This window comes from Chryseobacterium sp. HNCC26DJ240 (assembly GCF_057180485.1).
The window spans coordinates 115,344-230,686 of sequence record NZ_JBXUGK010000008.1 but is presented as its reverse complement, the minus strand read 5'-3'; the positions used below and the strand labels follow the sequence as shown (position 1 = coordinate 230,686).

Genomic DNA, 115,343 nt, shown 5'->3' with positions numbered 1-115,343 from the left:
TATTCTTCACGTTTGCTTGGTATTGCCGTTAAGGGTTCTATAATTTTCATTAAAGATCTTGAGAAGAACGAGTATTTCTCCATAAACCTTGACAATTCCAATAAGAAAATAATGATGACTGAAACTGATTTCAAAAGCCATTCAGTTACGCTGAAGAAAAGAAGGGGAAGCGAAAAATTTTAGTTTAAATTCCAAACTCGGAACACAGATAGCAGTCCTACGGACTGCACCCTTCTCACAACAGCTCTTTTCTACACAGATAACGCTCCGATGGAACGTTTTTATTTGGTTTTTTTGACAAACCTCATGTGGAAAATTCGGATTGGTAATATATTTTTTCCGGCAAACCCGTCGCAGGCGTGCAGGACACTTTCACGGGTTCCGGCAAGTTTGTTACTAGGGTGCGGGAAGCTTTCCGTAAGCTCCGCAAGTTCATTACTAGGGTGTTTGGAGTTTGCGGAAGCTCCGCAAAACCATTACCATGGTGCAGGAAGCCTTTGAAATAAGGATTTTTGAAGTTTTGAGTAAAATCCATCCATTCCACGCCTACAGCAATCCAATAATTTGTTCAGTTCTTTTTTTTAAGATTAAAAATGATGAAGCTGTTTAGATTTTTCATAATTTTAGTTAAAATAAAACACAAAGAAGATGAACGAAAAACTTCTCCAGTACCTTTGGAATTTCAAAGTATTTACCCATTTCGATTTTACAGATACCGAAAGAAATCCCATAGAAATAATTGATTTCGGAAGATGGAATACAGATTCCGGACCCGATTTTCTGATGGCGAAAATAAAAATTAACGGTGTAACTTTAGCCGGAAACATTGAGCTCCATATAAAATCTTCCGACTGGATTTTTCATCAGCACGCCAAAGATCCCAACTATGACAATATTATCCTGCACGTGGTTTACCAAAATGATGCAGATATTCATGAGTTCAAATTAAAAAACATTCCAACACTTGAACTGATCAATCATATTGACAAATCTATTTTCCCGAAATATGAAAAACTGGAAAAAGAAAGTCAGTTTATTCCTTGTGAAGATTTGTTTGATCCTAAAAAAATTCCCGTTCATTTTTATGAGGAAAGTCTTCTTAAAAAGCTTGAAGAGAAATCGCTGGAAATTGAGAAAGATTTGGTGATTTTTAAAAACAATTATGAAGCTGTCTTGTTTCACAATCTCGCCTATTCTTTCGGTTTGAAAGTGAATGCTCCAATCTTCAAACTGATAGCAGAAAGTATAGATTTTACCATTTTTAATAAAATCAGACAAAACAAAACCCACCTCGAAGCCCTCCTATTTGGAATTTCAGGCTGGCTTGAAAAGACCGAAGATTCACAAACACAAATTTGGAAGAGAGAATTCGATTTCCTGAAAGCTAAATTTGATTTACCTGATCTTATCATTCGACCGAAATTTCTCAGATTACGTCCGCCAAATTTTCCAACTCTGCGTTTATCTCAACTCGCAGACCTTTATCATCAGCATCAAAACCTGTTTTCAAAGATTATTACTGCCAACAATACGGATGAATTGCTTTTCATATTTAAAGACATCAAAGCATCAGAATATTGGGATAATCATTTTAATTTTGGAAAGATTTCGCCTGTTGACCAGCCTAAAATCTTAACTAAAGATTTCATTGAACTGATTATTCTGAATACTGTTTTGCCTCTGAAATACACCTATCACAAATACCAAAACGAAGAAATCGCCGATGAAATTCTTGAGTTTTATAAAGAAATCAGCGCCGAGAAAAACTCGACTGTTGATGGCTGGAAAAATCTAGGTTTAAAAATAAAAAATGCTTTGCAGAGTCAGGCATTGATTTATCATTATAAAAACTGCTGTACACCAAAAAATTGCCTAAATTGCAGCATCGGTTTTAAAATATTAAAAGAGCAGTAGAATGTTGGATAACTTACGTCACAAAATGGAAAGAGAATGGTTTGGAGTACTCACAAGAATGGGTGCCAAGCTGGGAATTCCGGTTTCTAAACTGAGGGTTTTCTTTATCTACTCTACTTACGCAACGGCAGGATTTTTCTTTTTAATCTATCTCGGACTCGCTTTTACACTTTGGATAAAAGACATTTTTATCACACGCCGACCGAGTGTTTTTGACCTGTAACAATGGAATTTAATCAAATTACTTCACCAGATGATTACAGAATTGAACAAGTCTACAATTCTTATATCACTTCTTTTCCGGAAGATGAAAGACGCGAGTGGACGAAGTTTGTACAGCTTTTTGCTCATCAGAATGTAAAGTTTCTTTCAGTTTTAAATGAGAATGAAAATGTTGGGTACGCTATACTTTGGGAACTCTCTACTTTTACTTTTGTAGAACATTTTGAAGTCTTTTTAGAATTCAGAAATCAGAAGTTGGGTTCAAAGATCATTGATCTCTTAAAGGAAAATCATACTAAAATCATTCTGGAAATCGAACCCGAGCATTTGAATGAGGATTCTAAACGAAGATTTTCGTTTTATCAGAAAAACGGATTTAATTTAATTGACGAAATGTACATCCAACCCAGCTACGGCAATGGGAAAAAGAAACTGGAACTTTGGCTTCTGGCTAATTTTCAGCCATCAAATCTGAATGAGGCAAGGGACGAAATCTACGATATTGTTTATCACTAAACTATAATTCCAGATCGTTTGTTTTTTTGTATTGTTGAAAAGCGGACATCAGATTATTTGAAATTTTTGCTTTATCAAAATTTTTCCTGTACTTCTTTGAGAGCATATAAACATCTTCGGCGTATAGCAAAAACCTGTCAATTCCTTCATCACTCATCCCAAATTTCCGGTAATAACTCAGATCGACTTCTGATTTTAATCTTGCAAGAAAGTCTTTTGTTTCGTAATAATTGGCTTTAGTTGTTTTCTTCGAAAGAAGCTGTCCGATGGCATCAGCAACACCCATAAGACTTACCTGACCTTCCTTAAAATCATGAGGTTGGAAAGATTTCGGAGCGATATTGGTTGGGTTTGGCTCAGCCAAAGGCGACTTCATATACTCATCCATCTTAGAATTTAAAGCCGCAACTCTTTTAGAAATACCCACATTGTTAGCATCTTTTTCAAGATTTCCTGTAGGCTGAAATTTTAACTCAACTTCCGGAATCAAAATTTCAATATGCTTCACTGTCACATTATTTTTCTCAGACAAAACTTTTTCATTCACTTTTAATTCAAACCGGTAAAACCCATCTTTTACAAACCGAATTTCATCGTTTGTATCTGCATAAATAGAGAAACTTCCGTCAGCATTTGAAAAAACAGACTGATTTTTGGTGAAATTTAAAATCAAAACCTGTCCCTGTACACTTCCGTTTTCATCTGCAACAGTTCCTGAAACTTTATTTTGAGCTAACGAAAACACCGAAAATAATGTAATGAAAAAGAGTAGTTTCATTTTCATATGAAGTATCTATAGTTTTTAAAGGCCATATGCAATCGTTGGAATATTCATAGGTATTTGTTTTTGAAACCATGTCGATTTCATTTTGTAATGATTAGTGGCGATTTATAAGAGGAAATTCTTTGCAAAACTGCACTGTTAAACCTATTAATATCTGCTTCGCTGCAATAACCATATTTCAGAATATGTTTTCTTTCAAAACCGCTGTTGAAAATATAATAAATGAAATGCTGAGTTTGTGAAGGGTCAATTTTTAAATCTGCAAAGTAATCTGCCCCTAAAGCCTGAATGAGGTAATTCATAAAATCTACATCATCCCATTTATTTTTGATTTTACCAATGCTAAAAGTACCTTTTGTGACGGGCTGCACAAACTGCCCTGGTTGATGTGCCATAACTTCAGGAGAAGATTTCTGTCTGATATACTTTCCTATATCTGCCCGAAGTTTTTCAACTTTTGCAGGTGGATTATAGTTTTTCGTATCAATTTTCAGGTCGCCTGTCAATCTTTTTTTGAGCACAACTTCTTCAATAGCCACGGCACTTCTCTTAAGCGTAATATTTAATGGTGACTTTAAAGCTTCGTCTGTAATTTTGGTTTGAACACGTTCGTAACCAAGGGAGATAAATCGCAGGTCGTCTCCTTTTCTGCCCAAAATCATAAAATGACCGTCGGCATTAGTTAAAACCCTTTCGTCAGTACGAATATTGATGACAGTCACGTTAGGCATTTCTGCATTTTCTTCAGAACTTGTTTTCCCAAAAATATATTCCTGAGCATAGATATTGAGCGAAAGCAGGAAAGAGAAGATAAAGAGTAGTTTACATTTCACAGGCCATTGTTTTATTCAGCAAATCTAAAATATATTTAGGTTTAAAAATAAATTTTAACCTGCATTAACACGTTTTATCAAATCTTATTAATTTTTGGTTCAAATTTGTTAAAATACCGATCGCTACTGTTAAAAATCCTACAGAAAATATATTATCTTGCAGTTTAAATTCTGTAAAAAATGCAAAATTCATATACGGTAATCAACGCTTCGGCAGGATCAGGGAAAACGTATGCACTTGTGCAGCGGCTTCTGATGATCTGTCTTCGCTATCCCAATCAAGCACAATCAATTCGGAATATTCTGGCGTTGACATTCACCAACAAAGCTGCCAACGAAATGAAAGAAAGAATTCTTTCGTGGCTGGGAAGATTTACTGAAAATAATTATGCAGATAATTCAGATTTAAAAAATATTCAAATCGCTTTTGAATCTGAAGGTTTGAAAATAGATATTCATGAACTGCATTACCGCTCGAAGAAGCTGTTGGATTACGTTCTACACAATTATTCTACTTTAAATATCGGGACGATTGACCGTTTTAATTCCCGTCTGGTACGTAGTTTTTCATACGAATTGGGTTTAGCCAAAAACTTTAATCTTGAAATTGATCCTGAACCTTTTTTAATTGAAGCCGTTGACAAAATGCTTGATCAGATTGGGGAAAACGATGTGATTTCAAATTCATTCATGGATTATGTAGATTACAGTTTAGAAAATAATGAAAGAATAAATCTCAATAAAAACCTTTACGATTCTGCAAAAGAATTTGTGAAAGACATTCATTATGAGAATCTTCAGAAAAATAAAGATTTTGACAGTGAGAAATATGAAGACATTAAAAATACACTTCGAAAAGAAATTTCTGCCAATAAAAAGAAGTCGCTTGAGCTTACGTTACATTCAATTCAGCTTTTCAAAGACAGAGCGATTGAAATTGAAGATTTTGCTCAGGGTAAAAATGGGTTGGGCGGATTTTTCGTAAAAGTTGTAGATTATTATCAGAAAAACAGGAAAGATTTTCCGTTTCCGGCCAATGAGGAATCGGCCCGAAATACTTTCGGAAAAGGCGCTGCAGCAAAATCGAAACATAAGGAACAGGATATTCTTGAAATTCTTGATCAGCTTCTTGAAAACCGTATTCAACTCATTAAAATTTTTATTGAAACACAGAAAAAAGAAAAAATTCTCGCTGCACTTTTGCCTTTAAAGGTAAATAAAGACATTCAGGATGAATTGAAAAAGATCGAGGAAGAAAACGATTTGGTTCTGCTTTCAAAATTCAATATTTTGATCAATGAAAATCTGAAAAGTGAACCTTCGGCATTCATTTATGAAAAAGTGGGCTCGCAGTTTCATCATTATTTCTTTGATGAATTTCAGGATACATCGGAGCTTCAATGGCAGAATTTTCTTCCTTTGAGAGATCATGCCGTTTCAAGTGACAACACTTCGTTTACTTTGGTGGGCGACCCGAAGCAAAGTATTTACCGTTTTCGTGGTGGTGAAAGTCAGTTGATGCTCGACATTATCAGCAAGAAAGAAATTACTCCGAAAGAAGCATCACTTTTGGTTTTAAAAGACAACTGGCGGAGTGCGAAAAATATTGTGAATTTCAATAATGACCTGTACCGTTTTCACTCTGAAAATTTAAATGAAGAACATCAGAACATTTTTGGAATTGATGGTGAACAAAACCCAAAATCGTCTCTAGAAGGTCGTGTAAAAATAAACCTCATCGAAAATCTTACGAATGAAGATTTTTACACAGACACTTCAGAAAAAATGCAGAAAGACATTCAGGAAAGTCTTGATAATGGGTTTTCGTTTTCTGACATTACCATTCTCTGCCGTGGCAATTTTGATATTTTCAGCTACTCTCAAAAACTGGGAAATCTGACGGTCAATTACAAAGGCGAAACCACCAATATCAAAACAATTTCAGACAAAGGACTTACTTTGGATCTTTCGAATACACTGAAGGCTGTCATCGAATTTCTGAGATGGCAAAGCAACAGAAAAAACAAAACGAGCCTGATTATGATGATGTATTTTCTGAGAAAATCGGGTCGGATTGTAATGGATGATTTCACTGTTGGAATGCAGGAAATTCTGAATATTTCAGACCATGAACTGATCGCTGAGCAGATTGAAAAAATTTATGGAGTAAAGCTTCATCAGGACGATTTCCCGAAATTTAATCTTTATAATTTTGTCGAATTTTACATCAATGAATTTTCGGTGGAAAATAAGGAAACTGATTTCCTTTTAAATTTCCTTGAGATGCTGTTCAATTTCACTCAAAATGCCGGAGCGAGCACCAAAGAATTTCTGAAATACTGGGATGAGGAAGCTTCAAAACACACCATTCAGGCATCAGAAAATATTGATGCGATTCAGATCATGACGATTCATAAGGCGAAAGGACTTGAGTTTCCGATTGTTTTTATCCCGATGATCAATAAAAACCGTGATGCGGAATTTACCAATTGGTTCGACACTGGCGATTTGGATGTTTTGCAATCAGTTAATATCAGCCAATTCAGCAAAAATCTGGAAGTTTATGATGAAGAAATCGGAATTTTTAATCAGGAAAATTCTTACAAAAATTTTGTAGACAGACTTTGTCTTCAATATGTTGCAACGACGAGACCTGTTGAGCAGTTGTTTTTCTACATTCAGAAAGCAAATAAAACTTCAAATAATCTGGAGATTCTGGAATTTGTCCAGTCTAAAAATAATGTTGATGATGAATTTGATCTGTACCCAACAGAACCTGAAATGCTGAAGAAAAAGGTTTACCATAAAAAATCTTCTTTCAAGACTAAAAATATTACCGAGCTTAAAAACCTCAACGAAAAGACGACTTCAATAAAAGTAGCGACACCATCAAAAAATTATCAGACAAGAATTGAAAAAGTGAGAATAGGACTTTTTGTGCACGAACTTCTGTCGAAAATTAATACCAAAAAAGACATTGCAAAAGTTCTGGAGAAGTACATTCTTGAAGGACAAATTACGCTGGAAGAAAAGATTGACATTGAAATAAAACTCCTAAGAATCATTGACCAGCACAATGAATTTTTTGATGAAAAATGGGAAGTTATCAACGAAAAAGACATTATGATTTCTGAAAACGGTGTGACGAAGATTTACAGACCTGACCGGATTTTAAAGCATCAAAATGAATACGTGATTGTCGATTTCAAAACCGGCGAGGAAAGTGAAAAAAATGATGCTCAAATTGAAAATTACAAAAACGTTTTGGAAAATTTAGGGAGAAAGGTTGTGAAGACGCAGTTGATTTATATTTGAAAACTAAAAAATGTTGCTTTTCTATACGTCTAAAAAACAGACCTATACCCACAGCCATGAGACGTGATTCTTATGCAACATATGTCTACTAAAATTAGAAGAGTTTGTAAAACTGAAACACTACAAAGAGTTTGTGGCGTTTTTATTTTAATCATATTATTAATTAATTTTAATTTCTACCCCATTTTCTTTTGCAATTTTGAAGAATATATTCTGTTCTCCTTTTTCCTTCATTTCTTGGTAGATGATATTTTCCAAAGTTTCTGTATCCTTTGTATATTCTGAGTTTTCATTTAAATAAATCTTATGTGCTGTAATAATATTTAACAATGCATTTTCCAAATCCTCAAGAAGAATCAAATTTTTCCCCAAACCAAAATATCCCTCTGCATCTTCGGGGTAGAAATTAATCAATTTTTATAGTATTCATTAGAAGTTTTAAAGTCTGATTTCAAAGTATAAACAACACCAATGTTTTTCAATGCAAAATCACCTTCTGGAAATATTGATAAAGATTTTTTATAATATTTGATAGCATTGTCATAGTCATTTAATTGTCTGTAGCATACTGCAATGTCGTCATTTATCAAAACAGAATTTTCATCATTTTTAAGAGCAATTGCAAAAGATGCGATAGCTAAATCAAATTTATTCTCTTTCATAAAATCTTTTCCTATAATATATGAATCATGAGCATTTTTATTTTTTGAATAGGAATAATACAATTTTTTTTTCTGATCTAATTTATTCTTGCTTTCCAAGAGACAAGTTGCTTTAACAATAGAGTCAACCTTTATTAAGGCATTTTTCATTCCGTCAACAGTTGATATTTGTTTTAAATGTGTTGAAGCATTTACTTCGGTTGCGGACTTAGCTAAAGAATTTGCGATACATTCTCCATACTTTTCATCAGTAATTTCTTTAAGCTTACCAAGGCATTCACAAGATTTTATTGCAGCACTTTTTTCTAAATTCTGTCCGTAGTGGAATATGCTAATTGATGCTAAAAGAATTGATATTATTACTTTCATGTAGAATAGTTTTTTGATAATGCCAAATATACAAATTCCACAATCCAAAATATGCGAAAACCTCAGCCAAACATCAGCTGAGGTTTTCCTTAAAAAACTAAATATGAAAAAAAACTATTACTTTTCTGAAGGCCTGAAAACCAAGCCTGTTTCCTCAAAATAATCCAGCGTAATTCTGTCGCCGTCATTCACGGTTCCTGCGAGGATTTCTTTTGATAATTTATTTAAAACTTCCTGCTGAATCACTCTTTTCAAAGGTCTTGCCCCAAAAACCGGATCGTAACCTTTGTTGGTTAAATAACTCAGAGCATCTTGTGTTGCGGTCATAATGATGTTTCTTTTCAGTAACAAATCATTGAAACCTCTCAACTGATATTGAACGATTTTTCCGATTTCTTTTTTTCTCAAAGGCTGGAAAAGAACGGTTTCATCAATCCTGTTCAGAAATTCCGGGCGAAGGGTTTGTTTCAGTAAATCAAAAACTTCAATTTTTGTTTTGTCCACAATTTCATCCTGATTTTCCTCGGTGATATTTTCAAAATTCTCCTGAATGATATGCGAACCCAAATTCGAAGTCATAATAATAATTGAATTTTTAAAATTCACCACTCTACCTTTATTATCCGTCAATCTTCCGTCATCCAAAACCTGTAACAAAGTATTGAAAACATCGGGATGCGCTTTTTCAATTTCATCCAAAAGCACGACTGAATAAGGTCTTCTTCGAACTGCTTCAGTCAACTGCCCGCCTTCATCATAACCAACATATCCCGGAGGTGCACCGACCAAACGTGAGACGGAATGTCTTTCCTGATATTCACTCATATCAATTCTCGTCATATTGTTTTCGTCGTCGAATAAAAACTCAGCTAAAGCCTTTGCCAGCTCAGTTTTACCAACTCCGGTCGTTCCTAAAAACAGGAAACTTCCAATTGGTTTTTTCTCATCGCTCAAGCCCGCTCTGTTTCTTCTGATGGCATCTGCAACGGCTTCTATCGCCTCTTCCTGACCCACAACCCTGTGATGAAGTTCGGTTTCAAGATGCAGTAATTTTTCTCTTTCGGATTGAAGTAATTTCGTAACAGGAATTCCCGTCCATTTTCCGATGACTTCTGAGATATTTTCTGCAGTCACCTCTTCCTTAATCAATTCATTCTGATGGTTTTGCATTTCCAGTTCGAGTTTCTGCAAAGCATCTTCTTTTTCCTTTATTTTTCCGTACTGAATTTCAGCAACCTTTGCATAATCTCCAGCTCTTGAAGCTCTTTCAGCTTCGAGTTTCAGGGATTCAATATCTTTTTTAATCTGGGTTAAATCCTCAGACTTCTGTTTTTCTTTCAGCCATTTAGCATTGATTTCGTTCCGCTGTTCAGAAATTTTAGAAATATCCTCCTTCAAATGGTCAATTTTAGTCTGATTGCCTTCTCTCGAAATAGCAGCCAGCTCAATTTCCATCTGCATCAGTTTTCTGTCGAGAACATCCAGCTCTTCAGGCTTTGAATTGATTTCCATTCTCAATTTCGCTGAAGCTTCATCAATCAAATCAATCGCTTTATCCGGTAAAAAACGGTCTGAAATATATCGTTGAGACATTTCTACTGCCGCAATAATCGCCTCATCTTTGATTCTTACTTTGTGGTGTGCTTCATATTTATCTTTAATTCCACGAAGAATGGAAATCGCCGATTCCGTATCCGGTTCTTCCACCATTACTTTCTGGAAACGTCTTTCAAGCGCTTTATCTTTTTCAAAATATTTTTGATATTCATTCAAAGTCGTTGCGCCAATTGCTCTTAATTCTCCTCTTGCCAAAGCCGGTTTTAAAATATTTGCCGCATCCATCGCACCTTCACCACCGCCGGCTCCCACCAAAGTGTGGATTTCGTCGATGAAAAGAATGATTTGTCCGTCTGATTTAATGACTTCATTTACGACAGATTTTAAACGTTCTTCAAACTCACCTTTGTATTTTGCACCGGCGATCAAAGCTCCCATATCTAAAGAGTACAAGGTTTTATCCTGCAAATTCTCAGGAATATCTCCGCTGATAATTCTATGTGCAATGCCTTCTGCGATAGCGGTTTTACCAACACCTGGCTCTCCAATCAAAATCGGATTGTTCTTTGTTCTTCTCGAAAGAATCTGCAAAACCCTTCTGATCTCTTCATCACGTCCTATTACCGGGTCTAATTTTCCTTCTGCTGCTAATTCATTGAAATTTTTTGCATATTTATTTAAAGACTGATAAGTCTCTTCCGAACTTGCAGAAGTCGCTTTCGAGCCTTTTCTTAATTCTTTGATTCCGCCTTCCAAGAGACTTTTGGTCACGCCCATATCTTTCAGCATTTTCGAAACTTCTGAATTGGTTTCTAAAAGTGAAAGCCAAAGATGTTCGATGGTTACGAATTCATCACCCATTTTTTTGGCGATGTTCGGTGCATCCAGCAAAACTTTGTTGGCTGACTGTGAAAGGTAAATATTTCCTCCCTGAACTTTTGGGAGTTTTTCTAAATTTTCTCTGTTACGCTCTCTTACCAACGTTGCATCTGCTTCCGCTTTTTTGAGCAAGTAAGGCGATATATTTTCATCCACCTGAAAAATTCCTTCGAGAAGATGTTGCGGTTCTATCTGCTGATTGCCAAATTCCATCGCCACTTGCTGTGCTGCTTGAATGGCTTCCTGTGATTTTACTGTATATTGATTTAGATTCATATTATTTATAATTAATGGTTGATAAATAATAATTGATTTTAAAATTGCATCAAATTTTGTTCAACTTTAAGACTGAAACAATTATTTTGCTTTTTAAAAAACATTAAGAAGTTAAATTTTTAAGGTTTAAATTCTTAATGTTCGGTCAATCATTTAATTCGAATAGCTTATCGCAAAAAGTATTCAATTGTTGATTTTATAAAAAATATGGTCAAAATTTCCGAATTTAACATTTCAATAAGATTTGGAAAAGACAAAATTTCCGTTTTTGACTAAAATTAATAGATTTAATTATGAAAAATAGTCAGTAAACGATTTTTATTTTTTTTTGAAAACGTAAAAGGCCACCGTTTGAAAATCATTCATCAAAAAGAATAGATTTAAACTCAGAATATTTACTTTTGTAACCAATCATGGAATTGAGAGAAAAACAACAGAAAATACTGGAAGTAGCCATAGAACTTTTTAAAGAAAAGGGGTATCCGGCAAGCTCTGTAAGGGATTTGGCAACGAAGCTGAACATCAAGGCGGCATCTTTGTATGCACACATCCGCTCGAAGGAAGAAATTTTAGAATGGATTTGTTTTGGCGTAGCACAAGAGTTTTTTGATGAACTTCAGGTCATAAAAACCACCAGTCTGCCACCAAAAGAGAAACTCAATCTGTTTATCGAAAAACATCTTTCAATTGTTTTGAAAAACCGCGATGTAACGCATATTTATTCCAACGAATGGAAGCATCTTGAAGAGCGATTAACTGAATTTGTCGACCTTAGAAAAAATTATCAGCAGGAAGTTGAGCAACTGATTTCTGAAATTTATACCGCTGAAAACTGGGAACTGAAATCCCCAACATTCACCACAAGATTTATTCTCCACACCCTGAACAATTCATATTTCTGGTTTAAAAGAAACATCGAATCTACAGACGAGATCAAAGATGAAATCAAAGAAAAATTATTATACGGTTTACTGGGAAATACTAAATAACAGATTGTCAGCATTGTGAGCAGCCCGTCATTGCGAGGCACGAAGCAATCTGTTGAAGCAGGTTTTTCAAGTTCAACAGATTGCTTCGTCGTACCTCCTCGCAATGACGCTTCAATATTACTTTTTTGCTTTTCCACTCATATAAAAAGTCAGTTTTCCGCCATTCATCATATCTGAATGTTTCAAAGTAAAATTCTTAATTTCTTTGCCGTTAAGAACAATTTTCTGCACGTAAACATTTTTCGGACTTTGATTGATGGCTTGAATCTCAAATGTTTTTCCGTTCTCCAGATTTAAAATTGCGTTCTCAACAGCGGGACTTCCAATCGCATAATCCTCTGATCCCGGAGCAACCGGATAAAACCCGAGTGAACTCAAAATATACCACGCACTCATCTGTCCTGCATCGTCATTTCCGCCCAATCCATCGGGCGTTGCTTTGTACTGCATTTCCAGAATTCTTCTGATCTGCGCCTGCGTTTTCCATGGCTGACCAGCCCAATTGTAAAGGTAAGCAACGTGATGAGCAGGTTCGTTTCCGTGAACATAGCCACCAATGATTCCTTCTCTTGTAATATCTTCAGTATCGGCGAAAAACTCGTCTGGCAGATGCATTGTGAACAGTTCGTCCAATTTTGAAGCAAATTTTTTCTTTCCACCCATCATGGTCATCAATTCAGTAGGATTATGAGGAACAAAAAAACTGTAATTCCATGAGTTTCCTTCGATGAAGCCTTGTCCGTGCGTGCTTAACGCATTAAAATCTTTTTTAAAACTTCCGTCAGCAAGACGCGGTCGCATAAATCCTATGCTTTTATCATAATTGTTTTTCCAGTTTTCTGAACGTTTGATGAATTGATTGTAAATTTCCGTTTCGTCCAAATGTTTCGCCAATTGAGCAATTGCCCAATCGTCATAAGCATATTCTAAAGTATTTGAAATTGAAATTCCGCTTTTTTCAGCAGGAATGTAACCTTTGTCAATATAAAAACCGATGCCTTCGTAATCTCTTTTGTTCGCAGTTTCAACGCAAGCCATCAACGCAGCTTTTGCATCACCATCATAATTTCCCTTGATGATCGCATCAGCAACCACACTTACACTGTGATAACCGCTCATGCACCAATTATCGTTGGCATAATGCGACCAGATCGGCAACATTTTCATTGAAAACTGATTGTAATGCGCCATCATCGATTTCACCATATCATTATTCCGTTTGGATTGAATGATGTTAAAAAACGGATGCAATGCACGGTAAGTATCCCAGATTGAGAACGTTGTATAATTTGTGAAGCCTTCTGCCTTGTGAACATTTTGGTCTAAACCTTTATATTCGCCGTTGAAATCAGTATAGGTCGTCGGGCTGATAAAGGTGTGATACATCGCTGTATAAAAGTTAGTTTTATCAGTTTCAGAACCTTGAACGACGATTTTATTTAATTCTTTATTCCAGATTTCCTGAGTTTGTTTTCTGACTTCATCGAAAGATAATTTTCCGGTTTCTCTTTCTAAATTTTCCATCGCATTCGCCTGACTGACGGGTGAAATTGCGAGCTTTACTTCTATCGCTTCATTTTCATTGGTGTCAAAATCAAAATACATTTTTAGGTCTTTACCTGCGATTTCGGGGAAGTTTTTGGTTTGGTCAAATTTTCTCCAAAAACCATTGTAAACCTGTTTCCCGTCGTAATTTTTCTGACCATAAGATTTAAACGGCTTCGAAAATTTCATAGCAAAATAAACGGTTCGGGTTCTTGCCCAACCGTTGGTTTGACGGTAACCCGTGATTGTATTTCCATTTTCAACGCGAACATAAGTCCAGACATTTTTACCGTCGTAATTGTAAATTCCGGCCATTAAATCTAAAATTATATGTGCCTGATTAGACTTTGGAAAGGTGTAACGATGAACGCCGACCCTTGTAGTTGCCGTTAATTCTGCTAAAATATTGTAATCATCAAGTTTTACTTTGTAATATCCTGCTTCTGCTTTTTCATTTTGATGTGAAAATCTGCTTCTGTAACCGTTTTCAGGATTGGCCGATGTTCCGGGATTCAATTGTAATTTCCCGACTGTTGGCATGATTAAAAAATCTCCCAAATCAGAATGTCCCGTTCCGCTGAAGTGGGTCGAACTGAAACCTACAATTGTTTTATCTTCATATCGATAGCCTGCGCAGTATTTGTAAACTTCACCGTTGTATTTCCCATTTAAAGCGTAGGAAATTGTATCGGTTTCCGGACTCAGCTGCACTGCCCCGAAAGGTGCCGTTGCGCCGGGATAGGTATGCCCCATTTTTTCAGTTCCGATGAGAGGATTTACGTACTGAATTAACTTTTCCGTTTTTTGAGCATTCAGATTTAAACTAAAAATTGAAACAATGATAAAAAGAAGAATTGCCGGCTTTCTCATGAAGTTTTGTTTGACCCGTAAATTTAAATAAAAATCAGCCGTAAAATATTATGGTTTAGATTTAAGTAAAATCAAATCTCATTTAGATTACTTCTCAGAAAAACGAAACCCGATTCCATGAATGTTTTCAATGGAAATCTGCTCTTGATCAGACAAAACCTTTCGCAGCCTTGAGATAAAAACATCGAGACTTCTTCCCATAAAATAATCGTCATCGCCCCAGATTGCTTTCAGGATATCCTGTCTTTTCAGCACGGTATTTTTGTTCCGGATAAAGAAAAACAATAGTTCAGATTCCCGCTGGGTAAGGGTAACTGTGCTTAAATTATCTTTTAAAGTATAATTTTTAGGATCAAAGATATATTTCCCGACGGTAAAATTCTGCGGAAGTGTTTCTGTTTTTTTAGAACGTTTCAGAAAGATTTCAATCTTTAAAATCAATTCTTCTATGCTGAAAGGTTTTACCAAGTAATCATCGGCACCTATCTTCAAACCTCTGATCCTGTCTTCTTTTAAAGCTTTTGCGGAAGTAAAAATAATAGGTATCTCAGCATTTTTCTCACGGATTTTTTCAGCCAGTTCAAAACCGTTGATTTCAGGCATCATAATATCAAAAAGGCAAATATCAAAAGAGTTTTTTTCAAACGCATCAAAAGCAGATTTTCCATCAGAAAAACGACTTATCTCATAAAAATTTTCCAGACTGTCCTGAATGAGAAATGCAATTGTTTCGTCATCCTCAGCGTATAAAATTTTAGATTTCTCCATTGCTTGCAATTAATTATTCGGGATAAATACCGTCGTTGTGATTCCTGAATCCTGATTATTTTCAACTGAAATCTTCCAGTGATGCTGCTGCACTACTTTTTTCACATAAAACAAACCAAGACCGAAACCATTGACCTCATCACTTTTTTTAGAACTTACTCTGTAAAATTTATCAAAAATATGAGCAATATTTTTCTGTGGAACTCCCATTCCGTTGTCTTGAAACTTTAAATATAAGCCTTTTGAATCTTTTAAGGAAAAAATTTTGATTTCAGGATTCACATCACAGTACTTTACGGAGTTATCCAAAAGATTATACACCACATTGCTGAAGTGAAATTCGTCAGCATTAATCATTAATTCATCAGCCACTTCCATTTTAACCTTTAGATTTTCATTTTTATGCTTTAAAACATTTAGAATATCTTCAATAAAAGCGTTGAGATGTATTTTTTGAAGCTTTAAATCTAAACCGGAAGCATCATGTTTGGCGATATTCAGAATTTTTTCAACATGACTGTTCAGTTTTAAACCCTGATTGGTAATAATTGAAGTATAAGTCTGAAGTTTCGGATTTTCTATCACAGACTGCTGTTTGTTTAAAGCTTCTGTAGCCAAAAGTATGGATGAAAGTGGCGTTTTAAACTCATGTGTCATATTATTAATAAAGTCACGCTGCAATTCTGAAAATTTCTTCTGCTGAATAATCGTGTAAATTGAATAAACATACACCAAAAGTATGATGATCAGGGCAAACGTTAATAAATACCAAAACCGAAGCGAGCTGATGAGATAAGTTGTCTTATCGGGAAAACGAATCGAAAAATAGTAGGTCAGATTTTTATGTTTTGGGAACTGAATCACCTTCTCACTCGGTTCTTCCTGATGACTGCTTACATATTTCCCATAGATCATCTGGTCGCTGTGGCAATTGTACAATGCATAAACATAATCGGTATTGATTTGAAATCTCGTAAATTCTGTTTTCAGATAATGTTCTAAAACCGCCGGATGAAAATCGTTGTTAAGATTTACCACATAATAATCATTAGCTACGATTTGTACAGGGTTTTCGGTGAATGAGGTTTTCCCTTCCGTCATTTTATCAACTACTTCAATGAGCGCAATGTTTACTTTCTGATTAAATTTTTTATCTTCAAGATTATAAGCCTGTTTAGTCCACAACAGCTGGGCAATCAGAATTCCGACAATTGCCACAAGACCTAAAGTTATAATGATATTGAGTTTTTTAATTTCCATTTTCAGAGGCAATATTATCCAAAAATATCTATTTAATTTTTATCATTAACAACTCATTAACAAAACTTTGAAAGTGATTAACAATAATTACCAAAATGTGTAGTAAATTTGTTACATCAAAAGTTTGAAATCACATTCTTTGAATTTAATATTAACAATAAATATAATTTTATGAAAAAATTGAAAATCTCCGCTCTTTTGGCCGTTTTAGCATTCTCAACTTTCTATGCTGAAGTTCTGCCTGTTGCAAACAATGCAATTGTAAACGTAATCGCTGACGCTCTTAAATGGAAAGCTGAAACGATTGACGTAGGAAACATTCCGCAAGGAACTCCGAAATTGATCAGATTTGAATTTACAAATACTTCAAAAGCACCTGTAATTATCGAAAACGTTGCACCAGCTTGCGGATGTACAACTGCTGATTACACAAAAACTCCTATTCTTCCTGGTAAAAAAGGATTCGTAGAAGCTAGCTACAATGCTGCTGCTGCTGGAGCTTTCATCAAAACTGTAACAGTAACTACAAGTGACAGCAAAACTCCTAAAACTCTTTCTTTCAAAGGAACTGTTGTAGCGAAATAAAAATTTCATATATATAAAAGTGTTGGCAGCTCTGTAATTTTTTACAGGGCTGCTTTTGTTTTTTATGCAATGAATTTTGGCAATAGCTATTTATAACATTATTTATCTGAAATTTTTAAACTTCATCCAGCCAATATTTGTTATTTTTAAGAAAAATAAATTTATGAACCTTTATACACAACCCATGTTGCGTGAAGACGCTCTGAAAGATAAAGTTGCCATCGTTACAGGTGGCGGAAGCGGTCTTGGAAAAGCAATGACCAAATATTTCCTTGAACTGGGTGCAAAAGTTGTTATCACTTCAAGAAATTTAGAAAAACTACAAGTTACAGCTCAAGAACTGGAAGAACAAACTGGCGGAAAAGTTCTTTGTATTGCTTGTGACGTAAGAAACTGGGACGAAGTAGAAGCTATGAAAGAAGCTACTCTAAAAGAATTTGGCAAAATTGATATTCTTCTCAACAATGCAGCCGGAAATTTCATCTCGCCAACAGAAAGACTTACCCACTCGGCATTTGATTCTATTTTGGATATTGTTTTAAAAGGAACAAAAAACTGTACACTTTCCATCGGAAAACATTGGATTGATTCTAAAACTTCGGGAACTGTTTTAAATATTGTCACAACGTACGCCTGGACAGGTTCTGCGTACGTGGTTCCGTCTGCCTGCGCAAAAGCAGGGGTTTTGGCAATGACAAGAAGTTTAGCAGTTGAATGGGCAAAATACGGAATCCGTTTTAATGCCATTGCTCCTGGGCCTTTCCCTACTAAAGGAGCGTGGGACAGATTGCTGCCCGGAGATCTACAGGAAAAATTTGATATGCGTAAAAAAGTTCCGTTGAGAAGAGTTGGCGAACATCAGGAACTGGCGAATCTTGCAGCCTATCTTGTTTCAGATTATTCTGCTTACATGAACGGTGAAGTGGTAACCATCGATGGTGGCGAATGGCTTCAGGGTGCAGGAGAATTCAATATGCTGGAAGATATTCCTCAGGAAATGTGGGATGCTCTGGAAGCGATGATTAAAGCTAAAAAATCAAACTAAATATTTCCCTGATTGTTCTAAACAGTCAGGGGTCTTTCTTTAATGACAACTTTTACAGACTGATTTTCATATTCTTTTCCCCAATCACAAAGGTTTTGTAAAATAGGAACAAGACTTTCTCCTTTTTCGGTCAAGATATATTCTATTCCGGCTGGAATAGTTTCGGGAATTTCTCTTTTGAAAATAATACAGTGTTTCTCCAAATCTTTCAGCTGTCTTCCCAAAACCTGCTCACTGAGAAGCGGAAGTTCTTTCCTTATTAAATTAAAACGGTTTTGACCTTTGGAAATCGAATAAACAATCTGAGATTTCCATCGTCCGCTGATGACATTGATGGCCGAATTCAGTTCACAGACTTGATAGAGATATTGTTCATTGATGTAATTGGACGAATTTTCTTTTCTCATAGCTCACAATTTTGTTCGTTATTGATTTTGTTTCAGTGTAACCTGAACTTTACATCAAAATTATTCAGAATGAAAAAGTTGACAGCGGTTATTTTATTTTTAATGTCTATGATTACAATAGGCGCACAGAAATTGTGGATTTTGGATTCTCAGTATTTATCCAAGAAAGACTCGGTTTTGGTTTATCAGCCTCAGGATTATTCTGCGCAAAAACAGTATTCTTTAGTTTATCTGCTTCACGGTTACAGCGAAAATTACAAGCAATGGTCAAAGACAGCCGATTTGCAAAAACTGTCGAATCAATACAATTCAATTGTGGTTTGTCCAGATGGTTTTGTTTCTTGGTATGTGGATTCACCTTTTGATAAAGGTTCACAAATGGAAAGTTTCTTTTTCAAAGATTTGGTTCCGAAAGTTCATCAGGAATTTAATATCGATTCAAACAATATTTTTATTTCCGGATTGAGTATGGGTGGTTACGGGGCTTTGCGATATTTTTCTGAGCGTCAGGATTATTTTAATTCGGCGTCAAGTACTAGTGGAGCTTTGGAATTGGACTTTAAATCTTTAAAAGATATTAGTTTTAAATTTTTTCAATCTTCAAGGCTGAATAATGATTTGGTTAATCTTTTGGGAAATCCGACAAAGAATAATTGGAGCCAATATGATATTAAAGAACTGATAAAAAACAATAAAATTTCAAAACCATTTCTAATAGATTGCGGAACGGAAGACCCTTTGCTGAGTAATACTTTGAATCTGAAAAAATTCGCAGAAAAAGAAAATTTGCCATTAACTTTTATGCTTCAACCTGGAAATCATAATACCGAATACTGGACCAAATCGATAGAATATCATTTCGTTTTCTTTAATCAAAATCAAAAATAAATGATTTGAAATGGAGTAAATCATAATCGTATTAATAATAGAAAGTTTGTATTTTTTCTAATATTCATTTTGTTTTGTAACAAATTTGAGGTTTTTTTTACTTATTTTTAAATGTTATAAATCTTTTAACCTAATGAAATTAAAATTCCCTAATTTGATTTCTGCTGTTGCGATATTTGCTTTTGTTAGCAATTCTTACGCTCAGGAATCTCCAAAGTATGATTATACAGAAGCCTTCAAACCGTTTTTCTATCCTCAAACTGGCACTGAAACTCGTTCTGCAAGCGGACAGCCCGGTCATGCTTATTGGCAAAACTCTGCAGATTACAAATTAGACATCAGCCTTGATGATAAGAAAAATGAACTGACCGGAAGTGCCGAAATCAGCTATACCAACAACAGCCCTGATCAGCTCGCCTTTCTCTGGTTGCAGCTGGATCAAAATTTATTTGCAAAAGATTCACGGGGAAATTCAGTAGTTCCGTTATCAGGAAGCAGAAACGGAGCCCACGGAGAAACTTTTGAAGGCGGATATAAAATTAAATCTGTTACGTACGACGGTAAACCAGTAAAATATACAGTTACCGACACAAGAATGCAGATTGATCTCCCGCAGCATCTTGCAGCAAAAGGAGGAAAGGCAAAAATTAAGATTGAATATTCTTTTGTTTCCCCGAAATACGGTTCAGACCGAATGGGAATTGAGGAAACTAAAAACGGAAATATTTACACACTAGCTCAATGGTACCCAAGAATGTGCGTTTATGATGACGTGATGGGTTGGAACACCCTTCCGTACCTTGGTGCTTCGGAATTTTATCTGGAATACGGAGATATTACGGCAAACATTACTGTCCCATCCAATCATTATGTTGTGGCATCAGGGGAGCTTTTAAACTCAAAAGAAGTTTATTCGAAAGAAGAAAACGACCGTTGGGAGCAGGCAAGAAATTCTGATAAAACGGTAATGATCAGAAAAGAATCTGAGGTAAAAAAAGGTCAGGCTTCAGGAACAAAAACATGGAAATTTAAGATTAATCAAACCAGAGATTTTGCATGGGCATCTTCATCTGCATTTGTTTTGGACGCAGCAAAAATCAACCTCCCGAGTGGTAAAAAATCTATTGCCATCTCTGCATATCCTGCAGAAAGTGCCGGTGATAAAGCTTGGGGAAGATCTACAGAATATACCAAAGCTGCCATCGAGCACTACTCTCAAAAATGGTACGAATACACTTATCCTGCAGCGACCAACGTAGCCGGAAATGAAGGCGGAATGGAATATCCGGGGATCGTTTTCTGCCACATGGATTCTAAAGGAGAAGATCTGTGGGGCGTAACAGACCACGAGTTTGGGCACAACTGGTTCCCAATGATTGTAGGTTCAAACGAAAGACTTTTTGCATGGATGGACGAAGGTTTCAATACATTCATCAATGAACTTTCTACGGAAGCCTTCAATAAAGGCGAATATTATCAAAAGAAAAGCGCTGCACAAATGGGAGCATTTCTGATGAGCGACAATATCGAACCTATCATGGTAGGTCCTGATAATATGAAGGAAAGAAACATCGGAACTCTTGCTTATTATAAGCCAGGTCTTGGTCTTGGGGTCTTGCGTGAATCTGTTTTAGGACATGAAAAATTTGATAAGGCTTTCAGAACTTATATCGAAAGATGGGCATTCAAACACCCTACTCCATGGGATTTCTTCCACACAATGGAAAATGTTTCCGGTGAGGAATTGAACTGGTTCTGGAGAGGATGGTTTATCAACAAATGGAAAGTTGATCAGGGAATTAAAGCTGTGAAATATGTAAACGGAGATTTCAAAAACGGAGCACAGATTACAGTAGAAAATTTAGGTCAATTGCCGATGCCGACTACGGTTCAGCTTAAATTTAAAGATGGAAGTACTGATACTGTAAAACTTCCTGTAGAAGTTTGGAAGAGAAATAACGACTGGACTTTCAAGGTAAATTCCACAAAAGAAATCAGTGAAGTAAAACTGGATCCAACTGGTTCAATACCAGATATTAACTTGAAAAACAACAGCTGGAGTTCATCACAGGCGACTGCTTCCACCGATAAGATTAACCCTAAAGATTTTGTTGGAACTTTCAGCAATAAACAGATTCCTGTAAAAATAGTTCTTACAGAAAAAGACGGTCAGCTTTATGCTCAGGCGACGGGACAGCAGGCTTTTCCTTTGGAATATTTGGGTGACAACAAGTTTTCTTTCGAGATGGCTCAGATTGAAATTGTTTTCAGCAAAGACAAAAAATCTTTCAACATCGCACAAGGTGGTACCGATGTGAAATTTACAAAGGAGTAGATTAACTGTAAGTCAACATATTAAAAGTCCGTTTCAATTATATGAAACGGACTTTCTTATTGATGTTCATAGTGATTGCGAGGAGGAATGACGAAGCAATCTTTTGAAATAGCGAAACAGTCTACAACAGATCGCTTTCCCGAAGGGTCGGGACGGGCTGAACCTCGTAATGACCTTTCATCTAAACCGTCGAGAGGTTTTGCTGAAGTCCTCGAGAGCATTTACCAAACTCCTCGTTATCTTTTTTAAAATCGTTACTGAGCATTTTTAAACTCCCCGTTATCTTTTTAAAAAATGCTCACTGTCTATTTTAAAATTGCAGGAGGTCTTTACTGATTATATTAAAATAAGCTTCTTAAATTTTGCTAAGGCTCTTTCGCAATCCTTTGTTTTAGGAATTGAAATTCTAGAGTTTCTCAGAAAAATTAATGTTTAAATAATTTATTTTAAAACTTAAAATTCCTGCTGAAATTATATTTTTGTTTAAATTTAAAATATGAAGAAATTAATAATACTTTTCTCAGTTCTGAGTTTTTTAATAGCATTTTCTCAGGATTTAAAAATAATGTCATTCAACATCAGACTAAATGTAGAATCCGATCAGGACAATGCCTGGCCGAAAAGAAAAGAGGAAGCACTGGCACTTTTAGAATATTATCATCCTGATGTTCTGGGCGTGCAGGAAGCTTTGCCGGAGCAGATGAAAGATATGAAAACAGGTTTGAAAAACTATGATTTTGTAGGTGTTGGACGTGATGACGGTAAAGAAAAAGGCGAATTTTCAGCAATATTTTTTGATACTCAAAAACTGCAAATTTTAAAGTCTGGAACGTTCTGGCTTTCTGAAACTCCCGAAAAACCTTCAAAAGGCTGGGACGCTGCGCTCAACAGAATCTGTACTTATGCCATCTTTAAAGATTTAAAATCAAAAAAAGAATTCTTGGCGATGAACATCCATTTTGATCATGTAGGAAATGTGGCGAGAGTAAAATCTTCAGAATTGATATTAAAAAAGGCAAAAGAATTAAATCCTAAAAATCTCCCTTTGGTTTTGACCGGAGATTTTAATTTAACCGAAGACACAGAACCTGTAAAAATATTATCCCAAAATCTAAAAGACACTTTTTACCATTCAGAAAAGAAACATTACGGCCCGAAAGGGACTTTCACAGGTTTTAATGTAAATGAAGTTCCGAAAGACAGAATAGATTATATTTTTGTGAAAGGCTTTAAAATTAAATCTCAACGACACATCAATGACAGACGTGAAAATCTGCTTTATCCGTCAGATCATTTTCCGGTTTTCTCTGAACTGAGTTTTTAAAATAAAAAAGTTGCTTTCTGTAAGCAACTTTTTTTTTATGTTTCGGCAAAACCATTTTTTATGGCAAATATAGCAAGACCAACCCTTGTTTTCAGATCAAATTTCGCACAGAGGGCATCGCGGTAACTCTCTACCGTTCGCGGACTGCAACCCATTTCAAGAGCAATTTCTTTATAACTCAGCTCTGTAGCTGTATAGCTCAAAAATTCTCTTTCCCGCTCAGATATTTTTGTATTTTCTACAACTTTCGGTTCTCCTTTAATATTTGAAAAAATAATTTTAGAAGCCCAATCCGGATAGTAGAAACCTTGATCTACAAGCTCGGTAAGTGCTTTCTCAAGATCTTTTGGATGTGAGTTTTTAAGAAGATAGCCTTTAGCTCCGTTTTTGACCATTTTAATGACACTCTTGTCGTCATCCTGCATGCTGAGCGCCATTACTTTTATTTCCGGATGGTTTTCTGTAAGCCAGAGAACAGTCTCAAAGCCATCCATCACAGGCATACTGATATCGAGAAGGATAATCTCAGGAATTCTTCGGTTGGCAGCAAATTTATCGATGAGATCCTGACCGTTTTCTGCACAGTAAATGACTTCAAAATCTGTGAAATTATCGATAATTCCTTCCAGTGCTTTTGCGATCAGAATATGATCGTCTACAAGAACAATTGTTTTTTTCATGGTTATTTGTTTAAAACAATTTTAAGCGAAGTTCCAATATTTTTTTCACTTGTCAAAGTAAATTCAGCTCCAATGATCTTTGCGCGGTTCTTCATGTTGGTAAGCCCAATTCCATTTGATTTAATCTCGTTGGTATCAAAGCCTTTTCCGTCATCTTTAACAGAAAGTTCCCACTGTATTTTAGCATCAGATTTAAAAACTATAACAATGTTTTTACATTCAGAATGTTTCATACTGTTCTGTATAAACTCCTGAATAATTCTCAGCACTACACTTTTATGTTCAAAACTCAAATCTGCATTCTCAAAATTATGTTCGAATGAAACTTTGCATTTTTTCACAGAATTGGCAACATTGACTTCATCTTGGATTAATTCAGTAATTGGAATACGGTTTATTTTATTGTCTGTAAGTGTTTTGGAAAGACTCCTGAGTTCATCAATCGAATGGTTGATAATTTCTGAAACCTGTTCGATTTTTTCATTGATATCGGGAAATCTATTTTCGTGGAGAAGCTGCTGCGTGTAAAGACTCACCAGCGTAAGTTTCTGCCCAATGTTGTCGTGAAGCTCTCTACCGATTTGCTTCATCGTTGATTCCTGAATTTCAAGCTGTGTTGCGAGAAGTTCTTTCTGATGAATTTCATTTTTGATCTGAATTTCGGATAGATATTCTTTCTTTCTCTGCTTATACTTTCTAATGTAAATCGTTATTGCTACAATAAATCCTAGGAAGAAAATATTGAAGAGTATAACGGTAATTAAGAGCTCTGTTTTTTCCATACCTCAGCATTTTCTTTTCCTAAAATAAATGAAATCGCAAATAAAGTGTACATCACGATCCCTGAAATCTGAAAGTAAATATAGTAAATACTGAATAAATCTTTAAGATTAGCAAAAACGCTCCAGAAAGAAAAAAGCGGCAATGTTCCAATATAAAAAACGGTAACCCCCCAGTTGATATAAAACAATCTGTTGTCGCTGAAATTGAGAATATTTGATGAATTAACCTGCCTGTAATATTCCAAAACAACGAGATAGAGTAAAAACAAAGAACCTAAAGTATAATTCAGTGAAAACACAATTTTCTTTGAATTGAAAAGTATTTCGTGCGGTATAAATGACAGAAGATATAAAACTGAAAATATGTAAAAAAGTTTCGGCTTATTAAATGATTTTGCAGCATACAGCCAGTAGAAAAATATAAATTGTGCAGGAATTACAAGATAATTATAAAAGTGAACTTTACCATCCCGCGAAAATACATTCTGCCCGGCTAATGTTTCGCTCAGGAAGATAAAAACAAGATAAATTGCAAAATATTTCCAGTGCGTGTTTTTCAACCTTGGCAGATACAGCAATGAAACCAAAGCTGCCAAGCCCTCGCTTCCGTAGAAAACGTAATCTAAAATATGCCGAAAAAACTCCATTTAATATTTAATTTTAATATGATTCTCCATCACAGTTATCTGGCGGCGCAAGACTGCCATGATTTTGAGCCATTGCATTGTTAGATGCTAAAGCCATTCTCTTCTCTGAATGATTTTGCAAAGGATTAAAGTCATGATGAATATCCTGCCCCGATGTATTGTCTTTTTTCGTTGGAATCATGATCAGCGTATGACATTTGTGATATTCTTCTTTCACATCCGTATTCTCAAAATTTTCCGGATAAGCAGCGTAATACATTCGGACTCCCAAGTCAGCGTCTGTAACTGATGAGTCTGAGCTTTGTGCCAAATTTTCTATATCTGCAATAAATTTTTTGAGCGTTGGCAGATCAAACCAGATAGAATGAGCATCTGCTATTCCTAAATTATCTGCCGTACACTGCATCTGATTGTTTCTGTATTGCTCTACAGCAGCTTTTATAAAATCTACACTCAGGCTGTTTGCTCCGCCTTTTTCTCTTGAATCAAATTCTTGTCCCATGATGTTACTTAGTTTTCTACAAAAATGAAAAAAATTCAGTTACTGTGAAACAGTATTTTCCCCATTTCGTTACCGTATTTTTACGGATACTTTTTTTGAGACTAAAAACAGACAAAGAAAAACCCCGAAAAAATGAATTTTCGGGGTTTGAAATATTTAATTTTAAAATCTTACGCTTTGGTATCAGGCACAAATTTTCTAGTTGCCAGTTCCTGATCAAAAAGGTATAAAGCTGAAGGGTTGTCGCAAACCATTTTGATTTTGGTAACGTATTGTGAAGCACTCGCCTCTTCTTCTACCTGCTCGTTGATAAACCACTGCAAGAAAGAAGTTGTTGCAAAATCTCCCTCGTCGTTGGCATTTTTTACAATGTTGAAAATACTTCTTGTTACTTTCTTTTCGTGCTCAAGTGCTTTTTCAAAGATATCTGTTGCATTCAGAAATTCATGAGGTGGTTTTGCAATTTCTCCAATAATGATTTCTCCGCCTACGTCATTTAAGTAATCAAACATTTTGTCTGCATGCATCAGTTCTTCCTTGCTCTGAACTCTGAAGTAATTGGCAATTCCGTCAAGATCTCTTGCAGAAAACCAAGCCGACATTGAAAGATAATATTGAGCAGCATATTGCTCATGCGCTATTTGTTCGTTTATAAGTGTTGCAATTTTTTCGCTTACCATAATTTTTAATTTATCCTCAAATTTACGGAATATAAGGCGGTTGATGAAATGATGGCAGAAATTTAATTTTAGATTAGATAAAAATTACAACTTACATTTCCATTCTCAACACTCAAAAATTTCCATAAAAAAAGAGCGGAAAATAAATTTTCCGCTCCTAACCACACATTAAAAAATCTAAACTATGAACTCACTATTTTGTAGGCTCCACCGCCGGTTTCATTGGCTTGTGGTGAGGTCTGTCGCCTTTTTTTCTGTCTTTCATTGCCATTTTTCGCTGTTCCATTTTTGCGTTTCTGTCGGCTTCCCACTTTTTGTACTGTTCAGGATTCAGAATGCTTTTCATTTCGTTATCCATTTGTGCTCTTTTGTCTTTCATCTCCTTCATTTTAGCCATTCTCACATCTTTATTCTTATCGAAATTGGCTTTTCTTTCAGCGTTCTTTCTGTCATGAAGTGCCTGTACTTTTGCTACCTGATCTTTTGATAAATTCAAGTCTTTCTGCATTTTATCCAAATGATCTTTTTGCTTCTCCTGCATTTTTTGCTGCATTTCAGCTCTCTTAGCTTCTCTCTGTTCAGGTGTAGGTGCTTGTTGAGCGATTGCTAAACTTCCGAATCCTACTAATGCGATTGATAATATTAATTTTTTCATTTTATTAAAGGTTTAATTAATTGTTTTCTATTAGTTTGATGTGGAATCAATTCAAAAGTTAAAAATTAAATTCATAAAAAATGTTAAATTTTATTATCGATATTTTAATCATAATTAAAAATAAAAAGAGAGTAGATAAAAAATCCACTCTCTACACCACTCAAATATAATATATGAAAACTAATTTCCTGCTAATCGGGTTCTGAACCCTCCGCTTCTTTCTCCACCGCCAGAATTCCCTCTTCCAGACGGACTTTCACTGCGTTGCGGTTTAGATTCTCCTCCATTTCTGAAGCCTCCACCAGATCTTGGTGTACTGCTTTCATTTTTTGGAGCTCGGGTCTCATTTCTAAAACCGCCGCTTCTCGGTGTGCTGCTTTCAGTTCTTGGTTGGCTAGTTTCATTTCTGAAACCGCCACTTCTCGGCTGACTGTTCTCTGATCTCGGCTGACTGCTTTCGTTTCTAAAACCGCCATTGCTGCGAGGTTGAGAATTATTGTTGTCTCTGAATCCACCATTTGAAGGTCTTGTTCCCGAGTTGTTATTATCTCTGAAACCACCGTTCGGATTTCTCGTTCCGTTGTTTCCTGCATTTCCTCTGAAACCAGACTCTGAATTATTTCTGAAACCTGAACCTCTTACCACATTCAAAGTTGGGTTCGCCGTTCTTCTGAATTCCGTTCTGTTGACTTTATAAATATTGATATTTACATTTCTATATCTCGGCATTACCCTGAATCTCGGACTGTAATAAGATCTTCTGTAATTTTGGAAATACAACGTTGGTCTTGTTCCTCTGTAATAGTTATTCTGAAAAACCACAAACACTCTTGGTCCCATAATTCTTTCCAAAGCATAGAATCTGTCGTAATACCATCTGTCCGGATTGTAGCTGTAGAAGTTATTCCACGTTGCAAAATTACTGTAGAGGCTGTTCAGATATAAAATCTGGTCGATTTGCCATCTCGTTAACCTGTTTTGTCTGAAAAACACATTCCAGTTGATAGTGGTAACTGAGTTTCTGTAATCGTTGTAGTAGCTCTGATAATAATCCTGCGGATAATAATCTTGCGGATAATTGTAGTAATAATCATCAGGGAAATAAGACTGATCGTCATCATCACTGTAATATTCGTCAGAGTAGCCATTATCTCCGTATCCATAATTTGGATATTGCTGAGCAAACGACAAAGTCGACAAAGTCAAAGCAAATCCCAAAAGTATTTTTTTCATTTCTATAATCATTAATTGGTTAAATGTTTCGAATCTCTCAATTCTATCTTTTGGATATAGATAAAAAAAAGAAGTTAAATCTTTCGATAAAACTTCTTTTAAATTTAAATTAACTAATTGATAATCAATTGTTAAATTTATAATCTTCCACTGTCTTCAATCCAGTTTTTGATCTTTCCGTTAAAGTTTTCAGCTTTATTCAGTTCTTCAAGCCCCAAATGCATTCTGTATCTCCAGTAGTGCGGGAAAACGGCAGGATTATTAATTCTTTCATTATTAATATTCGGATTTGAAAGTTTCTCATCCGTCGCCAAAAATTCCTGAATCGGGAATATTGACAGCATCGCATCATTGTACAAATGCTGCTTCATGATCATCTCAGCCAAATAGGGCTCAAGATTTTCGGGAGCTTTGCCATGTTGATGAAGCTGCTGATTAAAATATTTCTGAGTAAGATTTGAATCTTCTTTCCACCATTGTCTCAGGGTCGAACTGTCGTGCGACGAAGCCGTCACAACATTTAAATATTCGGTTTTTTTAGGATTGTAAAAAGGAATATTATCTGAAGGCATTCTCTGGACTTTCAAAGCTATAATTGCCAATTCATCCATTACTACAGGAACACAATCCGGTACAAGACCAAGGTCTTCCCCACAAATCAACATTTCTGTAGCATTGAGGATCACCGGAAGTTTTTCCATTGCTTTTTCGTACCATAAACCATCCTGTCTTTTGAAGAAATAGTCATGATATAAATTGTAAATCGTGCGTCTCTCCCAGTCTGAAAGAAACTGATAAGATTCCGTCTTGTAAACATTAAATCTTGGATGATAAACGGTTTCATCATCTTTTTCTTCAGTTAAAAACAAAACGTTAGCCGCCAAAGAAATCAATTGCTCAGCCAGTTCTACTTCGTTCTTGTTTTTCTTAAAATGATCTGAGAGCTTTCTCTGAGTATCAAATTCAGGTTTAAAAGTATAGGTTGCGTTTTGGTTTTTATCTAAAAACTTCAATGCTTCAGACAAGTTTTCACCGAAATATTTATTTAAAATCTGATCGTTGATAAACGGTTTGCAGTAACGGTCAAAATCAAATGGAAGATGAAGTTTTCTGAATTCCTCATCAGTAACAGGAACGGCAGGATAAAAATAGCCCAAAATCCCCTGTGTAGCCGAGATCGGCATCCTCCAAATCCTGAAAAAACCGAGAATGTGGTCGATTCTCATCGCATCAAAATACTGCTCCAACGCTTTGAATCTGTTTTTCCACCATTGGTAGCCGTCATTTTTCATAGCTTCCCAATTGTAAGTGGGAAATTCCCAGTTTTGCCCTAAATCAGTAAACTGATCCGGCGGTGCACCGGCTTGAAAATCCATCCCGAACAATTCAGGTTCCGTCCAAGCTTCAACTGAATAACGGTAAATTCCGATAGGCAAATCTCCTTTGATTGAAATTCCTAAACCATGCATGTAATCAACCGCATCTTTCAACTGCTTATGAAGCTGAAACTGTACCCAAGAGTGTAGCATTACTGACTCGTAATCTTTATTTTTAGCGGTAAAAAGCTGAGAAATTTTTCCGGCAATGTATTTTTTATGGGTTTTCCACTCGCCGAAATATGGAGTTTTGTATTTGTCTCTTAAAACACAAAAGGCAGCATAAGGTGTAAGCCAGCTTTCATTATCTTTTAAAAACTTCTTAAAGTTTCTGTCTTTAAAAATCTTTTCCTTTTGTTCCTCAAAAACGGCTTTTATAAACTTCCATTTTCCGGAGATCATTTTTTCGTAATCGATGAGTTCCAGCGAATTCAGTTCTTCTTTTTGAGCATTGTATTCTTTAACTAAATCCTTCGGCAAATCATAATCTAAATTTGTTAGAGAAAGATATTGCGGATGCAGAGCGTAAACGGAAACCGCTGCATAAGGATAAGAATCTGTCCATGTATAATTGGCAGTCGTGTCGTTGATCGGTAAAATCTGAATAATACCCAGACCAGTTTCCCTGTTCCAGTCTGCAAGTTTTTTCAGATCAGAAAATTCACCTACACCGAAACCATCTTCAGTTCTTAAAGAAAATACAGGCACTGCGACTCCGGCATCGTGATACATCTGATAAGCTTTAAACTTAAAATAATGATCAGCAACAATGTGAAGAACGTCTTTATTAGAATTCGGATAAGCCAGCCTGTTGGCTCCGGATTCTACGTCAATCACCTTTTTTTGAACCGTATCGTAAATGCAGTATTTATATTCTACCGGATAATGCTCAGGAATTTCAACTGAAGCTTCCCAAATACCGAAATCAGTCTGAGAGAAGACAATTGCTCTGTTATAACCCCAATTTCCAAGCGATTCCGAACTTCCGAAAAGTGCTATCTTCCATTCAGGATGATAAACCGGTGCGGAAATTTTGAAAAGGTGGGTATGTTTTTTCAGGATGCTGTTTTTTTCAGGTTTAAAACCTGTCAGCTTATTTTTTAAAATCTTGTTGGTAAGATAATTTTCCGGAAAATTCTTTTTATTCCAGACATCAGTAATCACAAATTCTTTATAATTGTGCGGGAAAGATAGCTCATGACCTACTTCCTCCTCCGAAACAACCTTATTATTGATATCTTTTACAGAATATTTATAGCTGATTTGTTTAGAAAAATAATCGACTTCAGCTTTCCAGATTCCGAAATCGCCGGACTGCATTGGGTAATCCTGCCACTCCTGCCCTTCTGAAGTTACCGATATAAACAAGTTTTCTCCCTGTTTGGTAATATATCTTACACTAAAATATAATTTCATCTAATATATTTTTTGATAAAAATAGTGTTTTATAACTTAAAACAGTGGGTTTTACATATCAATTATTCATTAAAAAAGCCTTTCAAATAAAACTTGAAAGGCTCTTGTAAACAAATAGCAAAATCCGTTTTTATTTTGTTTTTAAAACTTTTTTAGTAGAAATTACTTTACCCGAATTATCAAAAACACTTACTAAATAGGCGCCTTGAGAAAGATTCGACAATTCAATTCTTTCATTAAGATTTCCGTCTTTTACTGATATTTTTTTGCTTAAAACATTCTTACCGGAAAGATCAAAAATTTCAACTTTTATAGTTCCTTTTATTTTAGTCTGATTTAAATTTACAAAAATGAAGTTTTCATCCACTCTGGTCGGATAGATTTCTGCGTTGATTATCGGAGTTTCAACTGCTACTCTGTCATTCAGAAAGTACTTACTCGCCAAATCATAAATGTGAAGATTGGTTTCTCCCGCCAGTTGTTTTGCCTCCAGACTTTCAAAATTCACTTCAAATAAAGCGTTTCCTTTTGCGCTTGCGACAACAATTTTACCTTTAGAATTCACCGCTGCACCGTTCACAGAATAATTTTCCGGAAGACCAGAGATTTTTCCTAAAAAGTAAGCTTCAAGATTTTTTGGAGACACTTTAAACACATTTCCTGAAGCAGCAAAAACATAGAAATTACCTTCTGCATCAGAAATCATATCGCCTCCGAAACCAGTTTCCATCGCAGTAAATGAGTTTTTACCATTGGAAGCAGCGTCTTTCACAATCCCAAGATCCGCAACAGAATACTGTCCGTTTTTCTTTGAGATCTGCAGAAGCTGAGTTCCTGAATTATTAAGAGCATACATTGCTCCGTCATGACCCAAAGTCATTCTCGTAATGTGAGAATTAATGTCGCAGGAAGTTACCTTTGCCACATTATTTTCAACCAAAGTAATCTGTTTTGTTTTCTGATTTAAAACATAGACATTAGAAGAAAACATCGGCATGTAAACCAGATTTTCCTGTGACAAATCTGTTGCCAGTGCAGCCAGATTCATCGCCTGAGAATTGCCGTAAGATGCTTTATCTTCAGCAACTTTGGCTCGTGAATTTTGCGAAAACACTTCAGATTGCGAAACTGAAGTAAAAATCTGCGTTCCAGAACTACCATCCGCATTCATAGAGCGGATATCGTTGAACTCAATTCTTGGAGAATCTTTACCTGCCAGTGCGAAAACATCCTGCTGTGCATTGACTGTATTTCCAAGTACCAGTAAGACAATAGGGAATAAAAGTTTTTTCATATTTTAAAATTTTAAGTGTAATTGTTTTAGTCTTACTAAGTTAAACATTTTTTGAATTGGAAAGAATTTTTTTTTCGAGGTTGAGGTTGAGGTTAAGGCTAAGGTTGAGGTTGAGGCTATGATTGAGAATATTTCATTTGAAAATGGCACAAAAAATCCCGCAGATTTTGAAGATTGAGAAGATGATTGTAGTAAAAATCAGCTTAATCTTTAAAATCTGCAGGAGATTTATTTAAAAGAAATTCTCTTAATTTAAAACGTAAGAGGTCCCGTCTCTTCCGTCTTTCAGTTCAATTCCTTCAGCTAAAAGCTTGTCTCTTATTTGGTCTGAAAGTTCGAAATTCTTAGATTTTCTCGCCTGATTTCTCAGTTCAATTAAAACCTGCAGCGTCTGGTCGAGTTTTTCATTATTGTTTTCTTCAATATTCTGAAGTCCTAAAACATCAAATATCAAAGCATTTAAAGTTGATTTTAAATCTGCTAAATCTTCAGTGGAAACTGTTTCTTTTTCGTCTTTTAGAGCAAAAATAAATTTTACGGCTTCAAACAAATGCGCAATCAGAACCGGTGAATTGAAATCATCGGTCAAAGCATCATAAGCCTTGGTTTTCCATTCTTTTAGATTAAAACCAGATTCTTTTTGATCATTTGGTGTGATGGAATTTAAAACTTTTACAGCTTCCATCAACCTTGTGAAGCCTTTTTCACTCGCCAACATCGCATCATTGGAAATATCCAAAACGCTTCTGTAATGTGCCTGTAAAAAGCAAAAACGAACGATCGTGGGATGAAAAGGCTTTTCAAAGAAATCATTTTCTCCGGAAACCAACTGTTTAGGTAAAATATAATTTCCGGTCGACTTGCTCATACGCTGGGAATTCATCGTCAGCATGTTGGCGTGCATCCAGTAGTTTACAGGTTCCACTTCATTGCAGGCTTTCCCCTGTGCGATTTCACATTCGTGGTGTGGAAATTTAAGATCCATTCCGCCTCCGTGGATATCGAATTTGTCGCCCAGATATTTTGTACTCATTGCAGTACATTCAAGGTGCCATCCTGGGAAACCTTCTCCCCAAGGTGAATTCCAACGCATAATATGAGCTGGAGAGGCTTTTTTCCATAAAGCAAAATCCTGTGGATTTTTCTTTTCGCCCTGTCCGTCGAGGTCTCTGGTGTTGGCAAAAAGTTCTTCAATATTACGTTTTGAAAGTTCGCCGTAATTTAATCCTCTTGCATTATATTCTAAAACATCAAAATAAACCGAACCATTGCTTTCGTAAGCGAAACCTTTTTCGATTAATTTTTGAGTTAATTCAATCTGTTCAACGATGTGGCCTGTTGCTGTGGGCTCAATATTCGGAGGAAGCAGATTAAACATTTCCAAAACTTTATGGAAATCTACCGTATATTTTTGTACGATTTCCATTGGTTCCAGTTTTTCAAGACGGGTTTGTTTTACAAAACGGTCATTATTGACATCTCCGTCATCGGTCAAGTGACCTGCATCGGTAATGTTTCTTACGTAACGCACTTTGTAGCCCAAATGCATTAAGCTTCTGTAAATAAAATCGAAGGAAAGGAAAGTTCGTACATTTCCTAAATGCACATTGCTGTAAACGGTCGGTCCGCAGACGTACATTCCGACGTTATTTTCGTGGATTGGAGTGAATATTTCTTTTTCTCCAGTAAGCGAGTTGTATATTTTTAATTGCATCTTTATATAAATGATGATTGATAATTGATGATTGATTTTAAAATTTATTCAAAGAAAAATCATTTACAACAGACGATTGTTGCAATAAAAATTTTATTTGAAACTGTTTTAAATTTTATCATTTAATTTATTTTTAAGTAAAGATGAAAGCTCCTCGTAAAAACTAAAATCTTCTTTCAAACTTTTGTCATCCGTTGGGAAAAATGAAATTCCTAGCATTGGAATCTGATGTAAAGTATAAAAGTATTTATTTATACTAAAATCATAATATTTTGTATCAAAACCGTCGTCTATTTTTTCAATTAAAACTCCCTTATAATGATTAAGAATTTCTTTAATTAGAAAATCAAATACAAAGTTATTAGCTTCTTTATAGAGAACAATTCCATTTTTTTTCATTTTAATAATCCAATTTCGCATGACTTCCTACGTAATGAAGGAATTCCTGTCTCGTGATAGGATTGGTTCTGAAAATTCCGCTTAATTCTGCCGTTATCGTTGAACTTGCGGTATCCTTTATTCCTCTGCAATTCACGCAAAGGTGTTTTGCATCGATGATACAGGCTACATTTTGAGTTCCCAACGCATCTTTCAACGCATCGACAATCTGCATCGTTAATCTCTCCTGAACCTGCGGTCTTTTTGCGTAATAATCAACGATTCTGTTAATTTTTGAAAGTCCTATCACATCACCACTTGAAATATAGGCAACGTGCGCTCTTCCGATGATTGGCAAAAAGTGATGCTCGCAGAATGAATAAACCGTGATATCTTTTTCCACCAACATCTGGCGGTATTTGTATTTGTTTGAAAATGTAGAAATTCCTGGTTTGTTTTCCGGAAGAAGCCCGCCAAAAATTTCGTTGACATACATTTTTGCAACTCTTTTAGGCGAATCTTTTAATGAATCATCGGTCATATCAAGACCCAAAGTTTCCATGATTTCTCCGAAGAGTTGGGTAATTTTTTCTATTTTTTCCTGTGGCGATTTCTCAAAGGCATCTTCACGAATCGGCGTATGCTCTTTCCCTGTGAAAATATCATCATCGTTATCGGTAAAATCAACCATTTTTATTTATTTTGCAACAAAAATACGGATAAAATTAATTCTATATTTTAATTTGCCCCAAATTTGAATTACCTTTCACCTCATATTAGCCTGAAAAATTATGATCATTGCAGAAGAAGTACTGAATAGCGCACAAAAAAAGGAATTTCTGGAGTTTCCAGCGAGACTTTACAAAGATGACAGAGCGTATATCCGGCCTTTAGACAAAGACATTGAAAGCGTTTTTGACAACAGCAAAAACAAGTGTTTCACAACTGGTGAAAGCAAAAGATTTCTGTTTAAAAAAGATCATAAAACAGTTGGAAAAGTTTCCGTTTTTATCAATAAACAATACATCGAAAAACAGCCAACCGGCGGGATCGGATTTTTCGACTGCATCAACGATCAGGAGACTGCCAATTTCATATTTGACCACTGCAAAAAATGGCTTCAGGAAAGAGGGATGGAAGCGATGGACGGCTCAATAAATTTCGGGGAACGCGACAGATTCTGGGGTGTTTTGATTGAAGGTTTTTCTGAACCTCTGTACGGGATGAATTATAATTTCCCTTACTACAAAGATCTTTTTGAAAATTATGGTTTTCAGATTTACTATAACCAATTGTGTTTCAGCAGAAAAGCTCATGCTCCTACCTCAAGGATTTTTAATATTATGCACGCCAAACATTCTAAAAACGAAAATTTTTCTTCAAAGCGCGTAACGAAAGGCAATATCGATAAGTTTGCAAAAGATTTTTATACAATTTACAATAAATCATGGGAGAGCCACGGTGGCGGGAAGCAAATGTCTCTGGACGACGTCAAGAAGCTTTTCAACACCATGAAGCCTGTTATGAATGAACATATTGCGTGGTTCGCTTATGAAAATGAAAATCCGATTGCGATGTGGATCAATATTCCGGATCTGAACCAATGGTTTAAATATCTTGACGGGAAATTCAGTATTATTGATAAACTGAAGTTTCTTTATTACAAAACATTTAAACATAATTCAAAATTCGTTGGTTTAATTTTTGGTGTTCTTCCGGAATGGCAAAATAAAGGTGTGGAAGGTTATCTGATTGTGGAAGCTGCCAATCATTTCCGTGTCGCAACAAAATTTGAAGATTTTGAGATGCAGTGGATTGGTGATTTTAATCCAAAAATGCTCGGTTTGGCTAAACATTTAGAGACTGAAGTGACGCGAAAGCTGGCAACCTACCGATATTTATTTGACCGAACAAAGGAGTTTGAGAAACATCCTGCAGTTTAAAATTTAAAAAATCAAATCATGGAACCATTAATTTTTGTCGTTATCCTATTTTTCATTTTTCTGCTTTCCATTCCTGCAATTATTTTTCTGGTCGCTTACCTAGCTGCACAGAGCAGAAAGAAAAAACAGAAAATTCTTTTGGAACAAATTGGAATTCCGGAGTATCATGCTTTTGTAAGGTATAATCTGGGGAACGCGCAAAACGAGTTTTTCAAACTGAAAGCATTCCAGGGAAGCGGGATTATTTATATTGAAGACCGAAAAATAGTTTTCAGGGATACTTTAAATCAACATCCACACACGTTCAATTTAGATGAAGCTTCAATAAAATGGGAAGACATCAATCTTGTAAATGGTCTGTTGAAATGGTTTTCAGTAAGCGATGAAACGAAGAAATATTTCTTTAACATCGACAGCGGAATGTTTATTTTTAATACCAATTCTTCAAAACCGACGACGAAAAGTGTTTTTGATAAACTGATTCAATACCAAACAGAATACAAACAATAAGGCCTCGGAAAAATTCCCGAAGCCTTATCTTTTCACTTTTACTGACTATTTAGAATAGCTCACCGGCTACTTTTTTAATATTATCACTTTTACCCATCGAGTAAAAATGTAAAACGGGAACTCCAAAATCGAGCAATTCCCTGCACTGGCTAATGGCCCATTCCACGCCGATTTGTTTTACTGCTTCATTATTTTTTGCGCTTTCTACAGCGTTGATTAAGTCTTCAGGCAAATCTATCTTGAAAACCTGTGGCAGTAATTTTAAATGCTTTTTAGTGGCAATCGGTTTAATTCCCGGAATAATTGGAACAGTGATTCCCATTTCTCTTGCTTTGGTTACAAATTCGATATATTTTTTATTGTCAAAAAACATTTGGGTTACGATGTAATCTGCTCCTGCATCTACTTTTTGTTTGAGCCATTTCAAATCGTAATTCATAGACGGAGCCTCCATGTGTTTTTCGGGATAACCGGCAACTCCGATGCAGAATTTGTTGTTATCATCGCAAGCCTGATCGTCGTGAAGATATTTTCCTCTTCCCAAATTATTGATTTGATTCACCAAATCCATTGCGCTGGCGTGCCCGCCTGGGGTTGCTTCGAAATACTGATGTCCTTTCATCGCGTCGCCACGAAGCGCCATGATGTTGTCGATTCCCAGATACATACAGTCTACCAAAAGGTATTCTGTTTCTTCTTTGGTGAAACCACCACAAAGCAAGTGAGGAACGGTATCGACGCCATACTTATGCTGAATTGCCGCACAAATTCCCAACGTTCCGGGACGCATTCTTGTAATTCGGCGTTCCATTAAACCGTTTCCTTTGTCGATATAGATGTATTCTTCTCTTGAAGTCGTCACGTCGATGAATGGAGGTTTAAACTCCATCAAAGGATCGATGTTGGTATATAAATCTTCGATCCCAATCCCTTTTTGAGGCGGAACTACCTCCAAAGAAAATAAGGTTTTGCCGTTGGCGTTTTTTATGTGGTCTGTGATTTTCATTTATTATAATAGTCGTTTAATTTTTGTATATCCAGTCAGTAATTAATTTGTTTGATTCTCCACATCGAGCGTAAGAATCGAGTGGAAAAGAAATTTTAAATCTGTATTTTCGGTCATTAAAGGTTTCGAAAAAATCAGTCGATTGCAATACAGCAAGATCAGATTTGATATCAACTGTGTAAATATTGGTTTTAGCAGGTTTAAGCTTTATTGATTTATCTTTAAAATCAAAACAATCAATATCTTTTTCGGCTAAATTTATTTTTTCAAAAGATTTTTTACTTTCATTATACATTTCCAGATCGATCAATCTCATATTACACAAATTAATTTTTTTCGGAATTTTGAAAGATTGAGAGTCTGTGTTTTTAATTGTTAATTTAAATTTTCCTGTCTCTTTTAAATTTTCTGAATTGATGGCTACCTGATATTTACAGTTCTGCGCAAGCGAAAAACTGTAGATCATAAAAATTGTAAAAGAAAAAAGTTTTTTCATTTTAAATTCCATCTGCCAAATTAGGGTTCAGCCATTTTCTGGCTTCCTGTAAAGAAATTCCTTTTCTTACAGCATATTCTTTTAATTGGTCTTCTGAAATTTTTCCTAAACCAAAATATTTGGCGTGCGGACTTCCAAAATAATATCCGGAAACGGCTGCTGTCGGGAACATCGCTAAACTTTCAGTAAGATAAACCCCGATTTCTTCTTCCACTTTTAAAAGATCCCAGATGGCATGCTTTTCCAAATGGTCCGGACACGCGGGATAGCCCGGAGCAGGACGAATTCCTTTGTATTTTTCGGCAATCAATTCTTCGTTACTTAAGTTTTCCTGATTGGCGTAACCCCAGTATTCTGTACGGACTTTTTTGTGCAAAAATTCGGCGTATGCTTCCGCAAAACGGTCGGCGATCGCTTTTACCATGATGGCGTTGTAATCGTCATTGTCTTTTTCATACTGATCAGACAGTTCATCCGTTCCGAAACCTGTGCATACGCAGAACGCGCCCATGTAGTCGGTCTTTCCTGAACTTTTCGGAGCGATAAAATCGCTTAATGCGATATAATCTTTGCCTTTCGATTTTTGAACCTGTTGTCTCAGCGTTAAAAACTTAACTTTTTCCTGATCATTTTCATCATAAATTAAAATGTCATCGGTTTCATTTGAATTGGCTTTAAAAATTCCGAAGACCGCTTTGGCCACCAAGAGTTTTTCATCAACAATTTTCTTTAAAATTTTCTGTCCGTCTGCAAACAGTTCTTTTGCCTGCTCGCCAACAACCTCATCATCAAAAATATTCGGATATTTCCCGTGAAGATCCCAGCTTCTGAAAAACGGCGACCAGTCGATAAACGGAATCAATTCTTCTAAATCCTGATTTTCAAAAACCTGAATTCCTAAATTATTTGGAGTGAAAATTTCTTCGTTTTCCCAATCGATTTTGAACTTATCCTTTCGTGCGTCTTCCAATGGCACATAGTTTTTATCAACCTGTCTGTTCAAAAACTTTTCACGGAAATCTGAATAGTCATTTTTTAAATCATCAACATATTCTTTATTACGATCTCCCAACAATGAACTCACAACATTAACCGCTCTGGATGCATCATTCACGTGAACGACGGCGTTTTTATATTTTAAATCTATTTTTACAGCCGTGTGAGCCTTGGAAGTTGTCGCACCACCGATCAGCAAAGGGAAATTTAAATTCTGCCTTTCCAGTTCTGATGCGATGTACACCATTTCATCCAAACTTGGCGTAATCAGTCCGCTCAAACCAATGACATCGACGTTGTGGTCAATCGCTGCCTGAATAATTTTCTCGGCTGGAACCATCACGCCTAAATCAACAATATCGTAATTGTTACAACCCAAAACCACACTCACAATATTTTTTCCGATATCGTGAACGTCGCCTTTTACGGTTGCCATCAAAATTTTTCCGTTGGGTTTCTGAGCGACGTCTTTTTCAGCTTCGATAAATGGCTGCAGATAAGCAACCGCTTTTTTCATCACACGGGCAGATTTCACGACCTGCGGAAGGAACATTTTTCCTGCACCGAAAAGATCTCCTACAACACCCATTCCGGTCATCAGATTGACTTCGATCACGTGAAGAGGGCGGTCAGCAAGCAATCTGGCTTCTTCCACATCTTCTTCTATGAATCGGTCAATCCCTTTAACTAAAGAGTGCGTGATTCTTTCCTGTAATGAATGAGTACGCCATTCGAGCTCCTCAACTTTTTCTTTTTTAACAGATTTATTCCGTTCAGAATAATCCAAAAGTCTCTCTGTAGCATCTTCTCTTTTGTCGAGAATAACATCTTCAACGAGCTCGAGAAGTTCTTTATTAATTTCATCATAAACTTCAAGCAATGCAGGATTTACGATTCCCATGTTCATCCCCGCCTGAATCGCGTGATACAGAAAAACCGAGTGCATCGCTTCACGCACCGTATCATTTCCACGAAACGAAAACGAAACATTGGAAACTCCTCCACTCACCGAAGCATAAGGAAGATTCTGTCTAACCCATCTCGTCGCTTCGATGAAATCGATTGCGTTTCGACGGTGCTCATCCATACCAGTGGCTACAGGGAAAATATTTAAATCGAAAATAATATCTTCAGCAGGAAAACGAACAATTTCGGTTAAAATTTTATAACTTCTTTCGCAGATTTCGAGCCTTCTGTCGTACGTATCGGCCTGCCCTACCTCATCAAAAGCCATAACAATCACGGCTGCTCCGTATCTTTTAATGGTTTTTGCCTGTTTAATGAATTCTTCTTCACCGCCTTTCAAACTGATGGAATTCACCACGCATTTTCCCTGAACAACCTGCAAACCTGCTTCCAGAATTTCCCATTTGGAAGAATCTACCATAATTGGGATTTTGGAAATATCAGGTTCGGAACCAATCAAATTCAGGAATTTAATCATGGAAGCTTTTCCGTCGATCAAACCGTCGTCAAAATTCACATCAAGAATCTGAGCACCGCCATCCACCTGATCTCTTGCGATATCTAAGGCTTCAGAAAATTTCTCTTCTTTTATTAATCTTAAAAACTTTTTAGATCCGGCAACGTTGGTTCTTTCGCCCACGTTGATAAAATTTGATTCCGGAGTAATAATCAGAGGTTCCAGCCCTGATAATTTTAAATATTTCATTTTTATTTAATGTAACAATTTATCAATTTAGCAGTATACCAATGTTTGGAATTGATAAATTGATTTGTTTTTAATTTAAATTTTTAATCATCATTTTGAACATTAAGTGCACTAAGTTTTTAATGCTTATTGTTTTAAGTTTCACGAAGCGGTAAACCTCTAAAAGCACGCTAAGTTCTTTATCATAAACAGTACTCAATATTCATCTTTTTTTATTTTAAACCATTTATTCTTCTAAAATAAAATAAGCGTTGTTCGCATTTTGCTTCAGCAAATCGACGTGTTTGCCTAAAGCGGTAAACATTGGAAAGCGTTTGTAACCCAGATTGTTTTCTTTAGCAAACTGCTCAATTTCCTCTGTAATTTCGTTGTAATACATATAGCTGTAGTTTGGGAAAAGATGGTGGGCAACGTGAAAGTTGAAATTTCCCAACACATTTCTCACAAACCAGTTGTTTTCTTTTAAATCATTCGTCACTTCTAGCTGATGACGGATCCAGCTGAACGGGAGTCCGTTTTTTTCATCCAATTTCGGAAAGGCATTGTCTGGCAGCGGATGTAGTGGCAACAGTACAAAAAGCGCAAAAATGCTCGCTGCAATTACCTGTAAAAACCATGCACCCAAAGCCAACCCCAAAGAAACCTTTAAAAATAAAACCGGCACGGCGATTTGGTAGAAAAAGTAAAATAACTTAAAGCAAATCATCTTAATTTTCTCTGAAACCGGAATCTTGCCCTGCGTTTTTAAAATCACTCTGTCGTTATCAAAAAAATCTCTGAAATCTCTGATAAACATCCAATTGAACAGATATAAAGGATACACCAGAAAGAAAAAGAAGTGTTGGTATTTCTGAACTCCTTTAGCCTTGATCCATGGCACGATCAGTAAAAGACCGCTCTGCTCGATGTCTGTATCCCAGCCGTCAACATTCGGATAGGCGTGATGCGCTGCGATATGTCTTTTTTTCCAGATGTAGGAATTGGCTCCCACAAAATCGAAAATCTGCAGCACAAAACTGTTGAGTTTTTTATTTTTAAAAATATTGTTGTGAGCCGCCTCGTGAATCAGATTTAAATAGATTAAAACCAGAGAAATTCCCATCAGAACAAAACTGGAAATGTAAACCCAAGGTCTGTCTGCATTGAAAAGTGCAAACACATACAAACAAAAATAGACCAAAGGCAAAATAATGGCTTTGATCTGGATGTAAACATCTCTGTTTTTGGGAAGTGTTTCTACGCGCTCGTTCACTCTTTTTCTCAGTTCATTAAACAGTTTTGTATCGTCGGAATTTTTAAGGTAAAGTGGCTTGTCCATAAGATTGTTGATTTGATTTAAAAAAAGTTTTCACACTCATTCTAAATTTTCAACAATCAAAAATCATACAAAATCCTTCACTTTTCTCGGTTCGTATTTATCGACCAGTTCGGCAATCGCCTTGATATGTTCAGGCGTTGTACCACAGCATCCGCCGATGATATTGATCAATCCTTTTTCCACATATTCTCTGATCTGAGCAGCCATCTGATCAGGCGATTCATCGTACTGACCGAAAGCATTCGGAAGACCCGCGTTCGGATAAGCCGAAACGTGGAATTCTGAATTGTGCGCCAGTGTTTCCAGATAAGGTGTCAGCTGATTGGCTCCCAAGGCGCAGTTGAAACCTACGCTCAGTAAATTTAAATGCGAAACTGAAATTAAAAATGCTTCAGCTGTCTGCCCGCTCAATGTTCTTCCTGAGGCATCGGTAATCGTTCCCGAAACCATAATCGGAATCTGAATTCCTCTTTCCTCCTGAATTTCGTCAATGGCAAACAATGCCGCTTTTGCATTCAGTGTATCGAAAATAGTTTCTACCAGAAGAATGTCTGAACCTCCATCTAACAAAGCTTCCGACTGTTGTTTGTAAGCAAGTCTCAAGTCTTCAAAAGTAATTGCACGATAACCTGGATCGTTGACATCCGGACTTAAACTTGCTGTTCTATTGGTTGGTCCGATGGAACCTGCAACAAATCTCGGTTTATCAGGATTCAGTGCGGTAAACTCGTCACAAACTTTTCTGGCGATTTTAGCTGACTCATAGTTAAGTTCGTACACCAGATCTTCCATATGGTAATCTGCCATTGCGATGGTCGTTCCGGAAAAGGTGTTGGTTTCAAGAATATCGGCTCCGGCTTCCAGATATTTCCTGTGAACTTCCTCAATCGCGTGAGGTTGCGTTAAAGAAAGCAGGTCATTATTCCCCTTTACAGGATGTTCCCAGTCTTTGAAACGCTCACCACGGTAATCTTCTTCTTCAAATTTATACCGCTGAAGCATGGTTCCCATTGCTCCGTCGAGAATAAGGATTCTCTCGGAAAGGGCTTTGTATAGTTGTTCAGAATTTTTCATTTTATTTATTATGACATATTTTTAATAGGATTACATCCTATTCTCTTTTAAATCGTCCCTTTGGGACTTCGGTCTAAATATGACCTTTGTTTTTTCCAATCATTTTCGTTCGTGAATTGGGGAACAAATCCTCAACATAGCCCCGATGGAAACGGCATCCTTTTTTGTTGCAGACGCAGCGGAGCGGAGACTGTGACAAAAAAGATATAGTGGACAGCGGGTAAGACTTTTGTTTTGAAGCCATCTTTTGTTGCTCCCAAAATATTTATCTCTGCTTAGAATGATATCATCCCAGCGCCTGCTTTAAATCTGCAATAATATCATCTACATTTTCCAGACCAACAGAGCAGCGAACCAATCCTGCAGTAATTCCCACCTCATTTCTTTCTTCATCAGACAACTTGGAGTGCGTTGTGGATGCCGGATGCGTCACAATGGTTCGGGTATCGCCGAGATTGGCAGACAGCGAGCACATTTTTATTTTATCTAAAAAGTTTCTTCCGCCTTCAATACCGCCTTTGATCTCGAAAGCGACAACGTTCCCGCCCAACTTCATTTGTTTTTTGGCAATCTCATAACTCGGGTGCGATTTTAAAAACGGATATTTTACCAATTCCACATTAGGATGATTTTCTAAAAACTCTGCTACTTTCAAGGCATTCTCGCAGTGTCTTTCTACACGAATCGCCAAAGTCTCTAAACTTTTCGACAAAACCCAAGCATTGAAAGGCGACATTGCAGGACCCGTATTTCTGGCAAAAAGATAAATTTCTCTTATTAAATCTTCTCTTCCAACGGCTACTCCACCCAAAACACGTCCCTGACCGTCAATCAGTTTCGTGGCTGAATGAACGACCAAATCAGCACCATATTTTATCGGTTGCTGAAGGTAAGGCGTGGCAAAACAGTTATCTACAATGAAAATAAGATTGTGTTTTTTGGCAATCTGTCCAAAATATTCTAAATCTAAAATTTCAATGGCAGGATTGGTCGGCGTTTCCAAATACAGAATTTTTGTGTTGGGCTTGATGTAATTTTCTACATTTTCAGAATCTTCGGCTTTGAAATAGGTCGTCTCAATATTCCATTTTGGGAAATATTTTGTGAACAATGTGTGCGTAGACCCGAAAACCGACTGACAACTCACAATATGATCTCCTGCATTCAGCAAAGTCGCAAAAGTTGAATAAATAGCCGCCATTCCGGTTGCGAAAGCATATCCTGCCTCAGCACCTTCCATTTTGACGATTTTATCTGTGAATTCCGTTACATTCGGATTTGAAAATCTGCTGTATAAATTCTTCTGCTTTTCTTCGGCAAAACTCGCCCTCATATCTTCCGCATCCTGAAAAATGAAGCTGGATGTTAAATAAAGCGGCGTAGAATGCTCATCAAACTGAGTTCTTTCGGTTTGAGTTCTTATGGCAAAGGTTTCAAAATTATCCATATTATTTTTTTTAATGTAACAATGTATCAGTTTAATAGTTTACCAATTTTGGCAGCGTTTTAAATTGTTACATTGCTACATTGTTATATTGTTATATTGTTACATTACTTATTTCGTTGCACTGATTCTTAAAATATCTCCAAAAACGCCTCTTGCTGTAACCTGAGCTCCGGCTCCGGCACCCATGATAACGATTGGGTGTTCACCATAACTTTCGGTGTAAATTTCAAAAATTGAATCTGAACCTTTTAATTGTCCAAGAGCCGAAGTTGCAGGTACAGAAATTAACTTTACATCCAATTCGCCTTTGTCTTTTTGTAAATCACCGTGCAAATCTCCTACATATCTTAAAACATGGTTAGGCTCTTGATTTTCTTTTATTTTCTGATATTCTTCATCTAATTCTTCAAGTTTCTCAAGGAATTCTGATTTTGAAATCGAACTTAATGCTTCAGGAACTAAATTCTGAATGTTGATATCTTCAAATTCATTAATCAAATCTAATTCTCTTGCTAAAATCAAAAGTTTTCTTGCCACATCATTTCCTGACAAATCTTCTCTTGGATCGGGCTCTGTATAACCCTTTTCCAAAGCTTCGTTGATGATGGTTGAGAATTTATCGTCTCTCAAAGAAAAATTATTAAAAACATAGCTCAAAGTTCCTGAAAAAACGCCTTTTATTCTGGTAATATTTTCTCCTGAAAGATGAAGTAATTTTATCGTATCGATTAATGGCAAACCTGCACCAACATTGGTTTCGTACAAATACTGCTTTTTATTTTTTTCTAAAGATTTACGTAAATTTCTGTATTTTGAAATCGGAAGTGTGTTGTAAATTTTATTGGATGAAACCACATCAAAACCATTATCAACAAACACATCATAATGTTTCACAAAATCTTTGCTCGCTGTATTATCCACCATCACAAGGTTTTCCAAATGATGTTCTTTGGCGTATTTTATCAACGCATCAACATTAGAATCTACCTGAGAATAATTCATTTTCTGTCTCCAGTCGCTTCCGAAACCACCTTTGTTTAAAGCCATTTTCTTTGAATTGACAACAGCAACTACTTTTAATTCCAGTCTTTTTCTGGTTAATATATCGTGTGCAGAATCCAAAATTTGTTCTATCAAAGTTCCGCCCACATTTCCGTGACCAATCAATGCCAAATGAACGACTTTTGGTTTACCGAAAATTTCCGTTTCAACAATATTTTTAGCGATTTCTGTCTGACTTTCCATTACTACGATATTCACCCTTCCGGCTGAGGCGATTTGGTTCAGCAATAATGGGAAAATTTTGTTTCGTTGCAATTCAGATAGGATTTTACTGTAATTTTCAGATACAAAACCGATTACTGCGACATTATTGACACTGTAGATATTGCTTACAATAGCATTTTCTTTTTCTTTTTTAAATTCTTCTGAAAGAACTCTCACCGCATCCTGCGCATCTTTTTCGTCTACCAAAACAGAAATTCCGTTTTCAATTGCCTGTTGGGAAATTACACCCACACTGATTCCTTCTTCATTTAAACGTTTAAAAATTCTGGAATCAATCCCAATTTGGCCAAGAAAATCTCTGCCCTCGAAATTTACCAGTGCTTTGCTTTGATAGATGTTTATTGTTTCTGTCGTCATATTTTCAGAATAGATTTTATGATGTTATTTAATTGTTCGTACTCCATTAAAAAGGCATCGTGCCCATGAATTGATTTGATTTCGTGATAAAAAACGTTTTCTTTTTCTTCTTTTAAAGTTTTAAAACACATTCGGATTTCCGAGGGAGGGAAGAAAAGATCGGTATTTACAGCGACCAGATGAATTTCTGCTTTAATATTTTTCAGTTCGTTTTTATCTGCATTGATATTCATCAGTAAATGATTCATTAATTGATAAGATTTTAAACTAAATCTATCATTTAAGGCATTTCCGTGATAAACAAGCCAATCTTCAGATTCTAACTTCTGCTTTTCTGTATTGAATCGAGTTTGAAATCTATCATTTAATGATTCCGGTGTACGATAGCACAACATCGCATGAATTCTGGCTTTTTGCAATGGTTCATCATTTTGATTTAATAAAAATTTCTGAACCAGACATTGTGCATGAAGCCAGTCATGGGTTTTAAAATCGCAGGCAATAGGAATGAAAATTTCGGCAAGATTAGGTTGTTTCACCAACATTTCCCAGCCAATCCCGCCACCTAGAGAACCTCCGATAATAGCGTGTAAATTTTTAATATTTAAAATTTCAAGACCTTGTAAAAAGATATTTGCAATATCTGAAGGTGTGAAATCTTCGTAATCTTCAATTAAAAAACCGTCATATCCGTTTCCGGGAATATTGAAACACAAAACAGTATATTTTTCAGTATCGATGATTTGATTTTCGCCAATAAGTTTTTTCCACCATCCTTTATTTCCAGAAACTTCTGAATTTCCGGTTAAAGCATGATTTACTAAAATAATGGGTGCAGAAAACAGGTCTTTCCCAAAAAGCTGGTAGCTCAATGAGATATGGCATTCCTTTTGGGAATGGGTTTGATACGAAAAATTGATATAGTTTAATTTTGATTCCAATTCTATTATCTTTTAAATAATACAATTGAAAATGCCATGAGAAATGGCTGAAAAGAACTTCAGTAAGTTATCTGTCCAAAAAATAAAAACTTTTGGTAGAACGTAGCACCTTCTTCGCTTGCGCAAAGGGTTGCTAAGGTTTCACAGGGTCTATCCCTCAACCTTTCTTGATAACATTTTCAATATGTGAATGATCGAACGGTGCAAAGATATAGTTTTTCTTTTAATTTTTAAAATAAATTAATTTAACATTGAAAAATGCCTTTAATAAAGCATTTGTAAGTTCTGTTAAGAATAATTCAGATAGTAAAAATTGGTTTTCTGTCAATAAAAAATTAAATTCGTAAAGAAAAAGGAGCTTTATGAGTGTAGAAAAAGAAAGACTGAACAGCCACGATTGGCAAAACTGGGGGCCATACGTAAGCAACAGGCAATGGGGAAATGTGCGTGAAGATTACAGCCCAAATGGTAACGCATGGAATTCTACAAACCACGATATCGCTGAGAGCTACACTTACCGCTGGGGCGAAGAAGGCATTGCCGGAATCTCCGATCACAAGCAACTTCTTTGTTTTGCTCTGTCTTTCTGGAACGGGAAGGACAAAATGGTAAAAGAACGGTTTTTCGGGCTCAGCAATCCGCAGGGGAATCATGGTGAAGACGTGAAAGAACTTTTTTACTACCTTGACAACACGCCTACTCACAGCTACATGAAGATGCTGTACAAATATCCCATCAATGAATTTCCTTACGATGATATTCTGAATGAAAACGCAAGCCGCAGCAAAAGAGAACGTGAATATGAGATCATAGACACCGGAATTTTTGATAATGACGAATATTTTGATATTTTTATTGAATACTGTAAGGCAGATAAAAACGATATTTTAGTCAGAGTGACTGTACATAACAGAAGTACTGTTGATGCACCTCTTACTGTACTGCCTACGCTTTGGTTCAGAAACAACTGGAAATGGGGTTACAACGAATATAAAGGACAACTCAACTCATATTCAAACAATCACATTAACATCCACCACGACAGTATTGGAATTAAAAAACTATATACTAAATCTTTAGGCGAAACACTTTTCTGCGAAAACGAAACCAACAGACCCAAAATCTACGGTTGCCCTGAAAAGGAAAACACCTTTTACAAAGACGGAATTAATCATTATATTACCAAAAAGGAAGCAACAGTTAATCCTGAAAAACGCGGATCAAAGGGTGCAATCTCAATTAACAAGATGATAAAAGCAGGTGATTCTGAAGTTTTTGAGTTTAATCTTTCTTCGGAAGAGACAGACAGCCCGTTTGAAAATTTTGATCAGATTTTTGCACAGAGAATAAGTGAAGCTGATGAATTTTACAAAAACATTCAGGAAGAAATTTTAAATGAAGATGAAAGAAATGTTCAGAGACAGGCTTTTGCAGGTCTTCTCTGGAACAAACAGTTCTATCACTATAACGTTGGAAAGTGGCTAAAAGGAGATCCGAATTTTGAAGCACCCAGAAACTTTAATGATTATGTAAGAAATGTAGAATGGGATCATCTTCACAACAAAGATATTATCTCAATGCCCGACAAATGGGAGTATCCCTGGTATGCGACGTGGGATCTGGCATTCCACTGTGTCCCGTTTGCCATAATTGACGCCGATTTTGCAAAAAACCAGTTGCTTCTTCTGACCAAAGAATGGTACATGCATCCGAACGGACAGATGCCTGCCTATGAATGGAATCTGAGTGATGTGAATCCGCCTGTACATGCGTGGTCGTGCTTCAGGGTTTTTAAAATTGATGAAAAGCACAATGGGAAACCCGATCTTCTGTTTTTGGAAAAAGTGTTCCAGAAGCTGCTTCTTAATTTCACCTGGTGGGTAAACAGAAAAGATAAAAACGGTAAAAATATTTTTGGCGGAGGGTTTTTAGGCCTTGATAACATCGGTGCTTTTGACCGGAATATGGAACTCCGAGACGGCGAACATCTTGAGCAGGCTGATGGTACAAGCTGGATGGCGATGTATGCACTCAACATGATGAGAATAGCTATGGAACTGGCTCAGTATTATCAGGTTTATGAGGATATGGCTATTAAATTTTTTGAACATTACCTTTACATCGCCGAGGCAATGGAAAATCTTGGTGAAGGCACAAAAGGATTATGGAACGAGGAAGACGGCTTTTTCTATGACGTATTACAATTACAAAGCGGCGATGCAGTCTCATTAAGATTACGTAGTATTGTAGGACTAATTCCGCTGTTTGCCGTAGAAATTATCGATCATCATTTGCTTGAAAAAATGCCGAATTTCCAGGGAAGAATGGAATGGATTCTGAAAAACAAACCCGAACTTGCCAAATTGGTTTCTCACTGGGATGAGGAAGGTCATGGCCGTAAACATTTGATGAGTATTGTAAGAAGAACAAGGCTGACCAAAGTGTTGAACAGAATGCTAGATGAAAAAGAGTTTCTGAGCGATTACGGAATCCGTGCAATGTCTAAGGTTTATGAGGAAAATCCATTTATCTTTTCTGTTCACGGCACCGAAAATGTGGTATATTACACTCCTGCTGAGAGCGACAGCCGGATGTTTGGAGGAAACAGCAACTGGAGAGGTCCGATTTGGTTTCCAATCAACTTTCTGATTGTAGAAAGTCTTCAGCGTTTCCATTTTTACTATGGAAACAGTTTAAAAGTGGAATTCCCGACAGGCAGTGGCGAAAAGAAAAACCTGGATGAAGTGGCACAAAATATCAGCCACAGACTTTGCTCAATATTCCTGAAAGATGAAAACGGCAGAAGAGCTTTTAACGGCGAATACGATAAATTTAATTTTGATGAAAACTTCAAAGATTATATCACCTTCTTCGAATATTTCCACGGAGATAATGGACGAGGAGTGGGAGCCTCACATCAAACAGGATGGACTGCAACGGTGGCTAAGCTTTTAAAACCCAGATTATAAATTAACGAGGCGTCTCACATGAGGCGCCTTTTTTAGTTTAACAATTAACAGAAAAGATTATCTGTAGTAACATGTTAGAAATTATAATAAATTCACAATTATTCTTCTGTTACATAGGTAAATTTGCAACACTTTGCGTACATTAGCTAAATAAAATCATCAAATAATAATTTATGAAAATTAAACTACTGTCTGTAACAGGCTTTCTTTTGGCGAGCCTTTTTATCAACACATTTAACGCTCAGGAATATCAGTCAATCGCCTTGACGGGTTTTAATGCAGATGTCATTGCAAATGGAGCAGGTTCTTCGGCAACTTCTACCAACAACGATGTCGATGGTGTGAACTTTGCCTTTGTATCAAGAGATTTTAAACTTACAGCCACTGATCCGGCGATAGGCTTTGGTCTTCCAATCAATGGGATCATCAATTCGGCGGTGGGATCTACACCCGGACTAAATTATGTACTGGGATCTTACAGCTCAAATAATTCTTTAAGACTTCAAAATTCCAATGACTCAGGAACGCTTAGTTTTACAACTCCTACTCCGGCAATAAGTTTATACATGCTGGCAACCGGCGGCAGCGGTGATGCAACAGTAGACGCAGTGATAAACTTTGCTGATGGAACGAATCAAACGTTTACAGCTTTAGCGATTTCAGATTGGTATTATGGTTCAAACTATGCCATCAAAGGAATTGGCAGGGTAAATATCACTAATGATAATCTTGAAAGCGGCTATGGTGACGATCCGAGATTATACCAAATTCCGCTTGCCATTAATGCTGCCAACCAATCCAAAAATATTGTGAGCGTTACCATTACAAAAACAGGCACTGGTGGCATCCCAAACATTTTTGCTTTCTCAGCAAATGTTTACACTTCTTGCCCCGCACCTACGAACATCACTTACACCTCAGCCATGCAGGGAGCAACGGTAAACTGGACGGCTCCTGCGACAGCTCCTTCTTCAGGTTATGATTATTATTACAGCACATCAGCTACTGCACCAACTGCTACAACTACTCCATCCGGTTCTGTGGCGGCGGGAGCAACTTCTGTAACCTTAAGCGGACTTCCGACTGGGCAGAATTATTATTTTTGGGTTCGCTCGAACTGCGGTTCTGTAAAAGGATTCTGGAAGCTGATAGAGATTGCTGCCGGAGAAATTACAGCAACATATACTGCCGGAGATATTAATACTGAATTTTCAGACTATCCTGGGCCTGGTAACACATCAACATCAACTTGCCCTGCTTCTTTAACAATCAACATTCCGGTGGGATACAAAGTTGCTTCTACGAAAGTATCTTATAGCATGACAGCACAAGCCTTTGCATACATGTCTGAACAACGAAGCCTTCTAGCCTGTACCACCAACAACACTGTAGAATCAAGTGTTTCTGAAGGCTCTGGCAGTCTTGAAGGCACGTATTCTTACGAAAGATCTGGCTTAAACATTGCCAATGATCTTACAGGAACCGTAAATTTTCAAATGCACGCGTGGAGAATGTGGGGAGACCAAAGCCTTGGATGTGATACTTCATATAATAAAGTAGACAACAATACCTGGAAGGTTACGCTTACTTTACAGCCAACAACATTATTATCTACCGCAGAAAATGCACCGGTGGCGAAAGAAATTTCTGCTTACCCTAATCCGTTTCATGATATATTAAACATTAAAAATTACGAAAACATCAGAAAAATAACGATCACAGATTTCTCTGGAATTAATTTAAAAACAATTGAAAAGCCATCAGCTACAATTCAGTTATCTGATTTAAAAGCCGGCGTTTATATTCTTACTTCAATTATGAATGACGGCTCTGTAAAGAGCATGAAAATTATCAAAAGATAGATTTTCATATAAAAGATAAAATCCGTTCTGCACAACAGAACGGATTTTTTTATGTGATTGCCTTCAGACTTTCTTAAACGATTACCTTTTCACCATTTACAAAAACCTCATAGCCGATTTCTACATTCGGTTCTAATGTTTTGGAAACTGAGCAGTATTTTTCAAAAGATAATTCTGAAGCTTTCAGTGCTTTTTTAGGGTCAATATTCCCTTCCAGGAAGAATTTTACAATCATTGATTTGAAAGGTTTTGCATCATCTACAGGAATTCTTTCTCCTTCTACCTCTGCTTTAAAATCGGTAATTTCCTGTCTTTGTTTTTTTAGAATTGAAACCACGTCAATTCCGCTGCATCCTGCAACAGCCATCATCACGCTTTCCATTGGAGAAACGCCTTTTGCGCCAGGCTGTGAAGTGTTATCTAAAAGAATTGAATTCCCCTGACTGTTGGTGCATTCAAATAAAAAATCGTCGTTGATTCGATTAAGTGTTATTTTCATGAGTAATGAGTAATGAGTGTAAAATTACAAAATCAATTCGAAATCTTTGCTAATATAACGTTTCAGTGTAAAAAGCTAAAAATTCTCTTAAAACAGAATAAAAATCTCGTAGCTCGAAATAATTTGGGCTGGAACTTTCAATATTTTTAAAATTACGATTTCTAAACAATTGCTTTGTTCTGGTCTGATGAAAATATTGCGATACAGATATTGCACTTTTCATTTTTAAACTGTCCATTATTCTGATGGAGTTTTCAATCGTTTTTTCGGTATCATTTCCATAATTATCAACAATTATTTTATCTGAAGGAATATTTTTAGATTCTAAATATTCTTTCATTTTATCACCTTCCCAGAAACCTTCTTTGCCAAAGCCACCGCTGACAATTATTTTGTTGACAAGCTTTGCTAAATATAATTCTAAGCTTTTATCAAGTCTTGCTTTAAGTCTTTCTGAAGGAATTCCATCGGTATTTATTTTATTTCCAAGGACAATGGCTACATCAGCATTTTGATTTTTATCTCTCAAACCATCGTAGCTAATCAACACAGAATGAATAAGAAACCACAAAATGAGAACGGCAATAATTCTTTTAAACTGTTTGAAAGCCTTTTTCATCTTTAATAGTAATCAATGAATATGAAATTATTCGTAAATCAAACCGCCAGCATCCATCTGTTTTTTCTCTTCATCGGTTAAAGATTTTCGTAAAACTTTAACGGTGTAAGCTCCTTTTACAATATTTTTATCGTGATACATCCAATCTGACAGATTATCAATATTCACATCAACTGTATCACCCAGTTTAACGCCAACTTGTTCGTAAGGCTCATTTTGAATTACACCGGAATATTTACCATTTTTAAAAGTAATATCACCAATCCAGATATGTTCACCATTGTTATCCGGCAAATCAAATTTTTGTTTGATTGTAAAATTTGAATAATTCGGATTTTTGCTTAAAAGTGCTGTATGAAAGTCTTTTCCAAAAGTTTTTTTAGCATTTTCGATAGCGATATTCATCTCGTCATCTTCAGATTTCACGAGAACTACAGGTGGTTCACCTTCTCTTTCAATTCGCTCTTTCTTCTCCTGACAACCCACTGTACTAAAAGCAATTACAGCAATAATAAATATTTTTTTCATATTATTTAATTTTATAAAATTCCTCTTGCTTTTATTTCAAGATACTTGTTGATGACTTCGATATTAAGATTTTCTGGAAGAGTGTAGACAGAGAAAATACCGTATTTTCTGAGTTCCTGAATGATGAGTTTCTTTTCAAATTCAAATTTTTCTGCGATGATTTGGTCGTAAACTTCCTGTGTATTTTCAGGTTTTTTGTTGATCAGCTGATGAAGTTCGGAGTTTTTAAAGAAAACAACAACCAACAAATGGTTTTTTGCAATTCCGCGGAGATATTTCATCTGCCTGCTGAGTCCGTCTAAAGTTTCAAAATTGGTAAACAGAAGCACCAAACTTCTTTGGTTTAAAGAAAATTTCACATCCTGATACAATCTGTTGAAATCACTTTCAAAAAAGTCGGTTTTTACGTTGTATAAAGCTTCAGAAATTTTTCTCAACTGACCCGATTTATTATCTGCAGCAATTTTATTTTCACCTTTTTTAGAGAAAGTCATCATTCCGGCTCTATCACCTTTTTTAAGAATGATATGCGACAAAGCCATGGATGCATTGATGGAATAGTCTAAAAGACTCAATCCTTTGAAAGGCATTTTCATGGTTCTGCCTTTATCGATGATCATAAAAATACGCTGTGCTTTTTCATCCTGAAACTGGTTTACCATCAGTCGGTTTGCTTTGGAAGTCGCTTTCCAGTTGACGGTCCGGATGTCGTCACCGGGAACATATTCTTTGATCTGCTCAAATTCCATCGTGTGACCCAGTTTGCGGATTTTTTTTATTCCACCTAAAAGAAATTCATTCTGCAAAGCCATCAATTCATACTTTCTCAAATGAATGAAGGAAGGATAAGCCGCCAACATCGCATCTTTCTGAAATCTGAATCTTTTTGCCACAAAACCTAACGGTGAAGAGGCGTAAACATTCAATGCTCCAAAACTGTACTCACCTCTTTCTTTTGGTTCTAAAATATACTGGAAGAATGAATTTTTACCGCTTTCAATCTGCTTTTTAATCAGAAAATCTCTCTTCTGAAACTGAAACGGAATTTCATCAATCACATTAATATTTACTTTAAAACTGTAATTGTTTCTGATATCAATTTTCACAGGATTTTCGTCTCCGTTCGACAGTTTTTCTGGTAAAATTCTTTGTGCAGAAATACCTTCTTTCCGATTAAAAACAAACAGAGATTCTACCATTGCCGCCAAAAACAACAACAGGAGAAAAACATGAGCTATCATCATCATCCACGGGAAAAAAAATGCAAAAACATAAATGATTCCCACCACGATGAGCGCAAGAAAAAAACGGGTATGGAGATACAGGTTTTTCATTCAATTATCTAGGAATTTCGATTCCTTCTAAAATCTGTCTGATGATTTCGTCTGCGGTAAGACCTTCCATTTCTCTTTCTGGAGAAACGATAACACGGTGTCTCAAAACAGCATAACTCCCTTCTTTGATGTCTTCAGGTGTTACAAAATCTCTTCCCCGCAAAGCTGCAAAAGCTTTAGAAGCTGTTAAAAGTGCCAAACTTGCTCTCGGCGAAGCTCCTAAATACAGAAATTGATTTTCTCTCGTGTTTAAAGTAATTTTAGCGATATATTCTATCAACTGAGATTCAACCACAATTTCTTTTACTAAATTCTGATAAGTTTTCAGCTGACTTGCTGTAATTACTTTATTGATACCTTCAGTTTTATCTTCAACACGGCTTTCGTGCTGGTTTTTGATAATGGCAATTTCCTGCTCAAGATTAGGATAGCCAACATTGATTTTAAATAAAAATCTATCCAGCTGAGCTTCCGGAAGACGGTAGGTTCCTTCATGCTCAATCGGGTTTTGTGTAGCGATGACGATGAAAGGTTCGTCCATTTGGTATCGAATTCCATCCATCGTAATCTGTCTTTCTTCCATTACCTCAAACAAAGCCGATTGCGTTTTTGCCGGCGATCTGTTGATTTCATCAATCAAAACAAAACTTGAAAAGATCGGTCCTTTTTTAAATTCAAATTCAGAATTTTTCACGCTGAAAATTGATGTTCCCAAAATATCCGAAGGCATTAAATCTGGTGTAAACTGTATTCTGCTGAAATCTACATCAATGGTTTTTGCCAAAAGTTTCGCCGTGACTGTTTTTGCAACACCCGGAACCCCTTCAATTAAAACGTGCCCGTTTGACAGTAATGCAGCAAGCAAATGCTCAATCATATCTTCCTGACCGACAATCACCTTTGCTATTTCTGATTTTACTTTCTGAAGACTGTTTTTGAGATCTATCATATCGATTCGCAGCTCGAAATTGCTTTCTTCTTTCTGCAGATTAATACTCGGTTGTTCTATATTTTGATTTTCAATGTTTTCTTCCATTGTTTTTATTTTTTAATTGTTTTAAATCATTTCTTAAGATTTTATCCAAGATTTAATTTTGTAATTATTTTAATATCTCATCCAGCAATTCATTCATTCTCACCAAATCTTCTTTCATCACAGATGCGTACGGATCCTGAGATTTTTTGATTAAAACGACTGCTTCATTTATTTTTTCTTCGCTCCTTGCTGTTTTTAACTGTAGTTTTTTAGCAAAATCATCATCCAGATTCTGGGTATCAATCAAAAGATCCACCCTAACTTTATGAAGAAAATACTGCGCTTTTTTGGCCATCATTTCATGGAAATCGCCTTCCTGCATGTACAAATTCCCGATACTTTTCACAAAATCGACTGAAGAATTTTTTAACGGATCGATAACAGGTACAATTCTCTGTTTTCTTTTAGCATTAAAAAAGATAAACAAAACCATTCCCGCTAGCAAAAGCCACCATGCGTATTTCAAAGCCGGATGACTGAAAATAAACCGCATAAAAGACTGCGACTTTTCGCTTTTTTTATCTGAAAACCAGAGCGTTTCCCTGTCTGGAAGGTAAGATAACACATCCTGTGCATATTGCGTATTTCTCTTTTGAAGAAGATAATAGTTTGTAAGAAAAAGAGGTTCTGAATGAACGTAAAAATGGCCTTTCCCGAACTTCGCTTTTATAAAACCAGCCTGGTCATCAGCATCTTCAGAAATGATTTTCCCTAAAATTTCTACTTCCGGTTGAATGTACGTAAACCCACGTCCTCCGGGAAATTTTTCAATTTTCACAAAGCTGTTTGAAAACTTCTTGTCTGTGAGTTTCAGTACACAATTTTCAGAATAAGAAAAATTCGAGGTGTAAAAACCGATGCTGTCTGAAATACTCTTCGGAATGTATTGATTAATAATCATCGCATCCGAACCTTTAGCAACCTCGTCCATTATTTTTTCCCAGGATTCTACATCCAAATCAGTTTCTAAAACGAATATATTATGCGGCTTTTTGCTTGTACTTTCATAATAATCGTAAGGATTTTCTGATATTTTTCTGAGTTTATCTTTAAATAAAAATTTTGCCTCATGATCAAAAACATACAGACCAAAAGGAGATTTTTTTGAAGTCTCAAAATTTTTGCGCCAGTCTGTAACTTCCGTTTTATTGAGTTCAAGCAACGCTATAATCGCCACAACGATGGCAAAAAGTACAGCATATATTTTGAAGGTCTTGTTCATTTTTTTTGAATTCTGATTTACGGTTTGAATGACTGAAACTGCTCTTTAAATTTAAGGTAAGAATTGTGATCTACGCCAAACTCTCCGTACCAGATATAATCAAAAATCAAAGTCAGGTCTGAGAATTTATTTCTCAAATTTTCGTCTTTAATTTCGTAGCTGTAATCTTTATTTGTTTTTTCGGGATTCCAGGAAATTACTTTTTTATCACTGAGTTTCTTTAGTATCAAAAGGAACTGATAGCGCACTGCCAGACGATATTCTGCAGAGTTTTCGAACTTTGCGATGGTATCTGAAAAATTAATCTCATGAATATTTTCATGCAGATCTTCATCTTTAATCTCAATATTTGAATTTTTCTTACCGAAGAAACCGAGGTTTTTTCCGATTAGAAATTTGATCAAAAAGTAGATGATAAATCCTGCTAAAATGATGACAAATATCCTCAACAGAATTTTACCCAAACTGAATGATGAATTTAGCTGAGTACCGAAAAGACTATTCAGGAGACGGTCAATTTTGCGCATCAGTCTGTCCCAAAACGACTCACGGGGTTTTATCGTTTCATAATTGAATTCCTCATCTTTATATCGGGACGGAATATTTTCTTTAAATTTTCTGCTGTAAACCGTATTTTCAGTTTGTGGTTTTTCTTTTAGCAAAGAGTCTGAAGCCACCATTCCGTCAAAAGGATTATGCTCTGCCACAGCTTCTACCACATACTCATCATCATCTTCTGCGAGGTACAACGAATCCTCTTCAATGTACAGCGAATCTTCGTACTGTGCAAAAGCAAGAACTGAGAAAAAAAAACTGAAAAAAATTAAAAACTTACGCATTCAGACCGATTGTATCTATTTCTTCCATTTCCAGTTTCTGGTGCAGATCTCTTCGGCTGTCAAAATACAGTAATCCCGAATTTACATAGAGAATATTCATCAGCAAAGAAGATATTATAACTGAAATTCCGTAAACGATTATAATTACAGCACCAAAACCTCCTCCAAAAGGATCTTGCTCAAAGTTTTTATCTGAAGTAGTAACGGCAAGTCTCATCATCAAAATAATCAAAGGAATAGCTGTAATAACAGAGGTGATTACATAATACAAAACAAAAAGAATGATAGTGGAGCCCCAATATTTCCAGTACGGTGTTTTTTCTCTTCCGTTTGAATAAGAAAACTGTGATCTGATAGCGTAACTTAGACTTTCAAAAAAACCACGGTCGGTGTAAATAAAATCGTAAACCAAAAACGTTACAGCATTGAAAAGTGTGGGAACCACCAGAAGTATTACCGGAATTCCAATCAAAATCAAAACCATCGCGTAAGAAATTGCAAAAAGCACAAATGCCGCAGGAATCACCAGAAGTATTAAACCAAAATACAGCTGAATCAGCTTTTTGGAATTGGTTTTCAGGTCAGAAATGATATCTTCAACGCTCACCTGCTTTTGTCCATTGGCAATTCGTCTGACATAAAATACAGGATACAGAAAATTGAGCATCATTAAAAAAGAATAAATCAACATGATGATAATTCCCGTGATGATCGTCAGCCCGAGATTATCTTCAAAATATCTTTCGAAAAAATAACTTTGCCCTTCTAAGTTTCCGTTGAAAAACTGCCCTAAGAATTCTCTAAAACCAAAATACATTACCAAAACTAAAAGAATCAGCACCATCCCGTTGATGAGAATAAAATTTTTAAAATAATTCTTCCCGTTGGATTTGAAGAATGCAAAACTGTCGGTAATAAACGTTCCGAAGTCGCGCTTTTTATAAAATGTGATCATCCGTAAAGTGTTTTTGCTGTTTTGCTACATAATTAGGATAAATAATATAGTAGCCACCGATTAAAAAAAGTGAACCTAGAATAATGATAAAATTGATTATTAAAGGCATATTTAAAGCATGTCTCGTCACGTAACCTTCGATAATTCCGGCACAGATGGTGAACGGAACGGTACTTAAAAATATTTTAAAAGAATCTTTAAAGCCTTTCTTCAGAGAATTAAACCTCGACAATGTTTTTGGAAAAAGGATTGATGCTCCTAAAATCAAACCACACATCGCTTCGATGACCATTGAGAAAATCTCGAAAGTTCCGTGAAGCCAGATTCCTTTTGCACTGTCTGCCAATGCACCATAATCATAGAAAAAATGCTGGAACGAGCCCAACATTACACAATTTGAAAGATAAACAAACAAAGTTCCAATGCCAGCAAACAATCCGAAAAGGTATAATTTTGCACCAACCTCAAGGTTATTCATTACAATACCAATAGTACTTCCCCATGTAGAACCGCTTTGGTAAACACCTACCGCATTTTTGTTCTTGATATTTTCAACGGTCATATTCACGTAATCATCGCCCAAAATCATATTGACAAATTCTTTATCATAAATTGCCGAAATCAATCCTATACCCGTAAATAAAAGAAAAAAAGCAAAAGCGTAGCCCAAATATCTTCTGTACTGGTACACAAGCAACGGAACTTCAGTCGCAAAAAAGTAGAAAAGCCGGTTCCGCTCTACCCTTTTCGTCTTATAAATTTTTTGATAGATTTGTGAAGAAAGATGATTGAGGTAAACCACCGTATTGCTTTTAGGGTAGTAAGTCTGGGCAAAAGAAAGATCGTTGATCAGGTTGATGTACAGAGATGAAAGATCATCAGGATTTTTTTTCAATTTACCCTGAATAACCTCCTCTATTCCCAACCATTTTTCTTTATTTTGTTTGATGAAATAAACTTCTCTCATAATTGTAAAGCTAAAATAATAAAAATTATGTCTCAAATTGCGATTAATACATCACAAAATGTTAATATAAATTTCAACATATCCAATATAGGTGAAAGATTTGTGGCATTTCTTATCGATGGTGCAATCAGAATTGCTTATCTCTTGCTGATATATTATTTCTTTTATGACTTTCTCAATTTAAACATTTACATGATGAGGATGGATCAATGGTCACAGAGAGCCATTTCTATCGCCATTGCGTTTCCTTATTCTATATATCCGCTGGTGATGGAAAGCCTTATGGAAGGGCAGACTCCCGGCAAAAGAATCATGAAAATCAGGGTGGTAAAAATCGATGGTTACCAGGCGAGTTTTGGAGATTATCTGATTCGTTGGGTTTTCAGAATCATTGATGTTACATTTTTGGGAATTATCGGGCTTATTTCTGCCATCGCTTCCAAAAACAACCAGAGATTGGGCGATATTGCAGCCGGAACAGCTGTAATTTCTCTTAAAAACAAAATCGATATTTCACACACCATTCTTGAGAAACTTCAGGATGACTATATTCCGACTTTCCCGCAGGTAATTGCTTTGAGCGACAATGATATGAGAATTATTAAAGATAATTTTCTTAAAGCAATAAAAATTGATGACAGACAGGTGATTACCAGACTTTCAGATAAAATAAAAAGCATATTAAAACTCGATTCAGATTCTGTGAAAATGACCGAAAGACAGTTTATCGGAGTTGTAATTAAAGATTACAATTTTTATACAGGAAAGGAAAGTTAATTAGTTTTTAAATTAAATCTGAAATCAATTTGAGTAAAATAAAATTTCAGTTATTGCCACTTTATCGGTTCAGTTTTTGCAAAGATTTAATTAAAATCAACTATGACATTCAACAATAATAAAAGCGGAAACGGCGGTGTAATCACCCTAAACAATGAAATCAGCGAGATTGGAAGATTGACTTACACCATTTTCCCTGAAGATAAAAAACTGATTATTTCATTTGTTTTGGTACATCCCGAGTTTGAAGGTCGGGGAATGGGAAAATTTCTCGTAGAAGAAGCCATAAAATTTGCCAGAGAAAACAGCTGGAATGTTTATCCTCATTGTGGCTATGCGAGAGCGGTGATGCACCGAATGAGCGACGTGAAAGATATTTTACTTGAAAGATAAAACATCTTTAAGTATAATCTTCTCAATATCATCAGGATAATCTACGATAATATTTTGAGGAGCATTTACCCACTTTTCGATTTCTTCTTTCTTCAGCGTTTTCGACATCGGAACACCCAGCAAATTGGCGGCGACAGCATTACACTCCTGCTCATACTGATTCTGAATAGGAATTACGAAGAGTTTTTTCTCTAAAAAAAGAGCTTCAGCAGGTGTTTCGAAACCTGCGTTGCATAAAATACCGTCACAGCTTTCAAATGCTTTTAGGTATTCTATCTGGTCGATGGGGAAAACCTCAACATTTTTATCCTTAAAATAGAGTTTAGAATATTTTGAGAATACTTTCCACTCTACAGGAATCTGGCTAAGTATTTTTATGATATTTTCATCTGAAAAACTAGGGAGATAAACGAGATAAAAACCTTTCTTACTGGCATTAAGTTCACGGATTTTCTGCCTTATGACAGGTGGCTTGATGTTGGGATGGTACGATTCAAAATGAAAACCTATTTTATGCTCACTCGGAACATAATATTTTAAAATCTGTTCTCCTAAAAAGTCTTTCTTCGCAGGTTTTGGAGTTTCTTTAAAACTCATAGATGCCTGATGGCTGAGTTCAAGAAATTTGATTTCCTTTATTTTACATGCCCAACCAGTTAAGGGTTCGTAATCATTAATAATTAAATCATACGCTGAAAGATCAAGATGATAAATGGTTTTGAAAGCTTTAAAATAATTATTTTCAAAAAGTATTTTTGAATACGATATTCCGCCGGACTTATTGTACAAAAGTGAAATGCCATTATGTTGAAAATTAAGGTCAAAAGTGGCTTTCAACTGAGATTGGTGACCGCTGATAAAAGTATCTACTTCACCATATTTTTTAAGTAAAGGAACAATTTCCTGCGCTCTGGCCATGTGCCCGTTTCCTGTTCCCTGAAAAGCGTAGAGAATTTTCATATCAGGTAAATTGAGTTACGATTTGCATTAACTGATCGCTGTTGATCTCCTGAATCTCGTCTGTGTCGTCGTCTTTCAGAGTATGTTTATGATCATCATAATTAAAAATTTCCCACTTTCCTTCATTGTACTCCAATGCAGAAAGGTTTTCAATCCAATCCCCGGAATTCAGATAAAGACAAGATCCTTTTTTACTCTGTACTTCTCTCATTTGTGGCTGGTGAATGTGACCGCAAAGAACGTAGTCATAACCATTGTCAATAGCCAATTCCGAAGCTGTTAACTCAAAATCTCCGATATACTTAACGGCTTTTTTGACATTGTTTTTAATTTTTTTTGAAAACGAATATTTCTCTCTCCCCATTTTCTCTAAAAACCAGTTGACTACATTATTGATGACAATCAGTAAATCATACCCTTTTCCACCAAGTTTTGCAATCCATTTAGAATGCTGTACCGAGGCGTCAAAAACGTCGCCATGGAAAATCCATGTTTTTTTCCCGTCAAGTGTAAGGTGAAGTTTGTTGCAGACTTTAAGTTTGCCGAGCTCAAAATCTGTAAATTTCCGGAACATCTCGTCGTGATTTCCGGTGATGTAGAATACATCGGTATTTTTTGTGGCCAAAGAAAGAAATTTCTTGATGACCTTAAGGTGTGGCTTGGGAAAATAAGACTTTTTAAACTGCCAGATATCGATGATATCACCGTTTAGAACTAATGTTTTAGGTTGAATAGAATTCAGGTATCTGAGCAACTCTTTGGCTTTACATCCATAAGTTCCCAAATGTACATCCGAAATCACAACCAACTCAACGTTTCTTTTCATGAGCAGAGATTTTCCTCTTTTGATCAAAAGTGATCGCCATGACCGTAAGTATTTTGATTAACCACTGATGGCGATGTCACATTTGATTCTTCTGCAAAGAAACTAATTGAAAGTGAACTGTATATGAATACAATATTATTTTTAGTGTCTACTCTATTTACCCCTACTGAAAATGCCACGAATACACGAAAGAAAGTAAGAGTTTTAACTTTTTTAAAAGTTTTGCCCAATTAAAATTCATGAATTCGTGGCGAAATATTTTACCGTTGAAAATTGCTTGGATTATAAAGACTCCAATAATTCTTCAGTAATTTCCATATTGTGATAAACGTTTTGTACATCATCATCTTCCTCAAAACGGTCAAGCATTTTCATATTGGCTTTAAACTGTTCTGTAGTTACTTCTTTTATATTGTTTGGAATTCTTTGCAGTTCTGCACTTTTAGCTTCAATTTTCAGCTCATCTAACTTATGAGAAAGCGAACCGAAGTCTTCAAAAGCCGTCGTGATCATTACTTCTTCATCATCTTTTTCCACATCTTCAGCACCGCCGTCAATCATTTCCATTTCAAAATCATCCCAATCCATTTTGATTTGAGCTAAATCTATCGTGAAAATTCCTTTTCTGTCGAAAATAAATGCCAATTCACCATTCTTTCCTAAGTTTCCGTCGAACTTGTTGAAAATCGCTCTTACATTAGCTACTGTTCTCGTCGTATTATTCGTAGTACATTCTACGAAAAATGCAACACCACCCTGTCCGTAACCTTCATAGTTGATTTCTTCATAGTTTTCTGCATCAGCACCGCTGGCTTTTTTAATAGCTCTTTCAACGTTGTCTTTCGGCATGTTGGCACCTTTTGCATTCAGAATACACCTTCTCAATGCAGGATTGGCTTCCGGATCAGTACCTCCCGCTTTCACCGCTAAAGCAATGTCTTTACCAATTTTTGAAAAGGTCTTTGCCATTTTATCCCATCTGGCCATTTTAGATGCTTTTCTATATTCAAATGCTCTTCCCATTTTATGTAATAAATTTTGACAAAAATAATTAAAATCAACAACAAAAAAAAATACCCCCAGAAGTCTGGAGGTATTTATTATTTAGAAAAATTAATTATTTTCTTTTTTTAGCCGGAGCTTTTTTCTTAGCCGGAGCTTTTTTAGCCGGAGCTACTACATCTTCGTAGTCTTTCTTCTTGATAGAGTTCCACTCATTCATATCAGAAACCGCTCTTACTTTTACAACTCTGTCTTTTTGTCTCTCAGCATCAGATGCTTTTTCAGAAACAACTGCTTTAGCTTCACCTACACCGATAGATTTAAGAGCGTCAGCATCTACACCTCTTGCATCTAAAGCAGCAACTACAGAAGCAGCTCTTTCTCTAGATAATTTCAAGTTGTAAGCCTCAGATCCTTTAGCATCAGTTCTACCTTCTAATAAGAAGTGAGCACCTGTTGCACCTTTGATGATAGTTGCAGCTCTGTCTAATGCAGGAGCAGATTCAGCTTTGATTGTAGCTTTGTTGAAGTCGAAGTAAACATTGTTAAATTCTTTCTCAACTTCAATACCTACTACTTCAGCTGGTTTAGGACATCCGTTGTATTCTGGAAGACCTGGAACAGTAGGACAAGCATCATCTTTATCTAAGATACCATCGTTATCTGTATCTGGCCAAGGACAACCGTTGTTTTCTGCAGGACCTGCAACTGAAGGACAAGCATCATCTTTGTCGATTACACCGTCACCGTCAGTATCTGGCCATGGGCATCCACCGTTTTCAACTGGACCAGGAACATCTGGACATTGATCGTCTTTATCTGGAACACCATCACCGTCAGTATCAGGACATCCCTGGAATTCTGGTAAACCTGGTGTATCTGGACACAAATCGTCTTTGTCTAAGATACCATCCTTATCTCTATCTCTGTTTCCGAATCTGAATAATAGGGAAGCAGAAGCTTGCCAGAAGTTAGCATAATCTGCTTTATCAACTGGAGTTCCTACGTAATCTCCCTGAACACCTACACCGAAGTTTTTAGTTACCCAGAAGTTTGCACCTGCACCAGCAGATACTGTAAAGAAGTTAGCTTTACCGTTAGGATCACCGTCATTAGTGTGAGTGTAACCTAACAAATCTGTTCTTGGGAAAGTAAGACCTGTGTAGTCATGTCTCAAATAGTTAGCACCTACTCTCAAGTAAGGGTCAAACCAAGACTCTTCGTCCCAAAGAAGACCTGCTGCTTTTGCCTGGAAACCAATACCAGTCATCAACATAAACTCTTTCCCTGTGTTGAATCTTTGATTTTCTACATTACCTACAGTAGTAGACCAATCGATAACGAAACCTTTGGTGATGTTTCTTGCTACCATTAGCTTAGAAAGCGGTGGCGTGATCGAAAAATTGTTCATATTGAACATAGTTTTCGTTAAGTTTCTAGCCGAAAAAGTTTGGCTAGTCTCTCCACGTACTGCTTTATGATTTTCACCATGAGCACCAACTCCGATTAACCACGGATTGTTGGTAGTCTGAGCGAAAACAGTAGAAGCAACTGTAAGTGCCAATACTGAAATTCCTAATTTTAGATTTTTCATAGAATTAAATGATTAAATAATTGATATTGCAAAATAAATATAATTTTTCTTTATAAACAAAGTTTTGCGGATGATTTTTAACTTTTCTTTAATATTCTATCGAGGTTTCGCTTGCTTTCTCTATCCTTTATAGACTCTCTTTTATCAAAGAGTTTCTTACCCCGCGCTAAAGCAATCCTTACTTTAGCTCTACCTCTGTCGTTGATATACAACTTCAAAGGTACTATCGTATTCCCTGCATCTTTAAGTTTTTTCTCCAGCTTTGCCAATTCTTTTTTGTGCAACAGCAATTTTCGTTCCCTTTTTGTTTTATGGTTATAAAACGTTCCCAGCTTGTATTCATCTATCATCATATTAATGATATACAGCTCACCATCAATAAACTGACAGAAAGACTCTGCGATAGATGCCTTCGACGAACGTAACGACTTGATTTCCGTACCGGTAAGCACCATTCCAGCTTCCAGCTCATCCAGGATTTCGTATTCAAATCTTGCCTTTCTGTTTAATATATTGACTGTCTTTTCAATTTTCATTCTTTAAACTTTTCAAATGAATATACAAAATTAATGCACTTGCTTCAACTTGCATACTATAATATTAGAGTATACCGAAATTCTTTTTGTATTTTTGTGCCCAAATTTACAAACTTATATGTTAACAGTATCTAACTTATCTTTACAATTCGGAAAGAGAGTGCTTTTCGACGAGGTGAACATCATGTTTACGAAAGGTAACTGCTACGGAATCATCGGTGCCAACGGTGCAGGAAAATCTACTTTCCTTAAAATATTAACCGGGAAGCAAGATCCCACTACCGGACACGTATCTTTAGAGCCAGGGAAAAGAATGTCTGTTCTTGAGCAGGATCACTTTGCTTACGATCAATATAATGTTCTTGAAGCGGTTTTAAGAGGAAACAAAAAATTATTCGAAATAAAAGAAGAGATGGATGCCCTTTATGCGAAGGAAGACTTCTCTGACGAAGACGGAATCAAAGCTGGAGAGCTAGGTGTAGTTTACGATGAAATGGGTGGCTGGAATTCAGAATCTGATGCACAAACCATGCTTTCAAATGTAGGAATCAAGGATGATATGCATTGGCAAATGATGAGTGAACTTGAGAATAAGGACAAAGTAAAAGTTCTTTTGGCTCAGGCACTTTTCGGAAATCCTGATGTATTGATTCTGGATGAACCTACGAATGATTTGGATATTGACACTATCGCTTGGTTAGAAGATTTCTTAGCTGACTATGAAAATACAGTAATCGTTGTATCTCACGACCGTCACTTCCTTGATACCGTGTGTACGCACATCGGAGATTTAGATTATGCTAAATTAAACCTTTACACAGGTAACTACTCTTTCTGGTACCAGGCTTCTCAATTAGCGACAAGACAAAGAGCTCAGGCTAACAAGAAAGCAGAGGAAAAGAAGAAAGAACTACAAGATTTCATCGCAAGATTTAGTTCAAACGTTGCGAAAGCTAAACAGGCAACCGCAAGAAAGAAAATGATCGATAAACTGAACATCGATGACATTAAACCTTCATCAAGAAGATATCCAGCCATTATTTTCGAAATGGAAAGAGAAGTTGGAGATCAGATTTTAGATGTTAAAGGTTTAGAAAAAACTAAAGACGGCGAATTATTATTTTCAAATATTGATTTAAATCTTAAAAAAGGAGATAAAGTAGCTGTGATTTCTAAAAACTCTTTGGCAATAACAGAATTTTTTGAAATTTTAGCAGGGAATAACCAGGCAGATAAAGGTACTGTTGCTTGGGGAGTTACGACAAACCAGTCTCACATGCCTTTGGATAATACAGATTTCTTCCAGGAAGATATTAATCTGGTCGACTGGTTGAGACAGTTTACTAAAAATGATGAAGAGCGTCACGAAGAATTCATGAGAGGTTTCTTGGGAAGAATGTTATTTTCAGGAGATGAAGCTTTAAAATCTTGTAAAGTACTTTCAGGAGGAGAAAAAATGAGATGTATGTTCAGCAGAATGATGCTTCAGAAAGCAAATGTTTTGTTACTTGATGAGCCTACCAACCACTTAGACTTGGAAAGTATTACGACTTTGAACAACTCATTGTCTAACTTCAAAGGTAATCTCTTGTTGTCATCTCATGACCACGAAATGCTTCAAACTGTTTGTAACAGAATTGTAGAATTGACCCCGAAAGGAATTATCGACAGAGAAATGACTTACGACGAATATCTTGCAGATAAAAAGATCAAAGAATTAAGAGAAAAAATGTATTCTTAATTTTAAGAAACATTAAAACTTACACAAAGAAACTCCTCAAAAAATATTTTTTGAGGAGTTTTTATATAAATGATAAATCAAATTATTTTGTAAGTTTCGCAGTTGGCAAAGAAACAGTTCCCGGATCTTTCCAAAGACCGTCTTTTTCAGCTTTTTTCTTTATAGCTTCTGCCCTTTTATTACTGTCAGGATGAGAATTAAACATTTTCTGGAATTTAGACTGAGCCGAACCTCCTTCAGAAAGCAATGCCAGTTTCTTAAACGCCGTGTAAGCTCCTACAACATTATATTTATTAGCCTTCATAAAGTCGTAAGAGTAATCATCAGCCTGATTTTCCTGCTTTTTGCTGTGTGAAGCATCAAGAAAAGCATTTGCCATCTTCCCTACCTGGCTTTCACTTAAAGTTGCCACCGCATTGGAAGCAGACGAAGCAGCATCCATAGCCGCAGCTTTTAAATAAGCAGACTTCATAGCGTCTTTCGTATCTTCATTTTTCACGTGACCGATTTCGTGACCAATTACAGCAAGCAATTCGTCATCTGTCATAATGTCCATTAACGAAGAAAATACACGTACACTTCCATCAGCACAGGCAAAAGCATTAATATCAGCAACTTTGTAAACTTTGTAATTTAAGTTTAATCCATCCTGAGATTTATGTTTTGCAAAAAGCTTGTTTAATCTTATTGTGTAAGGATCTTTTGGCCCTGCTATCGGATTATTTTTATCCATATAATCTACCGATTCTTTGGATAATTTAATAGCATCTGCATTAGAAAATGTAAGTGCCTGAGCACCTTTTGAGACTACACCTGCAGCCTTTCCGAGATTGATTTTTTGTGCGCTGAATGTAGCCACAGTAGCCAAAATAGCTAGAGATAATGTAATTTTTTTCATATTTAAAATTATTTGCACCGCCAAGATAAGCATTTCAAAAAACCTGAACAATATTTCTTTTCGTTTCTGAAAGCTAATATTTTTCCCTATTTTTGTGAAATGAGTCATAAATGGATTTTTAAACCCGAACCCGATGAAGAAGTTGTAGACGGATTGAGCTCGTCGCTTGGTTTCGGAACTTTTGAATCTAAAATCCTCGTTATGAGAGGAATTGACAATTACCAAAAAGCACGGGAATTTTTCAAGCCTAATCTCAACGATATCCACAATCCTTTTCTGATGGCAGATATGCAGAAAGCTGTTGAGCGAATTGCCACCGCCATAGAAAACGGAGAAAAAATTATGGTCTACGGAGATTATGATGTAGACGGAACCACCGCCGTTGCCCTGATGTATCTTTACCTCAGAAAAATTGTTCACAAAAAATACCTCGATTATTATATTCCAGACAGAAATTCTGAAGGCTACGGAATTTCAACCGAAGGGATCGATTTTGCCAAAGAAAATGGTTTTTCCTTAATTATCGCTTTAGACTGCGGAATAAAGGCCTTGGATATGATTGATTATGCCTCAAGCAAAAATATCGATTTTATTATCTGCGACCACCATTTACCTGGCGACGAAATCCCAAAAGCAGTGGCCGTTTTAGACCCCAAAAGAGCCGATTGCCGTTATCCTTATAAAGAACTTTCCGGTTGTGGTGTTGGGTTTAAATTGTGTCAGGGTTTAAATACTATTTACAAAATTCCTGAAGCGGAATTGTTTGAACTGACCGATCTTCTCGCCATTTCAATTGCCGCAGATATCGTTGCCATGAACGGAGAAAACAGAGTTTTGGCAAAACAGGGTTTAAAGGTTCTGAGAAAAACCCGAAATATGGGCTTAAGACTTTTGATTCCCGAAGAAAAGTTATCCCATTTTGAAATTTCGAATATTGTATTTGAAATCGCCCCAAAAATAAACGCTGCAGGCAGAATTTCACAGGGAAAAGCCGCTGTAGAGCTGATGGTTTCAGACAATCTGAAGCACGCTCACCAAATCGTTTCGGATATTATGAATCTGAATGATGAAAGGCGTGAACTCGATATGCACTCAACAGAATCTGCTTTGAAACAGATTGTAGAATCCCAGCAGGAAACAAAATACACCACCATCGTCTATCATCCTGAATGGAACAAAGGCGTGATTGGAATTGTAGCTTCAAGATTAATTGAGACCTATTACAAACCGACTTTGGTTTTCACTGACGGAAACAACGGCGAAATGGTCGCTTCCGCAAGGTCAGTTTCTGATTTTGATGTTCACGAAGCCTTGGATATTTGTTCGGAATACTTCTTAAAATTCGGAGGACATCACGCTGCTGCAGGACTTTCCATGGAAAAAGACCGGTTTGAAGAATTTAAAATTAAATTTGAACAGACGGTCGCAGAAAAAATAAAGGAACACCAAAAAGAACCTTCGATCACGATAGATTCTGTCATGGAAATTGACGAGATCAACCGTGAGTTTATCAACTTCCACAGAAAACTTGCTCCGTTCGGACCTCACAATATGAAACCCAATTTGGTTTTACAAAATCAGAAAATTGCAGGTTACGTAAAAACAATGGGGAAAGACAACAGCCACCTGAAATTTTACATCAGACAGGAATCTACCGGAAGAAATATAGAATGTGTCGGTTTTAAACTAGGTCAATACGCTGATGATTTCCGAACTAAAAATTTCGATATCGCATTTACCCTTGAAGAAAACCACTGGAAAGGCAATGTAACGCATTATCTGAATATCAGGGATGTGAAGTTTCATGACAGTGAATAGGTGAATTTTTCCTTCGGAAATGAATGGTGAATTCCAAAAATCACATTCAAATTAATATTTTAAAAATTGACAAACGTAGTGAATTGACTTGCGAAGTTAAATTGACAATTGACTTTTAACAATGAAAAAAATCGGTCTCTTTTTCGGATCTTTTAATCCCATTCACATTGGGCATCTGATTTTGGCGAATTATATTTTGGAAAATTCAGATATGGATGAGCTTTGGTTTGTCGTTAGTCCGCAGAATCCATTTAAAGATAAAAAATCGCTTTTGAAAGACCACAACCGGTTGGATATGGTTGAAATGGCCATTAAAAACTATCCGAAAATGCGGGCATCCAACGTGGAATTTTCTCTGCCAACACCAAGCTATACTATTGATACTTTAACGTACTTGAAAGAAAAACATACTGACCATTCTTTTAGTTTAATCATGGGCGAAGACAATCTGCAAAGCTTTCACAAATGGAAAAACTACGAAAATTTAATTAAAAATCATCACATCATCGTCTATCCCAGAATTTTTGAAGGCAACAAAAAAGATTCCGAATATCTTCAGCATGAAAACATTTCGATGATTGAAGCTCCTGTAATTGAATTGTCTGCCACAGAGATCAGAAACATGATCAAGGATGGAAAAAATGTAAGACCTATGCTTCCGCCGGAGGTTTTTGAGTATTTGGATGGAAGTAGTTTTTATAAAAGTTAGAAGTTGGAAGATGGATGATGGATGATGGATGATGGATGATGGATATGCAAAATTAAATCTTTTTCAGGTATGAAATTTTCACTGCTGTTATTTCTATTGTTTTTTAGTGACACTTTTTTTGGTCAGAAAAAAATATTGACTGTAAAATGTGATTCGATTTATGATAAAAAAGGATATTTAGTTTCTCTGGAATTTAATCCAAATCAAACAGTTACAGATGATGATAAAACAAATGCTTTCTTTTCATTTTCAAAATTGAACCATGGAAAAAAAACAGTTATTTATCAGGAAAAGCTATTCAGTAAAAATAAAAATATTGAATTTATAGACTTTAATGGTGACGGAATTAAAGATATTTTAGTTGAAAACACTTCAGATGCCCGAAGTAATTTAACATATCATTTATTTATTTTTGATATTAAAAATCACAAACTTCAGAAGATTAGAGGTTTCAATCAAATTAAAAATCCAAATTACATTCAGAAATATAACCTCATCGATTGCTATGTTCTGTCTGGAAGAAATTGGACAAAATTTTACAAAATCAAAGGCAATTCCATTTATGATTTTGGATATATTCTAAAAGATGGTGAAGATGAAAACGGGAAAGATCTGGAATATGATAAAAAGTATCAAATGACGTTGGCAAAAATTTTAAAATCAGAAAACAAAAAATGAATTTTCTCGAACAATTCTTCTCAAAATATCCACAGGAAAAAGTGATCAGATGGTTTCAACAAATCTGTCTGGCAGAAGCCGTTTCATGGTTTTTTCTGTTCACTGCCATGATCTGGATCCGTCTTGAACCGGAAAATATTCTGGCTATTATTTACATCAGTACGATCGGAAGTATTCACGGTTTATTTTTCACTTTATATCTGATATTTTTACCTGCTATCAGAAAAATATTTGATTGGGATGATGAAGACAGCGTGTTTGCACTCATCGCTGCATTTTTTCCGTTTGCTACGATCTGGATTGACAAAAAACTGGCTCGTTTTGACAGAGAATAAAATAAAAAAAAGGACTTTTTTCAAGTCCTTTTTTTAGGTATTTATAAGTGTTCAATTTAATTATCTCTTAAAACATGTCCTGTTACACTCAACGTATGTGAACCGGAAGTATTGGTATAAGTACCATTTATTGTAAAATCAATGTATTGCCCTACTGCTCCGTAATTACTTACCTGCAAAGTGAGATTATTTCCATTGGCATTGATAGCTCCTCCGGAAGATTCCAAAGCAAAATTGGAATTAAATGTTCCAACTCCTATTGGGTTTTGGGAATTTAAATAAAAACCTCCTGCTGCACTCTGTGAGCTTACATAAAATCCGAAATTTGGATTGGGGGCCGGAGTTTGGGAACTTCCACCAGCACTAATGGGTGATAGGAAATACTTTATAGGCTGTGTATCAGTTTGACTTGTAATAAACTCTGTTGCGGCAGTACAAACAGTAAGATTACCCAAATTCGTTGTAGGCGAAGTTGCAGTAAAATTAATATTTCCTGTTGTCTGAAGATTCGTGAAATCTGCACCAGCAAATGTCAATTGCTGACTGGATGAGCAACTCAAAACATTAAAAGAAAAGCTTCCGTTGGTTACCTGTGTAGAAAAATTAGAAAAATAATTTGTGCTTGATGTATAAGATAAATTGGCAACGCCATTTGTAACATTATTGCCAGAACAATCTTTTAGGGTTCCTGTAATTGTTACCGTATTACTCAAACTCTGCGAGATGGTAATTGCAGGAAGTGTATTGGTAGAATTACTTGTAAAAGGGCCAATATTATTGGTCATAATTACATTATTACAGGCATCATAAATTTTCAGAGTTAAATTTTCACCAGCCGGTACAATTCCTGAAGCATTTCCGTTTCCGTCAGTAATTGCATAGGTAGAGCTTTGATTTTGTCTGAATATTTTTACCGTAACATTACTCAATGGCTGAGCGGCAGAGTTTTGAATATGAACATTCAAAAGACATTGAGGAAACTGCGCATCGCAATTCCACCAGGAAAAATGGTTTACATTTCCTACATAAGCATTGCCCACTTTAGTTGCTAAACCTTCCTCCTGCCAAATTCCGGTAGTTTCGTTGAATGACCACAACGGAATAGTAGCAGGAGCAGTAGAAGTTTGTGCAGCATCTATTGCCACCGTCATCTCAGCAGTATGCCCATTTGCGATCTGAAGATTTTGTCCGGAAGCTCCAGTCAATTGTACATGCAACATTCCGAAAGTCTCCATTATTCTGGCATTTCCTGCGGTATTATTTGCGAGAAGAGAGCCAGGCATCAATTCATTAAGATATTGGTCTGACGGTTTTAGATGAAACATGGCAACATTTACATTTCCTGTATACGCATTTCCGTTGGCGTCTTTGAAACTGCCGTCAAATTTCACTTTGGTTCCGTTGGCTAAAGATACTGTTGCCGTTGCTCCCGATGTAATTGTGGAAGTATTGGTTGCAGGAATCATCATAATGTTGATTCTATTGCTGCCGTTGGTGGGTACTATCGTACGGGAACCATTTACAAAACCTGCTTTCGTTACTTTTATGTAAGCGAAATTTTCTTTCACATCGGCGTTTTTAATTACAAAAAGTCCTTGAGCATTAGTTTGCACGGTTGCTGAACCAATAGTTACCGTTGCTCCGGAAACCGCAGTTCCGTTCGTTGCTAAAACCAAACCGTGGAAATCTCTTTGCGCAGAATTTCCAAAGTTGAAGTTTGTTTCTTGATTTCCTGGTTGCTGATTTTCGATATCAATAAGAGAATCGCTTTTACATGATACGAGAATCATAAAAATCATCAATAATGAGTAAAGTTTTGTCATATATTATTAGGTTTTATTGTGAACTCTAAATTAATCAAAAAATATTGTATTTTGAAATTTTTCTTTTTTCATGTAACAAAATTCTCTTAAAAGTTGTCCTATTATATGTAAAAGAAAAAGGCTGAAAATTTAAATTAAATTTTAATCCCTAATTACCAATAAGTTATAATTAAAATAAAAACATTTACACTACTTTGTATTACATAATACTAAATAAATGATATATCTTTGCAATGTAAAATAACAACCAATACCTATAACCTTAACCAACCAATTATGAAAACCTCACTTTTAATAGCAGCAATATTTTTTTCAGGGCTCAGTTTGGCTCAGCAGAAAAAAACAGATTCAACCAAAACCAAAGACATTGAAGCGGTAGTTCTCACCAAACAGGTCTTTAAAAAACAAACCGACCGATTTGTTTATGATGTTGCCGCATCACCAGTTGCCAAAGGAAATACAACATTTGATCTTTTGAGACAAACTCCTCTTCTGTTTACAACCGATGATAAAAATTTGAAAATAGCAGGAAAAAACAATGCATTAATCTACATCAACGGCAGAAAATCGAATATGGATGCTGAATCTCTGGTTCAGTTTCTGAAAAATACACCTGCTGAAAATATTCAGAAAATTGAAGTGATTACGATGCCGGGAAGCGAGTTTCAGGTGGAAGCTTCAGACGGAATTATCAACATCGTTTTGAAAAAGAAAATGAGCGATGGTTTAAATGGAAACATGAGAATGTCGAATCAACAGAATAAATACAATGGAAGTTCGGCAAGTTTTTCGGCAAATTACAGAAAAGATAAATTGGGAATCTCTTCAAATTTGTACGGTGGCGAAAATATTCAGGGGCAACAATATGTTTTGAGAAACGGAAATGCTTCTTCTTCCAACGAATCTACCGGAAATATCGATGACCCGAATCTGTACATAGGTGGCTATCTGAATTTTGATTATCAACTGACCGAAAAAAGCAATCTCGCTCTTTCATGGAATACAAATGCCAACAAAAGTTACAATTCTACAGTCAATTTATTCAATACCATCCGTTCTTTCGATGCAGAAAACTCAGCTTACATCACCAATTACACCAACTCCAGAAACAAAGAAGATGCAAGATCTTATAATAATTCAGTTAATTTAAATTACGAACTGAAAACCGATTCTCTGGGAAGTAAATTAAACCTCAACGCGGCTTACCTCAACTTCAGGAGATTTCAGTTTACAGAAAATAAAACAATTTTGTCGGATGCCAATGGAACTGACGGTTTGGTAAGCCAGACTATTAACCAAAATCTGCCTCAGATCATCAATAATTTTTCGGGGACAGTAGATTATATTCAGAAATTTAAGAAAGATTTCACTGTAGCTGTAGGTGGAAATTTCAACAAAACCAAAACGGATAACGATACCAGAAGCGACACTTTTGCAGTGGGAAAAGATCCGGAATTCAGACCTAATCATTTTATTTATGATGAAAATATCTACGGAGCTTATTTAACTTTAGAGAAGAAATTCAGCGATAAATTTTCCGGGAAAGCAGGAACGCGATACGAAATCACCAACAGTTTGGGAACTTCAGACAACGCCACTTTGGAATACAGAAAAATTGAAAGAAATTACAACAATCTACTTCCTTATGTAAGCTTTAACTATGCTATAAATGACAAAAATAATTTGTCATACGGATTTTCCAGCCGGATGAGAAGACCGAGTTTTTGGGAACTGAATCCTGTGAGAAACATCCTGACGGAAGACAATTACACACAAAATAATCCTTTTGTGAAAGCTTCTTCCACGTATAATCAGGAACTGACTTACATGTACAAAAACTCCTATTTTTTAATATTAAATCATTCCCTTTCTAAAGACGTAATCACGCAGGTGCCATTGCAGAGAGATATTTTGAAAGACAGAAAAGATAAAGACGGAAATGTCGTAATTGACCCTGCTACCAATCTTCCGTACCAAGATACCTACAAACAGCTGAGATACATCCGAACCAATTTCGGTGACAAACAGGAAATGACGGCAACTGTAGGAATGCAGAAAACATTTTTCAAACAATATCTTACGACCAATTTTACCATTGGTGTACAGAGAAACATGAATGATGGAAGCCTGAGCATTGACCCAACCTCCGGAGATGTATTTCCAATATATGAAAACAGAATCTCCTCCACCAGTATTTTAATTCAAACCAACAACACCATCCGTTTAGACAAAAAGAAAACCTGGTTTTTGGGTGTGAATTTCTTCTACGTAGACAAACAGCAAATCGAATTGGGTATGCTGAAAAATCTTTCAAGTCTTGACTTAAGCATCAAAAAGAACTGGAACGACTGGACTTTTGCCTTAAACCTTACCGATGTTCTCCGTACAAATATCGTAGAAATTGAAGATTACCAAGCCAACGGAAATTACAACTACGTAAAAAATGACCAGTTCAGACAAGGCGGTACTTTCAGCATCACTTATAATTTTGGTAACCAAAAAGTGAAGAAAGTACGAGACATCGAAGGTGCTTCAGATGCCATTAAAAGCCGAACAAGATAAAATTTCATTCTTCATATTAAATTATTATTGTCAAAAGCTTACCTTGATCGGTAGGCTTTTTTGTTATTTCAGAGAAAAGGAAATCATTAATTTTAATTTTAATAAAGCTAAATCGTAAAATCTTATCAACAATTTTAGAATAATATAACTCAATTCTTCATCGTTTATTTAATTTAGAGGAATGAATAAATTTGCCGTACTTCTGTTGCTTGCCATCACTCTTTTTTCATGTACTGAAAAAATAATTAAGTTTGAAAAAGGCATTTCCTTTGAGCAACAGATCAACATTTCCTATGGTGACGATGCCGAGCAGAAAATGGATCTTTACATTCCTGAAAAAAGGGATTCTGTAAAAACGGTGTTTATCATAATTCATGGCGGAGGATGGAAAGCGGGAAAGAAATCGGATCTTAACTTTTTTACTTTATCGCTGATGAAAAAATTTCCTCAATCTGCTTTTGCTAATATGAACTACCGTCTTGCGGACGAAACACAGTACGGACTTCCCAATCAGACTGAAGATATCAGAAAGGCGATAGATTATCTGGTAGGAATTGTTCCGGTAAAAACTAAATTTATTCTCTTAGGAAACAGCGCGGGCGGACATTTGTCGATGCTTTATTCTTACCGTTTTGATAAGGCTGAAAACATAAAAGCTGTGGTAAATATTGTAGGCCCTTCAGATTTATCTGATCTCAATTTCAAAAATTATTCCGATTATTCTTTCGTTGAAAAAAGACTTGTGGATCCTGCAGCTATAACAAACAATTTTACCAAAGAGAAATTCGCCAGTCCCGTGGAATGGATTACCGAAAAATCTCCTCCCACCCTTTCTTTTTATGGAAATAATGACCAGGTAATTCCATTCTCACAAAAAGCAATTTTAGATTCAGCTTTAAATAAAAATAATGTACTGAATGCCTCTTATGAATTTTCGGGTGGACATTTGGATTGGGATAAAGATAAAAACTCAACGTTTTTAATTGATAAAATTGATGCGTTTTTGAAGCAGATTAAATAGCAAACGCCCTGAAAAAATTCAGAGCGTTGCTGTTAAGGCCTCACTTTGTCATTCCGTAGGAATCTCAGCAATGTAAAATTCTCTGTTTAGGTTCCTACGGAATGACAAACTTGGTGTTGACAAGTAAAAAATCATTCAGACTTCACCACTTCCGTTCTCTCAGAAATTCCATTTGCATTGAACGCTTCAATCTGGAAATAATAAGAATCTACCCTGTCAGCTCCCGTGAAAAAATATTCGTTTTTGCCATACACCATAATACTTCCATACAGTTTATCCGGAGATTTTCCCCAATAAATCACGTAGCCATCGGCGTCTGAGTTCTGTTGCCATTTCATCCAGATGCTTCTTCTTTCACCATATTTTTTCGGGTCAGCTCTTAACGGAACAAAATTCTGAACTTTCGCAGGCTTTGCTCCCGCACCTTTTCCGAATACTCTGAAACCGCTTAATGCAAATTTTCCTGTCGGCATTTTCAGGTTTTCCATTTTTAAAAATCTTGCTGATACAGGTTTTTCCAGTTCGATATAATCGTGAGGAACGTCTTTGGTGTTTTTGCTTTTATCGACAATCACTTTCCATTTCTTTCCATCATTGGAACCGTAGATTTTATACTGATGCATCTTGCCTTCGGTTTTTCCCATAAACTCAACATCCTGATCGGCATAATTAACCTGAATCGCATTAATGGTAGAAACTTCCCCCAAATCAGTCTGAAACCACTCGCCCGAATTTCCTGTTTTTGCACTCCAATAGGTTTTAATGTCTTCATCTACCGCAAAATTTGAATTGTAACCACCCAAAGTGGAAGAAACCTGAACGGGTTTATTGTAATTCAGCAACATCCAATTTGTGAACAGACCTTTTGAAAAATCTTTTCCCTGTGCAAACTGCGGAAGTAAAGTCGGATAATCACCGTAAGCGGTATTCGTGTACATCACATCATCCTTATCAAATCCTGCAGGCCAGATCCCTAAACGTCTTTCGAAATTATTTTTAGTGGAAATAAAAATCGTTGAAACGTGCCACCAGTTTTTAAAATTATCTTCAAAAGTTGCTCCATGTCCCGCTCCTCTTGCAAAACCACCAGGCTTATAGGAAAACGGATTGTGCTGTTGGTATTCATATCCTTCCAACGGATTTTTCGAAACATAAACTCCGTCAGAATATCCACTGAATTCTGTTGCCGGAGCGCCGTACTGCATGTAATATTTATCTTTATACTTCGTCACCCAAGCCCCTTCCACAAAAGGCTGCAGGAAAACATTATCATTGTATTCCCCGAATCTTTCCCAACCGTGATCTTCAGGTTTCAATCTTAAAATAGGTTTTACAAAACCTTCAGACTGCAGATTTTTCACTTTCACTTCAGTTCCCAAAAGTGGCCATTCGTTGCTTGAGCCCCAGTACAGATACAGTTTATTTTTGTCTTGATCATAATGGAAAGCGGGATCCCACGCTCCAACTTTTAATGTATCAACCGCAATTTTCCAGTCATCTACAGTTGGATTAGTAGATTTCCAGATGGGAAAATCAGATTCCCAGGTTGAGCCGTAAACGTATAAAGTATCTTTCATTGCCCAGACTGCGGGAGCATTCAGATCGTGGGTATACTTGTTGTCTCTGAGGAATTTTCTTTTGACAAATTTCCAGTCGAGCATATTGTCGCTGTGCCAATACCCTTCCTGATTAGTAGAAAACAGAAACAGTTTCTTCTGGAAGTTAACAATCACCGGATCAGCAGTTGCACGGTGTTTCCCCTGTTTTGAAAAAACTTCAAAAGGCGTGTAACCGTAATCGATGTTAATGGGATTACAGAAGGTTTTTTGCTGAGCATTCATAAAAAACCCTAACAGAACCGCTAATAAAAAAATGTGTTTTAGCATTGGAATAATTTCTTGAAGACAAATTTAATTAAAGTTTTTTGGGTAGGTCTCATTTTGAGAAATTAATACTTTAAAAGGAAAGGCATATGAAGGGGTTCGTGAAGCAGAGGAGGATCTCTTATAATAATCTTTTTCATAATGTGCCTTTATCAAAAATATGTTTTTTGGGTAATATTAAAACCTATTAACATTTTAGCTCAAAGTTACGTGACTTGGTGACGCCTTGTCCTAAACATATGCCTTAGGAAAAGATTTTTGAGGTAGCGCATTGGCAAAATTTGTCTCATTAACAAGCAAATGTTATTAACAAAAAAGTACAGACCAAAATTCGGTCTGTACTCCAAAAATTAATTATTCTAACTATTAGTTTTTGATAAAAGTTTTCTGTGTTCTTTTTGAACCTTCTTTCACCACCACAAAGTAGGTTGCATTGGAAAGGTTTGAAATATTTAGTTTTTCATTGTAATCGCCTGTAGATGACTGTGCATCTTTGCTGAAAACTATTTTACCTGAAAAATCGATTATCTGCAGGTTAATTTTACTTTCATTAGATTTAAATTTCACCGTCAGTTCGTTTTTAGCTGGGTTAGGATAAATTGCAAGATCAGAATTGCTTTTTACCTGTTCTGTAACCGCTAAATTTCCAAGGTCACATGCAGGAATTCTGTTAGTTCCGTCAATTCCCCACGAAGTCATTAACCGCTACGCAAAGTCTCCTGACTTTGCGTAAAAACTCTCAATCTTGGTCATAATTATTATACTTCCAAAACTCACTTGTTTTGGTTACATCTACTACAGGATTGTCAGCCAATTGAATTTCAAATAATCCCTTGCCATTCACATAATTGCTTGCTGATGAATAAGTATAATCCTGAGCTTTTTCTACAAATCCCGCCCGTATCGGGTTGAGATGGATGTAGTTCAGTTTATCCCAAAGAAAATGTAAGGTATAAATTTCTTCGGCGTGATTGCCATATTGCCAAAACTGAAAGTTCTTATTTCTGGAATGTGTTTCTGTAGCCTTGGCAAATCTTTCCAACATCCACTCACGACGACTTTCCGGATTGTTTTGAATGGCTAATACAATGTTTTTAGATGTAATTTTTTTAAAATCTCTTATTAGATCTGAAAGTTTACCATCTTTTGACTGTATGATTAGGTGGATATGATTGGTCATAATTACGTATCCATAAATCAGCATTCCTTTATTCTGAATGCCGTATTTTAAACAGTCAATAACAATATCTCTGTAGTTTTTTCTGGAAAATACGTCAATCCAATCAACAACCGTACAGGTGATAAAGTGAATCTTTTCCTGATCTCTTATAACGTAACCTTCTTTCATAATGTGCTTTTATCAAACATAAGTTTTTTGCTTAATTATAAAAAGTGGTTCAAGACTTGATTCTAAGTTGCTCAAAGTCGGGAGACTTTGCGCAGCGGTGACTTCGCGCAGCGGAGCAAAGTCTTTGCGCAGCGAGGTTTACAATTTTATTTTAACTTATTACCTCTCTTATCCGTTGCGTAATTTTCTTCTATATTAATGGTCATATAATCAATATGTGACTTAATATCATTAAATTTAACAGCGTTTGGCTTATAAAGGATAGATTCGAAACTACTTGAGTATTCCAAAAATTCCCATTCTCCTTGTACCTTATTTTCTATTGTATACATTTTTTGATTACTTTCTAAATTTCCCTCATCCCTAACAATAATTTTGTTGGAAAACCCCTTTTGAGTTGAAAAATACAAAGTTAAAAACTGCTTATCAATAGTTCGTATGTGACTTAAAATAGGTTTTTCATTACTTTCATATCTACCAGGTATGATATATACTTCTCCATCATTCTTTTTCCAAACGGTTATGCACTTATTATCAGAAAAGCAATAAATATTTCTTTCTCCTCTATCTGTTGAAAAACAAATTATAACTCCCAATAATATTACACAAAATGTCATCAACATTTTTTTTAGTACATCCCTTTTACTACTAATAAATCTCTTTTTTTTCATAATATTAAAACCCACTTCGCAAAGTTTCCAGATTTTGCCAAAATATATAATCTCTTGGATTCTTATAATAAACTTTCCTTAATAATGTGCGACTATCATAGATATGTTTTTTGCCTAATTATAAAAACTGATTCATGATTTTGATACTAAATTGCTCAAAGTCGGGAGACTTTGCAGTAACGTTTGTAGCTGTAGCTAAAGCTGTCAACCATCTCTTAGGACAAGGCAATTACCCCGTTGACAAGCCTCTTCAGCCACTTCAGAACCACCTTTATCCCATTTCAGAAGTCTCTGCACCCACTTACGAAGCCCCCTACCCCCCTTCCGAAGGGGGCTGTCCCCTGTTCCGAACTGCCCTCAACCCCTTATGAAACTGTCCCGACCCCGTTATACAACAGGGTCGGGACGGTTGTGTAAGGCCTGCAGCTGTTTGGGAGGCCGTTTTTTATTTTTTATCTGAGATTTAAAACTTAAAATCTTCTGCTCATAAAGTACGAACTTATCCAGAATCCGTTGATTTTAATGGCATCTCTCAGAACGAGTTCGAGAAAACGGGTGTCGCCAAAATCATGGGCTTCAGCGCGGTCATTGGTGACAAAGCCACGGGAGTGCATTGTATAATCGGTAACGTCCGTCAACGAAGATTTGCGGTAAATGGAATTCCACATATCATTTTTGAATTCTTTGAGGTCATCAAAATATTTTTTATGGATAAACTCCATACTGCTTTCATTCAGATATAATTCCTGCTGATTAAAAATATTATTTTTCAGGAAGTGAGCGATGTGGGGAGACGGAGCAACTTTTTTAACGAAAACTTTCAGCAACTCATCGTCTTTGCTCTCTAATGCTTTGATCAAATCAAATTTCAGCTCGTCGAAAGTTTTGTAGCCATCGTGAGGCTGCATTTTTTCTTCCATACCTGTAAACTCACCTTTGGAATTAATGACTTTCATGGTTCCGCCGGAGAAAGTGAGCGCTTGGCCGTCTTCAAAATCTGCAATTTCGTCGAATGAATTTTTGTTTAAAATCTCATTTGTGTGAGTGATCAGCTGATATTTTCTACCTTTTTTAGCTTTAAATAAATTATCATCATCAATTTTCTCAAGATCATCATACTGAAATGGAACCAACACAGTGTTATTAAAATCAATAACTCCGTACTTATTGTTTTTCTTCACAACAAAAGCCAGCGGTTCTTTCATAAAGTGGAGTTTATTGAAAGAGATGTCATCATATTTAAAATCGACGATTACATTATTCAGTTCATCTACAACTCCGTATTTTTTATTTTTTACGACTACAAAACGTAACTTTTCATCATCAAATTTCTGTACAACATCATCATACTCGAAATGGCTGACGGTTTTCTTCTGAAATTCATTAAACAAAGCATATTTCCCGTTTTTATGCTGAACCGCAATGATTGAAGTTTTGTTTTCATAAAAAGGATTGATCAGCATATCTTCGTTATAAATGTAGCGGTATGAGAGAATGTCTTTCAGCAACACCTTCTGATCTTTTGAAATAACAGTATAAAGATTGTCTTTTTTCAGAAAATAAACCGGACTGTTTTCGGTTCTGGAAGATATTACCATGCTGTAATCATCCGGTAAAATCCTTTGACCGCTGTAATCGTATATGCTTTTGCTGAATTCACTGAAGCCAATCACAAAATCATTGTTTTCATTCAAATGCTCATACAAAACAGGGATAATGAGTTTTTTCTGAGTAATGTCGTACAGACCCGATTTGTTTTTATGGGTTACAACAATCAAATTTTTCCTGTCATAATCAAGATAAGAAAAATCATCATATTCAAAAGGAACCAGCATGTTTCCGCTGGCGTCGGTAAGACCAAACTTCCCATTCTTTTTGATTTTAAGGTATTTTGAAGAAGACATTGCTTCTATCGGCGCTTCAGATTCGAGGTTGAATTTCTGTTTTAAATTCTGATCCAGCATCACATATTTTCCGGCTTTTGAAACTGCATAATTGACATCTTTTCTTTCTGCTATCTGAAACTGAGGCTCCAGTTTTGTAGTTTCGTTAATGAAAATTCCTACCAGCTCGTTTTTAAATGTATAATAAGATTTTTTATCGTGATCCAGGCTGATTCTACTGTATTCAAATGGTAAAACTATTTTTCCTGAAGCGTCTATAAGTCCGAATTTCTTATCTTTTTCGGCAATGAGATAGTTTATTTTCTCCCTGATTTCGGTAACTCCTTTTACGGAAACCGGTTTCCTGTCAAATGAATATCGGTGAAAATACAGATCGTCATACATCACACCTCCAGCTTCCTTACCATCTTTCAGAATACCAAATTTGCCATTCTCTTTCACCACCAGAAGGTTGTTGTAAAGCGTGGCGTTCTCATAAGTATTTTTAATTACAGAACCATTTGAAAAGATAAAACTCTGACTGCCATCATAATCTTCGGTTACCAGAATTTCACCGTTGTAAAAAAGTATTTTTGAAAAATTACCTTTGGCAAAAAACTTAAGTTGCGAGGTAAAAATATCCGTTGTCTGGCCTTTTTTGGCAAGATAAAAAACACGTTCTGTTTTGATTCCTTCATATTTCAGGGGAACCAAAATGTTTCCATTGCCGTCGATAACACCTTTGAGATTGTTTTTGGTGGCGATTAAAGCCGTCGGTGAGAACTCCAGGTTATCGTATTGTGGCGTAACGGTCACTTTGCCCAAATACCTCACACCAAACTTTTTATTTTCCTGAAAAATCTCCGTACCTCCACCACTTCCGTGCGGTGCAGCAGGTGGCGGACTGTAGCTGGGAGCTCTTTCGCCCTCCCTATTTGGAGAGCTGCTTTCCATCACAGGAGGACGCTGTGCGAAAGCAATAATGCCCGCAAACAGCAAAAGAAAACCGATAAAATTTTTCATTATTTTATTTTTTCGGAAGGAAAACCTCAGCAAGCATACATCTTGCGCTTCCTCCACCATTCACTTCGATGGTATTTAAATCTGAGTAAATAATTTCACAGTACTTTTCGATATTTGAAACTTGTTCAGCATTTAATGACTGATAAGCAGTTTGGCTCATCACCAAAAACTTTACGCCATCTTTATTCTGAACCTGAAGCATATTTCCGGCGAACTGCTGCATCTGCGCTTCAGAAATCTCAATGATTTCTTTACCTGAATTTTTAATGGTTTCTGCAACATTGTTTCTTTCCAAATCACTGTCGATACAGTCTAAACAAATCACCACAAACTGATCAGCAACACACATCATTACATTGGTATGGTAAATTGGAAGTCTTTCTTCGCCCACTGTTTGAAATGAATGAAAAACAACAGGCGTAAACCCATAATCTGCGCAGAATTTTCTAAATAAATTTTCATCCAATCTTAAAGAAACCGAACCGTAAGCAATTTTATTATCGTGATCGAAAATCATGCTTCCTGTGCCTTCCAAAAAATGCCCCTGTGTTTCTGAAAATGACAAATCATCGATTTCAGCCACTTCAAAACCATTATTTTTAATGGTTTCAATGATATCTTCACGTCGCTCTACTCTTCTGTTAGATGCAAACATTGGATATAAAACCACTTTTCCATCCTTATGGAAACTTACCCAATTGTTCGGGAAAATAGAATCCGGTGTGTGCGGATCTAATGTATCTTTAACTGAAATTACATTGATACCTTTTGCTCTCAGTTTTTCAACAAAAATTTTGAATTCTGCCAAAGCTTTTGACTGAATATCTGCACCTTTCTGCTCTACCTGAAAGTAGTTATTTTCTGCCGTTTCTGCGTTGTAACCGAATGCGATCGGCTCTATCATTAATACTGTATCTGTTGTCTGCATTTTTTTTAATTTTATAAAATAATATTAAATCCGGAATAAAAATCTGTCAGTCCATAATAGCTTAGTGTGAGAAATACTGTATCTATTAAACCATGAACAATGATATTTATCCAAATATTATTGAATTTTAAGTATATAAATCCGAAAGCTAATCCGAATAAGAAAGTCATCACTAATCCCGAAATCCCTTGATATATATGAGGCAATGAAAACACAATTGCACTTAAAAATACGAGTAGTATTTTCTTTTCACCAAAAAGCTTCCGAAACTGTGAAAAAGCAAAACCACGAAACAAAAGTTCCTCGCCAATTGCTGCACTAATCCACATGTTAACAAGCCATTTAAAATATTGATGGGGATTATTTTCTATTATTTTAAAAGATGAATAATCTGCCGGCTCATTAAAAACTTTGCTTGTCAAAGGTTGGAAAATAAAATCCATAGAAAGCTCTAAAATGAGATAGCAAATCAAAATGATTTTAATTTCTGAGGATTTTATTTTCTTAAAATTAAGACTTTTAAAATTTCCATCTTGTAAATATGAAAGTAAAAGAATAGCTAAAATAATGACACAAAATGTAAACGGAAACTTTGTGAACGGATTATATATCAATGAAAAAGTTAGCACTAAAAGCAATAGTGCAACCCATTTATTATTTAATAATACTTTCAAATTCATTCTCTAACTTATTCTCTTACCAATGGCATTGTAGAACATCTCAATAAACCACCCATTTTCGAAATCTCTCTGTATGGAATTTCTTCCACCGTCATTCCCCAAACATCTCTCAAATGATTGTTCATTCTTGTGAAAGCTTTGTCGGAAACGACAACTTCCGGTGAGATCGAAAAAATATTCGGGAACATTTCAAACATCTCTTCATCTGTTATGTGAAAGCAGTTTTCTTCCCCAAAAATATCAATGATTAAATTGTAATCGCTTTCGTCAACAAATCCGTTTTTATAGATGATGCATTTATCTTTTCCTATTGGGTTGAACGTACAGTCTAAATGCAGAATTCCCTGATAAGGCTCTCTGTCATTTTTCTTTAATTCAAGATCGATGATTCTTTTTTTCGGAAAATATTCTTTTAGAATTTCGATGGCGTATTCGTTGGTTCTTGCAGTTTTATAGTTTCTGTAATCTTCACTGAAACACGTTCCGATGAAAATAAAGTCATTCCAAACGATAACGTCACCCCCTTCAATGTGTGCGGTTTCGGGAAGATTGATGATTTTCCTCCAGGCTACTTCTTCGAAAACCTCTTTGTAGGCTTCCTGCTCATCGGCTCTGTCGGCAATTACATTTGAGATAATCATTTTATCATCAATTACAAAAGCTACATCTCTTGCAAAAACCTGATTATAGTCTTCAATAATATCCGGTCGGAAAACCTGTACATCGTATTTTTTGAGAACTTCTTCAAAAGCGTTCATTTCGCTGATGATATCTTCTTCAGTTGGGTAAATATTATGTTCAATGGTATGATATGATTTTGCATCATAGCTTTCTTCCAAAGTCGGGACAGCTCCCATAGAATTGGGCTGTCCCAAAACCACCGACCTCAGTCTTCCGGTTTCGTTTTTAATGTTTAATTTCATTTGTAGAAATTTTATTCTTAAGGTCAAATCCAATCGCCTTAATTTTTCTCGTTAATATTTATAAATTAAGTAAACGGCGATTTCATCAATAATGAGAATTACGCAAATATAATCAAATAGCTCAGTAGTTAAAAGAATATGAATAAAGACCTTGTAACTTGTACTTTTTCAGATAATTTTAGATTAACAAGAGATTTTTTCAAGAAAAAAATTTAGAACTAAAGATTATTTTGGTTTAAATATTCTAAATGAAATTATTTTTAAAAAGCTTTTTTAGAATTTACTGGTAAATATTACTCTTTATTTTAGAAAATCAATGTATTCTGAAGGCGTTTTTCCCATCTGTTCTTTGAAGATTCTATTGAAAGTAGATTGTTGCGAAAAACCAGCCGATTTATAAATATGCTCTAAAGTAAACTTGTCTTGAGCTCTTTGATCTAAATCATTTTTGACCTGATTGATTCTATATTGATTAATCAGCTGATTAAATTTTTTATCACCAATTTTATTTAAAGCCTTTGACACATACGTGGTGTTAGATTCGACCATTTCGGCTAATTTTCTAATATTAAATTCAGGATTCTGAAAAGGTTTCTCAAGCTCGAGGCAATTTATTATTTTATTATATAGTACGTTGTATTTTTCATCTTCCGTAAGATATTGATTTTCTGTGAGCAGCTCAGATCCGTTTACAGCTTCAGGAACAATACGACTGATAGTTTCATTTTCAGGTATATCCTTTTTATAATGAGAAACTTTGTCTGTATAGAAAAGAATCATCAGCGAAAAATACGTAGCTACAGAAAAGCCAATATTCTCTTGCAACACGAGATTCTGGGGATATTTTGCGTAAAACTTTACATCCAAAGATAAGTTAAAAAATGTTGATACATCAACAGCAAAAAAATGAAAACATAAGAAAAACGCTGAAGTAAAAACAGCTGTTCTGAATGTAAACAGAAAATTCGTCATCAGTATAATAGGCACAAACAGAAAGAAAACTGCGTCAGTAACATTCACAAGCAGTAAACTTATGTATCCTATGAAAACTGCAATGGAAAATAAAAGAATTCTAAAGATAATTATGAAATCATACTTGGTTTTTGATATGAGAAAACCCGTATAAACCGTCAGAAAAAAAGCAAAAACCAAAATTCCTCGGGGTACGATTACAAAATTTTCTATTGCAAAGCTTAAGACAATGTAGCATAAGAACACACATGCTATGGATAAAAAGAAAATTTTACCAAACTCTCTTTTGAGGTCATCAATTGTATTTTTCATCATTGTGTAAATTATAGCAATCACTTTTTATACTAAATACAACAAGCGAAGCTGGATTCTAAAACCTATTAGATTGCACTGAAATGCATTCAGTTAATTCAAAAACATAAGTTAATTCAAAAATACAAAATATTTAATACATTAAAAATCAATTAGATAAATTTTTAATCATTTAATTAAACAAATCACTATATAATAGTTTTATTATCGTCTGAAAAACATCAAAATTTGTAACCATAAATGCAAAGTTAATGAGACTGTATAAAAATAAAATTATTGAATCTTTCAAAATTTGATTCCCTTAATTTTTACCATTCATTTTAGCATTCTGCTTTTAAAGTTTAAAAGAAACATCAACTAAAATTAATTTTTCAGGGCAAGAAAAGTTCCATTATTATAACTAAAAAAAACAACAATGATGAAAAAATTATTTATTTTCTGCTTTTTAGCAGTTACTTTTAAGTGCTTTTCTCAAGCCGTTACTCCCATTTCATGTGTAAATGCCCAGGCTTATGTTGTCATGCAGGATATCCCGGGAACAAGTGGTATCTCAGGATTTTACAGCGTAGACATTGGTACCGGACATGTTTCTTTAATTAAAAATCCGATAATCCCAACATCTACCGGAATTACAGGCAGAAGAATTAACTGTATCGGACATAATAAGCAGGACGGATTTATTTACGGTTACAGAACCAACTCCAACCAAATCATAAAAATAGACGCCAATGGAAATTACGATTTAATCACTGTTCCAGGCTTAAGTTCAAGTACGGTTGGCTCTGCAACTGCGGGTGCCGTTCACGAAAACACACTGTATATCTTTAAGAATAGCACAGCTACACTGTACAAAATTGACCTGAGTACACTAGCTGTCTCAACAACAAATTTTTCAACTCCAATTCCTATTTTTAATTTTCAAATTAATGATTTTACTTTTGGATCTGATCATAACATCTACGGAATCACTCAACCTGCCGGTACCAATACAAGAAAGCTTTTTAGGATAAATCTTACCACCAATGCATTACAGTTTTTAGGTGACGCTTTGGGGACTGATATCAATTCCGAACAAGATACATCTTGGGGAACTACTTTCAGGGATGTACAAAATAATCTGTATGTAGGAAATAACGGAAGTCGTAATACATATAAATTTACTTATAATTCAGCCACGCAGACTTATGATTTAAATGCGAATCTTTTTAATACCGCAGATAATATCGGCCAAGTCTTAGCTGATGGTGCAAGCTGTAATTTTACACTTCCACCCAGCACTCATGCTGATCAGTACTGTATTGTGCAACCAACGCTTCCTCAAACCATTACATTCAGTGTCTTGGCAAATGATGTAGCCGGAACCTATGCTATTGACCCCCAAACGGTCAAACTAATTGATCCCGTAACATCAACTCCATCAACATCTGTAACGATTTCCGGACAAGGTACTTTCACGGTGAATGCCGCAAACGGTGAGATTACTTTTAGTTCTTTAAGCACTTTTACTCAGCCGGTAACAATTGAATATACTGTTGCAGACACTTTAGGGAATATATCTTCTCCGGCGGTCATTACTATTGGTACTTGCTATTGTACCAACCCTGCTGTAACGGGAACTCCAGACGGGTACACAAAATTTGGTATTACTGCTCAGAAAAAACAAGATGCCTGGCCCACCAGCATACCTAATGGTTTCATTGCATTAGAATCTAAAGAAAAAGGATTCGTTATTAGCCGAGTAAATCATGTGAGTACAACTCCTCAAACGGGAGATTCTATTACTGAACCTAAAGAAGGTATGATTGTGTATGATATTCAGGATGCGTGCGTGAAGCTTTTTAACGGAACCCAATGGAAATGCATTAACAGAAGTTGTAATTAATAAAAACCCAAAACATGAAAAAAATAATTTTAAGTTTAATGTTCTGTCTATTGACAACAGTTTTTTATGGTCAGATAGCAATCGGAAAACAGACTGTAGACGGTGGTTCTACACTCTTAGATTTCGACAACAACACAGCTAATACAAGAGGTCTCATCCTACCCGCTGTAACCAATATAAATCTTGCACTTTCTTCAACACCGACAGATAACAATGGTACTTTTGTTTTTGATCTAAGCGACAGCAAAATAAAAATGTATGAAAACAAAAGCTGGAAAGATTTAAGTGACGCTGGAGATTCCACATCTATTTCAGTAAACAATTCCGAAGAATCAACGCCTCAACAAGGGGTAATTATAGGCTCTCCTAACAGCAGTGCAAAAGGAATCCTTGTACTGGAATCCGGCAACAAAGCAATGATTCTTCCAAAAATTGCTAATCCACATAACACCGTAAAAAGTCCATATCCGGGTTTTATGTGCTACGACACAGTGGGTAAAGCGATTGCTATATTCGACGGAAAAGTTTGGAGCTATTGGAAATAAGTTAATGAATTATGGTCAAAATCAGCAATGCTAAAAAAGTGAATAAGGTAACTCCGTTTATCTTTAGTCTTCTTGTGATAATAGGGATACTAATAGTCTTAATCAGTTTTGATTTTTTAAATCTAAAAGATGATTTGTTTTTTCTTACGTTTTTGGTTTTAGCGGAAATATTGCTTTTGAAATTTGCTTTCGAGATAAATTTCTTTCAATATGAAGATAGCGGGGAAGTAACATCCATAAAAAATTATCACTGTTGGAAATCAAAAAGTTCTAAGTGGTCTTTGGAGCTCCCAAAAAACAAGATCAAATCATGTGAATATAGAAAGAGACTTTTCAATGGAATACTCAGTATAATCATCGAGAGAAACGATGGAAGAAAACAAACCATTCGTTATCAAATATATTTTTTGCAAAAAGAGGAAATACAGTGTATGCTGATTTCATTAAAAAAAAATAAACCGCCTGTTGAGGCGGTTTAATTTATTATCTATCTGTTTGCGATATCGATATAATCTCTTTTTTGAGCTCCTTGGTAAACCTGTCTTGGTCTTCCGATTGGATCTCCTTTCAATCTCATTTCTTTCCATTGAGCAATCCATCCCGGAAGTCTTCCCAATGCGAACATTACGGTAAACATTTCTGTAGGAATTCCTAATGCTCTGTAGATGATTCCTGAATAGAAGTCTACATTTGGATACAATTTTCTTTCGATGAAGTATTCGTCTTCAAGAGCTACTTTTTCTAATTGCATTGCAATATCAAGTGCCTTATCTTCAATTCCTAAAGCAGCTAACAAATCGTCAGCAGCTTTTTTGATGATTTTCGCTCTTGGATCGAAGTTTTTGTACACTCTGTGTCCAAAGCCCATCAAACGGAAGCTGTCGTTTTTGTCTTTCGCTTTTGCAACCCATTTGTTAACGTCTCCACCATCTTTTTCGATCAATTCAAGCATTTCGATAACCGCTTGGTTAGCACCACCGTGAAGTGGTCCCCAAAGTGCAGAAATACCGGCAGAAACTGATGCAAAAAGACCTGTATGAGCAGAACCAACCATTCTTACAGTAGATGTAGAACAGTTTTGCTCGTGATCTGCGTGAAGGATTAATAATTTATCTAAAGCTTCTGTGATTACAGGATTGATTGTAAATTCTTCGTTTGGCAATCTGAAAGCCATTTTGTAGAAATTCTCTACATAGTTCAGGCTGTTATCTCCGTGGTTTAATGGTAAACCTAAAGTTTTTCTGTAAGTCCAAGCCGCAAGGTGAGCGAATTTTGCGATAAGCAATTCAGCAGCAAGATCCATCTCTTCTTTAGACTGTACGTTAACCGCCTTAGGGTTAAACGCCGTTAAAGCAGATGTTAATGTAGATAAAACTCCCATTGGGTGCGCAGAACGAGGGAAAGCATCGATGATTTTTTTCATCTCCTCTGCTACGAAGTTATATTTTTTGATGTTACCGTTGAAGGTATTGAACTGCTCTTCAGTTGGCAACTCACCGTGTAACAATAGGTACATTACTTCTGTAAAGTTTGACTTCTCAGCGATTTGCTCGATAGGATAACCTCTGTAGAACAATTCTCCCTGATCTCCGTCAAGATACGTGATGTCGCTAAGCGTAGCACCTGTATTTTTGTATCCTAAATCTAAGGTAATAAGACCGGTTTGGTCTCTCAATTTTGAAATATCTATTCCTCTGTCTCCGATTGTACTATCTACGATAGGATATTCATACGAATTACCGTCGTAATTCAATATAACTTTGTTGTCTGACATTATTATAATATTTTATTTTAAATTTCTTAAAAATACACAAAAAAACAGCAACCAAAAAATAGTATGCTGTTTTTTTTAGATTTTATTATCTGTTAATTTTAAATGCGTCTAATCCAGGGAAATAAGCTGTATCACCCAAAGCTTCTTCAATTCTTAAAAGCTGGTTGTATTTCGCCATTCTGTCTGATCTTGAAGCAGAACCTGTTTTAATCTGACCACAATTCATAGCAACTGCCAAATCAGCGATTGTAGAATCTTCAGTTTCACCCGATCTGTGAGACATTACTGATGTAAACTTGTTGTGCTGAGCCATCTGTACAGCAGCCATCGTTTCAGAAAGAGAACCGATTTGGTTTACTTTTACCAAGATTGAGTTTGCAATCCCTTCTTTCACACCTCTTGCCAATCTTTCAACATTGGTTACGAATAAGTCGTCCCCAACTAACTGTACTCTGTCACCGATTTTGTCGGTTAACATTTTCCAGCCTTCCCAGTCATTTTCCTGCATACCGTCTTCGATAGATATAATCGGATATTTGTTTGCCAGTTCAGCCAAGTAAGACACCTGCTCGCTGCTTGAGAACTGAGGCGCATCAGCAGTCTGGAATTTTCTGTAATCGTAAATTCCGTCTTTGTAAAATTCTGAAGCCGCACAATCCAATGCAATCATTACATCATCACCAGGCTTGTAACCTGCTTTTTCGATAGCCTGAAGCAAAGTATCCAAAGCATCTTCAGTTCCTGCAAAAGTCGGCGCAAAACCACCTTCATCACCTACAGCCGTAGAAAGACCTCTTGAATGAAGAATAGATTTCAGGTTGTGGAAAATTTCAGTTCCTTTTCTCAATGCGTGAGAGAAAGAATCTGCTTTTACCGGCATTACCATAAATTCCTGGAAAGCAATCGGCGCATCTGAGTGAGAACCACCATTGATTACGTTCATCATCGGAACAGGAAGTGTATTGGCGTTTACACCACCAACATATTTGTATAACGGCATTTTTAGTTCAGCAGCAGCAGCTTTTGCAGCAGCCAAAGAAACACCAAGAATTGCGTTTGCCCCTAAGCTTCCTTTGTTGCTGGTTCCATCCAATTCGATCATAATCTGATCGATCAAATTCTGATCAAAAACCGGAAGACCTACCAACTCAGGAGAAATAACTTCTCTTACATTTTCTACAGCCTTAGAAACACCTTTTCCCATCCATTCAGAACCGCCATCACGCAATTCTACTGCTTCATGCTCACCAGTAGATGCTCCGGAAGGAACAGCCGCACGCCCCATCGCCCCACTTTCTGTAAATACATCAACTTCAACTGTAGGATTCCCTCTTGAATCCAAAATCTGTCTCGCTTCTATGTAAGAAATGTAACTCATTTTATTTATTATTTTTATAGTTCAGACAAATTTACTGAAATTTTAAATCTTTAAGTTACGGGAGTGTTATTTTGTGATGCTTTATTGAGTTAAATTTTAGTTAATTTTAGTCATTATATAATATTTTTTTTCTTTGAATTTTAAAATTATAATTCTCCAAAATTTTTAGAGAACGCTGTTTACAATGAAAATTGTTATTCTTTTTTATCGCATTGAAACTTACATTTCAAAGTTCCCAATACAAACCCGATCAAACAATTACCCAAAAGTCTCATTTTGCAATTCCACTTTAAAAAACAAATGCGTACCATTCTCCGTCATTACTTCGCAATGACCATTTTGCTCCTGCATTCTGCGCTTCATATTTCGGAGACCGTTTCCTCCTGAATTTGTTTCATTAATTCCAATGCCGTTATCGAAGATTTTCATTATAAATTCTTTATCTTTCTGAATAAACGATAATTTTAGTTCAGTGGATTGGCTGTGTTTATACGCATTGTTTAAAGCTTCTTTCAGACAAAGAAAAAGATTCCTTCTCAGTTCGGTTGTGATTGTGGTTCCAGAAATAACATCTTCGATTTCAGTAATTAATTGAATTTTTGTTTTCTTTAAAAAATTAAAAGCATACGTTTTTGCGTACTCTACAAAACTTCCGATGGTATCGTTTCCTGAATTAAGGCTCCAAAGCATTTCCCTCATGGAAAGGTTCATTTCTTCAGAAGTTTTTAACAGCTCATCGATGTCGCTGATTAAATCTCCATTATCTGCTTTTTGCTTTAAAAATTCTGCCTGCAATTTTAATGCCGAAATTCCTGCACCAAGGTCGTCGTGCATATCGTGGGAAATACGTTCACGCTCCTGTTCGATGAGTTTTTGTTTTTCTAATTCTTTTTGGAGGAGCTGGTTTTGGTGTTCGGATTCTTTGAGTTGGTTTTCTTTGAGATATAGAAGTTGTCTTTTATTATACATCAGCACAATTACAATAATGAAACAAACAAACAGCATCATGATTCCGATTGCAATCAAATAGGCTAATTTAATTTCATCCTGAATTTCATTCATATCATTTTACTTTAGTTTCAAATTTATTTAGAGAGATAAAAAACATTGCATACATTAAAATATTAATGATATTTTGTCCTGTTTTCAGAAACTGCAAAAATTTCAGGTCGTTTTTAGCAAAGTAAAACATTGGAGTAATTCTGAAAATGAAAAAACAGCTCCACATCAATAATGCAGTGAAAATCCAAAAAGCCGGGTCGTCTGTTATCTTGTATTCATCAAAGAAAGTTATTTTCTGAAAGTACCATAATAATGAATTAATAATATAAAAAAGCGTTATAGTAATTCCTATTCTTTTGTCGAAATCCTGACAAGTAAAATCAGTTATAAACACTACAAATCCTAAAGATAAAATTGCAGAAATTAGAGAAACTAATTTAATAGTTTTCCGGAAGCCAGCTGTGAAGTAAAAGGTAAAATATATTATACAAAACAGAAAATAAATATTGTATTGAAGACCAGTTTTAACTTCTGGATTCAAAAAATCTCTTGTAAAAGCAATGCATTCATTAAGAAAGGTAATCAGTAAATACACAAAAATGAATTTTTGAGACCTAAAACCATTTTTCCGTCCAACAAAAAACGATTTCGCAAGAGTAAGCAATAAAAATAGTTTATATATAATCCCAACAATCATTCACTAAGGTTTTAGATCTCCGGCATCAAATCCGTCATCGACAAAATTACCACTTGTATCTATTGCATGCACTGAAAAGGATATTCGATCGTATTTTTCAACAGGCACACTTGTATAGTCGCTACCATCATTATCTTTTGCGGGAACAAAATAGATCATATTGAAATTTAATTGTGAAACTACAGACTTACTTTCCATTTTAACAAAATAATTTTCTATATCGCTGACTTTGTATATGACACACTGCGTTGCTTTCTTTCCATTAAAATTTGTCTGACTAGCCAAACCTCTTTGATAGAATCCTATCTGCTCATTTAGTTTTTTACCATCAATAAATTTCCCATTTGAAAGAATAAACTTTTTATCGGAGCCCAAATCTTGAAAATTTGTATTATTGGACAATGCTAGACCTAAATTAAGTTTAGAAGTATTTGAATCCTGTATAAAATAAAATTTTGCAGACTTATAGTTTGTATATTTTTCAATTAATTCTTTAAAATTTGAGTAATCTAAAGTAAACTTATCAATTAGATTTGGATGTTTTGATGCCGCTTCAGCAAACTTAGTAGTATATTGTCTTTCAATATGTGCTGGAATCATTTCAATAAAAACGGCAGCACTATCAAGATTCTTAGTAATCGTATCATCGGGTGTTGAGCTAACACTATCTCCATTACTATTTTCAGCTTCTTGTCCTTTTTTACAGCTTAACAGTGCAAAACAAAATAGTATTACAATGACTAAAGATTTTAAGATTCTCATAATTTCTAGTTTTTAAAATAGTTAAATTTATTAATAGCCTCCACTTTATTATTGACGTGGAGTTTTCTGTAAATATTTCCGACGTGCTTTTTCACAGTGTCGATGCTTATGAAAATCTTGTCGGCAATTTCTTTGTATAAAAGACCGGCTGAGAGTAGTTCTACGATTTCAATTTCACGTCTGGTCAATTCTTCGCACTCGTTTTGATCAGTTGTTTTTCGTTCAAAATGACTTAGGACTTTTCTGGCAATTGAGAAACTCATGGGGGCACCGCCGTTGTAGACATCACGGATTGAGCTGAGGATTTTATCCATGCTTTCGCCTTTTACGAGATAACCTGTAGCACCTGCTTTCAGAGAATTGAAGACTTTTTCGTCATCTTCAAAACTTGTACACATGATGAATTGGGTTTTGGGTAGGTCTTTTTTGATTTTAGAAATGACATCAATGCCGAGCATATCCTGAAGCTGGATATCCATCATCACAACATCCGGTTGGTAAAATGAGAGTTCTTCCAAAGCATTTTTACCATTGAAAAACTGGGCAACAACTTTCATGTCATCCTGGTAATCGATGACTTTTTTCAACGCATTGTTGTAGTTTTTTTCGTCTTCTACTATGGCTATGGAAATGCTCATGTTGGTATTGTTTAAGACAAATTTCGACAGAATTCGGAACAGAATCAATTACACGTTCGGGTAATTTTAAAGTTTTTGAGTTTCCGTGGAATGGTTTAGTTTTTGTTTCTTAAATTTAGTTAAAATTTAAACAAGAATAAAGAGAATTACCAAAAGTTTTTAATTTAATAATATAGCATGAAAAATTTAACTTTAGCCATTCTAATTTTCACAGCACTAATCAGTTGTGGTAAAGGAGGCAACAAAAACGTTATCAAGACAGATAATGAAGGGACTGTTTTGGCAGATAATGGAAAAGTGGACGAAAATGTGTCTTATAATACAGATGCAACCGGCAAAAAAATAATACGAAACAATTACCAATATATTGCAACTGATGGATCTCGGGTAAAAGTTATTTTTGATTATGAACCCGGAACGAGCGATGTGGAAATCAGCAGCAACGGCAAAACGTTTAAACTCGACAAAATAAAATCAGACGGAAAAGTGACGACCTACGAAAATGGCGATATGAAAGCCACAGTAAAGGGAGACAGTTTGATTTTGCATCAGGGGAAAAATATCATTGAACTGGTGAAAGGCAAATTGTAAAGCACAAAAAAAACCGCTCAGAAATCTGAACGGTTTTTTATTATATCTGTAAGAATATTATTCTCCAGCTTTTTCTTCAGTAGAATCTGTTGACTCAGCCTTAGGCTCTTCAACTTTCTCCTCCACCGCTGGAGCAGCTTCAACAGCTACTTTTGCAGTAGTAGATCTTCTACTTCTTCTTGTCGTCTTTTTCTCCTCAGCATTAGGATTGTAAAGTTCGTTGAAATCAACAAGCTCGATAAGAGCCATGTCAGCAGCATCACCTTTTCTGAAACCAGTTTTGATGATTCTTGTGTAACCTCCGTTTCTTTCTGCGATTTTAGGAGCTACTGATCTGAAAAGTTCAGTAACAGCCTCTTTACTTTGAAGATATGAAAAAACAATTCTTCTATTGTGTGTAGTATCTTCTTTTGCCTTTGTTAATAGAGGTTCAACATATACTCTTAAAGCTTTAGCTTTAGCTACAGTAGTGTTGATTCTCTTATGCTCAATTAGAGAACAAGCCATATTAGAAAGTAAAGCGCTTCTGTGTGAAGACGTTCTTCCTAAGTGATTGAATTTTTTACCGTGTCTCATTATTATTTAATTATCAGCGTCTAATTTATATTTTGCAACGTCAAAACCGAAGTTAAGACCTTTTGAATGCACCAATTCTTCTAGTTCTGTCAAAGATTTTTTACCAAAATTTCTGAATTTCATCAAATCAGACTTACTGTAAGAAACCAATTCTCCAAGAGTTTCTACTTCAGCTGCTTTCAGACAGTTTAGGGCTCTTACAGAAAGATCCATATCTGCTAATTTAGACTTAAGTAATTGTCTTGTATGAAGTGTTTCTTCGTCGTATTGAATAGATGCTTTCACAGCTTCAGTCTCCAGAGTGATTCTCTCATCAGAGAACAACATGAAGTGATAAATTAATATCTTTGAAGCTTCAGTTAAAGCATTCTGAGGGCTGATAGAGCCATCAGTTTCTATATCTAATACAAGTTTTTCGTAGTCTGTTTTTTGCTCTACACGGTAATTTTCAATACTATACTGTACTTTCTTGATTGGTGTAAAGATAGAATCAATAGCAATGGTACCGATAGGTGCATTGTTTGATTTGTTTTGCTCTGAAGGAACATAACCTCTACCTTTATCAATATTGAAAGTAATTTCGAAAGAAACATCAGCGTTTAGGTTACAAATTACCAATTCCGGGTTTAAAACCTCGAAACCGCTCATTGATTTTCCTAAATCTCCTGCTGTAATAACCGTTTGCCCCGAAACTTTAGCAACTACCTGCTCATTAGCCTGGTTTTCTGCTGAAGCTTTCAATCTTACCTGCTTAAGGTTAAGAATGATTTCGGTTACATCTTCGATTACTCCCGGAATAGTTGAAAATTCGTGCTCTACACCTTCTATTTTGATAGATGAAATAGCGTATCCTTCCAGAGAAGAAAGCAACACTCTTCTCAAAGCATTACCGATTGTAAGCCCGAAACCTGGTTCTAAAGGACGAAATTCGAATTGACCTTTAAATTCATCAGAGTTAAGTAGGATTACTTTATCGGGTTTTATGAATTGTAAAATTGCCATATTGTTGGGTTGAGCAAAAATTTGATTAAAAAATTATTTAGAGTAAAGTTCGACGATAAGCTGTTCCTTGATGTCTTCCGGAATTTGGATTCTTTCAGGAGCAGTAATGAAGGTACCTTCTTTCTTCTCATCGTTGAATTGTAACCACTCGTAGTTTGATTTTGCAGCTAAAGCTTCAGCTACAACATCAAGAGATTTTGATTTCTCTCTGATAGCGATTACATCACCAGCCTTTACTAAATAAGATGGAATGTTTAAGATTTCACCATTCACAGTGATGTGTCTGTGTGAAGTCAATTGTCTAGCACCAGATCTTGTTTTAGCAAAACCTAATCTGTAAACAACGTTATCCAGTCTTGATTCGCAAAGTTGCAATAGAACTTCACCTGTTACACCTTTACTTCTGTGCGCTTTTTCGAAAAGGTTAGCAAATTGTCTTTCTAAAATACCGTAAGTATATTTAGCTTTTTGCTTTTCCATTAACTGAACAGCATATTCAGATTTTTTTGCGCCTCTTCTTTTGTTAGGACCGTGTTGTCCTGGCGGTTGGTTTTTTCTTTTCTCGAAGTTTTTATCATCTCCGTAGATTGCAGCACCAAACTTTCTAGCAATCTTAGTTTTAGGTCCAATATATCTTGCCATAATGGGTAAATTCTAAAAATTAAACTCTTCTTCTTTTTGGTGGTCTACATCCGTTGTGTGGCATAGGCGTCACGTCAACGATTTCTGAAACTTCAATTCCTGAATTGTGAATAGATCTGATAGCAGATTCTCTACCTGCACCTGGACCTTTCACAAACACCTTTACTCTTCTTAAACCAGCTTCGTGAGCTACAGCAGAGCAATTTTCAGCTGCCATTTGAGCAGCAAAAGGAGTATTCTTTTTAGAACCTCTGAATCCCATTTTACCGGCAGAAGCCCAAGAGATTACCTCTCCGTTTTTATTTGTTAAAGAAATGATGATGTTATTGAAAGACGCCTGAATGTGCGCTTCACCAATAGCCTCAACTTTTACTTTTCTTTTTTTAACTACTTTAGTTTGTTTTGCCATAATTCCTAACGATTATTTACTAGCTTTTTTCTTGTTAGCAACAGTTTTTCTCTTTCCTTTACGTGTTCTAGAGTTGTTTTTCGTTCTCTGGCCTCTTAAAGGTAATCCAAGTCTGTGACGTATTCCTCGTTGGCATCCTATGTCCATTAATCGCTTAATGTTCAATTGCACTTCAGATCTAAGCTCTCCTTCTACTTTGATGTTTTCTGAGATATAAGTTCTGATTGCAGCCAATTCATCGTCATTCCATTCGTTGACTTTTTTGTCTTCGCTGATACCGGCGTTCTTAAGGATTTCGGAAGATGTACTTCTTCCAACTCCGTAGATGTAAGTTAAACCGATAACTCCTCTTTTGTTTTTTGGTAAATCAATACCTGAAATTCTCGCCATAATTTAATGTTAACCTTGTCTTTGTTTAAATTTTGGGTTTTTCTTGTTGATTACAAACAGTACACCTTTTCTGCGTACGATTTTGCAATCAGCACTTCTTTTTTTAATTGATGCTCTAACTTTCATTTTGAAAATTTTTGTTTTTCTTTATTACCAAACGAAATCAATGACTTCATTTGTATATCTATTCTTTAACAATAGCCAAACGGAGTATCGCATCCGTTTGGCATTTGTTTTTTAGTATCTAAATGTAATTCTACCTTTCGAAAGATCGTAAGGAGACATTTCAAGTTTTACCTTATCACCAGGTAACAGTTTAATATAATGCATTCTCATCTTCCCTGAAATATGAGCAATAAGCATATGCCCGTTTTCCAGCTCTACACGAAACTGTGCATTAGAAAGCGCTTCAGTAATTACGCCATCCTGTTCAATATGTTTTTGTTTTGCCATAAATTAATATCCGGTTGTTCTTGACAATTTTGACTGCATCAAACCATCATAATGATGATTTAGCAGATAAGTATTGATCTGTTGAACAGTATCTAATATTACTCCCACCATGATCAATAGCGATGTACCACCGAAAAACAGGGCAAAAGCATCTGTCTGAACAAAGCTTCCATGCACAATTGCCGGAAGGACTGCAAAGATAGCTAAAAATATTGAACCTGGCAAAGTAATTTTTGACAATATATCATCCAGATAATCAGCAGTCTCTTTCCCTGGTCTCACCTTCGGTACCAAACCACCTTGTCTCTTAAGATCATCAGCCATTTGGTTTACAGGAATTGTGATTGCTGTATAAAAGAATGAAAAGATAATAATCAATAACGCAAACAATACATTGTACTGCCAGCTGAATACATTTTTAAAACCTGCAAGGAAAGTATTAGACTCGTCTACTTTTGTAAGCAAACCAGGTACGAACATCAATGCCTGAGCAAAGATGATCGGCATTACACCGGCTGCGTTTACTTTCAACGGAATCCACTGTCTTGCACCCTGCATAAGATTTTTATTTACACCTCCTCTTGCCTGAGCTCTGCTTACATACTGAATAGGAATTTTTCTTACAGCCACCGATAATACAACAGCTAAAAGTACCACTATCATCCAGAATAGAACTTCAATCATGATCATGATAGAACCTAAACCTCCTTTACCATTCTGAACTGCAATTTCCTGTACAAATGCTTCCGGTAATCTTGAAAGGATTCCCACCATAATAAGGATAGAAATACCGTTCCCGATACCTTTGTCGGTGATTTTCTCACCCAACCACATTGCAAATACAGAACCACCTACCAAGATTACAATACTTGGCAACCAGAACATAATTGAATTAGGATCTACAAAATACGCAGACTGGAACTGAGCGTAAGGTAAGAACAACTGAGTGATCGAAGTTAAATAAGAAGGCGCCTGTACAAGACAAACTCCAATTGTTAACCATCTTGTAATCTGATTCAGTGTGTTTCTACCAGACTCTCCGTCTTTCTGTAGTTTCTGAAGATAAGGAATTGCCATCCCCATCAGCTGAACAATGATTGATGCAGAAATATAAGGCATAATACCTAACGCCATCACAGAAGCGTGGCTGAACGCCCCTCCTGTAAATGACGAAAGCAAGCCAAGGAGTCCTGCTCCTTGCTTGTTTCCGCCTTGATTTTTATAATGCTCTAAGAGATCTCCCACTTCTGCAAGGTTAATCGCAGGTAAGGAGATGAAAGATGCGAATCTATACACAAGGATGATAAATAAAGTAAAGAGAATTTTTTCTCTCAGCTCTTTTAAGCTCCAAATATTTTTGAGGGTCTGTATAAATTCTTTCATTACTGTTTATTATAAGGTAATTGCTTTTCCTCCTGCTTTAGAGATTAGCTCTTCAGCAGATTTAGTGAATTTGTCTGCAGAGATTGAAACCGCAGATTTCAATTCACCTCTACCCATAATTTTCACTAATTCGTTTTTAGTAATTAAACCGTTCTCAATCAATACTTCTCTCGTGATTTCTCCAGTGATAGATTTGTTCTCGATTAAAGTCTGAATAGTATCAAGGTTAATTCCTCTAAACTCTTTTCTGTTTACATTTTTGAAACCGAATTTCGGTAATCTTCTTTGTAAAGGCATCTGTCCACCTTCGAAACCGATTTTCTGAGAATAACCAGCTCTTGCTTTCTGACCTTTGTGACCTTTTGTAGAAGTACCTCCTTTTCCAGTACCCTGACCTCTACCAATTCTTTTTGAATTGAAAGTAGATCCTGCAGCTGGTTTTATGTTGTTTAAATTCATTTTAAAATTATTTTAAAAATTATTTTTGAACTTCAAGTAAGTGACTTACAGCAGCGATCATTCCTAAGATAGAAGGCGTAGCTTCGTGCTCTACAACTTGGTGAAGTTTCTTAAATCCTAATGCTTCAAGCGTTCTCTTTTGGGTTTTTGTTCTACCAATAGCGCTTCTTACTTGCTTTACTTTAATTGTTGCCATTGTTTATTTATTAACCGTTAAACACTTTAGTTAGAGAAACTCCTCTCATTCTTGCGATTTCTTCTGGTCTTCTGATGTCTAACAACGCTTTGAAAGTAGCTTTCACTACGTTGTGAGGGTTAGAAGATCCTTTAGATTTTGAAAGGATATCGTGAATACCAGCAGACTCCAATACCGCTCTTACCGCACCACCGGCGATAAGTCCTGTACCGTGAGAAGCAGGTCTCATGAAGATATCTGCACCACCGTATCTAGCAGAAGTCTGGTGAGGGATTGTATGATTCATTACAGGAACTTTTACTAAGTTTTTCTTAGCATCTTCTACCGCTTTTGCGATAGCAGAAGCAACTTCCTTAGATTTTCCTAAACCAAAACCGATAGTTCCAGCTTCGTCACCTACTACAACAATTGCAGAAAATCCGAAAGCTCTACCTCCTTTGGTTACTTTTGTTACTCTATTTACAGCAACGAGACGATCTTTAAGTTCTAATCCTCCCGGTTTTACTCTTTCTATATTATCTAGTCCTAACATATTTCCGAAATTTAATGATTAGAATTTAAGTCCTCCTTCTCTCGCACCGTCAGCTAAAGCTTTCACTCTACCGTGGTATACGAAACCGTTTCTGTCAAATACAATATTTTCAATTCCTGCAGCGATTGCTTTAGCAGCGATTGCTTTACCTACAGCAGCAGAAATTTCACTTTTTGTTCCGTTAGCTTCTACCCCCTTCTCTCTAGAAGAAGCTGAAGCTAAAGTTTTCCCGTCTTTATCGTCGATTAACTGTGCGTAAATTTCCTTATTACTTTTGTATACAGATAATCTTGGCAAATCAGCAGATCCAGAGATTTTTCCTCTTACTCTTCTTTTGATTCTTATTCTTTTTTCTAATTTACTTAGTGCCATTTTCTTAATTTTTATTAAGCAGATTTACCAGCTTTACGTCTAACAATTTCTCCTACGAATCTTACACCTTTTCCTTTGTACGGTTCAGGTTTTCTGAAAGATCTGATCTTTGCAGCAACCATTCCTAAAAGTTGATTGTCGTGAGACGTTAAAGTAATAATTGGGTTTTTACCTTTTTCAGTCAATGTATCGATGATTACTTCCTTTGGAACTTCTAAAACGATACCGTGAGAGAATCCTAAAGCCAACTCAAGTTTTTGACCTGCGTGTGAAGCTCTGTATCCTACCCCTACCAGTTCTAATTTTTTTGTGAAACCTTCTGTAGTTCCCAAAACCATGTTGTTGATCAACGCTCGGTACAAACCGTGTAGCGCTCTGTGTTGTTTAGCATCAGATGGTCTGCTTACAGTAAGCTGACCGTCGTTTTGCTCAATAGTAACTCCACCAGTAAGCTCCTGAGAAAGTTCTCCCTTTGGACCTTTTACAGTTACTACACCTTCTTTCTCAGTGATTGTAACTCCTGCTGGAACTGTTATAATTGCTTTACCAATTCTTGACATTTTCCTTTGATTAAAAATTAATAAACATAGCAGATTACTTCACCGCCTACTTTCTCTTCTCTAGCTTTCTTATCCGTCATTACTCCTTTAGAAGTAGAGATGATAGAAATACCCAAACCGTTTAGTACTCTTGGAAGTTCACCTGAACCTTTGTACTGTCTCAAACCTGGTCTTGAAGCTCTTTGAATGCTCTTGATTGCTGGTTTGCTGGTTTGCTTGTCGTACTTCAAAGCGATTTTGATCGTACCCTGAACAGCGCTCTCCTCAAACTTGTAGTTTAAGATATAACCCTGATCAAATAAGATCTTAGTAATCTCCTTTTTGATTTTCGATGCAGGAATTTCCACCACTTTGTGGCCTGCGCTTTGTGCGTTCCTTACTCTAGTCAGGAAATCTGAAATTGGATCTGTTACCATTTCTTTGTTTTAAATTATTGGTTTAATGACAACCAGTATTGAAAAGACTTAAAGATTAAAGATTATATGGCTCCGATGTTTCTTCGCCTAATCTCTTTACCTGCAGTATCTCAACAACTTAACTGTCACTTTGATTTTTTAATTTCATTTTATTCTAATAAACATAGCTAAAACGAAGATTAGTCTCCCAGGGAAATAATAATTTTCCTGAGCGGGTGCAAAAGTACAAAAAAAATTTAATAATATTTATTTTTTCTTTACCTCTACGCTTACTTAACTCTGAGCTCTATTTATTAAAATACAGCTGACTTATAAAAATATAGAAGTCAGCTGTAAAAATTTTATTGCTTACCAACTAGCTTTTTTAACGCCTGGGATAAGACCGTTGTTTGCCATTTCTCTGAAAGTTACTCTGGAAATACCGAACGTTCTCATGTATCCTCTTGGTCTGCCTGTCAGTTTACATCTGTTGTGTAATCTTACAGGAGAAGCATTTTTAGGTAATTTCTGAAGTCCTTCGTAATCACCAGCTTCTTTAAGAGCTTTTCTCTTTTCAGCGTATTTAGCTACAGTAGCTTCTCTTTTGCGCTCACGCGCTTTCATTGATTCTTTAGCCATTTCTTAGTTCTTTTTGAACGGTAAACCGAAGTGAGTTAATAATGCTTTAGCTTCTTTATCTGTTTTCGCTGTAGTAACGAAAGTAATGTCCATCCCCTGGATTTTTTTCACTTTGTCAATTACGATTTCAGGGAAGATAATCTGCTCAGTGATTCCTAAGTTATAGTTACCTCTACCATCGAAACCTTCAGCTTTGATACCAGAGAAATCTCTAATACGTGGCAAAGCAGAAGAAGTAAGTCTGTCTAAGAATTCGTACATTTTTGTAGCTCTAAGAGTAACCTTAGCACCTACAGGCATACCTTTTCTTAATTTGAAAGCAGCCTCATCTTTCTTAGAGATAGTACCAACAGCTTTCTGACCTGTGATGTTTGAAAGTTCTTCTACAGCATAATCGATAATTTTCTTATCTGCTGTAGCATCACCTAAACCTTGAGAGATTACAATTTTCTCTAATTTAGGTACCTGCATTACTGATTTGTAGCCAAATTCTTCCATCATTGCAGGAACAATTTTCTCTTTATAAGCTACTATGGGTCTTGCTATATATTCCATGTGTTATTTAAAATTATAAAGTTTCACCCGTTTGCTTGTTGATTCTCACTTTCTTATCTCCTTCGATTTTGTAACCGATTTTGATAGCTTTTCCGTCTTTACCAACTAAAGCTACGTTTGAGATATGAATAGAAGCTTCTTTCTCAGTAATTCCTCCTTGCGGATTAGAAGCTGAAGGCTTAACGTGTTTCTTAACGATGTTAAGACCTGCAACGATAACTCTAGGGTCTCTTCCTTCTTTTTTGATCACTTCAATAACTTCACCTGTTTTCCCTTTAAGATCTTTCTTTCCGGTAGTTACGATTACGTTATCTCCTCTTTTTATTTTTAACTTTGACATTTTTTTTAAAATTTTAAATATTAAAGTACTTCAGGAGCTAATGAAATGATTTTCATATATTCTTTGTCTCTCAACTCACGGGCAACTGGTCCGAAAACACGTGTACCTCTCATTTCTCCTGCTGCGTTTAGCAATACACAAGCATTGTCGTCGAATTTGATGTATGAACCATCTTTTCTTCTTACTGCTTTTTTAGTTCTTACTACTACAGCTTTAGATACCTGACCTTTCTTTGCGTTTCCTGATGGTGTAGAATCTTTGATTGTAACAACGATTTTATCACCAACTGAAGCATATCTTCTTCTGGTTCCTCCCAGAACTCTGATAACCAGTACTTCTTTTGCACCTGTGTTATCAGCAACTTTTAATCTTGATTCTGTTTGTAACATTATTACTTAGCTTTTTCAATGATTCTTACTAATCTCCATCTCTTGCTCTTGCTCAAAGGTCTAGTTTCAGAAATTAGAACTGTATCTCCTTCGTTGCATTCGTTGTTTTCGTCGTGTGCAGTATATTTTTTCGTTTTTAGAACGAATTTACCGTACATCGGGTGCTTTACTCTTGTAGTTTCACTAACAACAATAGTTTTTTCCATTTTATTGCTGGAAACCACTCCGATTCTTTCTTTTCTTAAATTTCTATCCATTGTAAAAAGGATTATTGTTTGTTAGTTAACTCAGTGTTTAGTCTAGCGATTGCTCTTCTCAAATCTTTGATTTGAATCGGGTTTTCAATAGGACTGATCGCATGAGCCAATTTCAGTTTTGAATATTGAGCTTTTGCTTCAGTTAATTGAGCTTGAAGATCACCCGCGCTTAAATTTTTAATATCAGCTTTTTTCATTGTATACAAAGATTAAAGAGGTTTAACAAAATCGTTAGCAACGATAAATTTAGTAACAATAGGTAACTTTTGAGCTGCAAGTCTTAAAGCTTCCTTAGCGATATCGTAAGGTACACCTCCAACTTCGAACATAATTTTACCTGGTTTTACTACAGCTACCCAATATTCCACAGCACCTTTACCTTTACCCATACGTACTTCCGCTGGTTTTTTAGTAATTGGCTTATCTGGGAAGATTTTGATCCATAGCTGACCTTCTCTCTTCATATATCTTGTAGCAGCGATACGCGCAGCTTCAATTTGTCTTGCAGTGATCCAAGCACCTTCTGTAGCCTTGATCCCAAAAGTTCCATAAGCAAGTTGATTACCTCTCTGAGCAATCCCCTTCATTTTCATCTTATGTACTCTACGGAACTTGGTTCTTTTTGGTTGTAACATAATTTCTAAATTTTAGATTTTAGATTTTAGATTTTAGATGTTTTTTATTTTAAAAAAGTAACGGTAATTTAAAATGCAAAATTTCTAATCTAAAATTTTAATTATTATTGTTATTGTTGTTGTTTCTTCTTGGTCTTCTGTTGTCTCTGTCTCCTCCGTTTCCACGGTTTTCTCTTCTGTCACCAGACTGACCTCCTTTTTTCTGTTGTCCCACTAGAGGAGAAAGTTCTCTTTTACCGTAAACTTCACCTTTCATGATCCAAACTTTTACTCCCAGTTTCCCGTACTGAGTAAGTGCTTCACCGATGTGGTAATCGATATCTGCTCTGAAAGTAGACAAAGGAATTCTTCCGTCTTTGAAAGATTCTGATCTTGCCATTTCAGCACCGTTTAATCTACCAGAGATCTGAACTTTGATACCTTCTGCACCCATTCTCATTGTACCTGCGATAGCCATCTTTACAGCTCTTCTGTAAGAGATTCTGTTTTCGATTTGCTTTGCAATGCTGTCTGCAACTAATACTGCATCAAGCTCAGGTCTTTTGATTTCGAAGATGTTGATTTGAATATCCTTTTTAGTCAATTTTTTCAACTCTTCTTTCAGTTTATCAACTTCCTGACCTCCTTTACCGATGATTAATCCCGGTCTAGCAGTAGTAATTGTAACTGTAACTAACTTTAATGTTCTTTCAATATAAATTCTTGAAATACCACCTTTAGATAATCTAGCTTCAAGGTATCTTCTGATTTTGTAATCTTCAGCGATTCTGTCACCGTAGTTTTTACCACCAAACCAGTTAGAATCCCATCCTCTGATGATACCTAATCTGTTACCAATTGGATTTGTCTTCTGTCCCATACCTTGAATTAATTTTCTTTTGTACCTAAGATTAGCGTAATGTGGTTTGATCTCTTTCTGATTCTGTAACCTCTACCTTGCGGTGCTGGTCTTAGTCTCTTCAATTGTCTTGCACTGTCTACAAAAATTTCTTTAACGATAAGGTTTGCTTCTTCGATGTCAGCACCTTCGTTTTTAGACTGCCAGTTTGCCATAGCAGAAAGAAGAACTTTCTCTAATTTGTTTGACGCGTCTTTTTTAGAATATTTTAGAATGCTTAAAGCTTTTTCAACCTCTACTCCTCTGATGATATCAGCTACTAATCTCATTTTTCTTGGAGAAGAAGGGCAATCGTTGTGTAACGCTTTCGCTACATCCTGATTAGTTAATTTACGTGCTAATGCACTTTCTCTTTTTCTTGATCCCATGATTATCTGCTACCTTTGTTTTTGTTACCACCATGACCTCTGAAAGATCTTGTTGGAGAAAATTCGCCTAACTTGTGACCTACCATGTTTTCTGTAACGTAAACCGGGATAAATGCTTTCCCGTTGTGTACAGCGATAGTTTGTCCTACGAAGTCTGGAGAGATCATCGATGCTCTAGACCAAGTTTTGATAACTGTTTTCTTATTAGCTTCTATATTTGCCTGAACCTTCTTATCTAAAGTATGATGAATGAACGGTCCTTTTTTAAGTGATCTTGCCATAATTATTTTCTTTTAGATACGATGTAACGGTTAGACACTTTGTTTTTCTTTCTAGTTTTGTAACCTTTAGCCGGCATACCGTTTCTAGATCTTGGGTGACCTCCAGAAGAACGTCCTTCACCACCTCCCATTGGGTGATCTACAGGGTTCATTACTACCGGTCTTGTTCTTGGTCTTCTACCTAACCATCTGCTTCTACCAGCCTTACCTGATACAGTTAACTGATGATCTCCGTTTGAAACAGATCCAACCATTGCATAACATTCAGTAAGGATCATTCTAGATTCTCCTGAAGGCAATTTTACGATTGCATATTTACCGTCTCTTGAAGTTAATTGAGCTGAAGAACCAGCACTTCTTGCTAAGATTGCACCTTGGCCAGGCTTCATCTCGATACAAGAAATTACAGTTCCCAAAGGAATGTTTTTCAGTTTCATAGCGTTACCGATGTTTGGTTCTACGCTTTCTCCTGAAATGATCTTCTGATCTACTTTGATCCCGTTTGGAGCGATGATATATCTCTTCTCTCCGTCTGCATATTCAACTAAAGCGATGAAAGCAGTTCTGTTTGGATCGTACTCTACAGTTTTTACCGTTGCTTCAACATCATGCTTGTTTCTTTTGAAGTCGATAATTCTGTATTTCTTTTTGTGTCCACCTCCGGTGTAACGCATGGTCATTTTACCAGTTTGGTTACGTCCACCTGACTTACTAATACCAACTGTAAGAGATTTCTCTGGTTTGTTGGTAGTAATTTCCTCAAAATTGTTTACAACTCTGAATCTCTGTCCTGGGGTGATAGGTTTTAATTTTCTAACAGACATTACTATTATTTATAATTAATAATTAATTTACAGCGAAAATATCGATAACGTCACCTTCTACAAGTTTGATTACCGCTTTTTTCAATTTGTTTGTCTTTCCTACTTGAAGACCTTTCTTAGTGTATTTCGAAGAAACCTTCGGAGCATAAATCATTGTATTAATGTCTGCTACTTTTACACCGTAAGCCGCTTCCACAGCTTTTTTTATCTGGATCTTATTCGCCTTAGGGTTAACCAAGAAAGAATAAGTACCTCTTAAATCTGTAAGGTAATTAGCCTTTTCTGAGATAACTGGTTTAATAATTAGTGACATGATTTATTTCTTTAAATTTTCCTGGAATTTTTCTACTGCACCTTCTAAGAATACGATCTCACCTGCATTGATAAGGTCATAAGAAGAAATTTCGTTGAATTTCATCACCTTAGTCTTAGGCAAGTTTCTTGAAGATAAATATACATTCTTGTTTGTATCAGGAAGAATGAATAAAGATTTCTTATCGTTTAATGACAATGCATTCAATACAGTGATGAAATCCTTAGTTTTAGGAGCAGCAATGCTCAATCCTTCAACAATTTTGATGCTGTTGTCTCTCATTTTCTGAGAAAGAACAGATTTTTTAGCTAATCTCTTAAGAGCTTTGTTCAATTTGAATCTGTAGTCTCTTGGCTTAGGACCGAATACTCTACCTCCACCTCTAAATGTAGGAGATTTAATATCACCGTATCTAGCAGAACCAGATCCTTTTTGCTTCTTAAGTTTCTTAGTAGAAGCTGTAATTTCGCTTCTTTCTTTTGATTTATGAGTACCTTGACGCTGAGCAGCAAGATATTGTTTTACTTCTAAGTAAACCGCGTGCTTGTTTGGCTCAATACCGAATACAGATTCGTCTAGAGTTACTTTCTTTCCGGTTTCTTTTCCTGATGTATTTAATACTACTAGTTCCATTTTCTGATAATTACATAAGAATTTTTAGCTCCCGGAACAGCACCTTTTACTACTAAAAGATTTTGTTCTTGATCCACTTTTAATACTTGAAGGTTTTGTACAGTTACCTGCTTACCTCCCATTCTACCTGCCATTCTCATTCCTTTGAATACTCTTGAAGGATCCGATCCCGCACCGATAGAACCTGGAGCTCTAAGTCTGTTGTGCTGACCATGAGTAGCTTGCATTACACCTCCAAAACCGTGTCTTTTAACAACACCTTGGAAACCTTTACCTTTTGAAGTTCCTGTAACGTCAACAAATTCACCTTCTGTGAACAAATCAACTTTTACTTCTTCTCCTACTTTTACTTCGTCTACGAATTCTCTGTAGAATTCTACCAACTTAGCTTTAGGAGCAGAACCAGCCTTTTTAAAATGGCCGGCTAACGCTTTACCAACGTTCTTTTCACTCTTGTCATCGAAACCTAACTGAACAGATTTGTATCCGTCCTTTTCAATGGTTCTGACCTGTAAAACCGAGCATGGACCAGCCTGAATAACGGTACACGGCATATTTTTGCCGTTTTCGTCAAACAGAGAAGTCATCCCGATTTTTTTTCCAATAATACCTGACATTATTTATATAATATGTTATAAAATTTTCTTGTATTCACTTTCATTTTTCGGGATCTCAAATAATTACCAAGTTTGAATTGGGCATATTCCTCCCCTAAAATGAGTGTGCAAATGTATGAATAAAATTTAATTTGACAAATATTTATTGTAAAATATTTTGATTTTTAATGATTTACGAAGTTTTAGAAAAATTACAGAAGAAATATTGAAGATTAGCGAATCATTCTGTCAATTATTTTAGAAATAATTCTTAAAGAGAAAACTGGATTTCGTGCAAAACATTGTTCTTTATGTTAAGTAAAAATTCAGGTTTAAAAATAAAAAAACACTTACCCGGGAACGAATAAGTGCTACAATTTTCATCATTTGTATCAGTAGAATCTACATGCGTAAAAAATAAACGTGGTTATTAGTTCATTTATTTTAGCAGGATTAACATCTTTTATTAAATTAAATTTCGTAAAATTAAATTTTAAAAGAAAGATATTCTACTCCTTTAAGCTGTTCCAAAATTATGTTAACTTTGTCATCAGCGCAAAAATGGTGGGTGGACAAATGGGTGGACATTTTAAAAATCATTAAACATCAACACTTTAGAAAAAAATATTTTTAAGTAAAAATCAAATGTAGAGGATAAAAACTCCCACTACAACATAAAAAGCATAGCGTGCATCTTCATTTATGACAGCAAAAAACCTTACCTTTTTTCTGATGATTTTCTTGAGCATTTATATTAGTGCTCAGTTTTCGTTCACAGGAAAAGAGTCGTCAAGTTCTGACAAAGCAGTGATTGAAGCGATAGCCAGAAAATACACAGAATATGAAGACCGCTCTCCCAAAGAATACTCTAATTTTATTGAAAGTTTTTTAAAAAAGCATCCTATAAAAAGTGCTCAAGTAAAAGAAATTGTGACGCAGGTATTCTTAGCACGAAAAATTGCTAAATCCCAAGACAAACTCAATCCTGTAAGTGAACACTATTTTGAGAAAGCATTATCTGCTGCAAAAAAAATAAAAAGAGAGGATCTTGAAATCTGGACTTCCCTACATTACGGATATTACTATTATTATTTCAGAAAGTATGAAAAATGCTTCCCTATCTTTATGTTCTGCATTAAAGAGCTCGATGCCGGGACTGACGATACGGTAATTCAGGCAAGCGAAACGTATAAAAAGATTGCTTATTTTCTTACCACTACCGAAGACATTCAAAAATCTGAAGAATATTTAAATAAAGCCAAACAATACGCCGAACCCAACAGCAGTGAGATGGCAAGCATCTACAATTCACTGGGGTTTTGCAAAGCAAAGAATAAAAAATATGAAGAAGCAGAGCAGTATTTCAACAAAACTTTAGAAATTGCCAGAAAAAGTGGCGACGAAGTGCGCTATGCAAAAGCGTTGGGAAGTCTTGGTGAACTTGAGATTGAAAGAAAGAACTTTGAAAAGGCCTTTACTTTAATAAAAAAAGACATAGAAATCTCCTCAAAAAACAAGAGTGATCAAAATACAATGTATGCACTCACCCTCCTAAGTGATGCTTACTTAAAAAATGGTCATATCTTACAGGCACAAAAATATCTTCAAAAAGCACAGGAAATTTCTCAGATAAAAACATATTTCAGAAGTTCAGAATATAAAATTAATGAACTTAAACTAAAAATAGCAAAACTTCAGGGAGATGATAAGGGCGAGCTTCAGGCAAGACGCAGACTGGAAAGTCTGAAAGATTCTCTAAAAGATTTTGACGCCAAAGAAACGGTTCTTCGGGTAGGATGGGAATCTCAGAAAAAGCAACTCCAGATGAATGTAGAGATGGAGAAAGCCGGACATGAAAAAGAATCTTATCTGAAGATTTCTGCTATAGTGCTTTCGTGTATGCTTCTAATATTAATGGTATTTATCATCCGTTCTTACCGTCATAAAATGAAGAGTAAAAAAGGAGAATACGACAAAAAAGTGCTTACCCTGATGATTGATAAAATAAAATCTGAAAACAAACTCAATAATACGCACAAAACATTACAATCTTACCAAACCTATCTTTCTGAAAAGAATAAACAGATTGAAGAGCTTGAAAAAGAAATGCAGAAAGTAAAAAACTCTTCGTTTTCGGAACTGGAAGAAAAATCCGGTGAATTGCAGAAACTTTTAGAATCTCATCTGATGACAGATGAAAACTGGAAAAACTTCAGGAACGCTTTCATACAAAAATATCCTACGCATTATAAGGAGCTTACCAATCAGTTTCCAGATCTTACAGATTCGAACCTCAGAATTATTATTCTTACTAAATTGAATATGAATAATACCGAAATTTCACGCCTTCTTGGTGTTACAATCGATGCAGTGAAAAAAGCCAAGCACAGGCTAAGAAAGAAATACGAAAACGACCACGAGAGTCTTTTTGAGCAGATTTAAAATTCAATCATAAAAAAACTCAAAGAAAAATTCTTTGAGTCTTTTTTTATTTTTGGGTATAGATAATCCTTAAAAAATCACCATACGAACTTTCGAGTCCTACGATGTCTCCTGATTTTAAATTGAGACCACCCACTCCGGATTCATCGGCTTTTACTTTTGAGGATGATGCCTGAAAATAGTATGAAGTGCTTTGATCCTTAACATGAAATTTAAGGGTAGAGCCTAACAATTTTTTAGTGGAAATGGTATAAACTTCACCGCCGACCACAGGAATTGTAAGATAAGATCTTGATTCTAAAATATAATCTTTTCGGTTGACATTGATCTTTTGGTCTTTGTCGGAAGACGCAAAGATGTAAATTGATCCATCCTTTTTAGGAAGGCTCTCTTTATTTACATAATATAAATTCAATCTGTAATGAGCTGCATCAAATTTTGAAGAAGATCCGTCGATGGTTTCGAATGGTTTTATGGAAAAAGAATTAGCACCGATTTCTTTCGCCTTTTTGTAGATGGCAGAAAAAACGGCAGCGTCATCATTAGAAAACCCACGCACTTCCACTTCTCCCAAATATTCTGCCTGCTCTGTTTTTTCAGGTAACAGGATCAAAAACTTATCTGCATTATCATTGATTTTTTCCACTTTGTTCAAAAGAACA

Annotated in this window: 116 protein-coding genes and 1 riboswitch (2 of these 117 cut by a window edge); of the genes, 28 read left to right on the top strand and 88 right to left on the bottom strand. The window is 35.8% G+C overall.

Annotated elements, in window-relative coordinates; all coding sequences use genetic code 11:
- From AC2A1G_RS17205 to AC2A1G_RS17190, 4 genes are all read left to right on the top strand, one after another.
- Positions 1 to 183, top strand: the 3' portion of a protein-coding gene (locus AC2A1G_RS17205; protein ID WP_484048121.1) for a hypothetical protein. 363 nt of this gene lie to the left of the window's left edge; the window shows 183 of its 546 coding nt (coding positions 364–546); its start codon lies beyond the left edge, outside the window; the stop codon is at positions 181 to 183.
- Positions 184 to 648: 465 nt separating this feature from the next.
- Positions 649 to 1,914 (top strand): DUF2851 family protein, encoded by a 1,266-nt coding sequence (locus AC2A1G_RS17200; RefSeq protein ID WP_484048120.1) that lies wholly within the window; start codon positions 649 to 651, stop codon positions 1,912 to 1,914.
- Between the two features lies 1 nt (position 1,915).
- Positions 1,916 to 2,137, top strand: a complete 222-nt coding sequence (locus AC2A1G_RS17195) for a PspC family transcriptional regulator (RefSeq protein WP_484048119.1) — start codon at positions 1,916 to 1,918, stop codon at positions 2,135 to 2,137.
- A gap of 2 nt (positions 2,138 to 2,139) precedes the next feature.
- Complete coding sequence (locus AC2A1G_RS17190; protein WP_484048118.1) at positions 2,140 to 2,652, top strand: GNAT family N-acetyltransferase; 513 nt, start codon at positions 2,140 to 2,142, stop codon at positions 2,650 to 2,652.
- A 1-nt stretch (position 2,653) separates the two neighbouring features.
- On the opposite strand, the gene AC2A1G_RS17185 is transcribed toward AC2A1G_RS17190, so the two are convergent.
- The gene (locus tag AC2A1G_RS17185) at positions 2,654 to 3,430 is read right to left on the bottom strand and encodes a hypothetical protein (RefSeq protein ID WP_484048117.1); all 777 of its coding nucleotides are present in this window, start codon (positions 3,428 to 3,430) and stop codon (positions 2,654 to 2,656) included.
- Positions 3,431 to 3,516: 86 nt separating this feature from the next.
- Positions 3,517 to 4,269: a carboxypeptidase-like regulatory domain-containing protein gene (locus tag AC2A1G_RS17180; RefSeq protein WP_484048116.1), complete on the bottom strand. Its 753-nt coding sequence runs from the start codon at positions 4,267 to 4,269 to the stop codon at positions 3,517 to 3,519.
- Between the two features lie 180 nt (positions 4,270 to 4,449).
- Here AC2A1G_RS17180 and AC2A1G_RS17175 point away from each other — a divergent pair, with 180 nt between their 5' ends.
- Complete coding sequence (locus AC2A1G_RS17175) at positions 4,450 to 7,584, top strand: UvrD-helicase domain-containing protein (protein WP_484048115.1); 3,135 nt, start codon at positions 4,450 to 4,452, stop codon at positions 7,582 to 7,584.
- Between the two features lie 159 nt (positions 7,585 to 7,743).
- Here the strand turns inward: AC2A1G_RS17175 and AC2A1G_RS17170 are convergent, their stop codons facing one another.
- The 3 genes from AC2A1G_RS17170 to clpB form a co-directional block, all read right to left on the bottom strand.
- Positions 7,744 to 7,998, bottom strand: a complete 255-nt coding sequence (locus tag AC2A1G_RS17170; RefSeq protein ID WP_484048114.1) for a hypothetical protein — start codon at positions 7,996 to 7,998, stop codon at positions 7,744 to 7,746.
- Complete coding sequence (locus AC2A1G_RS17165; RefSeq protein WP_484048113.1) at positions 7,995 to 8,615, bottom strand: tetratricopeptide repeat protein; 621 nt, start codon at positions 8,613 to 8,615, stop codon at positions 7,995 to 7,997. The genes AC2A1G_RS17170 and AC2A1G_RS17165 overlap by 4 nt, the downstream gene beginning before the upstream one ends.
- Before the next feature lie 117 nt (positions 8,616 to 8,732).
- A complete protein-coding gene (clpB, locus tag AC2A1G_RS17160; protein WP_484048112.1) occupies positions 8,733 to 11,327 on the bottom strand; it encodes an ATP-dependent chaperone ClpB in 2,595 nt (864 codons plus the stop codon).
- 413 nt (positions 11,328 to 11,740) lie between these two features.
- Here clpB and AC2A1G_RS17155 point away from each other — a divergent pair, with 413 nt between their 5' ends.
- Positions 11,741 to 12,316, top strand: coding sequence for a TetR/AcrR family transcriptional regulator (locus tag AC2A1G_RS17155; RefSeq protein ID WP_484048111.1), 576 nt, complete (start codon positions 11,741 to 11,743; stop codon positions 12,314 to 12,316).
- 117 nt (positions 12,317 to 12,433) lie between these two features.
- Here AC2A1G_RS17155 and AC2A1G_RS17150 read toward each other — a convergent pair whose 3' ends face one another.
- The 3 genes from AC2A1G_RS17150 to AC2A1G_RS17140 all read right to left on the bottom strand — a co-directional run bounded on the left by AC2A1G_RS17150 (position 12,434) and on the right by AC2A1G_RS17140 (position 16,759).
- Positions 12,434 to 14,731 carry a GH92 family glycosyl hydrolase gene (locus tag AC2A1G_RS17150; protein WP_484048110.1) on the bottom strand — a complete coding sequence of 766 codons (2,298 nt, stop codon included), beginning with the start codon at positions 14,729 to 14,731 and terminating at the stop codon, positions 12,434 to 12,436.
- Positions 14,732 to 14,818: 87 nt separating this feature from the next.
- The gene (locus AC2A1G_RS17145) at positions 14,819 to 15,499 is read right to left on the bottom strand and encodes a response regulator transcription factor (RefSeq protein ID WP_484048109.1); all 681 of its coding nucleotides are present in this window, start codon (positions 15,497 to 15,499) and stop codon (positions 14,819 to 14,821) included.
- A gap of 9 nt (positions 15,500 to 15,508) precedes the next feature.
- A complete protein-coding gene (locus tag AC2A1G_RS17140) occupies positions 15,509 to 16,759 on the bottom strand; it encodes a sensor histidine kinase (RefSeq protein WP_484048108.1) in 1,251 nt (416 codons plus the stop codon).
- Between the two features lie 171 nt (positions 16,760 to 16,930).
- Between AC2A1G_RS17140 and AC2A1G_RS17135 the strand changes: the two genes are divergently transcribed.
- A complete protein-coding gene (locus tag AC2A1G_RS17135) occupies positions 16,931 to 17,344 on the top strand; it encodes a DUF1573 domain-containing protein (protein ID WP_484048107.1) in 414 nt (137 codons plus the stop codon).
- Positions 17,345 to 17,507: 163 nt separating this feature from the next.
- The gene (locus tag AC2A1G_RS17130; RefSeq protein WP_484048106.1) at positions 17,508 to 18,389 is read left to right on the top strand and encodes an SDR family oxidoreductase; all 882 of its coding nucleotides are present in this window, start codon (positions 17,508 to 17,510) and stop codon (positions 18,387 to 18,389) included.
- 17 nt (positions 18,390 to 18,406) lie between these two features.
- Here AC2A1G_RS17130 and AC2A1G_RS17125 read toward each other — a convergent pair whose 3' ends face one another.
- Positions 18,407 to 18,796, bottom strand: a complete 390-nt coding sequence (locus AC2A1G_RS17125; protein ID WP_484048105.1) for a winged helix-turn-helix transcriptional regulator — start codon at positions 18,794 to 18,796, stop codon at positions 18,407 to 18,409.
- Positions 18,797 to 18,865: 69 nt separating this feature from the next.
- Between AC2A1G_RS17125 and AC2A1G_RS17120 the strand changes: the two genes are divergently transcribed.
- From AC2A1G_RS17120 to AC2A1G_RS17110, 3 genes are all read left to right on the top strand, one after another.
- Positions 18,866 to 19,684 carry an alpha/beta hydrolase gene (locus AC2A1G_RS17120; RefSeq protein ID WP_484048104.1) on the top strand — a complete coding sequence of 273 codons (819 nt, stop codon included), beginning with the start codon at positions 18,866 to 18,868 and terminating at the stop codon, positions 19,682 to 19,684.
- A gap of 133 nt (positions 19,685 to 19,817) precedes the next feature.
- On the top strand, positions 19,818 to 22,019 hold the full coding sequence (locus tag AC2A1G_RS17115; protein WP_484048103.1) for a M1 family aminopeptidase: 2,202 nt from the start codon (positions 19,818 to 19,820) through the stop codon (positions 22,017 to 22,019).
- Positions 22,020 to 22,515: 496 nt separating this feature from the next.
- Complete coding sequence (locus AC2A1G_RS17110; RefSeq protein WP_484048102.1) at positions 22,516 to 23,343, top strand: endonuclease/exonuclease/phosphatase family protein; 828 nt, start codon at positions 22,516 to 22,518, stop codon at positions 23,341 to 23,343.
- 35 nt (positions 23,344 to 23,378) lie between these two features.
- Here the strand turns inward: AC2A1G_RS17110 and AC2A1G_RS17105 are convergent, their stop codons facing one another.
- From AC2A1G_RS17105 to folE, 12 genes are all read right to left on the bottom strand, one after another.
- Positions 23,379 to 24,023 (bottom strand): response regulator, encoded by a 645-nt coding sequence (locus tag AC2A1G_RS17105; protein ID WP_484048101.1) that lies wholly within the window; start codon positions 24,021 to 24,023, stop codon positions 23,379 to 23,381.
- A gap of 2 nt (positions 24,024 to 24,025) precedes the next feature.
- The gene (locus AC2A1G_RS17100; RefSeq protein ID WP_484048100.1) at positions 24,026 to 24,805 is read right to left on the bottom strand and encodes a sensor histidine kinase; all 780 of its coding nucleotides are present in this window, start codon (positions 24,803 to 24,805) and stop codon (positions 24,026 to 24,028) included.
- Positions 24,784 to 25,452 (bottom strand): hypothetical protein, encoded by a 669-nt coding sequence (locus AC2A1G_RS17095; RefSeq protein ID WP_484048099.1) that lies wholly within the window; start codon positions 25,450 to 25,452, stop codon positions 24,784 to 24,786. Before AC2A1G_RS17095 ends, AC2A1G_RS17100 begins: the two co-directional genes overlap by 22 nt.
- Before the next feature lie 13 nt (positions 25,453 to 25,465).
- Complete coding sequence (locus AC2A1G_RS17090) at positions 25,466 to 25,954, bottom strand: hypothetical protein (RefSeq protein ID WP_484048098.1); 489 nt, start codon at positions 25,952 to 25,954, stop codon at positions 25,466 to 25,468.
- A gap of 170 nt (positions 25,955 to 26,124) precedes the next feature.
- Entirely contained in the window at positions 26,125 to 26,634 is a 510-nt protein-coding gene (locus AC2A1G_RS17085) for a ferritin (protein ID WP_262149426.1), read from the bottom strand.
- A gap of 193 nt (positions 26,635 to 26,827) precedes the next feature.
- The gene (locus AC2A1G_RS17080; RefSeq protein WP_484048097.1) at positions 26,828 to 27,289 is read right to left on the bottom strand and encodes a hypothetical protein; all 462 of its coding nucleotides are present in this window, start codon (positions 27,287 to 27,289) and stop codon (positions 26,828 to 26,830) included.
- Positions 27,290 to 27,469: 180 nt separating this feature from the next.
- A complete protein-coding gene (locus AC2A1G_RS17075; protein WP_484048096.1) occupies positions 27,470 to 28,522 on the bottom strand; it encodes a hypothetical protein in 1,053 nt (350 codons plus the stop codon).
- A gap of 137 nt (positions 28,523 to 28,659) precedes the next feature.
- Positions 28,660 to 31,314: a 4-alpha-glucanotransferase gene (locus tag AC2A1G_RS17070; protein WP_484048095.1), complete on the bottom strand. Its 2,655-nt coding sequence runs from the start codon at positions 31,312 to 31,314 to the stop codon at positions 28,660 to 28,662.
- Between the two features lie 130 nt (positions 31,315 to 31,444).
- Positions 31,445 to 32,608, bottom strand: coding sequence for a T9SS type A sorting domain-containing protein (locus AC2A1G_RS17065; protein WP_484048094.1), 1,164 nt, complete (start codon positions 32,606 to 32,608; stop codon positions 31,445 to 31,447).
- Positions 32,609 to 32,855: 247 nt separating this feature from the next.
- Entirely contained in the window at positions 32,856 to 34,322 is a 1,467-nt protein-coding gene (gene cysS, locus AC2A1G_RS17060) for a cysteine--tRNA ligase (protein WP_484048093.1), read from the bottom strand.
- Positions 34,323 to 34,430: 108 nt separating this feature from the next.
- On the bottom strand, positions 34,431 to 34,721 hold the full coding sequence (locus AC2A1G_RS17055) for a hypothetical protein (protein ID WP_484048092.1): 291 nt from the start codon (positions 34,719 to 34,721) through the stop codon (positions 34,431 to 34,433).
- 1 nt (position 34,722) lies between these two features.
- Positions 34,723 to 35,391, bottom strand: coding sequence for a GTP cyclohydrolase I FolE (gene folE / locus AC2A1G_RS17050; RefSeq protein ID WP_047447041.1), 669 nt, complete (start codon positions 35,389 to 35,391; stop codon positions 34,723 to 34,725).
- A 100-nt stretch (positions 35,392 to 35,491) separates the two neighbouring features.
- Between folE and AC2A1G_RS17045 the strand changes: the two genes are divergently transcribed.
- Positions 35,492 to 36,643, top strand: coding sequence for a hypothetical protein (locus tag AC2A1G_RS17045; protein WP_484048091.1), 1,152 nt, complete (start codon positions 35,492 to 35,494; stop codon positions 36,641 to 36,643).
- A gap of 18 nt (positions 36,644 to 36,661) precedes the next feature.
- On the top strand, positions 36,662 to 37,153 hold the full coding sequence (locus AC2A1G_RS17040) for a hypothetical protein (RefSeq protein WP_484048090.1): 492 nt from the start codon (positions 36,662 to 36,664) through the stop codon (positions 37,151 to 37,153).
- A gap of 49 nt (positions 37,154 to 37,202) precedes the next feature.
- Here AC2A1G_RS17040 and metF read toward each other — a convergent pair whose 3' ends face one another.
- The 8 genes from metF to AC2A1G_RS17000 all read right to left on the bottom strand — a co-directional run bounded on the left by metF (position 37,203) and on the right by AC2A1G_RS17000 (position 47,747).
- Positions 37,203 to 38,159 carry a methylenetetrahydrofolate reductase [NAD(P)H] gene (metF, locus tag AC2A1G_RS17035; protein ID WP_262149436.1) on the bottom strand — a complete coding sequence of 319 codons (957 nt, stop codon included), beginning with the start codon at positions 38,157 to 38,159 and terminating at the stop codon, positions 37,203 to 37,205.
- Between the two features lie 16 nt (positions 38,160 to 38,175).
- Positions 38,176 to 38,655, bottom strand: a complete 480-nt coding sequence (locus AC2A1G_RS17030) for a hypothetical protein (protein WP_484048089.1) — start codon at positions 38,653 to 38,655, stop codon at positions 38,176 to 38,178.
- Position 38,656: 1 nt separating this feature from the next.
- On the bottom strand, positions 38,657 to 41,323 hold the full coding sequence (gene metH, locus AC2A1G_RS17025; protein WP_484048088.1) for a methionine synthase: 2,667 nt from the start codon (positions 41,321 to 41,323) through the stop codon (positions 38,657 to 38,659).
- A 226-nt stretch (positions 41,324 to 41,549) separates the two neighbouring features.
- Positions 41,550 to 42,641, bottom strand: a complete 1,092-nt coding sequence (locus AC2A1G_RS17020) for a fatty acid desaturase family protein (protein ID WP_484048087.1) — start codon at positions 42,639 to 42,641, stop codon at positions 41,550 to 41,552.
- Between the two features lie 63 nt (positions 42,642 to 42,704).
- On the bottom strand, positions 42,705 to 43,715 hold the full coding sequence (locus AC2A1G_RS17015) for a homocysteine S-methyltransferase family protein (RefSeq protein ID WP_484048086.1): 1,011 nt from the start codon (positions 43,713 to 43,715) through the stop codon (positions 42,705 to 42,707).
- A 286-nt stretch (positions 43,716 to 44,001) separates the two neighbouring features.
- The gene (locus AC2A1G_RS17010; RefSeq protein WP_484048085.1) at positions 44,002 to 45,162 is read right to left on the bottom strand and encodes an O-succinylhomoserine sulfhydrylase; all 1,161 of its coding nucleotides are present in this window, start codon (positions 45,160 to 45,162) and stop codon (positions 44,002 to 44,004) included.
- A 108-nt stretch (positions 45,163 to 45,270) separates the two neighbouring features.
- Complete coding sequence (locus AC2A1G_RS17005) at positions 45,271 to 46,806, bottom strand: ACT domain-containing protein (protein ID WP_484048084.1); 1,536 nt, start codon at positions 46,804 to 46,806, stop codon at positions 45,271 to 45,273.
- Positions 46,803 to 47,747 (bottom strand): alpha/beta fold hydrolase, encoded by a 945-nt coding sequence (locus AC2A1G_RS17000; RefSeq protein WP_484048083.1) that lies wholly within the window; start codon positions 47,745 to 47,747, stop codon positions 46,803 to 46,805. The genes AC2A1G_RS17005 and AC2A1G_RS17000 overlap by 4 nt, the downstream gene beginning before the upstream one ends.
- Positions 47,748 to 47,811: 64 nt before the next feature.
- Positions 47,812 to 47,924, bottom strand: a riboswitch (SAM riboswitch).
- Positions 47,925 to 48,109: 185 nt separating this feature from the next.
- Between AC2A1G_RS17000 and AC2A1G_RS16995 the strand changes: the two genes are divergently transcribed.
- Both AC2A1G_RS16995 and AC2A1G_RS16990 read left to right on the top strand, forming a co-directional pair.
- A complete protein-coding gene (locus tag AC2A1G_RS16995) occupies positions 48,110 to 50,716 on the top strand; it encodes an MGH1-like glycoside hydrolase domain-containing protein (protein WP_484048082.1) in 2,607 nt (868 codons plus the stop codon).
- Between the two features lie 173 nt (positions 50,717 to 50,889).
- Positions 50,890 to 52,578: a T9SS type A sorting domain-containing protein gene (locus tag AC2A1G_RS16990; RefSeq protein ID WP_484048081.1), complete on the top strand. Its 1,689-nt coding sequence runs from the start codon at positions 50,890 to 50,892 to the stop codon at positions 52,576 to 52,578.
- Positions 52,579 to 52,651: 73 nt separating this feature from the next.
- Here AC2A1G_RS16990 and AC2A1G_RS16985 read toward each other — a convergent pair whose 3' ends face one another.
- From AC2A1G_RS16985 to AC2A1G_RS16945, 9 genes are all read right to left on the bottom strand, one after another.
- Positions 52,652 to 53,077 carry an OsmC family protein gene (locus tag AC2A1G_RS16985; RefSeq protein ID WP_484048080.1) on the bottom strand — a complete coding sequence of 142 codons (426 nt, stop codon included), beginning with the start codon at positions 53,075 to 53,077 and terminating at the stop codon, positions 52,652 to 52,654.
- A gap of 49 nt (positions 53,078 to 53,126) precedes the next feature.
- Positions 53,127 to 53,696 carry a YdcF family protein gene (locus tag AC2A1G_RS16980; RefSeq protein WP_484048079.1) on the bottom strand — a complete coding sequence of 190 codons (570 nt, stop codon included), beginning with the start codon at positions 53,694 to 53,696 and terminating at the stop codon, positions 53,127 to 53,129.
- A 27-nt stretch (positions 53,697 to 53,723) separates the two neighbouring features.
- Positions 53,724 to 54,224 (bottom strand): YegJ family protein, encoded by a 501-nt coding sequence (locus AC2A1G_RS16975; protein WP_484048078.1) that lies wholly within the window; start codon positions 54,222 to 54,224, stop codon positions 53,724 to 53,726.
- Between the two features lie 11 nt (positions 54,225 to 54,235).
- Positions 54,236 to 55,558, bottom strand: a complete 1,323-nt coding sequence (locus tag AC2A1G_RS16970; RefSeq protein ID WP_484048077.1) for a DUF58 domain-containing protein — start codon at positions 55,556 to 55,558, stop codon at positions 54,236 to 54,238.
- Between the two features lie 4 nt (positions 55,559 to 55,562).
- On the bottom strand, positions 55,563 to 56,594 hold the full coding sequence (locus AC2A1G_RS16965; protein WP_484048076.1) for an AAA family ATPase: 1,032 nt from the start codon (positions 56,592 to 56,594) through the stop codon (positions 55,563 to 55,565).
- 64 nt (positions 56,595 to 56,658) lie between these two features.
- Positions 56,659 to 57,816, bottom strand: a complete 1,158-nt coding sequence (locus AC2A1G_RS16960; RefSeq protein ID WP_484048075.1) for a DUF4350 domain-containing protein — start codon at positions 57,814 to 57,816, stop codon at positions 56,659 to 56,661.
- Between the two features lie 17 nt (positions 57,817 to 57,833).
- A complete protein-coding gene (locus AC2A1G_RS16955) occupies positions 57,834 to 58,655 on the bottom strand; it encodes a DUF4129 domain-containing protein (protein WP_484048074.1) in 822 nt (273 codons plus the stop codon).
- Positions 58,648 to 59,610 carry a DUF4013 domain-containing protein gene (locus AC2A1G_RS16950; protein ID WP_484048073.1) on the bottom strand — a complete coding sequence of 321 codons (963 nt, stop codon included), beginning with the start codon at positions 59,608 to 59,610 and terminating at the stop codon, positions 58,648 to 58,650. The genes AC2A1G_RS16955 and AC2A1G_RS16950 overlap by 8 nt, the downstream gene beginning before the upstream one ends.
- Complete coding sequence (locus tag AC2A1G_RS16945; protein ID WP_484048072.1) at positions 59,594 to 60,577, bottom strand: stage II sporulation protein M; 984 nt, start codon at positions 60,575 to 60,577, stop codon at positions 59,594 to 59,596. Before AC2A1G_RS16945 ends, AC2A1G_RS16950 begins: the two co-directional genes overlap by 17 nt.
- A gap of 27 nt (positions 60,578 to 60,604) precedes the next feature.
- Between AC2A1G_RS16945 and AC2A1G_RS16940 the strand changes: the two genes are divergently transcribed.
- Together AC2A1G_RS16940 and AC2A1G_RS16935 are read left to right on the top strand one after the other, a co-directional pair.
- Positions 60,605 to 61,354 carry an RDD family protein gene (locus tag AC2A1G_RS16940; protein ID WP_484048071.1) on the top strand — a complete coding sequence of 250 codons (750 nt, stop codon included), beginning with the start codon at positions 60,605 to 60,607 and terminating at the stop codon, positions 61,352 to 61,354.
- Positions 61,355 to 61,456: 102 nt separating this feature from the next.
- On the top strand, positions 61,457 to 61,747 hold the full coding sequence (locus tag AC2A1G_RS16935) for a GNAT family N-acetyltransferase (protein ID WP_484048070.1): 291 nt from the start codon (positions 61,457 to 61,459) through the stop codon (positions 61,745 to 61,747).
- Here the strand turns inward: AC2A1G_RS16935 and AC2A1G_RS16930 are convergent.
- The 5 genes from AC2A1G_RS16930 to smpB form a co-directional block, all read right to left on the bottom strand.
- Positions 61,733 to 62,707: a glycosyltransferase family protein gene (locus AC2A1G_RS16930; RefSeq protein ID WP_484048069.1), complete on the bottom strand. Its 975-nt coding sequence runs from the start codon at positions 62,705 to 62,707 to the stop codon at positions 61,733 to 61,735. The genes AC2A1G_RS16935 and AC2A1G_RS16930 overlap by 15 nt on opposite strands.
- A 1-nt stretch (position 62,708) precedes the next feature.
- On the bottom strand, positions 62,709 to 63,533 hold the full coding sequence (locus AC2A1G_RS16925) for a UDP-2,3-diacylglucosamine diphosphatase (RefSeq protein ID WP_484048068.1): 825 nt from the start codon (positions 63,531 to 63,533) through the stop codon (positions 62,709 to 62,711).
- 282 nt (positions 63,534 to 63,815) lie between these two features.
- A complete protein-coding gene (locus AC2A1G_RS16920) occupies positions 63,816 to 64,556 on the bottom strand; it encodes a YebC/PmpR family DNA-binding transcriptional regulator (RefSeq protein WP_484048067.1) in 741 nt (246 codons plus the stop codon).
- Between the two features lie 94 nt (positions 64,557 to 64,650).
- Entirely contained in the window at positions 64,651 to 66,129 is a 1,479-nt protein-coding gene (locus AC2A1G_RS16915; RefSeq protein WP_484048066.1) for an OmpA family protein, read from the bottom strand.
- A 77-nt stretch (positions 66,130 to 66,206) separates the two neighbouring features.
- The gene (gene smpB, locus AC2A1G_RS16910) at positions 66,207 to 66,665 is read right to left on the bottom strand and encodes an SsrA-binding protein SmpB (protein ID WP_484048065.1); all 459 of its coding nucleotides are present in this window, start codon (positions 66,663 to 66,665) and stop codon (positions 66,207 to 66,209) included.
- A 118-nt stretch (positions 66,666 to 66,783) separates the two neighbouring features.
- On the opposite strand from smpB, the gene AC2A1G_RS16905 reads away from it, so the two are divergent.
- Positions 66,784 to 68,406, top strand: a complete 1,623-nt coding sequence (locus AC2A1G_RS16905) for an ABC-F family ATP-binding cassette domain-containing protein (protein ID WP_484048064.1) — start codon at positions 66,784 to 66,786, stop codon at positions 68,404 to 68,406.
- An 82-nt stretch (positions 68,407 to 68,488) separates the two neighbouring features.
- Here AC2A1G_RS16905 and AC2A1G_RS16900 read toward each other — a convergent pair whose 3' ends face one another.
- Complete coding sequence (locus AC2A1G_RS16900) at positions 68,489 to 69,304, bottom strand: M48 family metalloprotease (protein ID WP_484048063.1); 816 nt, start codon at positions 69,302 to 69,304, stop codon at positions 68,489 to 68,491.
- A gap of 99 nt (positions 69,305 to 69,403) precedes the next feature.
- Here AC2A1G_RS16900 and recJ point away from each other — a divergent pair, with 99 nt between their 5' ends.
- The 4 genes from recJ to AC2A1G_RS16880 all read left to right on the top strand — a co-directional run bounded on the left by recJ (position 69,404) and on the right by AC2A1G_RS16880 (position 72,844).
- Positions 69,404 to 71,122, top strand: coding sequence for a single-stranded-DNA-specific exonuclease RecJ (recJ, locus tag AC2A1G_RS16895; protein WP_484048062.1), 1,719 nt, complete (start codon positions 69,404 to 69,406; stop codon positions 71,120 to 71,122).
- 121 nt (positions 71,123 to 71,243) lie between these two features.
- The gene (gene nadD, locus AC2A1G_RS16890; protein ID WP_484048061.1) at positions 71,244 to 71,831 is read left to right on the top strand and encodes a nicotinate (nicotinamide) nucleotide adenylyltransferase; all 588 of its coding nucleotides are present in this window, start codon (positions 71,244 to 71,246) and stop codon (positions 71,829 to 71,831) included.
- Between the two features lie 69 nt (positions 71,832 to 71,900).
- Positions 71,901 to 72,509 carry an XAC2610-related protein gene (locus AC2A1G_RS16885; RefSeq protein ID WP_484048060.1) on the top strand — a complete coding sequence of 203 codons (609 nt, stop codon included), beginning with the start codon at positions 71,901 to 71,903 and terminating at the stop codon, positions 72,507 to 72,509.
- Positions 72,506 to 72,844 (top strand): DUF3817 domain-containing protein, encoded by a 339-nt coding sequence (locus AC2A1G_RS16880; RefSeq protein WP_484048059.1) that lies wholly within the window; start codon positions 72,506 to 72,508, stop codon positions 72,842 to 72,844. The genes AC2A1G_RS16885 and AC2A1G_RS16880 overlap by 4 nt, the downstream gene beginning before the upstream one ends.
- Before the next feature lie 56 nt (positions 72,845 to 72,900).
- Here AC2A1G_RS16880 and AC2A1G_RS16875 read toward each other — a convergent pair whose 3' ends face one another.
- Entirely contained in the window at positions 72,901 to 74,667 is a 1,767-nt protein-coding gene (locus AC2A1G_RS16875) for a hypothetical protein (protein WP_484048058.1), read from the bottom strand.
- A gap of 276 nt (positions 74,668 to 74,943) precedes the next feature.
- Between AC2A1G_RS16875 and AC2A1G_RS16870 the strand changes: the two genes are divergently transcribed.
- Entirely contained in the window at positions 74,944 to 77,229 is a 2,286-nt protein-coding gene (locus AC2A1G_RS16870; RefSeq protein WP_484048057.1) for a TonB-dependent receptor domain-containing protein, read from the top strand.
- Positions 77,230 to 77,410: 181 nt separating this feature from the next.
- Positions 77,411 to 78,250: an alpha/beta hydrolase fold domain-containing protein gene (locus tag AC2A1G_RS16865; protein WP_484048056.1), complete on the top strand. Its 840-nt coding sequence runs from the start codon at positions 77,411 to 77,413 to the stop codon at positions 78,248 to 78,250.
- Positions 78,251 to 78,381: 131 nt separating this feature from the next.
- On the opposite strand, the gene AC2A1G_RS16860 is transcribed toward AC2A1G_RS16865, so the two are convergent.
- The 9 genes from AC2A1G_RS16860 to AC2A1G_RS16820 form a co-directional block, all read right to left on the bottom strand.
- Positions 78,382 to 80,136 carry a discoidin domain-containing protein gene (locus AC2A1G_RS16860; protein WP_484048055.1) on the bottom strand — a complete coding sequence of 585 codons (1,755 nt, stop codon included), beginning with the start codon at positions 80,134 to 80,136 and terminating at the stop codon, positions 78,382 to 78,384.
- Positions 80,137 to 80,499: 363 nt separating this feature from the next.
- Positions 80,500 to 80,832, bottom strand: a complete 333-nt coding sequence (locus AC2A1G_RS16855) for a T9SS type A sorting domain-containing protein (RefSeq protein ID WP_484048054.1) — start codon at positions 80,830 to 80,832, stop codon at positions 80,500 to 80,502.
- A 40-nt stretch (positions 80,833 to 80,872) separates the two neighbouring features.
- Positions 80,873 to 81,481 (bottom strand): REP-associated tyrosine transposase, encoded by a 609-nt coding sequence (locus tag AC2A1G_RS16850; protein WP_484048053.1) that lies wholly within the window; start codon positions 81,479 to 81,481, stop codon positions 80,873 to 80,875.
- 146 nt (positions 81,482 to 81,627) lie between these two features.
- Positions 81,628 to 82,152 carry a hypothetical protein gene (locus AC2A1G_RS16845; RefSeq protein ID WP_484048052.1) on the bottom strand — a complete coding sequence of 175 codons (525 nt, stop codon included), beginning with the start codon at positions 82,150 to 82,152 and terminating at the stop codon, positions 81,628 to 81,630.
- A gap of 470 nt (positions 82,153 to 82,622) precedes the next feature.
- Positions 82,623 to 85,058, bottom strand: a complete 2,436-nt coding sequence (locus tag AC2A1G_RS16840; protein ID WP_484048051.1) for a WG repeat-containing protein — start codon at positions 85,056 to 85,058, stop codon at positions 82,623 to 82,625.
- Positions 85,059 to 85,062: 4 nt separating this feature from the next.
- Complete coding sequence (gene ctlX / locus AC2A1G_RS16835; protein WP_484048050.1) at positions 85,063 to 85,986, bottom strand: citrulline utilization hydrolase CtlX; 924 nt, start codon at positions 85,984 to 85,986, stop codon at positions 85,063 to 85,065.
- Between the two features lie 11 nt (positions 85,987 to 85,997).
- Positions 85,998 to 86,666: a CPBP family intramembrane glutamic endopeptidase gene (locus tag AC2A1G_RS16830; protein WP_484048049.1), complete on the bottom strand. Its 669-nt coding sequence runs from the start codon at positions 86,664 to 86,666 to the stop codon at positions 85,998 to 86,000.
- An 8-nt stretch (positions 86,667 to 86,674) separates the two neighbouring features.
- On the bottom strand, positions 86,675 to 87,589 hold the full coding sequence (locus AC2A1G_RS16825) for a dimethylarginine dimethylaminohydrolase family protein (RefSeq protein WP_484048048.1): 915 nt from the start codon (positions 87,587 to 87,589) through the stop codon (positions 86,675 to 86,677).
- 300 nt (positions 87,590 to 87,889) lie between these two features.
- Positions 87,890 to 88,876, bottom strand: coding sequence for a helix-turn-helix domain-containing protein (locus AC2A1G_RS16820; protein WP_484048047.1), 987 nt, complete (start codon positions 88,874 to 88,876; stop codon positions 87,890 to 87,892).
- Positions 88,877 to 89,288: 412 nt separating this feature from the next.
- Between AC2A1G_RS16820 and AC2A1G_RS16815 the strand changes: the two genes are divergently transcribed.
- Both AC2A1G_RS16815 and AC2A1G_RS16810 read left to right on the top strand, forming a co-directional pair.
- The gene (locus AC2A1G_RS16815) at positions 89,289 to 90,755 is read left to right on the top strand and encodes a DUF6923 family protein (RefSeq protein WP_484048046.1); all 1,467 of its coding nucleotides are present in this window, start codon (positions 89,289 to 89,291) and stop codon (positions 90,753 to 90,755) included.
- Between the two features lie 14 nt (positions 90,756 to 90,769).
- On the top strand, positions 90,770 to 91,300 hold the full coding sequence (locus AC2A1G_RS16810; protein ID WP_484048045.1) for a hypothetical protein: 531 nt from the start codon (positions 90,770 to 90,772) through the stop codon (positions 91,298 to 91,300).
- A gap of 487 nt (positions 91,301 to 91,787) precedes the next feature.
- Here the strand turns inward: AC2A1G_RS16810 and AC2A1G_RS16805 are convergent, their stop codons facing one another.
- The 5 genes from AC2A1G_RS16805 to AC2A1G_RS16785 form a co-directional block, all read right to left on the bottom strand.
- A complete protein-coding gene (locus AC2A1G_RS16805; RefSeq protein ID WP_484048044.1) occupies positions 91,788 to 93,074 on the bottom strand; it encodes a citrate synthase in 1,287 nt (428 codons plus the stop codon).
- A gap of 85 nt (positions 93,075 to 93,159) precedes the next feature.
- A complete protein-coding gene (gene eno, locus AC2A1G_RS16800; protein ID WP_484048043.1) occupies positions 93,160 to 94,452 on the bottom strand; it encodes a phosphopyruvate hydratase in 1,293 nt (430 codons plus the stop codon).
- Between the two features lie 258 nt (positions 94,453 to 94,710).
- The gene (locus AC2A1G_RS16795) at positions 94,711 to 95,514 is read right to left on the bottom strand and encodes a sensor histidine kinase (protein WP_484048042.1); all 804 of its coding nucleotides are present in this window, start codon (positions 95,512 to 95,514) and stop codon (positions 94,711 to 94,713) included.
- 640 nt (positions 95,515 to 96,154) lie between these two features.
- Positions 96,155 to 96,913, bottom strand: a complete 759-nt coding sequence (locus AC2A1G_RS16790; protein ID WP_484048041.1) for a hypothetical protein — start codon at positions 96,911 to 96,913, stop codon at positions 96,155 to 96,157.
- A 5-nt stretch (positions 96,914 to 96,918) separates the two neighbouring features.
- A complete protein-coding gene (locus tag AC2A1G_RS16785) occupies positions 96,919 to 97,551 on the bottom strand; it encodes a response regulator (protein WP_484048040.1) in 633 nt (210 codons plus the stop codon).
- Positions 97,552 to 97,728: 177 nt separating this feature from the next.
- Here AC2A1G_RS16785 and AC2A1G_RS16780 point away from each other — a divergent pair, with 177 nt between their 5' ends.
- Entirely contained in the window at positions 97,729 to 98,142 is a 414-nt protein-coding gene (locus AC2A1G_RS16780) for a hypothetical protein (protein WP_484048039.1), read from the top strand.
- A gap of 57 nt (positions 98,143 to 98,199) precedes the next feature.
- On the opposite strand, the gene rplQ is transcribed toward AC2A1G_RS16780, so the two are convergent.
- The 28 genes from rplQ to rplC form a co-directional block, all read right to left on the bottom strand.
- Complete coding sequence (rplQ, locus tag AC2A1G_RS16775; RefSeq protein ID WP_484048038.1) at positions 98,200 to 98,718, bottom strand: 50S ribosomal protein L17; 519 nt, start codon at positions 98,716 to 98,718, stop codon at positions 98,200 to 98,202.
- A gap of 6 nt (positions 98,719 to 98,724) precedes the next feature.
- Positions 98,725 to 99,720 carry a DNA-directed RNA polymerase subunit alpha gene (locus tag AC2A1G_RS16770; protein ID WP_484048037.1) on the bottom strand — a complete coding sequence of 332 codons (996 nt, stop codon included), beginning with the start codon at positions 99,718 to 99,720 and terminating at the stop codon, positions 98,725 to 98,727.
- A gap of 33 nt (positions 99,721 to 99,753) precedes the next feature.
- Positions 99,754 to 100,362, bottom strand: a complete 609-nt coding sequence (rpsD, locus tag AC2A1G_RS16765) for a 30S ribosomal protein S4 (RefSeq protein WP_484048036.1) — start codon at positions 100,360 to 100,362, stop codon at positions 99,754 to 99,756.
- 19 nt (positions 100,363 to 100,381) lie between these two features.
- Complete coding sequence (rpsK, locus tag AC2A1G_RS16760) at positions 100,382 to 100,771, bottom strand: 30S ribosomal protein S11 (RefSeq protein ID WP_034694697.1); 390 nt, start codon at positions 100,769 to 100,771, stop codon at positions 100,382 to 100,384.
- Positions 100,772 to 100,783: 12 nt separating this feature from the next.
- On the bottom strand, positions 100,784 to 101,161 hold the full coding sequence (rpsM, locus tag AC2A1G_RS16755; protein WP_484048035.1) for a 30S ribosomal protein S13: 378 nt from the start codon (positions 101,159 to 101,161) through the stop codon (positions 100,784 to 100,786).
- A gap of 9 nt (positions 101,162 to 101,170) precedes the next feature.
- The gene (rpmJ, locus tag AC2A1G_RS16750) at positions 101,171 to 101,287 is read right to left on the bottom strand and encodes a 50S ribosomal protein L36 (protein WP_007839480.1); all 117 of its coding nucleotides are present in this window, start codon (positions 101,285 to 101,287) and stop codon (positions 101,171 to 101,173) included.
- 111 nt (positions 101,288 to 101,398) lie between these two features.
- Positions 101,399 to 101,614 carry a translation initiation factor IF-1 gene (infA, locus tag AC2A1G_RS16745; RefSeq protein WP_027387199.1) on the bottom strand — a complete coding sequence of 72 codons (216 nt, stop codon included), beginning with the start codon at positions 101,612 to 101,614 and terminating at the stop codon, positions 101,399 to 101,401.
- Positions 101,615 to 101,617: 3 nt separating this feature from the next.
- A complete protein-coding gene (gene secY, locus AC2A1G_RS16740; RefSeq protein ID WP_056026798.1) occupies positions 101,618 to 102,997 on the bottom strand; it encodes a preprotein translocase subunit SecY in 1,380 nt (459 codons plus the stop codon).
- A 9-nt stretch (positions 102,998 to 103,006) separates the two neighbouring features.
- The gene (rplO, locus tag AC2A1G_RS16735) at positions 103,007 to 103,456 is read right to left on the bottom strand and encodes a 50S ribosomal protein L15 (protein WP_056075989.1); all 450 of its coding nucleotides are present in this window, start codon (positions 103,454 to 103,456) and stop codon (positions 103,007 to 103,009) included.
- Positions 103,457 to 103,475: 19 nt separating this feature from the next.
- Positions 103,476 to 103,652, bottom strand: coding sequence for a 50S ribosomal protein L30 (gene rpmD, locus AC2A1G_RS16730; protein WP_007839493.1), 177 nt, complete (start codon positions 103,650 to 103,652; stop codon positions 103,476 to 103,478).
- A gap of 10 nt (positions 103,653 to 103,662) precedes the next feature.
- Positions 103,663 to 104,184: a 30S ribosomal protein S5 gene (rpsE, locus tag AC2A1G_RS16725; protein WP_056075986.1), complete on the bottom strand. Its 522-nt coding sequence runs from the start codon at positions 104,182 to 104,184 to the stop codon at positions 103,663 to 103,665.
- Between the two features lie 18 nt (positions 104,185 to 104,202).
- A complete protein-coding gene (gene rplR, locus AC2A1G_RS16720) occupies positions 104,203 to 104,556 on the bottom strand; it encodes a 50S ribosomal protein L18 (protein ID WP_484048034.1) in 354 nt (117 codons plus the stop codon).
- A gap of 14 nt (positions 104,557 to 104,570) precedes the next feature.
- Positions 104,571 to 105,116, bottom strand: coding sequence for a 50S ribosomal protein L6 (rplF, locus tag AC2A1G_RS16715; protein ID WP_191737415.1), 546 nt, complete (start codon positions 105,114 to 105,116; stop codon positions 104,571 to 104,573).
- Positions 105,117 to 105,133: 17 nt separating this feature from the next.
- A complete protein-coding gene (gene rpsH / locus AC2A1G_RS16710) occupies positions 105,134 to 105,532 on the bottom strand; it encodes a 30S ribosomal protein S8 (protein WP_056026813.1) in 399 nt (132 codons plus the stop codon).
- 348 nt (positions 105,533 to 105,880) lie between these two features.
- Positions 105,881 to 106,150 (bottom strand): 30S ribosomal protein S14, encoded by a 270-nt coding sequence (gene rpsN, locus AC2A1G_RS16705; RefSeq protein ID WP_047442254.1) that lies wholly within the window; start codon positions 106,148 to 106,150, stop codon positions 105,881 to 105,883.
- A gap of 3 nt (positions 106,151 to 106,153) precedes the next feature.
- Complete coding sequence (gene rplE, locus AC2A1G_RS16700) at positions 106,154 to 106,705, bottom strand: 50S ribosomal protein L5 (RefSeq protein WP_484048033.1); 552 nt, start codon at positions 106,703 to 106,705, stop codon at positions 106,154 to 106,156.
- Positions 106,706 to 106,718: 13 nt separating this feature from the next.
- Positions 106,719 to 107,045: a 50S ribosomal protein L24 gene (gene rplX / locus AC2A1G_RS16695; RefSeq protein WP_262149543.1), complete on the bottom strand. Its 327-nt coding sequence runs from the start codon at positions 107,043 to 107,045 to the stop codon at positions 106,719 to 106,721.
- A gap of 20 nt (positions 107,046 to 107,065) precedes the next feature.
- A complete protein-coding gene (gene rplN / locus AC2A1G_RS16690) occupies positions 107,066 to 107,434 on the bottom strand; it encodes a 50S ribosomal protein L14 (protein ID WP_002983226.1) in 369 nt (122 codons plus the stop codon).
- 2 nt (positions 107,435 to 107,436) lie between these two features.
- Positions 107,437 to 107,691, bottom strand: coding sequence for a 30S ribosomal protein S17 (rpsQ, locus tag AC2A1G_RS16685; RefSeq protein WP_034678021.1), 255 nt, complete (start codon positions 107,689 to 107,691; stop codon positions 107,437 to 107,439).
- A gap of 11 nt (positions 107,692 to 107,702) precedes the next feature.
- Positions 107,703 to 107,888, bottom strand: a complete 186-nt coding sequence (rpmC, locus tag AC2A1G_RS16680; protein WP_484048032.1) for a 50S ribosomal protein L29 — start codon at positions 107,886 to 107,888, stop codon at positions 107,703 to 107,705.
- A 12-nt stretch (positions 107,889 to 107,900) separates the two neighbouring features.
- Positions 107,901 to 108,326 (bottom strand): 50S ribosomal protein L16, encoded by a 426-nt coding sequence (gene rplP, locus AC2A1G_RS16675; protein WP_056075973.1) that lies wholly within the window; start codon positions 108,324 to 108,326, stop codon positions 107,901 to 107,903.
- 97 nt (positions 108,327 to 108,423) lie between these two features.
- Positions 108,424 to 109,185: a 30S ribosomal protein S3 gene (gene rpsC / locus AC2A1G_RS16670; protein WP_056075970.1), complete on the bottom strand. Its 762-nt coding sequence runs from the start codon at positions 109,183 to 109,185 to the stop codon at positions 108,424 to 108,426.
- A gap of 8 nt (positions 109,186 to 109,193) precedes the next feature.
- Positions 109,194 to 109,592, bottom strand: a complete 399-nt coding sequence (rplV, locus tag AC2A1G_RS16665) for a 50S ribosomal protein L22 (protein ID WP_056075966.1) — start codon at positions 109,590 to 109,592, stop codon at positions 109,194 to 109,196.
- 2 nt (positions 109,593 to 109,594) lie between these two features.
- Positions 109,595 to 109,873, bottom strand: coding sequence for a 30S ribosomal protein S19 (rpsS, locus tag AC2A1G_RS16660; protein WP_262149549.1), 279 nt, complete (start codon positions 109,871 to 109,873; stop codon positions 109,595 to 109,597).
- A gap of 2 nt (positions 109,874 to 109,875) precedes the next feature.
- Positions 109,876 to 110,697, bottom strand: a complete 822-nt coding sequence (rplB, locus tag AC2A1G_RS16655) for a 50S ribosomal protein L2 (RefSeq protein ID WP_262149551.1) — start codon at positions 110,695 to 110,697, stop codon at positions 109,876 to 109,878.
- Positions 110,698 to 110,719: 22 nt separating this feature from the next.
- Positions 110,720 to 111,010, bottom strand: a complete 291-nt coding sequence (gene rplW, locus AC2A1G_RS16650) for a 50S ribosomal protein L23 (protein ID WP_056026836.1) — start codon at positions 111,008 to 111,010, stop codon at positions 110,720 to 110,722.
- A gap of 3 nt (positions 111,011 to 111,013) precedes the next feature.
- Positions 111,014 to 111,643, bottom strand: a complete 630-nt coding sequence (gene rplD / locus AC2A1G_RS16645) for a 50S ribosomal protein L4 (RefSeq protein ID WP_484048031.1) — start codon at positions 111,641 to 111,643, stop codon at positions 111,014 to 111,016.
- A complete protein-coding gene (rplC, locus tag AC2A1G_RS16640) occupies positions 111,634 to 112,260 on the bottom strand; it encodes a 50S ribosomal protein L3 (protein WP_484048030.1) in 627 nt (208 codons plus the stop codon). The genes rplD and rplC overlap by 10 nt, the downstream gene beginning before the upstream one ends.
- A 681-nt stretch (positions 112,261 to 112,941) precedes the next feature.
- Here rplC and AC2A1G_RS16635 point away from each other — a divergent pair.
- The gene (locus AC2A1G_RS16635; RefSeq protein ID WP_484048029.1) at positions 112,942 to 114,681 is read left to right on the top strand and encodes a tetratricopeptide repeat protein; all 1,740 of its coding nucleotides are present in this window, start codon (positions 112,942 to 112,944) and stop codon (positions 114,679 to 114,681) included.
- Positions 114,682 to 114,727: 46 nt separating this feature from the next.
- Here the strand turns inward: AC2A1G_RS16635 and AC2A1G_RS16630 are convergent, their stop codons facing one another.
- On the bottom strand, positions 114,728 to 115,343 hold the 3' portion of the coding sequence (locus AC2A1G_RS16630; RefSeq protein WP_484048028.1) for a hypothetical protein. The gene runs 59 nt beyond the window's last position; the window shows 616 of its 675 coding nt (coding positions 60–675); the start codon falls outside the window, past its right edge; the stop codon is at positions 114,728 to 114,730.

Coding starts and splice junctions, on each gene's coding strand:
- AC2A1G_RS16950 (WP_484048073.1), bottom strand. CDS start 59,610: ATGATCACATTTTATAAAAAGCGCGACTTCGGAACGTTTATTACCGAC.
- AC2A1G_RS17140 (WP_484048108.1), bottom strand. CDS start 16,759: ATGGAAATTAAAAAACTCAATATCATTATAACTTTAGGTCTTGTGGCA.
- rplV (WP_056075966.1), bottom strand. CDS start 109,592: ATGGGATCAAGAAAAAGAGAAAGTGCATTAGCACGTAAATTAACTAAT.
- AC2A1G_RS16815 (WP_484048046.1), top strand. CDS start 89,289: ATGATGAAAAAATTATTTATTTTCTGCTTTTTAGCAGTTACTTTTAAG.
- AC2A1G_RS17200 (WP_484048120.1), top strand. CDS start 649: ATGAACGAAAAACTTCTCCAGTACCTTTGGAATTTCAAAGTATTTACC.
- AC2A1G_RS17155 (WP_484048111.1), top strand. CDS start 11,741: ATGGAATTGAGAGAAAAACAACAGAAAATACTGGAAGTAGCCATAGAA.
- AC2A1G_RS16955 (WP_484048074.1), bottom strand. CDS start 58,655: ATGCGTAAGTTTTTAATTTTTTTCAGTTTTTTTTTCTCAGTTCTTGCT.
- rpsK (WP_034694697.1), bottom strand. CDS start 100,771: ATGGCAAAACAAACTAAAGTAGTTAAAAAAAGAAAAGTAAAAGTTGAG.
- clpB (WP_484048112.1), bottom strand. CDS start 11,327: ATGAATCTAAATCAATATACAGTAAAATCACAGGAAGCCATTCAAGCA.
- AC2A1G_RS17080 (WP_484048097.1), bottom strand. CDS start 27,289: ATGAAAAAATTAATATTATCAATCGCATTAGTAGGATTCGGAAGTTTA.
- ctlX (WP_484048050.1), bottom strand. CDS start 85,986: ATGCAGACAACAGATACAGTATTAATGATAGAGCCGATCGCATTCGGT.
- rplX (WP_262149543.1), bottom strand. CDS start 107,045: ATGTCAAAGTTAAAAATAAAAAGAGGAGATAACGTAATCGTAACTACC.
- AC2A1G_RS17125 (WP_484048105.1), bottom strand. CDS start 18,796: ATGAGAAAAGAAAATTCGTCCAATTACATCAATGAACAATATCTCTAT.
- AC2A1G_RS16920 (WP_484048067.1), bottom strand. CDS start 64,556: ATGGGAAGAGCATTTGAATATAGAAAAGCATCTAAAATGGCCAGATGG.
- AC2A1G_RS17005 (WP_484048084.1), bottom strand. CDS start 46,806: ATGACGACAGAAACAATAAACATCTATCAAAGCAAAGCACTGGTAAAT.
- AC2A1G_RS17020 (WP_484048087.1), bottom strand. CDS start 42,641: ATGGACAAGCCACTTTACCTTAAAAATTCCGACGATACAAAACTGTTT.
- rplF (WP_191737415.1), bottom strand. CDS start 105,116: ATGTCAAGAATTGGTAAAGCAATTATAACAGTTCCAGCAGGAGTTACA.
- AC2A1G_RS16900 (WP_484048063.1), bottom strand. CDS start 69,304: ATGAAAAAAATTACATTATCTCTAGCTATTTTGGCTACTGTGGCTACA.
- rplB (WP_262149551.1), bottom strand. CDS start 110,697: ATGTCTGTTAGAAAATTAAAACCTATCACCCCAGGACAGAGATTCAGA.
- AC2A1G_RS16940 (WP_484048071.1), top strand. CDS start 60,605: ATGTCTCAAATTGCGATTAATACATCACAAAATGTTAATATAAATTTC.
- AC2A1G_RS16885 (WP_484048060.1), top strand. CDS start 71,901: ATGAAATTTTCACTGCTGTTATTTCTATTGTTTTTTAGTGACACTTTT.
- AC2A1G_RS16820 (WP_484048047.1), bottom strand. CDS start 88,876: ATGATGAAAAATACAATTGATGACCTCAAAAGAGAGTTTGGTAAAATT.
- AC2A1G_RS16810 (WP_484048045.1), top strand. CDS start 90,770: ATGAAAAAAATAATTTTAAGTTTAATGTTCTGTCTATTGACAACAGTT.
- AC2A1G_RS17055 (WP_484048092.1), bottom strand. CDS start 34,721: ATGAAAAAAAATGGAATTGTTCTCTATAAAGAAGCTAATAACTTTGTA.
- AC2A1G_RS16860 (WP_484048055.1), bottom strand. CDS start 80,136: ATGCTAAAACACATTTTTTTATTAGCGGTTCTGTTAGGGTTTTTTATG.
- AC2A1G_RS16780 (WP_484048039.1), top strand. CDS start 97,729: ATGAAAAATTTAACTTTAGCCATTCTAATTTTCACAGCACTAATCAGT.
- rplC (WP_484048030.1), bottom strand. CDS start 112,260: ATGTCAGGTATTATTGGAAAAAAAATCGGGATGACTTCTCTGTTTGAC.
- AC2A1G_RS16845 (WP_484048052.1), bottom strand. CDS start 82,152: ATGAAAAAAAAGAGATTTATTAGTAGTAAAAGGGATGTACTAAAAAAA.
- rpsE (WP_056075986.1), bottom strand. CDS start 104,184: ATGTTAGGACTAGATAATATAGAAAGAGTAAAACCGGGAGGATTAGAA.
- rpsM (WP_484048035.1), bottom strand. CDS start 101,161: ATGGCGAGAATTTCAGGTATTGATTTACCAAAAAACAAAAGAGGAGTT.
- rplR (WP_484048034.1), bottom strand. CDS start 104,556: ATGGCACTAAGTAAATTAGAAAAAAGAATAAGAATCAAAAGAAGAGTA.
- AC2A1G_RS17190 (WP_484048118.1), top strand. CDS start 2,140: ATGGAATTTAATCAAATTACTTCACCAGATGATTACAGAATTGAACAA.
- infA (WP_027387199.1), bottom strand. CDS start 101,614: ATGGCAAAACAAAAACATATTGAACAGGATGGCGTAATTACTGAAGCG.
- AC2A1G_RS17135 (WP_484048107.1), top strand. CDS start 16,931: ATGAAAAAATTGAAAATCTCCGCTCTTTTGGCCGTTTTAGCATTCTCA.
- AC2A1G_RS17085 (WP_262149426.1), bottom strand. CDS start 26,634: ATGGTAAGCGAAAAAATTGCAACACTTATAAACGAACAAATAGCGCAT.
- AC2A1G_RS16995 (WP_484048082.1), top strand. CDS start 48,110: ATGAGTGTAGAAAAAGAAAGACTGAACAGCCACGATTGGCAAAACTGG.
- smpB (WP_484048065.1), bottom strand. CDS start 66,665: ATGAAAATTGAAAAGACAGTCAATATATTAAACAGAAAGGCAAGATTT.
- nadD (WP_484048061.1), top strand. CDS start 71,244: ATGAAAAAAATCGGTCTCTTTTTCGGATCTTTTAATCCCATTCACATT.
- metH (WP_484048088.1), bottom strand. CDS start 41,323: ATGAAATATTTAAAATTATCAGGGCTGGAACCTCTGATTATTACTCCG.
- AC2A1G_RS16805 (WP_484048044.1), bottom strand. CDS start 93,074: ATGTCAGACAACAAAGTTATATTGAATTACGACGGTAATTCGTATGAA.
- AC2A1G_RS17090 (WP_484048098.1), bottom strand. CDS start 25,954: ATGGGACAAGAATTTGATTCAAGAGAAAAAGGCGGAGCAAACAGCCTG.
- rpsQ (WP_034678021.1), bottom strand. CDS start 107,691: ATGGATAGAAATTTAAGAAAAGAAAGAATCGGAGTGGTTTCCAGCAAT.
- AC2A1G_RS17065 (WP_484048094.1), bottom strand. CDS start 32,608: ATGAAAAAACTTTTATTCCCTATTGTCTTACTGGTACTTGGAAATACA.
- AC2A1G_RS17100 (WP_484048100.1), bottom strand. CDS start 24,805: ATGGAAAAAACAGAGCTCTTAATTACCGTTATACTCTTCAATATTTTC.
- rplD (WP_484048031.1), bottom strand. CDS start 111,643: ATGGAACTAGTAGTATTAAATACATCAGGAAAAGAAACCGGAAAGAAA.
- AC2A1G_RS17175 (WP_484048115.1), top strand. CDS start 4,450: ATGCAAAATTCATATACGGTAATCAACGCTTCGGCAGGATCAGGGAAA.
- AC2A1G_RS16985 (WP_484048080.1), bottom strand. CDS start 53,077: ATGAAAATAACACTTAATCGAATCAACGACGATTTTTTATTTGAATGC.
- rpmD (WP_007839493.1), bottom strand. CDS start 103,652: ATGGCAACAATTAAAGTAAAGCAAGTAAGAAGCGCTATTGGTAGAACA.
- rplQ (WP_484048038.1), bottom strand. CDS start 98,718: ATGAGACACGGTAAAAAATTCAATCACTTAGGAAGAACGTCTTCACAC.
- AC2A1G_RS17130 (WP_484048106.1), top strand. CDS start 17,508: ATGAACCTTTATACACAACCCATGTTGCGTGAAGACGCTCTGAAAGAT.
- AC2A1G_RS16875 (WP_484048058.1), bottom strand. CDS start 74,667: ATGACAAAACTTTACTCATTATTGATGATTTTTATGATTCTCGTATCA.
- AC2A1G_RS17120 (WP_484048104.1), top strand. CDS start 18,866: ATGAAAAAGTTGACAGCGGTTATTTTATTTTTAATGTCTATGATTACA.
- AC2A1G_RS16880 (WP_484048059.1), top strand. CDS start 72,506: ATGAATTTTCTCGAACAATTCTTCTCAAAATATCCACAGGAAAAAGTG.
- AC2A1G_RS16980 (WP_484048079.1), bottom strand. CDS start 53,696: ATGAAAAAGGCTTTCAAACAGTTTAAAAGAATTATTGCCGTTCTCATT.
- rpsH (WP_056026813.1), bottom strand. CDS start 105,532: ATGGTAACAGATCCAATTTCAGATTTCCTGACTAGAGTAAGGAACGCA.
- AC2A1G_RS17110 (WP_484048102.1), top strand. CDS start 22,516: ATGAAGAAATTAATAATACTTTTCTCAGTTCTGAGTTTTTTAATAGCA.
- AC2A1G_RS17145 (WP_484048109.1), bottom strand. CDS start 15,499: ATGGAGAAATCTAAAATTTTATACGCTGAGGATGACGAAACAATTGCA.
- eno (WP_484048043.1), bottom strand. CDS start 94,452: ATGAGTTACATTTCTTACATAGAAGCGAGACAGATTTTGGATTCAAGA.
- AC2A1G_RS16770 (WP_484048037.1), bottom strand. CDS start 99,720: ATGGCAATTTTACAATTCATAAAACCCGATAAAGTAATCCTACTTAAC.
- AC2A1G_RS16635 (WP_484048029.1), top strand. CDS start 112,942: ATGACAGCAAAAAACCTTACCTTTTTTCTGATGATTTTCTTGAGCATT.
- AC2A1G_RS17185 (WP_484048117.1), bottom strand. CDS start 3,430: ATGAAACTACTCTTTTTCATTACATTATTTTCGGTGTTTTCGTTAGCT.
- AC2A1G_RS17070 (WP_484048095.1), bottom strand. CDS start 31,314: ATGAAATTATATTTTAGTGTAAGATATATTACCAAACAGGGAGAAAAC.
- rpsC (WP_056075970.1), bottom strand. CDS start 109,185: ATGGGACAGAAGACAAATCCAATTGGTAACAGATTAGGTATCATCAGA.
- folE (WP_047447041.1), bottom strand. CDS start 35,391: ATGGTTGATTTTACCGATAACGATGATGATATTTTCACAGGGAAAGAG.
- AC2A1G_RS17115 (WP_484048103.1), top strand. CDS start 19,818: ATGAAATTAAAATTCCCTAATTTGATTTCTGCTGTTGCGATATTTGCT.
- AC2A1G_RS16850 (WP_484048053.1), bottom strand. CDS start 81,481: ATGAAAGAAGGTTACGTTATAAGAGATCAGGAAAAGATTCACTTTATC.
- AC2A1G_RS16855 (WP_484048054.1), bottom strand. CDS start 80,832: ATGACTTCGTGGGGAATTGACGGAACTAACAGAATTCCTGCATGTGAC.
- AC2A1G_RS17105 (WP_484048101.1), bottom strand. CDS start 24,023: ATGAAAAAAACAATTGTTCTTGTAGACGATCATATTCTGATCGCAAAA.
- AC2A1G_RS16865 (WP_484048056.1), top strand. CDS start 77,411: ATGAATAAATTTGCCGTACTTCTGTTGCTTGCCATCACTCTTTTTTCA.
- rpsS (WP_262149549.1), bottom strand. CDS start 109,873: ATGGCAAGATCACTTAAAAAAGGACCGTTCATTCATCATACTTTAGAT.
- metF (WP_262149436.1), bottom strand. CDS start 38,159: ATGAAAATCACAGACCACATAAAAAACGCCAACGGCAAAACCTTATTT.
- AC2A1G_RS16790 (WP_484048041.1), bottom strand. CDS start 96,913: ATGAGAATCTTAAAATCTTTAGTCATTGTAATACTATTTTGTTTTGCA.
- AC2A1G_RS17165 (WP_484048113.1), bottom strand. CDS start 8,615: ATGAAAGTAATAATATCAATTCTTTTAGCATCAATTAGCATATTCCAC.
- AC2A1G_RS16915 (WP_484048066.1), bottom strand. CDS start 66,129: ATGAAAAATCTAAAATTAGGAATTTCAGTATTGGCACTTACAGTTGCT.
- AC2A1G_RS16930 (WP_484048069.1), bottom strand. CDS start 62,707: ATGAAAATTCTCTACGCTTTTCAGGGAACAGGAAACGGGCACATGGCC.
- AC2A1G_RS16830 (WP_484048049.1), bottom strand. CDS start 86,666: ATGAATTTGAAAGTATTATTAAATAATAAATGGGTTGCACTATTGCTT.
- AC2A1G_RS17010 (WP_484048085.1), bottom strand. CDS start 45,162: ATGGATAATTTTGAAACCTTTGCCATAAGAACTCAAACCGAAAGAACT.
- AC2A1G_RS16935 (WP_484048070.1), top strand. CDS start 61,457: ATGACATTCAACAATAATAAAAGCGGAAACGGCGGTGTAATCACCCTA.
- AC2A1G_RS16785 (WP_484048040.1), bottom strand. CDS start 97,551: ATGAGCATTTCCATAGCCATAGTAGAAGACGAAAAAAACTACAACAAT.
- AC2A1G_RS16795 (WP_484048042.1), bottom strand. CDS start 95,514: ATGAATGAAATTCAGGATGAAATTAAATTAGCCTATTTGATTGCAATC.
- AC2A1G_RS17030 (WP_484048089.1), bottom strand. CDS start 38,655: ATGAAAAAACTTTTTTCTTTTACAATTTTTATGATCTACAGTTTTTCG.
- AC2A1G_RS16825 (WP_484048048.1), bottom strand. CDS start 87,589: ATGAAATTAAACATTAAAAACGAAACCGGAAGACTGAGGTCGGTGGTT.
- AC2A1G_RS16970 (WP_484048077.1), bottom strand. CDS start 55,558: ATGAAAAACCTGTATCTCCATACCCGTTTTTTTCTTGCGCTCATCGTG.
- AC2A1G_RS16965 (WP_484048076.1), bottom strand. CDS start 56,594: ATGGAAGAAAACATTGAAAATCAAAATATAGAACAACCGAGTATTAAT.
- AC2A1G_RS16975 (WP_484048078.1), bottom strand. CDS start 54,224: ATGAAAAAAATATTTATTATTGCTGTAATTGCTTTTAGTACAGTGGGT.
- secY (WP_056026798.1), bottom strand. CDS start 102,997: ATGAAAGAATTTATACAGACCCTCAAAAATATTTGGAGCTTAAAAGAG.
- rplE (WP_484048033.1), bottom strand. CDS start 106,705: ATGGAATATATAGCAAGACCCATAGTAGCTTATAAAGAGAAAATTGTT.
- cysS (WP_484048093.1), bottom strand. CDS start 34,322: ATGCAATTAAAAATATACAACTCGCTTACTGGAGAAAAAGAAATATTC.
- AC2A1G_RS17095 (WP_484048099.1), bottom strand. CDS start 25,452: ATGGAGTTTTTTCGGCATATTTTAGATTACGTTTTCTACGGAAGCGAG.
- rplP (WP_056075973.1), bottom strand. CDS start 108,326: ATGTTACAACCAAAAAGAACCAAGTTCCGTAGAGTACATAAGATGAAA.
- AC2A1G_RS16905 (WP_484048064.1), top strand. CDS start 66,784: ATGTTAACAGTATCTAACTTATCTTTACAATTCGGAAAGAGAGTGCTT.
- AC2A1G_RS16870 (WP_484048057.1), top strand. CDS start 74,944: ATGAAAACCTCACTTTTAATAGCAGCAATATTTTTTTCAGGGCTCAGT.
- AC2A1G_RS16960 (WP_484048075.1), bottom strand. CDS start 57,816: ATGAACAAGACCTTCAAAATATATGCTGTACTTTTTGCCATCGTTGTG.
- AC2A1G_RS16840 (WP_484048051.1), bottom strand. CDS start 85,058: ATGAAAAATTTTATCGGTTTTCTTTTGCTGTTTGCGGGCATTATTGCT.
- rpsN (WP_047442254.1), bottom strand. CDS start 106,150: ATGGCTAAAGAATCAATGAAAGCGCGTGAGCGCAAAAGAGAAGCTACT.
- AC2A1G_RS17040 (WP_484048090.1), top strand. CDS start 36,662: ATGGAACCATTAATTTTTGTCGTTATCCTATTTTTCATTTTTCTGCTT.
- AC2A1G_RS16945 (WP_484048072.1), bottom strand. CDS start 60,577: ATGAGAGAAGTTTATTTCATCAAACAAAATAAAGAAAAATGGTTGGGA.
- rpmC (WP_484048032.1), bottom strand. CDS start 107,888: ATGAAAAAAGCTGATATTAAAAATTTAAGCGCGGGTGATCTTCAAGCT.
- rpmJ (WP_007839480.1), bottom strand. CDS start 101,287: ATGAAAGTTAGAGCATCAATTAAAAAAAGAAGTGCTGATTGCAAAATC.
- AC2A1G_RS17075 (WP_484048096.1), bottom strand. CDS start 28,522: ATGAAAAAAATACTTTTGGGATTTGCTTTGACTTTGTCGACTTTGTCG.
- rplW (WP_056026836.1), bottom strand. CDS start 111,010: ATGTCACTAATTATTAAACCAGTTATCTCAGAAAAGGCTAATTACCTT.
- rplN (WP_002983226.1), bottom strand. CDS start 107,434: ATGTTACAAACAGAATCAAGATTAAAAGTTGCTGATAACACAGGTGCA.
- AC2A1G_RS16925 (WP_484048068.1), bottom strand. CDS start 63,533: ATGAAAAGAAACGTTGAGTTGGTTGTGATTTCGGATGTACATTTGGGA.
- AC2A1G_RS17045 (WP_484048091.1), top strand. CDS start 35,492: ATGATCATTGCAGAAGAAGTACTGAATAGCGCACAAAAAAAGGAATTT.
- AC2A1G_RS17195 (WP_484048119.1), top strand. CDS start 1,916: ATGTTGGATAACTTACGTCACAAAATGGAAAGAGAATGGTTTGGAGTA.
- recJ (WP_484048062.1), top strand. CDS start 69,404: ATGAGTCATAAATGGATTTTTAAACCCGAACCCGATGAAGAAGTTGTA.
- AC2A1G_RS17015 (WP_484048086.1), bottom strand. CDS start 43,715: ATGAAAAATTCTGAACAACTATACAAAGCCCTTTCCGAGAGAATCCTT.
- rpsD (WP_484048036.1), bottom strand. CDS start 100,362: ATGGCAAGATATATTGGACCTAAAACTAAGATTGCTAGAAAGTTTGGT.
- AC2A1G_RS17150 (WP_484048110.1), bottom strand. CDS start 14,731: ATGAGAAAGCCGGCAATTCTTCTTTTTATCATTGTTTCAATTTTTAGT.
- AC2A1G_RS16990 (WP_484048081.1), top strand. CDS start 50,890: ATGAAAATTAAACTACTGTCTGTAACAGGCTTTCTTTTGGCGAGCCTT.
- rplO (WP_056075989.1), bottom strand. CDS start 103,456: ATGAATTTAAACAACATAAAACCAGCTGCAGGATCTACTTTCAATTCA.